Annotated in this window: 114 protein-coding genes, 2 tRNA genes and 2 pseudogenes (1 of these 118 only partly in view); 60 read left to right on the forward strand and 58 right to left on the reverse strand. The window is 65.4% G+C overall.

Annotated features, from left to right (window positions below; all coding sequences use genetic code 11):
• Positions 1–37: 37 nt before the first annotated feature.
• The 5 genes from ACM6UT_RS18780 to ACM6UT_RS18800 form a co-directional block, all read right to left on the reverse strand.
• Positions 38–1,177: a hypothetical protein gene (locus ACM6UT_RS18780; protein ID WP_416798876.1), complete on the reverse strand. Its 1,140-nt coding sequence runs from the start codon at positions 1,175–1,177 to the stop codon at positions 38–40.
• Between the two features lie 378 nt (positions 1,178–1,555).
• Positions 1,556–2,656, reverse strand: a complete 1,101-nt coding sequence (gene ribB, locus ACM6UT_RS18785; RefSeq protein WP_416798877.1) for a 3,4-dihydroxy-2-butanone-4-phosphate synthase — start codon at positions 2,654–2,656, stop codon at positions 1,556–1,558.
• A 9-nt stretch (positions 2,657–2,665) separates the two neighbouring features.
• On the reverse strand, positions 2,666–3,760 hold the full coding sequence (aroC, locus tag ACM6UT_RS18790; RefSeq protein ID WP_416798878.1) for a chorismate synthase: 1,095 nt from the start codon (positions 3,758–3,760) through the stop codon (positions 2,666–2,668).
• A gap of 124 nt (positions 3,761–3,884) precedes the next feature.
• Complete coding sequence (locus tag ACM6UT_RS18795; RefSeq protein ID WP_416798989.1) at positions 3,885–7,010, reverse strand: sensor domain-containing protein; 3,126 nt, start codon at positions 7,008–7,010, stop codon at positions 3,885–3,887.
• Positions 7,011–7,136: 126 nt separating this feature from the next.
• On the reverse strand, positions 7,137–7,391 hold the full coding sequence (locus ACM6UT_RS18800; RefSeq protein WP_416798879.1) for a hypothetical protein: 255 nt from the start codon (positions 7,389–7,391) through the stop codon (positions 7,137–7,139).
• Here ACM6UT_RS18800 and ACM6UT_RS18805 point away from each other — a divergent pair.
• On the forward strand, positions 7,378–7,641 hold the full coding sequence (locus ACM6UT_RS18805; RefSeq protein WP_416798880.1) for a DUF1344 domain-containing protein: 264 nt from the start codon (positions 7,378–7,380) through the stop codon (positions 7,639–7,641). The genes ACM6UT_RS18800 and ACM6UT_RS18805 overlap by 14 nt on opposite strands.
• A gap of 16 nt (positions 7,642–7,657) precedes the next feature.
• Here the strand turns inward: ACM6UT_RS18805 and ACM6UT_RS18810 are convergent, their stop codons facing one another.
• From ACM6UT_RS18810 to ACM6UT_RS18825, 4 genes are all read right to left on the reverse strand, one after another.
• Positions 7,658–8,248: a histidine phosphatase family protein gene (locus tag ACM6UT_RS18810; protein WP_416798881.1), complete on the reverse strand. Its 591-nt coding sequence runs from the start codon at positions 8,246–8,248 to the stop codon at positions 7,658–7,660.
• 25 nt (positions 8,249–8,273) lie between these two features.
• The gene (gene fabI, locus ACM6UT_RS18815; RefSeq protein ID WP_416798882.1) at positions 8,274–9,092 is read right to left on the reverse strand and encodes an enoyl-ACP reductase FabI; all 819 of its coding nucleotides are present in this window, start codon (positions 9,090–9,092) and stop codon (positions 8,274–8,276) included.
• 123 nt (positions 9,093–9,215) lie between these two features.
• Positions 9,216–10,376, reverse strand: a complete 1,161-nt coding sequence (locus tag ACM6UT_RS18820; protein WP_416798884.1) for a DnaJ C-terminal domain-containing protein — start codon at positions 10,374–10,376, stop codon at positions 9,216–9,218.
• A gap of 211 nt (positions 10,377–10,587) precedes the next feature.
• Positions 10,588–10,995 carry an RT0821/Lpp0805 family surface protein gene (locus ACM6UT_RS18825; RefSeq protein ID WP_416798885.1) on the reverse strand — a complete coding sequence of 136 codons (408 nt, stop codon included), beginning with the start codon at positions 10,993–10,995 and terminating at the stop codon, positions 10,588–10,590.
• 81 nt (positions 10,996–11,076) lie between these two features.
• Between ACM6UT_RS18825 and pdxH the strand changes: the two genes are divergently transcribed.
• Entirely contained in the window at positions 11,077–11,724 is a 648-nt protein-coding gene (gene pdxH, locus ACM6UT_RS18830; RefSeq protein WP_416798886.1) for a pyridoxamine 5'-phosphate oxidase, read from the forward strand.
• A gap of 11 nt (positions 11,725–11,735) precedes the next feature.
• Here pdxH and ACM6UT_RS18835 read toward each other — a convergent pair whose 3' ends face one another.
• The 3 genes from ACM6UT_RS18835 to ACM6UT_RS18845 form a co-directional block, all read right to left on the reverse strand.
• Positions 11,736–12,770, reverse strand: coding sequence for a polysaccharide deacetylase family protein (locus ACM6UT_RS18835; protein WP_416798887.1), 1,035 nt, complete (start codon positions 12,768–12,770; stop codon positions 11,736–11,738).
• A 134-nt stretch (positions 12,771–12,904) separates the two neighbouring features.
• Positions 12,905–13,696, reverse strand: a complete 792-nt coding sequence (locus ACM6UT_RS18840; protein ID WP_416798888.1) for a sulfite exporter TauE/SafE family protein — start codon at positions 13,694–13,696, stop codon at positions 12,905–12,907.
• A 67-nt stretch (positions 13,697–13,763) separates the two neighbouring features.
• Positions 13,764–15,221, reverse strand: a complete 1,458-nt coding sequence (locus tag ACM6UT_RS18845) for an MFS transporter (protein WP_416798889.1) — start codon at positions 15,219–15,221, stop codon at positions 13,764–13,766.
• A gap of 322 nt (positions 15,222–15,543) precedes the next feature.
• Here ACM6UT_RS18845 and ACM6UT_RS18850 point away from each other — a divergent pair, with 322 nt between their 5' ends.
• Positions 15,544–16,830 carry a serine hydrolase gene (locus tag ACM6UT_RS18850; RefSeq protein WP_416798890.1) on the forward strand — a complete coding sequence of 429 codons (1,287 nt, stop codon included), beginning with the start codon at positions 15,544–15,546 and terminating at the stop codon, positions 16,828–16,830.
• Positions 16,831–16,881: 51 nt separating this feature from the next.
• On the opposite strand, the gene ACM6UT_RS18855 is transcribed toward ACM6UT_RS18850, so the two are convergent.
• From ACM6UT_RS18855 to ACM6UT_RS18870, 4 genes are all read right to left on the reverse strand, one after another.
• Positions 16,882–17,559, reverse strand: coding sequence for an HAD family hydrolase (locus ACM6UT_RS18855; protein ID WP_416798891.1), 678 nt, complete (start codon positions 17,557–17,559; stop codon positions 16,882–16,884).
• Positions 17,560–17,592: 33 nt separating this feature from the next.
• Positions 17,593–18,018, reverse strand: a complete 426-nt coding sequence (locus tag ACM6UT_RS18860; RefSeq protein ID WP_416798892.1) for a bleomycin resistance protein — start codon at positions 18,016–18,018, stop codon at positions 17,593–17,595.
• Complete coding sequence (gene tldD / locus ACM6UT_RS18865; protein WP_416798893.1) at positions 18,015–19,430, reverse strand: metalloprotease TldD; 1,416 nt, start codon at positions 19,428–19,430, stop codon at positions 18,015–18,017. The genes ACM6UT_RS18860 and tldD overlap by 4 nt, the downstream gene beginning before the upstream one ends.
• A gap of 142 nt (positions 19,431–19,572) precedes the next feature.
• Positions 19,573–20,094 carry an invasion associated locus B family protein gene (locus ACM6UT_RS18870; RefSeq protein ID WP_148155072.1) on the reverse strand — a complete coding sequence of 174 codons (522 nt, stop codon included), beginning with the start codon at positions 20,092–20,094 and terminating at the stop codon, positions 19,573–19,575.
• A 321-nt stretch (positions 20,095–20,415) separates the two neighbouring features.
• Here ACM6UT_RS18870 and coxB point away from each other — a divergent pair, with 321 nt between their 5' ends.
• The 10 genes from coxB to ispH all read left to right on the forward strand — a co-directional run bounded on the left by coxB (position 20,416) and on the right by ispH (position 28,472).
• The gene (coxB, locus tag ACM6UT_RS18875; RefSeq protein WP_416798894.1) at positions 20,416–21,306 is read left to right on the forward strand and encodes a cytochrome c oxidase subunit II; all 891 of its coding nucleotides are present in this window, start codon (positions 20,416–20,418) and stop codon (positions 21,304–21,306) included.
• A gap of 18 nt (positions 21,307–21,324) precedes the next feature.
• Positions 21,325–23,007 carry a cytochrome c oxidase subunit I gene (gene ctaD, locus ACM6UT_RS18880; RefSeq protein WP_416798895.1) on the forward strand — a complete coding sequence of 561 codons (1,683 nt, stop codon included), beginning with the start codon at positions 21,325–21,327 and terminating at the stop codon, positions 23,005–23,007.
• Positions 23,008–23,089: 82 nt separating this feature from the next.
• Positions 23,090–24,046 (forward strand): heme o synthase, encoded by a 957-nt coding sequence (locus ACM6UT_RS18885; RefSeq protein ID WP_416798896.1) that lies wholly within the window; start codon positions 23,090–23,092, stop codon positions 24,044–24,046.
• Entirely contained in the window at positions 24,046–24,183 is a 138-nt protein-coding gene (locus tag ACM6UT_RS18890) for a hypothetical protein (RefSeq protein ID WP_416798897.1), read from the forward strand. Before ACM6UT_RS18885 ends, ACM6UT_RS18890 begins: the two co-directional genes overlap by 1 nt.
• Before the next feature lie 35 nt (positions 24,184–24,218).
• On the forward strand, positions 24,219–24,809 hold the full coding sequence (locus tag ACM6UT_RS18895; RefSeq protein ID WP_416798990.1) for a cytochrome c oxidase assembly protein: 591 nt from the start codon (positions 24,219–24,221) through the stop codon (positions 24,807–24,809).
• A 57-nt stretch (positions 24,810–24,866) separates the two neighbouring features.
• Positions 24,867–25,745 carry a cytochrome c oxidase subunit 3 gene (locus ACM6UT_RS18900; RefSeq protein ID WP_416798898.1) on the forward strand — a complete coding sequence of 293 codons (879 nt, stop codon included), beginning with the start codon at positions 24,867–24,869 and terminating at the stop codon, positions 25,743–25,745.
• Positions 25,746–25,904: 159 nt separating this feature from the next.
• Complete coding sequence (locus ACM6UT_RS18905; protein ID WP_129331894.1) at positions 25,905–26,288, forward strand: DUF983 domain-containing protein; 384 nt, start codon at positions 25,905–25,907, stop codon at positions 26,286–26,288.
• Entirely contained in the window at positions 26,281–27,021 is a 741-nt protein-coding gene (locus tag ACM6UT_RS18910) for an SURF1 family protein (protein WP_416798899.1), read from the forward strand. Before ACM6UT_RS18905 ends, ACM6UT_RS18910 begins: the two co-directional genes overlap by 8 nt.
• 78 nt (positions 27,022–27,099) lie before the next feature.
• Positions 27,100–27,465: a DUF1304 domain-containing protein gene (locus ACM6UT_RS18915; protein WP_416798900.1), complete on the forward strand. Its 366-nt coding sequence runs from the start codon at positions 27,100–27,102 to the stop codon at positions 27,463–27,465.
• A complete protein-coding gene (ispH, locus tag ACM6UT_RS18920; protein WP_416798901.1) occupies positions 27,465–28,472 on the forward strand; it encodes a 4-hydroxy-3-methylbut-2-enyl diphosphate reductase in 1,008 nt (335 codons plus the stop codon). The genes ACM6UT_RS18915 and ispH overlap by 1 nt, the downstream gene beginning before the upstream one ends.
• 91 nt (positions 28,473–28,563) lie before the next feature.
• Here ispH and ACM6UT_RS18925 read toward each other — a convergent pair whose 3' ends face one another.
• The 4 genes from ACM6UT_RS18925 to ACM6UT_RS18940 all read right to left on the reverse strand — a co-directional run bounded on the left by ACM6UT_RS18925 (position 28,564) and on the right by ACM6UT_RS18940 (position 29,723).
• The gene (locus ACM6UT_RS18925; protein WP_416798903.1) at positions 28,564–28,788 is read right to left on the reverse strand and encodes a hypothetical protein; all 225 of its coding nucleotides are present in this window, start codon (positions 28,786–28,788) and stop codon (positions 28,564–28,566) included.
• 62 nt (positions 28,789–28,850) lie between these two features.
• On the reverse strand, positions 28,851–29,090 hold the full coding sequence (gene rpsU, locus ACM6UT_RS18930) for a 30S ribosomal protein S21 (protein WP_416798991.1): 240 nt from the start codon (positions 29,088–29,090) through the stop codon (positions 28,851–28,853).
• Positions 29,091–29,119: 29 nt separating this feature from the next.
• Entirely contained in the window at positions 29,120–29,404 is a 285-nt protein-coding gene (locus ACM6UT_RS18935; RefSeq protein WP_416798904.1) for a cold-shock protein, read from the reverse strand.
• 109 nt (positions 29,405–29,513) lie between these two features.
• Entirely contained in the window at positions 29,514–29,723 is a 210-nt protein-coding gene (locus ACM6UT_RS18940) for a cold-shock protein (protein ID WP_112687373.1), read from the reverse strand.
• Between the two features lie 405 nt (positions 29,724–30,128).
• Here ACM6UT_RS18940 and ACM6UT_RS18945 point away from each other — a divergent pair, with 405 nt between their 5' ends.
• The 3 genes from ACM6UT_RS18945 (at position 30,129) to ACM6UT_RS18955 (ending at position 31,961) form a co-directional block, all read left to right on the forward strand.
• Entirely contained in the window at positions 30,129–31,097 is a 969-nt protein-coding gene (locus ACM6UT_RS18945; RefSeq protein ID WP_416798905.1) for a homoserine kinase, read from the forward strand.
• The gene (gene rnhA, locus ACM6UT_RS18950) at positions 31,094–31,537 is read left to right on the forward strand and encodes a ribonuclease HI (RefSeq protein ID WP_416798906.1); all 444 of its coding nucleotides are present in this window, start codon (positions 31,094–31,096) and stop codon (positions 31,535–31,537) included. The genes ACM6UT_RS18945 and rnhA overlap by 4 nt, the downstream gene beginning before the upstream one ends.
• A 115-nt stretch (positions 31,538–31,652) precedes the next feature.
• Positions 31,653–31,961 carry a Dabb family protein gene (locus ACM6UT_RS18955; RefSeq protein WP_416798907.1) on the forward strand — a complete coding sequence of 103 codons (309 nt, stop codon included), beginning with the start codon at positions 31,653–31,655 and terminating at the stop codon, positions 31,959–31,961.
• A gap of 46 nt (positions 31,962–32,007) precedes the next feature.
• Here the strand turns inward: ACM6UT_RS18955 and ACM6UT_RS18960 are convergent, their stop codons facing one another.
• Both ACM6UT_RS18960 and ACM6UT_RS18965 read right to left on the reverse strand, forming a co-directional pair.
• Positions 32,008–32,493 (reverse strand): peroxiredoxin, encoded by a 486-nt coding sequence (locus tag ACM6UT_RS18960; protein ID WP_416798908.1) that lies wholly within the window; start codon positions 32,491–32,493, stop codon positions 32,008–32,010.
• Between the two features lie 60 nt (positions 32,494–32,553).
• Complete coding sequence (locus ACM6UT_RS18965) at positions 32,554–33,393, reverse strand: protein-disulfide reductase DsbD domain-containing protein (RefSeq protein ID WP_416798909.1); 840 nt, start codon at positions 33,391–33,393, stop codon at positions 32,554–32,556.
• Positions 33,394–33,557: 164 nt separating this feature from the next.
• On the opposite strand from ACM6UT_RS18965, the gene ACM6UT_RS18970 reads away from it, so the two are divergent.
• Positions 33,558–34,163, forward strand: coding sequence for a YqgE/AlgH family protein (locus ACM6UT_RS18970; protein WP_416798910.1), 606 nt, complete (start codon positions 33,558–33,560; stop codon positions 34,161–34,163).
• 40 nt (positions 34,164–34,203) lie between these two features.
• Here ACM6UT_RS18970 and ACM6UT_RS18975 read toward each other — a convergent pair.
• The 4 genes and pseudogenes from ACM6UT_RS18975 to thrC all read right to left on the reverse strand — a co-directional run.
• A pseudogene (locus tag ACM6UT_RS18975) lies at positions 34,204–37,026 on the reverse strand (EAL domain-containing protein); the annotation flags it as partial.
• 89 nt (positions 37,027–37,115) lie between these two features.
• Positions 37,116–37,727 carry a GNAT family N-acetyltransferase gene (locus ACM6UT_RS18980; protein WP_416798911.1) on the reverse strand — a complete coding sequence of 204 codons (612 nt, stop codon included), beginning with the start codon at positions 37,725–37,727 and terminating at the stop codon, positions 37,116–37,118.
• A 66-nt stretch (positions 37,728–37,793) separates the two neighbouring features.
• On the reverse strand, positions 37,794–39,092 hold the full coding sequence (locus ACM6UT_RS18985) for a M16 family metallopeptidase (RefSeq protein ID WP_416798912.1): 1,299 nt from the start codon (positions 39,090–39,092) through the stop codon (positions 37,794–37,796).
• Positions 39,093–39,119: 27 nt separating this feature from the next.
• Positions 39,120–40,520: a threonine synthase gene (gene thrC / locus ACM6UT_RS18990; protein WP_416798913.1), complete on the reverse strand. Its 1,401-nt coding sequence runs from the start codon at positions 40,518–40,520 to the stop codon at positions 39,120–39,122.
• Positions 40,521–40,708: 188 nt separating this feature from the next.
• On the opposite strand from thrC, the gene ACM6UT_RS18995 reads away from it, so the two are divergent.
• Together ACM6UT_RS18995 and ACM6UT_RS19000 are read left to right on the forward strand one after the other, a co-directional pair.
• On the forward strand, positions 40,709–41,260 hold the full coding sequence (locus ACM6UT_RS18995; RefSeq protein WP_416798914.1) for a hypothetical protein: 552 nt from the start codon (positions 40,709–40,711) through the stop codon (positions 41,258–41,260).
• A gap of 103 nt (positions 41,261–41,363) precedes the next feature.
• Positions 41,364–42,281: a diacylglycerol/lipid kinase family protein gene (locus ACM6UT_RS19000; protein WP_416798915.1), complete on the forward strand. Its 918-nt coding sequence runs from the start codon at positions 41,364–41,366 to the stop codon at positions 42,279–42,281.
• 1 nt (position 42,282) lies between these two features.
• Here ACM6UT_RS19000 and ACM6UT_RS19005 read toward each other — a convergent pair whose 3' ends face one another.
• The 4 genes from ACM6UT_RS19005 to ACM6UT_RS19020 form a co-directional block, all read right to left on the reverse strand.
• On the reverse strand, positions 42,283–42,972 hold the full coding sequence (locus ACM6UT_RS19005) for an HAD family hydrolase (RefSeq protein WP_416798916.1): 690 nt from the start codon (positions 42,970–42,972) through the stop codon (positions 42,283–42,285).
• A 108-nt stretch (positions 42,973–43,080) separates the two neighbouring features.
• A complete protein-coding gene (locus tag ACM6UT_RS19010; RefSeq protein ID WP_416798917.1) occupies positions 43,081–43,653 on the reverse strand; it encodes a TetR/AcrR family transcriptional regulator in 573 nt (190 codons plus the stop codon).
• Positions 43,650–43,994 carry a DMT family transporter gene (locus ACM6UT_RS19015; protein ID WP_416798918.1) on the reverse strand — a complete coding sequence of 115 codons (345 nt, stop codon included), beginning with the start codon at positions 43,992–43,994 and terminating at the stop codon, positions 43,650–43,652. The genes ACM6UT_RS19010 and ACM6UT_RS19015 overlap by 4 nt, the downstream gene beginning before the upstream one ends.
• 252 nt (positions 43,995–44,246) lie before the next feature.
• Entirely contained in the window at positions 44,247–45,044 is a 798-nt protein-coding gene (locus tag ACM6UT_RS19020; protein WP_416798919.1) for a metalloregulator ArsR/SmtB family transcription factor, read from the reverse strand.
• Between the two features lie 192 nt (positions 45,045–45,236).
• On the opposite strand from ACM6UT_RS19020, the gene ACM6UT_RS19025 reads away from it, so the two are divergent.
• From ACM6UT_RS19025 to ACM6UT_RS19035, 3 genes are all read left to right on the forward strand, one after another.
• A complete protein-coding gene (locus ACM6UT_RS19025) occupies positions 45,237–45,566 on the forward strand; it encodes an NIPSNAP family protein (RefSeq protein ID WP_416798920.1) in 330 nt (109 codons plus the stop codon).
• Entirely contained in the window at positions 45,563–45,907 is a 345-nt protein-coding gene (locus ACM6UT_RS19030) for an antibiotic biosynthesis monooxygenase family protein (protein WP_416798921.1), read from the forward strand. Before ACM6UT_RS19025 ends, ACM6UT_RS19030 begins: the two co-directional genes overlap by 4 nt.
• 194 nt (positions 45,908–46,101) lie before the next feature.
• Positions 46,102–47,232, forward strand: a complete 1,131-nt coding sequence (locus ACM6UT_RS19035; RefSeq protein WP_416798922.1) for a site-specific DNA-methyltransferase — start codon at positions 46,102–46,104, stop codon at positions 47,230–47,232.
• Positions 47,233–47,369: 137 nt separating this feature from the next.
• On the opposite strand, the gene ACM6UT_RS19040 is transcribed toward ACM6UT_RS19035, so the two are convergent.
• The gene (locus ACM6UT_RS19040) at positions 47,370–47,984 is read right to left on the reverse strand and encodes an HAD family hydrolase (protein ID WP_416798923.1); all 615 of its coding nucleotides are present in this window, start codon (positions 47,982–47,984) and stop codon (positions 47,370–47,372) included.
• Between the two features lie 3 nt (positions 47,985–47,987).
• Positions 47,988–49,082, reverse strand: a complete 1,095-nt coding sequence (gene mutY, locus ACM6UT_RS19045; protein ID WP_416798924.1) for an A/G-specific adenine glycosylase — start codon at positions 49,080–49,082, stop codon at positions 47,988–47,990.
• Positions 49,083–49,178: 96 nt separating this feature from the next.
• Here mutY and ACM6UT_RS19050 point away from each other — a divergent pair, with 96 nt between their 5' ends.
• The 7 genes from ACM6UT_RS19050 (at position 49,179) to ACM6UT_RS19080 (ending at position 59,774) form a co-directional block, all read left to right on the forward strand.
• Positions 49,179–49,700: a DUF721 domain-containing protein gene (locus ACM6UT_RS19050; protein WP_416798925.1), complete on the forward strand. Its 522-nt coding sequence runs from the start codon at positions 49,179–49,181 to the stop codon at positions 49,698–49,700.
• Between the two features lie 142 nt (positions 49,701–49,842).
• Positions 49,843–50,631, forward strand: a complete 789-nt coding sequence (locus tag ACM6UT_RS19055) for a DsbA family protein (RefSeq protein ID WP_416798926.1) — start codon at positions 49,843–49,845, stop codon at positions 50,629–50,631.
• Positions 50,632–50,985: 354 nt separating this feature from the next.
• On the forward strand, positions 50,986–54,453 hold the full coding sequence (locus tag ACM6UT_RS19060; RefSeq protein ID WP_416798927.1) for a chromosome segregation SMC family protein: 3,468 nt from the start codon (positions 50,986–50,988) through the stop codon (positions 54,451–54,453).
• Positions 54,454–54,497: 44 nt separating this feature from the next.
• Positions 54,498–54,899, forward strand: coding sequence for an Ivy family c-type lysozyme inhibitor (locus ACM6UT_RS19065; RefSeq protein WP_416798928.1), 402 nt, complete (start codon positions 54,498–54,500; stop codon positions 54,897–54,899).
• A 151-nt stretch (positions 54,900–55,050) separates the two neighbouring features.
• Entirely contained in the window at positions 55,051–57,735 is a 2,685-nt protein-coding gene (gene ppdK, locus ACM6UT_RS19070) for a pyruvate, phosphate dikinase (protein WP_416798929.1), read from the forward strand.
• A gap of 90 nt (positions 57,736–57,825) precedes the next feature.
• Positions 57,826–58,782: a hypothetical protein gene (locus ACM6UT_RS19075; RefSeq protein ID WP_416798930.1), complete on the forward strand. Its 957-nt coding sequence runs from the start codon at positions 57,826–57,828 to the stop codon at positions 58,780–58,782.
• 77 nt (positions 58,783–58,859) lie between these two features.
• Complete coding sequence (locus tag ACM6UT_RS19080; protein ID WP_416798931.1) at positions 58,860–59,774, forward strand: DUF1499 domain-containing protein; 915 nt, start codon at positions 58,860–58,862, stop codon at positions 59,772–59,774.
• A gap of 18 nt (positions 59,775–59,792) precedes the next feature.
• Here ACM6UT_RS19080 and ACM6UT_RS19085 read toward each other — a convergent pair whose 3' ends face one another.
• Positions 59,793–60,722: an MBL fold metallo-hydrolase gene (locus ACM6UT_RS19085; RefSeq protein WP_416798932.1), complete on the reverse strand. Its 930-nt coding sequence runs from the start codon at positions 60,720–60,722 to the stop codon at positions 59,793–59,795.
• Positions 60,719–61,015, reverse strand: coding sequence for a cupin domain-containing protein (locus tag ACM6UT_RS19090; RefSeq protein ID WP_416798933.1), 297 nt, complete (start codon positions 61,013–61,015; stop codon positions 60,719–60,721). Before ACM6UT_RS19090 ends, ACM6UT_RS19085 begins: the two co-directional genes overlap by 4 nt.
• Positions 61,016–61,245: 230 nt before the next feature.
• Here ACM6UT_RS19090 and ACM6UT_RS19095 point away from each other — a divergent pair.
• A tRNA-Gln gene (locus tag ACM6UT_RS19095) sits at positions 61,246–61,320 on the forward strand.
• Positions 61,321–61,437: 117 nt separating this feature from the next.
• Here the strand turns inward: ACM6UT_RS19095 and vapB are convergent.
• The 3 genes from vapB to ACM6UT_RS19110 form a co-directional block, all read right to left on the reverse strand.
• Complete coding sequence (vapB, locus tag ACM6UT_RS19100) at positions 61,438–61,674, reverse strand: type II toxin-antitoxin system VapB family antitoxin (RefSeq protein WP_416798934.1); 237 nt, start codon at positions 61,672–61,674, stop codon at positions 61,438–61,440.
• Between the two features lie 79 nt (positions 61,675–61,753).
• Entirely contained in the window at positions 61,754–62,008 is a 255-nt protein-coding gene (locus ACM6UT_RS19105) for a hypothetical protein (protein ID WP_129331854.1), read from the reverse strand.
• Positions 62,009–62,369: 361 nt separating this feature from the next.
• Positions 62,370–62,768: a hypothetical protein gene (locus ACM6UT_RS19110; protein ID WP_416798935.1), complete on the reverse strand. Its 399-nt coding sequence runs from the start codon at positions 62,766–62,768 to the stop codon at positions 62,370–62,372.
• Between the two features lie 321 nt (positions 62,769–63,089).
• Here ACM6UT_RS19110 and ACM6UT_RS19115 point away from each other — a divergent pair.
• A tRNA-Pro gene (locus ACM6UT_RS19115) sits at positions 63,090–63,166 on the forward strand.
• Positions 63,167–63,314: 148 nt separating this feature from the next.
• Complete coding sequence (locus ACM6UT_RS19120; protein ID WP_416798936.1) at positions 63,315–63,743, forward strand: acyl-CoA thioesterase; 429 nt, start codon at positions 63,315–63,317, stop codon at positions 63,741–63,743.
• 21 nt (positions 63,744–63,764) lie between these two features.
• On the opposite strand, the gene ACM6UT_RS19125 is transcribed toward ACM6UT_RS19120, so the two are convergent.
• Positions 63,765–64,721: a LysR family transcriptional regulator gene (locus ACM6UT_RS19125; RefSeq protein ID WP_416798937.1), complete on the reverse strand. Its 957-nt coding sequence runs from the start codon at positions 64,719–64,721 to the stop codon at positions 63,765–63,767.
• A 133-nt stretch (positions 64,722–64,854) separates the two neighbouring features.
• Between ACM6UT_RS19125 and ACM6UT_RS19130 the strand changes: the two genes are divergently transcribed.
• The 7 genes from ACM6UT_RS19130 (at position 64,855) to ACM6UT_RS19160 (ending at position 71,225) form a co-directional block, all read left to right on the forward strand.
• Positions 64,855–66,483: a N,N-dimethylformamidase beta subunit family domain-containing protein gene (locus tag ACM6UT_RS19130; protein WP_416798938.1), complete on the forward strand. Its 1,629-nt coding sequence runs from the start codon at positions 64,855–64,857 to the stop codon at positions 66,481–66,483.
• Positions 66,484–66,495: 12 nt separating this feature from the next.
• Entirely contained in the window at positions 66,496–67,863 is a 1,368-nt protein-coding gene (locus ACM6UT_RS19135; RefSeq protein WP_416798939.1) for an aminotransferase family protein, read from the forward strand.
• Positions 67,864–67,874: 11 nt separating this feature from the next.
• Entirely contained in the window at positions 67,875–68,825 is a 951-nt protein-coding gene (gene kce / locus ACM6UT_RS19140; RefSeq protein ID WP_416798940.1) for a 3,5-dioxohexanoate:acetyl-CoA acetone transferase, read from the forward strand.
• 56 nt (positions 68,826–68,881) lie between these two features.
• A complete protein-coding gene (locus ACM6UT_RS19145) occupies positions 68,882–69,412 on the forward strand; it encodes a GNAT family N-acetyltransferase (RefSeq protein ID WP_416798941.1) in 531 nt (176 codons plus the stop codon).
• Positions 69,409–70,452, forward strand: coding sequence for a histone deacetylase family protein (locus ACM6UT_RS19150; protein WP_416798942.1), 1,044 nt, complete (start codon positions 69,409–69,411; stop codon positions 70,450–70,452). The genes ACM6UT_RS19145 and ACM6UT_RS19150 overlap by 4 nt, the downstream gene beginning before the upstream one ends.
• Positions 70,453–70,700: 248 nt before the next feature.
• Complete coding sequence (locus ACM6UT_RS19155; RefSeq protein WP_416798943.1) at positions 70,701–70,877, forward strand: hypothetical protein; 177 nt, start codon at positions 70,701–70,703, stop codon at positions 70,875–70,877.
• A gap of 81 nt (positions 70,878–70,958) precedes the next feature.
• Positions 70,959–71,225 (forward strand): DUF4167 domain-containing protein, encoded by a 267-nt coding sequence (locus tag ACM6UT_RS19160; RefSeq protein ID WP_416798944.1) that lies wholly within the window; start codon positions 70,959–70,961, stop codon positions 71,223–71,225.
• 12 nt (positions 71,226–71,237) lie between these two features.
• On the opposite strand, the gene ACM6UT_RS19165 is transcribed toward ACM6UT_RS19160, so the two are convergent.
• A complete protein-coding gene (locus tag ACM6UT_RS19165) occupies positions 71,238–71,909 on the reverse strand; it encodes a 5-formyltetrahydrofolate cyclo-ligase (RefSeq protein ID WP_416798945.1) in 672 nt (223 codons plus the stop codon).
• A gap of 158 nt (positions 71,910–72,067) precedes the next feature.
• Here ACM6UT_RS19165 and ACM6UT_RS19170 point away from each other — a divergent pair, with 158 nt between their 5' ends.
• On the forward strand, positions 72,068–73,225 hold the full coding sequence (locus ACM6UT_RS19170; RefSeq protein ID WP_416798946.1) for an HPP family protein: 1,158 nt from the start codon (positions 72,068–72,070) through the stop codon (positions 73,223–73,225).
• A gap of 15 nt (positions 73,226–73,240) precedes the next feature.
• On the forward strand, positions 73,241–73,531 hold the full coding sequence (locus ACM6UT_RS19175) for a DUF6522 family protein (RefSeq protein ID WP_416798947.1): 291 nt from the start codon (positions 73,241–73,243) through the stop codon (positions 73,529–73,531).
• A 16-nt stretch (positions 73,532–73,547) separates the two neighbouring features.
• On the opposite strand, the gene ACM6UT_RS19180 is transcribed toward ACM6UT_RS19175, so the two are convergent.
• The 7 genes from ACM6UT_RS19180 to ACM6UT_RS19210 are packed head-to-tail and all read right to left on the reverse strand — an operon-like array spanning position 73,548 to position 82,420.
• Positions 73,548–74,552, reverse strand: a complete 1,005-nt coding sequence (locus ACM6UT_RS19180; RefSeq protein ID WP_416798948.1) for an FAD:protein FMN transferase — start codon at positions 74,550–74,552, stop codon at positions 73,548–73,550.
• Positions 74,545–75,072, reverse strand: coding sequence for a nitrous oxide reductase accessory protein NosL (locus ACM6UT_RS19185; RefSeq protein WP_416798949.1), 528 nt, complete (start codon positions 75,070–75,072; stop codon positions 74,545–74,547). Before ACM6UT_RS19185 ends, ACM6UT_RS19180 begins: the two co-directional genes overlap by 8 nt.
• Entirely contained in the window at positions 75,069–75,896 is an 828-nt protein-coding gene (locus tag ACM6UT_RS19190) for an ABC transporter permease subunit (RefSeq protein WP_416798950.1), read from the reverse strand. Before ACM6UT_RS19190 ends, ACM6UT_RS19185 begins: the two co-directional genes overlap by 4 nt.
• Positions 75,893–76,807, reverse strand: coding sequence for an ABC transporter ATP-binding protein (locus ACM6UT_RS19195; RefSeq protein ID WP_416798951.1), 915 nt, complete (start codon positions 76,805–76,807; stop codon positions 75,893–75,895). The genes ACM6UT_RS19190 and ACM6UT_RS19195 overlap by 4 nt, the downstream gene beginning before the upstream one ends.
• Positions 76,804–78,195: a nitrous oxide reductase family maturation protein NosD gene (locus ACM6UT_RS19200; RefSeq protein WP_416798952.1), complete on the reverse strand. Its 1,392-nt coding sequence runs from the start codon at positions 78,193–78,195 to the stop codon at positions 76,804–76,806. The genes ACM6UT_RS19195 and ACM6UT_RS19200 overlap by 4 nt, the downstream gene beginning before the upstream one ends.
• Positions 78,192–80,111, reverse strand: coding sequence for a TAT-dependent nitrous-oxide reductase (nosZ, locus tag ACM6UT_RS19205; RefSeq protein WP_416798953.1), 1,920 nt, complete (start codon positions 80,109–80,111; stop codon positions 78,192–78,194). The genes ACM6UT_RS19200 and nosZ overlap by 4 nt, the downstream gene beginning before the upstream one ends.
• A gap of 23 nt (positions 80,112–80,134) precedes the next feature.
• Complete coding sequence (locus tag ACM6UT_RS19210; protein WP_416798954.1) at positions 80,135–82,420, reverse strand: 4Fe-4S binding protein; 2,286 nt, start codon at positions 82,418–82,420, stop codon at positions 80,135–80,137.
• 168 nt (positions 82,421–82,588) lie between these two features.
• Between ACM6UT_RS19210 and ACM6UT_RS19215 the strand changes: the two genes are divergently transcribed.
• From ACM6UT_RS19215 to ACM6UT_RS19235, 5 genes are all read left to right on the forward strand, one after another.
• A complete protein-coding gene (locus tag ACM6UT_RS19215; protein WP_416798955.1) occupies positions 82,589–83,443 on the forward strand; it encodes a ferritin-like domain-containing protein in 855 nt (284 codons plus the stop codon).
• Between the two features lie 159 nt (positions 83,444–83,602).
• Entirely contained in the window at positions 83,603–83,884 is a 282-nt protein-coding gene (locus ACM6UT_RS19220) for a DUF2249 domain-containing protein (RefSeq protein ID WP_416798956.1), read from the forward strand.
• 38 nt (positions 83,885–83,922) lie between these two features.
• Positions 83,923–85,302: a hypothetical protein gene (locus ACM6UT_RS19225; protein ID WP_416798957.1), complete on the forward strand. Its 1,380-nt coding sequence runs from the start codon at positions 83,923–83,925 to the stop codon at positions 85,300–85,302.
• Entirely contained in the window at positions 85,283–85,801 is a 519-nt protein-coding gene (locus ACM6UT_RS19230; protein ID WP_416798958.1) for a DUF2249 domain-containing protein, read from the forward strand. The genes ACM6UT_RS19225 and ACM6UT_RS19230 overlap by 20 nt, the downstream gene beginning before the upstream one ends.
• Before the next feature lie 5 nt (positions 85,802–85,806).
• Complete coding sequence (locus ACM6UT_RS19235; RefSeq protein ID WP_416798959.1) at positions 85,807–86,124, forward strand: metal-sulfur cluster assembly factor; 318 nt, start codon at positions 85,807–85,809, stop codon at positions 86,122–86,124.
• Between the two features lie 13 nt (positions 86,125–86,137).
• On the opposite strand, the gene ACM6UT_RS19240 is transcribed toward ACM6UT_RS19235, so the two are convergent.
• On the reverse strand, positions 86,138–86,566 hold the full coding sequence (locus ACM6UT_RS19240; RefSeq protein WP_416798960.1) for an RrF2 family transcriptional regulator: 429 nt from the start codon (positions 86,564–86,566) through the stop codon (positions 86,138–86,140).
• Between the two features lie 273 nt (positions 86,567–86,839).
• A complete protein-coding gene (locus ACM6UT_RS19245) occupies positions 86,840–88,063 on the reverse strand; it encodes an NnrS family protein (protein WP_416798961.1) in 1,224 nt (407 codons plus the stop codon).
• Between the two features lie 316 nt (positions 88,064–88,379).
• On the opposite strand from ACM6UT_RS19245, the gene nirK reads away from it, so the two are divergent.
• The 4 genes from nirK to ACM6UT_RS19265 all read left to right on the forward strand — a co-directional run bounded on the left by nirK (position 88,380) and on the right by ACM6UT_RS19265 (position 91,961).
• Entirely contained in the window at positions 88,380–89,513 is a 1,134-nt protein-coding gene (gene nirK / locus ACM6UT_RS19250) for a copper-containing nitrite reductase (protein ID WP_416798962.1), read from the forward strand.
• 79 nt (positions 89,514–89,592) lie between these two features.
• Complete coding sequence (locus ACM6UT_RS19255; RefSeq protein ID WP_416798963.1) at positions 89,593–90,510, forward strand: SUMF1/EgtB/PvdO family nonheme iron enzyme; 918 nt, start codon at positions 89,593–89,595, stop codon at positions 90,508–90,510.
• A gap of 170 nt (positions 90,511–90,680) precedes the next feature.
• Positions 90,681–91,379: a Crp/Fnr family transcriptional regulator gene (locus tag ACM6UT_RS19260; protein ID WP_416798964.1), complete on the forward strand. Its 699-nt coding sequence runs from the start codon at positions 90,681–90,683 to the stop codon at positions 91,377–91,379.
• Between the two features lie 144 nt (positions 91,380–91,523).
• A complete protein-coding gene (locus ACM6UT_RS19265) occupies positions 91,524–91,961 on the forward strand; it encodes a pseudoazurin (protein ID WP_416798965.1) in 438 nt (145 codons plus the stop codon).
• A 136-nt stretch (positions 91,962–92,097) separates the two neighbouring features.
• On the opposite strand, the gene ACM6UT_RS19270 is transcribed toward ACM6UT_RS19265, so the two are convergent.
• Entirely contained in the window at positions 92,098–92,595 is a 498-nt protein-coding gene (locus ACM6UT_RS19270; protein WP_416798966.1) for a DUF2165 family protein, read from the reverse strand.
• Between the two features lie 133 nt (positions 92,596–92,728).
• A complete protein-coding gene (locus tag ACM6UT_RS19275) occupies positions 92,729–93,283 on the reverse strand; it encodes a TetR family transcriptional regulator (protein ID WP_416798967.1) in 555 nt (184 codons plus the stop codon).
• Between the two features lie 45 nt (positions 93,284–93,328).
• Between ACM6UT_RS19275 and ACM6UT_RS19280 the strand changes: the two genes are divergently transcribed.
• Positions 93,329–93,865: a dihydrofolate reductase family protein gene (locus tag ACM6UT_RS19280; RefSeq protein ID WP_416798968.1), complete on the forward strand. Its 537-nt coding sequence runs from the start codon at positions 93,329–93,331 to the stop codon at positions 93,863–93,865.
• 78 nt (positions 93,866–93,943) lie between these two features.
• Here ACM6UT_RS19280 and cysN read toward each other — a convergent pair whose 3' ends face one another.
• From cysN to ACM6UT_RS19295, 3 genes are all read right to left on the reverse strand, one after another.
• Positions 93,944–95,425: a sulfate adenylyltransferase subunit CysN gene (gene cysN, locus ACM6UT_RS19285; RefSeq protein ID WP_416798969.1), complete on the reverse strand. Its 1,482-nt coding sequence runs from the start codon at positions 95,423–95,425 to the stop codon at positions 93,944–93,946.
• Between the two features lies 1 nt (position 95,426).
• Complete coding sequence (cysD, locus tag ACM6UT_RS19290) at positions 95,427–96,383, reverse strand: sulfate adenylyltransferase subunit CysD (protein WP_416798970.1); 957 nt, start codon at positions 96,381–96,383, stop codon at positions 95,427–95,429.
• 209 nt (positions 96,384–96,592) lie between these two features.
• The gene (locus tag ACM6UT_RS19295) at positions 96,593–97,333 is read right to left on the reverse strand and encodes a phosphoadenylyl-sulfate reductase (protein ID WP_416798971.1); all 741 of its coding nucleotides are present in this window, start codon (positions 97,331–97,333) and stop codon (positions 96,593–96,595) included.
• Between the two features lie 289 nt (positions 97,334–97,622).
• On the opposite strand from ACM6UT_RS19295, the gene ACM6UT_RS19300 reads away from it, so the two are divergent.
• The 5 genes from ACM6UT_RS19300 to ACM6UT_RS19320 all read left to right on the forward strand — a co-directional run bounded on the left by ACM6UT_RS19300 (position 97,623) and on the right by ACM6UT_RS19320 (position 102,207).
• Positions 97,623–98,057 carry an RrF2 family transcriptional regulator gene (locus tag ACM6UT_RS19300; RefSeq protein ID WP_416798992.1) on the forward strand — a complete coding sequence of 145 codons (435 nt, stop codon included), beginning with the start codon at positions 97,623–97,625 and terminating at the stop codon, positions 98,055–98,057.
• A gap of 270 nt (positions 98,058–98,327) precedes the next feature.
• The gene (locus tag ACM6UT_RS19305) at positions 98,328–99,350 is read left to right on the forward strand and encodes a sulfate ABC transporter substrate-binding protein (RefSeq protein ID WP_416798972.1); all 1,023 of its coding nucleotides are present in this window, start codon (positions 98,328–98,330) and stop codon (positions 99,348–99,350) included.
• A gap of 110 nt (positions 99,351–99,460) precedes the next feature.
• Positions 99,461–100,297 carry a sulfate ABC transporter permease subunit CysT gene (gene cysT / locus ACM6UT_RS19310; protein WP_416798973.1) on the forward strand — a complete coding sequence of 279 codons (837 nt, stop codon included), beginning with the start codon at positions 99,461–99,463 and terminating at the stop codon, positions 100,295–100,297.
• Positions 100,287–101,159 (forward strand): sulfate ABC transporter permease subunit CysW, encoded by an 873-nt coding sequence (cysW, locus tag ACM6UT_RS19315; RefSeq protein ID WP_416798974.1) that lies wholly within the window; start codon positions 100,287–100,289, stop codon positions 101,157–101,159. Before cysT ends, cysW begins: the two co-directional genes overlap by 11 nt.
• 13 nt (positions 101,160–101,172) lie before the next feature.
• A complete protein-coding gene (locus ACM6UT_RS19320) occupies positions 101,173–102,207 on the forward strand; it encodes a sulfate/molybdate ABC transporter ATP-binding protein (RefSeq protein ID WP_416798975.1) in 1,035 nt (344 codons plus the stop codon).
• An 18-nt stretch (positions 102,208–102,225) separates the two neighbouring features.
• Here ACM6UT_RS19320 and ACM6UT_RS19325 read toward each other — a convergent pair whose 3' ends face one another.
• A complete protein-coding gene (locus tag ACM6UT_RS19325) occupies positions 102,226–102,459 on the reverse strand; it encodes a hypothetical protein (RefSeq protein ID WP_416798976.1) in 234 nt (77 codons plus the stop codon).
• A 146-nt stretch (positions 102,460–102,605) separates the two neighbouring features.
• Here ACM6UT_RS19325 and ACM6UT_RS19330 point away from each other — a divergent pair, with 146 nt between their 5' ends.
• Positions 102,606–103,685, forward strand: a complete 1,080-nt coding sequence (locus tag ACM6UT_RS19330; protein WP_416798977.1) for an endonuclease/exonuclease/phosphatase family protein — start codon at positions 102,606–102,608, stop codon at positions 103,683–103,685.
• Between the two features lie 34 nt (positions 103,686–103,719).
• Here the strand turns inward: ACM6UT_RS19330 and betA are convergent, their stop codons facing one another.
• Positions 103,720–105,372 carry a choline dehydrogenase gene (gene betA, locus ACM6UT_RS19335; protein ID WP_416798978.1) on the reverse strand — a complete coding sequence of 551 codons (1,653 nt, stop codon included), beginning with the start codon at positions 105,370–105,372 and terminating at the stop codon, positions 103,720–103,722.
• A gap of 130 nt (positions 105,373–105,502) precedes the next feature.
• Between betA and ACM6UT_RS19340 the strand changes: the two genes are divergently transcribed.
• The 3 genes from ACM6UT_RS19340 (at position 105,503) to ACM6UT_RS19350 (ending at position 106,757) form a co-directional block, all read left to right on the forward strand.
• Positions 105,503–105,871, forward strand: a complete 369-nt coding sequence (locus ACM6UT_RS19340) for a hypothetical protein (protein ID WP_416798979.1) — start codon at positions 105,503–105,505, stop codon at positions 105,869–105,871.
• 110 nt (positions 105,872–105,981) lie between these two features.
• On the forward strand, positions 105,982–106,311 hold the full coding sequence (locus tag ACM6UT_RS19345) for a hypothetical protein (RefSeq protein ID WP_416798980.1): 330 nt from the start codon (positions 105,982–105,984) through the stop codon (positions 106,309–106,311).
• A gap of 134 nt (positions 106,312–106,445) precedes the next feature.
• Positions 106,446–106,757, forward strand: coding sequence for a hypothetical protein (locus ACM6UT_RS19350; protein ID WP_416798981.1), 312 nt, complete (start codon positions 106,446–106,448; stop codon positions 106,755–106,757).
• 24 nt (positions 106,758–106,781) lie between these two features.
• Here the strand turns inward: ACM6UT_RS19350 and betB are convergent, their stop codons facing one another.
• The 3 genes and pseudogenes from betB to betI form a co-directional block, all read right to left on the reverse strand.
• Positions 106,782–108,245: a betaine-aldehyde dehydrogenase gene (betB, locus tag ACM6UT_RS19355; RefSeq protein WP_416798982.1), complete on the reverse strand. Its 1,464-nt coding sequence runs from the start codon at positions 108,243–108,245 to the stop codon at positions 106,782–106,784.
• A gap of 103 nt (positions 108,246–108,348) precedes the next feature.
• Positions 108,349–108,501: pseudogene (locus ACM6UT_RS19360) on the reverse strand (transcriptional regulator BetI); the annotation flags it as partial.
• A 28-nt stretch (positions 108,502–108,529) separates the two neighbouring features.
• Positions 108,530–109,050: the 3' portion of a transcriptional regulator BetI gene (gene betI / locus ACM6UT_RS19365; RefSeq protein ID WP_416798983.1), read on the reverse strand. Its footprint extends 112 nt past the window's final position; the window shows 521 of its 633 coding nt (coding positions 113–633); the start codon falls outside the window, past its right edge — the gene reads right to left on this strand; the stop codon is at positions 108,530–108,532.

Here is a 109,050-nt window from a genome sequence, read left to right on the forward strand (position 1 = left end):
ACAAGTGGGAGATCGTGTCCGGGGATTTAGGGGGCCACTACACAAGGCTAGGTGCTATGCCTTTTGCAATCTCAATAATCAGTTTGTCGTCTGACTTCTCAACACGGATAGAAAGTGTGTTATTTGCCTGAAGAACCTTAGTTTCGATGTCGAGCGTCACGAGACGTAGCCGCGAACTGTTTCTAGCTGCAATGCTCGCCAGTTTATTGTGCAGATCATCTGTACACTCATCGACTACTAGAATTGCTGGAAATCCAGTAGTGGCAAGTTCCAATGCGAGCTTTACGCTTTCCTCACCGGAAATTGAGCCTTCAGTGTATATGACCGAGCTTCGATCGATTTCGTCAGCGAGGCTGCTCGTGCGCCCAAGCACTTCATAGACAAAACGCGACTTTCCATATCCAGATGGCCCAAACATCCGAACAATTGCTTTCTCAGAAGAGATAAATTGCAGGATCTCATCAGCAGCTTGCTCGTAGGTCCACGCGCTACGTTTTGGATCTGCCCGCACCTCTACTGGTACAACGCGGTTTGCGGGCGCAAATCTTGGCTCATCATTGGATTTCCAGGGTGATTGAAAATCGGGTACCTGTCCCCACGTCTCGTGGGTTTGAAATCCAGCAAGGTTGCGCCCCATGCGTTGTGAGGCCAGCCACAGGGCAACAGCAGGATGGGTGTTGACCCAATCAGCTATGAGGTTGGCGTCATAAACGTCGATTGCGGCAGCTTCGTCTGGGTCACCGCCGCCTGCGGTAATTGCAGAGCCAATAGCTTTTACAAGTTTTTTCCGTTTCGCTGTGACCATTCGTTCGCGGCAAAATATGACATAGGCCGCTTTGCTTGAAAGAACCTCACGGATGACCGGGCTTAGCTCTGGTGGCTTCCCCTTTGCCACCTTCAGAACCTCATCACGTACACGGCTCTCTGTCAGATTTTGAGCCTTCGACTGAAACGCAGTAAAGCGACTTGGCAGATACGCAGTAGATGATTGTCCACCGCTCCACTCAACACGACCATCTTCCCCGCCGTCAGCTATGGTGATTTGCAAGGGCACAGCCGCTCCGCGTAGTGGTACCCCAGCAAGGCGGCTCTCAGACAATACGAGGCGTTTCAGGAGCTTTACCAATGTCTTGTCGTCGAGAACCGCGATGAAATCAGGATCAGCTTCAAACAACATAAATGCTCCTCTTGCCACACACTTGTCTGCTTAACGTGCCGCTATAGAAAAACACGCGGAAGTAGCGCGCCTCATCTCTAACATGAGTGCTACCTCTTGTGCCTCTTCGTCAAACGAATGAATACCGCTATTCACAACTGGATCGACGTAAGCCTGTCACAAGAGAATGAGCAATACACGCCATGGGCAACATGGATCGTGACATGAAGCGATTGCAAGTTATCTCATTCTGTGAGACGCAAGGGCGCGAAAGGGAGACATCGTGTCCCCCTAACCATCCCTGAAAACCCGGCTTCTAAGGGGTTTGAGCGATGGTGGGCGCTCCCTCCGGCGCCACCAGTGCAAGTCAGCTGCGATTCCGCGAGCGCCCCGTCCCCCTCACACAATCTCCGTGCCGCTGATCCGGATGCCGAACCCTTCGAGCCCGACATAGTGCCGTTCGCGTGAGGCAAAGAGGCGGATCGAGGTGACGCCGAGGTCTTTGAGGATTTGCGCGCCGAGGCCGATTTCCAGCCATTCGCTTTCGCGGGCCTGCGCCTGTTCGTGTGCTTCGCGCTCGTGGTGGCCGGCGCGTGCGGTGGTCGAGACGCCGACGCCGACGGAGCCTTCGCGCAGGTAGACGATGACGCCGCGGCCCTTCTCGGCGATCTTCTTCATGATCTCGTCGATCTGGCGCTCCTTGCCGAAGACGTCCTTGCCGACATGTTCGAGATGCAGGCGCACCGGAATGTCGACGCCGTCGCGGATGTCGCCGAAGACGACGGCGAGATGCTGCATCGGGTCCCAGGGCAGCGAATAGGCGTACGCCTTTGCCGGGCCGTAGGGCGTCTCGATGCTGAAGCTCGAGGCGAGCTCGATCAGCGTCTCCTTGCGCTGGCGATAGGCGATGAGGTCGGCGACCGAGACGCGCTTCAGCCCGTGCTCCTCGGCAAAGGCGAAGACCTCCGGCCCGTGCTTGACGGTGCCGTTGTCGTTGACCAGTTCGCCGATCACGCCGACCGGCGGCAGCCCTGCGAGCTTGCAGAGGTCGACGGCGGCCTCCGTATGGCCCGAGCGCATCAGCACGCCGCCCTCGCGGGCAACCAGCGGGAAGATGTGGCCGGGGCGGACGAAATCGGCCGGGCCGACATTCGGGTTGGCGAGGTTGCGCACCGTCAGCGTGCGGTCGTCGGCGGAAATCCCCGTGGTCGTGCCGTGCTTGAAGTCGACGGTCACGGTGAATGCCGTGGTGTGGGCACTGTCGTTTTCCGCGACCATGGCGTTGAGGTTGAGGCGTTTGGCCTCCTCCTTCGGCATGGGCGCGCATACGATCCCCGAGGTGTGGCGGACGATGAAGGCCATCTTCTCGGCGGTGCAGTGGACGGCCGCGACGATCAGGTCGCCTTCGTTCTCGCGGTCGTCGTCATCGGTGACCACGACGATTTCACCGGCCTCGAAGGCGCGGATGGCGTCGACGACGCGGCTCTGGTCATAGCTCATGGGAAATCCTCACTTCAGCCGGCCGGTCTGGCCGCGATCTCTTAGATAATGATCGGCGATGATGCATGCCAGCATCGCCTCGCCGACGGGAACCGCCCGGATGCCGACGCAGGGGTCGTGGCGGCCCTTGGTGCGCACGTCGACATTGTTGCCGTCGGCGTCGATGGACTTGCGCTCGGTCAGGATCGAGGAGGTCGGTTTGATGGCGAAGCGCGCGACCACCGGCTCGCCGGTCGAAATGCCGCCGAGAATGCCGCCTGCGTGGTTCGACAGGAAGAGTGGCTTGCCGTCATTGCCCATGCGCATCTCGTCGGCGTTTTCCTCGCCGGTGATCTCGGCGGCACCGAAGCCGTTGCCGATCTCCACACCCTTGACCGCGTTGATCGACATCAGTCCGCTCGCGATGTCCTGGTCGAGCTTGCCGTAGATCGGCGCGCCGAGTCCGGCCGGAACACCCTCGGCGACGATCTCGATCACCGCGCCGACCGAGGAGCCGGCCTTGCGGATGCCGTCGAGATACTCTTCCCAGACCGGCACGATCTCGGGATCGGGCGCGAAGAACGGGTTTTCGCCGACCTGCGCCCAGTCCCAGTTGGCCCGGTTGATCCTGTGTTTGCCGATCTGCACCAGCGCGCCGCGGATGGTGACGCCGGGGATGACGAGGCGGGCGATGCCGCCGGCGGCGACCCGGGCGGCCGTCTCGCGGGCGGAGGAGCGTCCGCCGCCGCGATAGTCGCGGATGCCGTATTTGACGTCATAGGTGTAGTCGGCGTGCCCCGGACGATATTGCCGGGCGATCTCGCCGTAGTCCTTCGAACGCTGGTCGGTGTTCTCGATCAGAAGCGAGATCGGCGTGCCGGTGGTGACGAAGGAGCCGTCCTCCTGCGGCATGACGCCGGAGAGCACCTTGACGAGATCGTCCTCCCGTCGCTGGGTGACGAAGCGCGACTGGCCGGGCTTGCGCTTGTCGAGCCATGTCTGCAGATCCTCCTGGCGGAAGCGCAGGCCGGGCGGGCAGCCGTCGACGACGGCGCCGAGTGCCGGCCCGTGGCTTTCGCCCCAGGTGGTGACGCGGAACAGGTGACCGAAGGTGTTGTGCGACATGTCTCAAAGGTCCGGAACTTGGGCGGCCGGGCCGCCTTCTCGTATCGGGCACACACATAGTGGAAAACCACCCTCGGGGGAAAGGCTTTTTCCTGTCGCCGGAGCCGGCGGACGGCAGTCGGCGTCACGCCTGCCGCGCGACCGCCGCGCCTGCGCGGCGGGCGGCGAAGCGGGCAAACTCCGCGAAGGGAAGGGGCTTTGCGAAGGCATATCCCTGCAATTCGTCGCATCCGAGTGTTCGGAGGAGTTCGGCATGCGCCGGCGTTTCCACCCCTTCGGCGATCGTCTCGATGCCGAGCGAGCGGGCGATTTCGACGATCGAGCGCACCAGTGCGCGCTCCTGCGGCGAATTGAGGATCGGCATGACCAGCTGGCGGTCGATCTTCAGCCGCTTGGGCTTGAGACGCAACAGGCTGACGATCGAGGTGTGGCCGGTGCCGAAGTCGTCGATCTCGATGTCGATGCCGAGCGCCTTGATGTCGGCGAGGTTGGCGCTCGCCGGATCGTCGCTGTCGTCGAGGAAGATCGATTCCACGAGCTCGAAGGCCACCTCGCCCGGGCGGATGCTGAGGCCGCGAAGCTGGTCCACCAGTGCCGGGTCGTGCAGCCGCCGAGAGGAGACGTTGACCGACATCCGCGGCAGGTCGATACCCTCGGCCATCCAGCGCATCTTGTCGCGCAGCGCCGTCTCCAGCACCAGCTGGTCGATGCGCGCCATGACGTTGAGCTCCTCGGCGAGCCGCAGGAAGCGCCCCGAGGCGAGGATGCCCTGGTCGGGATGGTTCCAGCGCACCAGCGCTTCCGCCCCGGTGAGCCGCATCGTCGTCGCGTCGAATTGTGGCTGGTACCAGACGGTGAACTCGTCGCGTTCCAGCCCTGCAAGGATGTCGTCGGCGAGCCTCTTGCGGGTGACGATGTTGGCCTGCAGCGCCTGAGAGAAGAATTCGTAGCCGTTCCGCCCCTTCTCCTTCGCCTGGTAGAGGGCGATGTCGGCGTTGATCAGCACCTTGCGCGGATCGGAGCCGGCCCCTTGCGACTGGGCGATGCCGATCGACACGCCGCAGCGGCAGGAGAATCCGTCGAAATCGACGGGCCGGCGCATCTCCCTGATGATCCGCTCGCTGAGCATCGAAAGCTCCTCCGTCGTCACCGGACGGGTAATCAGGATCACGAATTCGTCGCCGCCGATGCGCGCCACCAGGTCGCCGGCCCCGACGGTCCGCGACAGGATGTCGGCGGCATGGGTCAGAACCGCATCGCCCGCGGCGTGGCCGAGCGTGTCGTTGATCTCCTTGAAGCGGTCGAGGTCGAGATGCAGGATCGCAAACCGCGTGCCCGGCCCGGAGCCGCTGCGGACGAGCTCGTCGAGTTCGTCGTCGAGCTTGCGGCGGTTGGCGAGCGCCGTCAGCGGATCGTGCAGGGCGTTGAACTCGATCCGGTTCTTGGCCAGTTCGAGTTCGATGTTGCGCGCGTCGGCCTCGGCCTTCGCCGCCCGCAGCTCCTCGGCGAGAAGAGCATCCGCGGTGACGTCGAAGGCGATGCCGATGATCTTTTCCTTGCCGTCCCTGCCGACATGCACCTGGCCGACCGAGCGGACGTAGCGCGGCTCGCCGTCCGGTAGCACGATCTGCTGCTGCGTGTTGATCGTCGTTCCGGTTTCGAGCGCGCTGTTCGTGGCTTTGAGCACTCGCTCGCGGCAGTCGGGGTGTAGGCAGGAGAGCCAGTCCTGCTGGTCAAACCGACGCGGGCTGTAGGGAAGGCCGTAGAGCTGGTGCATCCGCTCGTCCCACTGTGCCGTCCCGGATACGGGATCGGCTTCCCAGATGCCGCAATTGTAGGAGGCGAGCGCAAGGTCGAACCGGTGCGAGAGCTCGGCGAGTTCCTGCTCGCGGCTCGACAGTTCATCGAGCGCCAGCTCGAGTTCGGCATTCTTGATGTCGCTCGTCTGCTTGGCATCGCGCAGCGTCTGCGTCATCGCTGCGTCCGCGGTGACGTCGAGAACGACGCCCGTCAGCCGGCTCTCGCCTTCCTCTCCGACGGAATGGGCGCCGACCGACCGAAGGTGGCGCACGGTGCCGTCAGGCAGCACGACCCGATAGTGGAGGTCCGTGGTGTCCGTGGCGGCAATGCAGCTGTAGGCGAAGGCTTCCGCCTCGACCCTTTCGCGGTCGTCGGGGTGGATTGATGCCGTCCAGTCGGAACTCCGGTCCTCGTCGTCGGCGAAACTGGGCGCGCGTCCGTGGAGGGCCGCGCTCCGGTCGTCCCAAAGAAGCACATGACCGTCCAGCCTCACCTCCCAGATGCCGATGTCGGCCGAGTCCATCGCCAGATTCAGGCGTTGGGACAGCTCGCGCAGCTTCTTCTCGCGCTGCTTGAGCTCGGCGATATAGCGGTTGCGGTCGCGGAACAGGACGCCAGTGACGGCGGCCGGAATCATGATCGCCGCGCCGGCGAGGAAGATCGCCAGGCGGATTGCGATGCGGTTCTCCGGAGGCGTATCCCAGCCGCCCTGTGGCGCTGCCAGGATTTCGAAAGCGCCGCCGGGCACGTCCAGCCGCAGGGTCGCCGGCGCCGCGCCGGTCGCGAAGCGTGGCCCGATGTCGAGGGGTGCCGCGTCCGGTGCGATATGCCTGATCGACCATTGCAGGTCTGAAAGCGGGAGAGGTCCCGCCGCCGGCATTCCGTCGTCCGGCCGCAGCAGACCGCTCGCCTGCAGGAGTCCGCGGGCATTGATGGTCATGGAAACGAAGCCCTCGCCATCCGCGCCCGCCACATCGAGGGGGACGGAGAACCGGAAGGCATCGTCTCCGAGCCGGAGCATCTGTCCTCCTTGCGGGACCGCCGACGGGGAGACCGCCGTGCTCGCCGGCGCATTCGCGAGGGAATAGAGTGTCTCGGCAGCGGCGGCCGGGCCGGCCTTGTATTCAAACGAGCGGATATGGTCCTTGCCGTAGCCGAGGATCGCAGCGGCGCGACGCAACTGGGCGCGATCGGAATTGATGTCGGCTTCCGCGGCGAGGTGACGGACGGTGGCGAAATCGGCGGCGATTCCGGTCTCGAGCGCGAAGCGGACGACCTGCATTCCGTCGCGCACGCGTTGCACGAGCGCCGTCCTGTGCGTCTCGGTGTAGCGGTGGTCGGCGAGAACGCCTGCTGCGACGACGACGCCGGCCAGCATGCTGGAGCCGAGCAGCAATCCGCCGTTGTTCCGCGCCCGACCCCTGCGCCATCTGGATGTACGGCTCGGCATGTCCAAGTGTAGAGGTTCCTTTCGCCCGAACGCGGGCCACAATGATCTTCCCGATGTGTTCGGTTGTGACCCGTATGTTCCGGAATGGCGGGCAGCGGCGGAAATACTACGCGTGCGCGGGTTAATTTAGGATTTCATGCCCAGAAATGGTCGATCGGAAATGGTCGGAAGGGGAGCGTTTCCGACGATGCGACGGGCGAAAACTGTTGCCCTTTCACCCGCCGTCTTCACGGGTGCTTGATCGCAGCCCGGTTCCCGTGCCAACAATCGCACGGAAATGTCATTTTTGCGGGCAACTTCTGCCACATTCGGGAGGCTTACTTTGTTCAATGTTTTTAATGCACTAGTAGTGGCAAAGGTTTTCCGGATGCGTTTCGTCATGGCAGTTCTGCTCGGCACCGCGAGCTTCTTGTCCCCGCTGAGCGCGTTCGCGGGCAGCAATGACGTCGAGGCGACGATCCGTTCTCTCAACGCCGATCAGCTCACGATGACGCTGGACGACGGGAAGACTTATCTCCTGCCGCAGGAATTCAATTTCGAAGGCCTGGAAAGCGGCGTCAAGGTGATCGTGTTCTTCACCGAGGTCGACGGCAAGCGCATCGTCGACGATCTCCAGGTGGTCGGCGAATAACTCTCTTCGACCGGATCTACAGCCAGGCGACGGTCCCGCCGTCGCGGTCGATCTTCAGGATACGGTCCTGGGGAACGTTCATGTTGCAGGCGGCATCCCGCGACCATTTGCCGACGAGCCGGAAGACGCTGCGCACAACGCCGCCGTGGCTGACGCAGACCGTCGGGCGGTCGACGGAGGTGAGCCATGCGCCGACGCGCCAGGAGAGGATTTCATAGCTTTCGGCGGCCTCGCCGGGCGGGATGAAGTCCCATTTCTCCCGCCTGCGCGCTTCGACGCGTTCGGGAGCCTGCCGGCGCAGTTCGGCGAGCGTGAAGCCCTGCCAGTCTCCGAAGGAGAGTTCCATCAGCCGCGTTTCCGTCCGGTAGGCCGTGGGATCGAGACCCATGGCCGCGCGCACCCGCTCCATTGTCTCGCGGGTACGGCCGAGCGGGGAGGCGACGTAGTCATAGTTCCCGGCCTCGTCGCCGAGTTCGGCAGCAAGCCGCTCGCCGTTGCGGCTCGCCTGGCTGCGACCGAGGGCGTTGAGGGGCACGTCCTGCTGCCCCTGCAGCCTTCCTTCCGCGTTCCAGTCGGTCTGACCGTGGCGGATCATGTAGATGAGCACGGCAGACCACTCCAGAAGCGGAAGATTATTCCTTGGATACGGAGATGTCCGGGGCGTCGACCGCCTTCATTCCGACCGTGTGATACCCGCAGTCGACGTGGTGGACTTCGCCGCTGACGCCGGTCGAGAGATCGGAAAGCAGGTACATGCCCGACCTGCCGACTTCGTCGGTCGAGACGTTGCGCTTCAGCGGCGAATTGTACTCGTTCCACTTGAGGATATAGCGGAAGTCGCCAATGCCCGAAGCGGCAAGCGTCTTGATCGGACCGGCAGAGATCGCGTTGACGCGGATGCCGCGGCCGCCCATGTCGACGGCGAGGTAACGCACGCTCGCCTCGAGCGCGGCCTTGGCGACGCCCATGACGTTGTAGTGCGGCATGACCTTCTCGGCGCCGTAATAGGTGAGCGTCAGCAGCGAGCCGCCGTCGTTCATGATCCGCTCGGCACGTGCCGCGACCGCCGTGAACGAATAGACGGAGATATCCATCGTGCGGGTGAAGTTGTCGCGCGTCGTCTCGATGTAACGGCCCGTCAGTTCATCCTTGTCGGAAAAGGCGATCGCATGAACGACGAAGTCGATCTTGCCCCACTTTTCTTCGAGATTGTTGAAGACGGCATCGATGCTTTCGAGATCGGTGACGTCGCAGTCGCCGGCCATGAAGGCATCCAGTTCCTGGGCGAGGGGTTCGACGCGCTTGCGCAGGGCATCGCCCTGCCACGTCAATGCGATGTCCGCGCCCGCGTCACGGCAGGCCTTGGCGATACCCCATGCGATGGAACGGTTGTTTGCGACGCCCATGATTACGCCGCGCTTGCCTGCCATGAGGCCGGAACCTTGAACCATGTTTTGTTTCCCTGAGACTTTCGGTTGAAACTGCCTATGGCATAGCCCGCATCCCGGTTCAAGATTGACCGGGATCATCTACTGTTAGGCTGCGTAACAAAGGGTGTGAATGTCACAAATACTTCACAAGACGAGCCCGTGGCGCATCAGCCGCATGAGGTCGGTCACCTTGTCGTCCGGCTTCTCCCAGAGCAGCACGCGAAGCTCTACGGCGAGCACCCCGCGTTTTCCCTCGGTATCGACCAGGCCGAGTTCGTCGATGCGGATGACCTGATCGGAACCGGACCACGGCGGGATGGTGACCTGGACGGATCCGGTCGGCGTTTCGACGCTGGTCTCGCAACCGAGAACGGCATCCTCCAGCGTGATTGGCAACACCGTGTGGATGTCATAACCTTCGGTGCGGAATTTCTCTGTCTTCTGCACCCGGATCGTCACGGCGACATCGCCGCGCTGCATACCCTGGATCTTGAGGCCCTGACCTTTCAGGCGAATGATGTCTCCGTCCTTCAATCCGTCATCGAGGTTGACGCGAACGTCGCGTCCGTCGGGAAGCGTGACCGTCACCGGGGAACGGTTGAAGAGGTCCACGATCGAGACCTGCGCGTCGGCCAGCATGTCGGGCGCCGTTTCGGGCGCCGGCTGCCCGCCGCGAAGGCGTCGCACCAGCGCCGTGATGAGTTCGATCGGCCGGAGCGATGCGGGGCCGAAGGTGCCGCCGTTCTCTTCCTCGGGCTTGGTTGTCTGGTCTTCCCGCCGCAGGCTCTCGGCGGCGGCTGTCGCCTCCGGGCTGTCGCCGAAGATGCGGGCGACGACGTCTTCCGGGCTTTCCGAACCGGTCTTGCCGGCAGGCTTTGCCTTTGCCTGCGGTTGTGGCTGGGCTTGCGGTTGGGGCTGGGCCTGTCCCTGTGCCGCCTGCGACTGTCTCTCGGCCTTCGCCCTCTCGGCTTCGGCGCGCTGGAGTTCGGCGAGAATGCGCTCGGCATTCTCCTTCGCTTCCTTCGCGCGTTCCGCCGCCTCGCGAGCGGCCTGGCGCTGCTGCAGGATCGTTTGTTCGCGCATGCGGTTCTCCGCCCTCTCGCGTTGCCGGTCGTATCGATTGCGCTTTTCGGGATCCTTGAGGATCTCGTAGGCCCGGCCGATCTCGGCGAAGCGATGGCTCGCCTCGGGATCGTCCTGGTTATGGTCGGGATGGACGGATTTCGCCTTGTTGCGCCAGGCTGACTTTATCTCATCGGCTCCTGCATTCCGCCGCACGCCCAGCACTGAATAGAAGTCGCGCATCCAGGTCCCCGATGAATGGTCGTGGCACCCTCCGCAGGAGGAGGGCCGGCCGTTGAACGTTCGGTGCGGACGACCTCCGTCGCGCGCACAGACGGCCTGATCATCGCAAAAAGTTGCTAATCAGAAGTTACGGGGGAAGAACGAGGGCGCCGCGGTGATTCGGGCGCGGGCAGGCGATCGCGAGTTCGGTCTGGCGAAAGGTGTGGCCGCCTCAGGACTGCCTGTCGAAACTCATGAGCCGCCAGCCGGGGCCGACCGCACAGGTCTTGCCGCTGAAATAGGCGATGCCCTCGTAGGAGTGGCGGGTGGTCGAGAAGTCACGGCAGACGAAGCCGCCCTGCTTCTGTTCGCGAATCGTGGTGACGACGCCCGCACTGCCGGTCGAGGCGTTCGCCCATGGCAGCGGATCGGAGCCGAGCTTGGAGAGGTCCGCCGAGGAGACGGCGTTCTGCACCGTCATTTCATCCGAGCCGCCGTTCGCCTGGTTGCCGGCGACCGTGCCGGTGGCGATCGAGCGATCGACCTTGTCATCCCCGAACAGGTCGAGTCCGCCGGCCAAGCAGCCGGTCAGCGGAAGTACGAGAAGGGCGACGGCGATAATCCTGCCGAAGCCGGGCATCCTGCCCTTTGTGCCTGTCTCTGACTTTGCTATGTCTCTCAATGGGCGTCCTGTCCAGCGCTGGAAACCTGGGCATTGGTGATGAACTTCAGGAGCATTCGACTTAATATGTCTGAATCGAAGTTAACAAGCGGTGACTTTACCGAAGAGAACGAACCTTTCACCCTTTTCGGGGCATGGCTGAAGGACGCGGAGGCCTCGGAGGTCAATGATCCCAACGCTGTAGCGGTCGCGACCGTCGACGAGAACGGCCTTCCGAACGTCCGCATGGTTCTGTTGAAAGAGTTCGATACCCGCGGTTTCGTCTTCTACACCAACTTCGAGAGCCAGAAGGGACGCGAGATCCTCGGCCAGAAAAAAGCGGCCATGTGCTTCCACTGGAAGTCCTTGCGCCGGCAGGTGCGCCTGCGCGGCGAAGTCGAGGTCGTCTCCGACGAGGAGGCGGACACCTATTACCGTTCCCGTCCGCTCGGCAGCCGCATCGGCGCTTGGGCGTCGAAGCAGTCCCGTCCGCTGGAAAGCCGGTTCGCACTCGAAAAGGCGGTCGCCGAATACACCGCCCGCTACGCCTTCGGCGACGTGCCGCGGCCGACCTACTGGTCCGGCTTCCGTATTCGTCCCACCTCGATCGAGTTCTGGCACGACCGCAAGTTCCGCCTGCACGACCGGATCGAGTTCCGTCGCGAGACGGTCGATTCGCCGTGGACCAAAGTCAGGATGTATCCCTGAGGGTCGGGTCCCTAGCCCTTGAGGCGGAAGGGAATGCCGGAGGCGAGCGCGGAAACGTAGCGCCTCTTCTGGTAGAAGCCGTTCAGCGAAATCCGCGGTAACCGGAAGAAGTGCCCGGAAGACTGGCGGTCCAGCGTGCCGGGGGATGTCGTCACCGCAAGGCGGCATCCGGCATCCTCGACGGCCCGGATGCTTTCCTTCGTGACGCTGCGACCGTCGCCGTAGGGATAGGCGAAGGCCTGCGGCCGCCTGCCGGTAAGCTCCTCCACATAGTCGGCGGACCGGCGCACTTCATCGGCGACGGTGACCGCATCGAGAAAGCCGAGCGACCGGTGGCTCACCGTATGGGCTCCAAGCGTGATGAGTGGATGCCGCGCGAAGGCCGCGAGCTCTTCCCCCGACATCACGAGATCCTCGACGATCGCCCCGGGTTCGATGCCGATTGCGGCAGCCGTGCGGTCGAGCCTCGCGATCATCGCATTCTCGCCCTCGGCACAGATAGCCTCCGCGATACGCCGGAAAGCCGCGCGCATGTCCGCGCCTGTGCGGAGGTCACGGATGATCGGCTCGCTGCCGCCGAGGTCCACCGCCTGCTCTCGACAGAGGATTGCCGCGGCCGTCTCCCACCAGATGGTGTGGCTGCGTTCGGAAAATCCGCGACAGATGAAGACGGTGAAGGGAACGCCATGCCGTTCGAAGACCGGTAGCGCATGGTCGCGATTGTTGCGGTAGCCGTCGTCGAGCGTAAAGGCGGCGAAGGGCGGGCGTTCCGGTTCCGGCGAACGCAGAAGGGCAGGGATCTCTTCGAGGGAGACGAACCGGTAGCCCTCGGCCTTCAACTGCCGGATCGCCGCGTCGAGGAATTCCGGCGTGATTTCGAGATGTTCGTTGACGTCGGTCGGGGCCGGAACGAAGGGCCGGACATGGTGCAGCGTGAAGATCGCGCCGAGTCCGCGCGCCGACGCCATCGCGCCCGCGCGTCGCAGCAGGTGCGATGCTTCGAGCCCGGCGGTGATGACACCGCGTCTCGCAAGCTCCTTCAGCATTGTTTTCCGTCCTTCACTCCTGCCGGTGAGGCATCCGCGGTGCCGTCTCGCGCAGCGTGAGGCGACCGTAGCCGACCGACGTTAAGCGAGAGTTGCCGGGATACCCGAAATCTACGGGGAATTGCATCCTCTTCTCATCGCAGCAGGTCGTCGAGCAGCGGCAGACCGACGATCGCGGCGGCAGCGATGAGTCCATAACAGATGCGCCGGAACACCAGGTCGTCGGCCTTGCCGAAAAGCCGCGATCCGGCAAGTACACCGAGGCCGAAGACGGGGCCGGCGACCAGCGATAACGCAAATGCCGGCAGGTCGAAGAAGCCGGCGAACACGTAGTTGACGCCGGTAATCAGCGAACTCATCGCGAAATAGAAGACGAGATTGGCGCGCACCGTCGCGGCCGGCAGCGCTCCGCCGAGCCAGTAGGCGACGACCGGCGGTCCGCTCACCTGCGCCGCGCCGCCGAACACGCCCGCAACAGCGCCGACGCCAATGGTGAGCGGCGCAGTCGGCTTGCCGTGATAGCGCCAGCCGGATACCAGCAGGGCAAGCAGCGAAATGACGACGATGATGATCGCCCAGCGGACGGCGAGCGGGTCTGCACGCGCGAGGATCATCGTGCCGAGCGGCACGCCGGCGAGCGCCCCGACGAGCATGGTGCCGGCCTCCCGTTTATCGGCCTGCCGCACGGCGCCGGGAAGCATCGGCAGGGCCATTACCAGGTCGATCAGGAAGAGGACGGCCACGGCGAGCCGCGGCTCGACGACAGAGCTCGCCAGCGGAATGAAGATGAGGGCGCCGCCGAAGCCGGAGAAGCCGCGCGCCAGCCCTGCGACCAGCGCCGAGGCGAGAAGGAAGGAGAGCGTGCCGGTGCTCTGGCCGGCGACATAGGCAGGGATGGCGGCGAGCGTGATCTGCGTGGGCTCCATGCCTGTCGTCCTCCCTTCGTTCGGAGACCCTGTCTAGCAGAGTCGCACAGCAGGAAGACAGCCGGCATCAGCGCGTGCTTGCCCTCGGGTCGCGGAGCAACCGGACGGCACGCCAGGAGACGAGGGCGGCCGGCAGCGACCAGAAGAAGGCGAGGACGAAGGCGGTGATGAGCGGCCCCCGCATGCCCTCGGCGCCTTCTGCCGCCGCAAGCCCGGCGGCATTCGCCGCGAGCCCGGCAAGCGCACCGCCGAGCGCATAGCCGGCCGATTGCAGCGTCGGCAGCAGCGTCGAGGTCTTGTCGCGCTCGTGCGCGGGGGCAGTGTCCATCAGCATCTGGCTCAAATAGCCCCAGCTCACGCCGAAGCCGGTGCCGATCGCCACCTGCGCGACGACGAGCAGCGCGATTGCGCCCGAAAGCAGCGACGCGACCAGCAGGCCGAGCCCGCCGACGAGGAGCAGCGGGCCGATCCAGATCATGCTGCGCTTGCTGCCCTCCGTCCGGAGGTTGGCGACGCCGATCGCCGTCAGGCTCCAGCAGATTGCCATCAGCGCGCTCAGGCCGCCGGCGGCCGTCGGCGGAAAGTGCCAGAGGTTCTGCAGGCTGAAGACGAGATAGACGCTGCTCGTCGCCTGGGCGAGCGACATCAGGAGGACGGCCCAGAGCCCGAGCCCCAGCGTCGAGCCGAGCGCGAAGGCGCCTGCCGGCAGGATCGCGTCCTTTGCCCGGCGGTCGAGCCGCAACGAGCCGGCGAGTGCGATCGCCGCGATGAGGAGGGCGATTGCCGCCTGCGACGAGGCGTCGGAAAGTCCGGCCAGCAGCACCGTCACCAGCGCTGCGGCGAGAAGGGCGAGCCGCAGTCCGGGGAACCTCGTGCTCTGCACCTTTCCGCTCCGACGCTTCGGCACGATCGTGACTGCCATCAGCACGAAGATCGCGATGATCGGCACGTTGACGAAGAAGGCGGCGCGCCAGGAGATCGTCTCCGTGAGATAGCCGGCGAGCACCGGACCGCCGAAGGCGGCGAGCGCCCAGATGAGAGCCTCCGCACCGAAGACCTTCGGCACCAGCCGTGGCGGGAAGATTTCCGGGATCAGCGCATAGCAGATTGCCGCGACCACGCCTTCGCCGAGCCCCTGTCCGATGCGCCCGAGAAGGACGGTGCCCATCGTGGTGGCAGTCGCCGCAAGCAGCGTCCCGGCGAGGAAGACGAGGGCGGCGGCGGTGAGGACGAGACGGGCGCCGAATCGCTCCTTCAGCATCGCGGCGCTCGCGCCGGCGATGATCGAGGCGGTGAGAAAGAGCGTCAGCGACCAGGAGATGACCGCCTCGCCGCCGAGTTCGGCGACGGTGGTCGGCATCACCGTGCTGACGAGGAAGCCGTTGAATGCGTAGAGCGCCACGCCGAGGCAGAGCATCGCGGTGGCGACGAGATAGTGGGGCGCAAGCAGTTCCAGCCAGCGGCCGTCGCCCTCTTCGGGTGCGGCGGGCGACATCTCGGTGATCTCTCTTTCGTGGACGGTCATCGGTCGTTGCTTTCCTTTGCGGGTCCTTGACGGTGATTTGCGGACGCTACGACCTCAATCGCGGTTGAGGTAAAGGGGGATTTTTCCGTCGCCGTCACGCCGGCGTGAAAGGTTGCGTTAACCACGGTCGGCAATTTCTGTGCGCCATTCCACCCACCCGACCGGCACCAGCGTCGGACCAGCTTCACCGATCAGATTATGGCTGTATTGCTCGATTGTCGCCGCATTCTTTGTCTAGGCATCCCCCCGGTCTTCGAATCGGCCCGCCGATTCCCGTCACCCGGACATTCTCGCGTTTCTGATCCGCTCCCGTGGAGGAATGATGAATAAGCTATTGGTCGCGCTCTCGTTTTTCGTAGTGATCGGCTGTTTCACCAGTTCCGCCAATGCCGGCAGCGCCCAGTTCCTTCTCGACGCGCGGACCGGAAAAGTCCTCGCCTCGGAAAATGGCGACGCGTTCAATCATCCGGCCTCGCTGACCAAGATGATGACGATCTACATGACCTTCGAGGCAGTCCGCCGGGGCAAGCTTTCCTGGGACAGTCCGGTGCCGTTCTCGAAATACGCCGCCTCGCGCCCGCCGACCAAGCTGCGCGTCAAGGCGGGTGATTCGATCACCGTCCGGGAAGCCGTGCTCGGCATGATCGTCCAGTCGGCGAACGACGCCGCCGCCGCCATGGCCGAGAAGCTCGGCGGTTCCGAGCCCGCCTTCGCCGAGATGATGACGCGCAAGGCCCGTTCGCTCGGGATGGCGAACACGGTCTTCGTCAACGCATCCGGCCTTCCCGACGACCGCCAGATCACCACGGCGCGCGACATGTCCACGCTCGGGCTGGCGCTGATGCGCGACTTCCCGCGGGAATATAAGCTCTTCTCCACCCGTTCCTTCGCCTTCCGCGGCCGCACGATCAACGGCCACAACAACCTCATGTACCGTTACAAGGGCATGGACGGCATCAAGACCGGCTACACCAACGCCTCCGGCTACAATCTCGTCAGCGCCGTCGCCGATGGCGACCGCCGCGTGATCGGTGTCGTGATGGGCGGGCGCAGCGCCGGCGGCCGTGACAAGCTGATGGCGAGCCTCATCGACGGTAACATCCGCAAGGCTTCGGGCGGTTCCTCGCTTGTCGCCAGCAACGGTCCCGGTGCGGTGCTCGCTCGTCTCGGCGACGAAGTCCCTCTTCCTGTCGTCGCACCGGATCGTGATGCCGTGGCAGAACTCATCAGCGATGCGGCGCCGGCCCCGGCCAGTGATTACGGCACCGCTTTCGCGGATACGGACAACGCCTCGGATGCGGTCGCGGCCGTCGAGAGCGTCGCCATGCCGAAGCCCGCAATGCCGGTGCGTGGCGGCGGACAGTGGCAGATCCAGATCGCCGCTGCAGCCAGCGCCGAGGCGGCGATGGGGCTGCTCTCCGATGCCAAGGCGAAGATCGGCGAACCGCTCGCCAACCGCAACGCCTATACCGAGCGCGTCTCGCGCAACGGCAACACCTTCTACCGCGCCCGCTTCGGCGGCTTCGACAGCAAGGTCGACGCCCGCCGCGCCTGCGAGAAGCTCGTCGAAAACCGCTACGACTGCGTGCTGATGCCCGTGAACGGCTGACCGCCGCGGCTCTTTTGTTCTACGGGAAAGGACGTTTCGCGTCCGCCGGGTTTACGCCCGCTCTGCCGTCAGCGGCTCGCTGAAGAAGGCGCAACACTCCTCGAGGCTCCCGGCGACACGCGCACAGAGCGCGACGATCTCGTCCGTCGGCGCAAGCAGGTCCGGTACCATTACGGCCATCATGCCGGCCGCCGCCGCCGAGCGGATGCCGTTGTGGGAATCCTCGAGCGCAAGACAGTCCTCCGGCGCGACGCCGAGCCGCTCCGCCGCGGCGAGATACGGATCGGGCGCCGGCTTGCCACGGGCGTAGTCGCCCTGGGCGATGACATGGTCGAAGCGCGGCAGCAGGCCGAAGCCTTCGAGATGGTGGCGCACCTGCTGATGGGCCGAGGAGGTGCAGATCGCCCGCGGAATGCCGTGCCGGTCGAGCGTGTCGAGAAGTGCGGTGACACCGGCCTTCAGCTTGAGTTCGGTCGCGATCAGCCGGTCGAAATGGTCGATCCAGACGGTGCGGAAGGCATCCGGGTCGAAGTCCTTGCCATAATGATCGGTCATCAGCTGCGCGATGCCCGGCCACGGTTGCCCCATCATCGCCTCGTAGATCGACGGGCCGATCGGCAGGCCCTTTTCCGTTGCCGCCGAGATCACCGACTTGCGGTAGAGAATTTCGCTGTCGAGGATCAGGCCGTCCATGTCGAAGACGACGGCGCGGGGCAGGCGGGGTAGCATCTTCTCTCGGTTTCCTTCGGTCTCTTTATTTTGTCACGTCGCAGGTCGGCTGCCGAGCTCCTCGTAGAGCCGAAGCAGGTAGCCGTCCGGGTCCGCGACCATGAACTGGCGATTGCCAACTTCCAGGTCGTTGCGGCGATACCACTTTTCCTCGAGGGAAAGATAGGGATTGATCCCGGCTTTCTCCAGGCGCTGCAGTATCGGCTCGACGGCCGGCACCCGGATCTGCAGATTGAGCCCACGGCCGAAGGGCCGTTCGAACGGAGCTCCGCCGAGCTCGAATGTACGACCGACCCCTATCTCGTCGATCATCAGTTGCGCCTCGCCGAGATGCAGGAAGCTGAAGCCCTCGTCGGGTCGCTCATAGGCGACCTCGAAGCCGATCAGTTCGGTATAGAAGGCGCGGCTGGAGCGCCAGTCGCTGACTGCCAGTTCCGGGACGAGGGCGTTCCCGCTCACGTCCTCGTGCCACCGACGGTCACCTGGTCCATCCTCAGATGCGGCTGGCCGACGCCGACCGGCACCCACTGGCCGCCCTTGCCGCAATTGCCGATGCCGGTGTCGAGCTTCATGTCGTTGCCGACCATGGAGATGCGCTTCATCGCCTCCGGGCCGTTGCCGATCAGCATCGCGCCCTTGACCGGCGCGCCGATCTTGCCGTCCTCGATCATATAGGCCTCGGTGCAGCCGAAGACGAACTTGCCGGAGGTGATATCCACCTGGCCGCCGCCGAAGGAGACGGCATAGATGCCGCGCTTCACCGAAGCGATGATTTCTTCCGGCGTCTTGTCGCCGCCGAGCATGTAGGTATTGGTCATGCGCGGCATCGGCTGGTAGGCATAGCCCTGCCGGCGGCCATTGCCGGTCGCCTTCATGCCCATCAGCCGGGCGTTCTGCCGGTCCTGCATGTAGCCGACGAGCCGGCCGTTCTCGATCAGCACATTGTATCCGGACGGCGTGCCCTCGTCGTCGACCGTGATCGAGCCGCGGCGAAGGTCGATCGTGCCGTCGTCGACGATGGTGACGCCGGGCGCGGCGACCATCTCGCCCATCAGTCCAGCGAAGGCGGAGGTCTTTTTGCGGTTGAAGTCGCCTTCGAGCCCGTGACCCACCGCCTCGTGCAGCATCACGCCCGGCCAGCCGTTGCCGAGCACGACGTCCATGGTGCCGGCCGGCGCATCGATCGCCTCGAGATTGACGAGCGCCTGGCGCAGTGCCTCGTCTGCTCCGTTCTTCCAGCTCTCCTCGGTCAGGAAGTCGCCAAAGCCGACGCGTCCGCCGATGCCGAAGGAACCGGTTTCCTGGCGGTCGCCCTCGCCGGCGACGACGGAGATGTTGAGCCGCGTCATCGGGCGGATGTCGCGCACCCGGTGACCGTCGGCGCGCAGGATCTCGACGACCTGCCAGCTGGCGGCGATCGATGCCGTGACCTGGCGGACCTTCTCGGTCTTGCCGCGCAGATAGGCGTCGACCTCGGAAAGCAGCTTCACCTTCTCCTCGAAGCTCGGCGAGCCGATCGGGTTTTCCTCGCCGTAGAGCTTGCGGTTGGTGCGCTGGGGTGCGGCGGCATAGCTGCCGCCATGGCCGCGGGTGACGGCGGAGACCGCCTCGGCCGCACGCGACAGCGCCGAAAGCGAAAGCTCCCCGGCATGCGCGTAGCCGACGGCCTCGCCGGCGACCGCGCGAAGCCCGAAGCCCTGATCGGTGTTGAAGCTGCCGCCCTTCAGGCGACCGTTGTCGAAGGTCAGTGATTCGGCCTGCGCATGCTCGACGAAAAGTTCGCCGTCGTCGGCGCCCGAGAGGGTCTCGGCGAGCACCGAGCGCAGCTTCGTCTCGTCGCAGTCGAAAAGGTTGAGAAGATCGGTATCCATCAAAGCTCCTTGGGCGCGGGCGGCAGACGCGCTCCTTCGAACCCGATGTAGGTCCGGCTGGGGGTGGAGGCAAGCCCGTCCGCCCGAAGGGCCGTGCGGGAAGGGCAGTGCGGCCGTCAGATCATTCGCGCCGGCTGGCCGTTCAGGGCAGGGCGTCGTAGCCTTCGGCAAAGCCGGTGAGCTCGATCGGAATGCCCACACGGTCCTGGTCTGCCGATTCCCGCAGCGCGAAGACGGCGCTCTTGCCGGCCCGCAGGATCTTCATGAGCTCGTCGTCGATCTCGACCTCGACATAGCAACCCTCGGCGAAGCAGCGGGTGAAATAGGCGCGGCCGATATTGTTGCCGTCGATGAAGAGTTCCATGCCGTCCTTCAGCAACACGCCGAGCGGCGCGAGGATGCGCAGCACCTTCGCCTTGCGGTCGGCGGTCTTCAGGATCACCACCGAGAGGCCGACCTCCGGCCGGTCGTCGGCGATGACATTCTGCATGAGCGCGCATTGCTCGACGGAGGCGCCGGCCGGCGTATCGCAGATGATCGACCAGGCGCCGTGGTTGGAGCGCACGGTGCCGGGCTGTTGCGGCGTCTGCGCAAAGCCCGTTCCGGCTGCTGCGGCAACGGCCAGCGCAAGCACGCCCGACCTGAGAAGTGCTGGAACACCCATGGATACCTCTGGAATTCGAATCATCGCCGCCATTCTTGTCGTCGGGCGCGGTATTGAAAAGCCCCGGAACGTCTTTTCTCCCGAGTGCGGCATATTTGGGACCGACAAGACGTCCATGCGGTCGAAAAGCGGGTTTTGAAGGCGCCGTCAAGCCTCTCCGGCGGATGGGTCTGCGACAAATTGACGTAGCGCAAAAATGCCGCAGTGCCATTTGGTTAGGCGTATTGCGGTCAGGGACAAACTGTGATTTTAAACAGAAACCCATAGCATGGATTTTGCGTTTCCATTTGATGTGGATCAAACGCTCGAGGGAGAGACACCGTGATTAAGAGAGCTTGTGCAGCACTGGTCGCCGCGACCTGTCTGCTTTTTGCTTCCGCCGGCTTTGCCGATCAGCCCGCACCCTGGCAAATCGATCTCCAGCCGGCCGCGACGCCGATCATGGAGCAGATCCGCTGGTTCGAGCACTATACGCTCTGGTTCATCGTTCCGATCACGCTTCTCGTGCTCTTCCTTCTGATCGCGGTGGTTCTGCGTTTCCGCTCCGGCGCAAATCCGGTGCCGTCGAAGACCAGCCACAACACGATGATCGAGATCATCTGGACCTTGGGACCGGTCCTCGTTCTTCTCTTCTTCGCGATTCCCTCGTTCAACCTGCTTTCCGCGCAGCTCGTGCAGCCGGAAAACCCGGACGTCACGATCAAGGCGACCGCGACCCAGTGGCAGTGGAACTACGAATATCAGGGCGAAAAGCAGGTTGCTTTCGATTCCTACCTGCTGAAGACCGATGAAGAGCGCGCCACGGCAGGCAAGGACGACAAGGCTCTCTATCCGCGCCTTCTCGCCGTCGACAACGAAATGGTCGTTCCGGTCGGCAAGACGGTCCGCCTTCTGGTGACCGCGGCTCCGAGCGACGTGATCCACGCTTTCGCCATGCCGTCCTTCGGCCTCAAGATCGACGCCGTTCCCGGCCGTCTCAACGAGACCTGGTTCAAGGCCGACCGCGAAGGCCTGTTCTACGGCCAGTGTTCGGAGCTCTGCGGCAAGGACCACGCCTTCATGCCGATCGCCATCCGCGTGGTCGCCGAAGATAAGTATGCCGCCTGGCTCGACGCCGCGACCACCAGCGTGGAGGACGCCAACAAGGCGCTGATGGCTGCGGTCGACGGTGCGGACAAGTCCGTGCAGCTTGCCGATAACGTTTCGAAATAAGGAAGGGGAGTGCGGACAATGGCTGGACCTGTTGCCCACGAAGAGCACGCTCACGGTCAGGGCGCGCATCATGACCATCACGACCACAAGCCGGGCTTTGCCGCCCGCTGGCTGTTCTCGACGAACCACAAGGACATCGGTACTCTCTACCTGATCTTCGCGATCATCGCCGGCATCATCGGTGCGGCGCTTTCGGTCGCCATGCGCGCCGAGCTGCAGGAGCCCGGTATCCAGATCTTCCACGGCCTGGCATCGATCGTCTACGGCTTCGAAGGTGACGCCGCGATCGACGGTGGCAAGCACATGTTCAACGTGTTCACCACCGCGCACGCCCTGGTCATGATCTTCTTCATGGTCATGCCGGCACTGATCGGCGGTTTCGCCAACTGGATGATCCCGATCATGATCGGCGCTCCGGACATGGCGTTCCCGCGTCTCAACAACATCTCCTTCTGGCTGCTCGTCCCGGCCTTCCTCCTGCTGATCCTGTCGATGTTCGTCGAAGGTCCGGCCGGCGGCTTCGGCGTCGGCGGCGGCTGGACGATGTATCCGCCGCTGGCGACCTCCGGTCAGCCGGGTCCGGCGGTCGACCTCGCGATCTTCGCGCTGCACGTTTCCGGTGCGTCGTCGATCCTCGGTGCGATCAACTTCATCACCACCATCCTCAACATGCGCGCTCCGGGCATGACGCTGCACAAGATGCCGCTCTTCGCCTGGTCGGTGCTCGTGACCGCCTTCCTGCTCTTGCTGTCGCTCCCGGTTCTCGCCGGCGGCATCACCATGCTGCTGACGGACCGCAACTTCGGCACGACTTTCTTCGCGCCTGAAGGCGGCGGTGACCCGATCCTCTACCAGCACCTGTTCTGGTTCTTCGGTCACCCGGAAGTGTACATCCTGATCCTGCCCGGTTTCGGCATCATCAGCCACATCATCTCGACCTTCTCGAAGAAGCCGGTCTTCGGCTATCTCGGCATGGCCTATGCCATGGTCGCCATCGGCGCCGTCGGCTTCGTCGTGTGGGCGCACCACATGTACACGGTCGGCCTGTCGCTCGGCGCCCAGCGCTACTTCGTCTTCGCTACCATGGTGATCGCGGTGCCGACCGGCATCAAGATCTTCTCCTGGATCGCGACCATGTGGGGCGGCTCGCTGTCGTTCCGCACGCCGATGATCTGGGCGATCGGCTTCATCTTCCTGTTCACCGTCGGCGGTGTAACCGGGGTGCAGCTGGCCAACGCCGGTCTCGACCGTTCGCTGCACGACACCTACTACGTGGTGGCCCACTTCCACTACGTTCTGTCGCTCGGCGCCGTATTCGCCATCTTCGCCGCCTGGTACTACTGGTTCCCGAAGATGACCGGCTACATGTACAACGAGTTCCTCGGCAAGCTGCACTTCTGGGTCATGTTCATCGGTGTGAACATGGTGTTCTTCCCGCAGCACTTCCTCGGCCTCGCCGGGATGCCGCGCCGCTACATCGACTATCCGGATGCTTTCGCCGGCTGGAACTACGTCTCGTCGATCGGGTCCTATATCTCGGCCTTCGGCGTGGTGATCTTCCTCTTCGGCGTCTTCGAGGCCTTTGCCAAGAAGCGCGTTGCCGGCGACAACCCGTGGGGCGTCGGCGCGACCACGCTGGAATGGCAGCTGAGCTCTCCGCCGCCGTACCACCAGTGGGAGCAGCTGCCGCGCATCAAGTAAGCGGCGCCGCTGAAACGAAATCGGTCGCCGCGCTCCTCAGGGGCGCGGCTGCCGGAAAAACAAGAATATCGGGACGGAAACAATGACGGTTGTCGATAACTGCGAAGCGCTGGGCATGGAGGGCGAACTGCGCCTGTCCGAAGCCGGTGCACGCGACTACTTCGCGCTCTTGAAGCCGCGGGTCATGTCGCTCGTCGTCTTCACCGCCTTTGCCGGTCTCGTGCTCGCACCGGGGCAGATCCATCCCGTGCTCGGCGCCATCGCCATTCTCTGCATCGCCGTCGGGGCAGGGGCCTCGGGCGCGCTCAACATGTGGTACGACGCCGATATCGACGCCGTCATGAGCCGCACCGCCCGTCGTCCGATCCCGGCCGGCCGCATCCTGCCGACCGAGGCGCTCGCCTTCGGCCTCACGCTGTCGGTCTTTTCGGTCGCGATCCTCGGGCTTGCGGTCAACTGGTTCGCCGCCGGCCTGCTCGCCTTCACCATTTTCTTCTACGCCGTCGTCTACACGATGTGGCTGAAGCGCTCGACCCCGCAGAACATCGTCATCGGCGGTGCGGCCGGCGCCTTCCCGCCCATGGTCGGCTGGGCCTGCGTGACGGGCGGCGTCTCGCTCGACAGCATCCTGCTCTTCCTGGTGATCTTCCTCTGGACGCCGGCCCACTTCTGGGCGCTGGCGCTTTTCAAGATGCGCGATTACGGCGCCGTCGGCGTGCCGATGCTGCCGAATGTCGCCGGCATTTCCGCGACCAAGCGGCAGATTGCCCTTTACGCGGTGCTGACCGCGGCAGCGGGCGTCGCGCCTGCTTTCACCGGACTGTGCTCGTCCTATTACGGCGCCTTCGCGGCCGTTCTCGGCGCGGGCTTCGTCTACTACTCGATCGGCGTCTGGCGCATGCCGGAAGGCGACGAGAAGATGGTTCCTGCGAAGAAGCTCTTCGGCTTCTCGCTCGTCTATCTCTTCGCGGTCTTCCTGGCGCTTCTCGTCGACCATTACGTCGTGACATTCGCGACCCTTCTCGGAGGGGCAAACTGATGGAAACCGTCAAGCTCAACGATAGCCAGAAGAAATCCCGCCGCGGGCGCAATATCGCGCTCGGCATAGTTCTCGCGGCGCTGGTGGTGCTGTTCTACATCGTGACGCTGGTGAAGATCAGCGGCATGGCGCAGTGAAGGACGGAGGACGGACCTTGGCAGAGCACGCGAACATCCCGGCCGGAAAGGCACGCAGCAACGCAGCGATCCTCGTCGCCTGCGTCGCCTTCGTCGCCGGCATGGTCGGCATGAGCTTCGCCGCCGTCCCGCTCTACCGCATGTTCTGCCAGGTGACCGGCTACAACGGCACGACCCAGCGCGTGGAACAGGTTTCGAGCGTCATTCTCGACCGGAAGATGCGGGTCACCTTCGACGCCAACGTCGCGCCGGGACTGATGTGGAATTTCAAGCCGGTCGAACGCGAGGTCATGCCGAAGATCGGCGAGACGGTGAAGGTGCACTTCACCGCGACCAACCATTCGTCCGAGCCGAAGAAGGGGCAGGCCGTCTTCAACGTGACGCCGATGGAGGCCGCCGCCTACTTCAACAAGATCGAATGCTTCTGCTTCACCGACATCGAACTGAAGCCCGGCGAAACGCTCGACATGCCGGTCGTCTTCTTCATCGATCCGGAGATCGTGAACACGGTGGAGACGAAGGATATCGGTACGATCACCCTGTCCTACACCTTCTATCCGCAGGAGGAGACGAAGCCGGTGGCGGTTCTGCCTGCCGGAAAGGCGGACGGGAACCAGAAATTGTGAGAGGAGGGGTCCGGCCCGCCGGACCTCAGCAAAGTTTGACATTCGGGGATTGCTGACATGGCCCAAGCGCATCAGAAGAATCACGACTACCACATCATCGATCCGAGCCCGTGGCCGCTTCTGGCGGCGATCGGGGCGTTCCTGCTGACCTTCGGTGGCGTCGGCTACATGCGCTATCTCTCGGGCGGCTCGTTCGAGCTCTTCGGCCTTGAGCTTGCTCATCCGTGGCTGTTCTATATCGGCCTGGCGATCATCCTCTACACCATGGTCGGCTGGTGGTCGGACACCATCAAGGAAGCCCATGAGGGCCATCATACCCGTGTCGTGTCGCTGCACCTGCGCTACGGCATGATCATGTTCATCGCTTCCGAAGTGATGTTCTTCGTCGCCTGGTTCTGGGCCTTCTTCGACGCGAGCCTGTTCCCGCACGAAGCCATCCAGGCCTCGCGCGTCGAGTTCACCGGGGGCCAGTGGCCGCCGAAGGGCATCGAGGTTCTCGATCCCTGGCACCTGCCGCTCTACAACACGATCATCCTGCTGCTCTCCGGCACCACCGTCACGTGGGCCCACCATGCGCTCCTGCACGGCGATCGCCGCGGCCTGATTTCCGGCCTGACGCTGACCGTGCTGCTCGGTATGCTCTTCTCCTTCGTGCAGGGCTACGAATATGTCCACGCGCCGTTCACCTTCAAGGACTCGATCTACGGCTCGACCTTCTTCATGGCGACCGGTTTCCACGGCTTCCACGTGCTCGTCGGCACGATCTTCCTGATCGTCTGCCTGCTGCGCGCGCTGAAGGGCGATTTCACCCCGAAGCAGCACTTCGGCTTCGAAGCGGCCGCCTGGTACTGGCACTTCGTCGACGTGGTCTGGCTCTTCCTGTTCTTCTCGATCTACATCTGGGGCGGCTGGGGCGCACCGCTCGCCCACGGCTGATCGGCGGACGATCCTTCGACTATCGGAAAAGGCGGCGGCGAGACTGCCGCCTTTTTCGTTCCGGGCCCATTCGCCCGGAGCCGAAACGCCGGCCGGGGATTTGCCCGGACGGCACGCATCCTCTATGGAATGCTGATAATCAGAAGCAAAGGGATCGCCATGAGCGAGGACAATGCGAAGTATCCGCCGGTCGATCCGGTGAAGGCGGCGCTCGGCGCCTGCTGCCCCCGCTGCGGGCAGGGCAAGCTCTTCGACGGGCTGACCAAGATCAAGCCGCGCTGTACGAATTGCGGCCTCGACTACACCTTCATCGACGCGGGCGACGGTCCGGCCGTCTTCGTCATCCTGATCGCCGATTTCATCGTCGTCGGGCTCGCCGTCTGGACGGAGATCAACTACCAGCCGCCGGCCTGGCTGCACGCGCTGCTCTGGGGACCGCTTGCGATCGGGCTTTCGCTCTGGCTCCTGCGCACCATCAAGGCGCTGCTCGTCGCACTCCAGTACAAGAACAACGCCTCGCAGGGAACGATCGACCGTGGCTGAAGGCGCTTCGGCAGGCCGCACCAAACTCGTCGTCAGCCTCGTCCTCCTGGTCGTCGCGCTCTCCGTTCTCGTGTCCCTCGGCACCTGGCAGGTCCGTCGCTTGCACTGGAAGGAAGCGTTGATCGCCGACATCGAGGCGCGGCGTGCAATGCCGCCGGCGCCGCGCTCCGAAGTCGAGGCGACCGCGGCCCGTGGCGAGGATTTCGAATACCGCCCGGTGCGTGTCGAAGGCCGGTTCCTGAACGACAGGGAGCGCCACTTCTTCGCGACGTTCGACGGGCGCACTGGCTACTACGTCTACACGCCTTTCGAACTCGACGACGGCCGCTTCCTCTTCGTCAATCGCGGCTTCGTGCCCTACGAGATGAAGGACCCGGAAAGCCGCCGCGAAGGCCTGCTGGAGGGGCGCCAGACGGTGACCGGGCTCGCCCGCGCGCGCCTTGCCGGCAAGCCGTCCTGGGTGGTGCCCGAGAACGACGTCGCCGGCGATATCTTCTACTGGAAAGACCTGTCGGCCATGGCCGCCAGCGTCGGACTTGCCGAAGAGAATGTCGTCCAGTTCTTCGTCGATGCGGACGCGACGCCGGTCCCCGGCGGCTGGCCGAAGGGCGGGGTGACGCAGATCGACCTTCCGAACGACCACCTGCAATACGCGATCACTTGGTACGGCCTCGCCGTCGTGCTGCTGGTGATCTCGATCACCGCGTTCCTGCGCGGCAGGAAGCCGGAATAGCCGCAGTGCGGGCGGGCGTTTTCCTCCCGCCGACATCGCGTGATAGAAGACCAAGCCATATGGGCTGGAGGGGAACCGATGAAACTGCTCGCTGATCTGCTCACCGCGCTCGTCGCGCTCGAACATCTCTGGATTTTGGTGCTGGAGATGTTTCTCTGGACGAAGCCGACGGGCCTGAAGGCCTTCGGCATGAAGCCGCAGCAGGCGGCGGCGACGAAGGTGCTCGCCGCCAATCAGGGGCTCTACAATGGCTTCCTCGCACTCGGCCTTGGCTGGGCGCTCGTGCAGCCGGTTCCGGAATTCGCTTTTCAGCTCAAGCTCTTTTTTCTTGGCTGCGTCTTCGTCGCCGGCCTATATGGAAGCGTGACGGCCTCGCGGCGCATTCTCTACATCCAGGCGCTGCCTGCCGTCCTCGCCCTGATCCTGGTTCTCTTGGCTGGCTGATGACGAACACCACTCCGACCCGACCGAAACTGACGATAAGGCTCTGCGGGCCGCGCGGCTTCTGCGCCGGCGTCGACCGTGCCATCCAGATCGTCGTGCTGGCGCTCAAAGGCTATGGCGCTCCCGTCTATGTGCGTCACGAGATCGTCCATAACCGCTACGTGGTCGAAGGGCTGGAGGCCAAGGGTGCGATCTTTGTCGAGGAGCTCGACGAGATCCCCGAGGAGCACCGCGCCCAGCCGGTCGTCTTTTCCGCCCACGGCGTGCCGAAATCGGTGCCGGCGGATGCCAAGGCGCGAAACCTCTTCTATCTCGACGCCACCTGTCCGCTTGTCTCCAAGGTCCACAAGCAGGCGATGCGCCACCAGCGGCTCGGCCGTCACGTCGTGCTGATCGGCCACGCAGGCCATCCGGAGGTGATCGGCACCATGGGCCAGTTGCCCGAAGGCAGCGTCTCGCTGATCGAGACGGTGGAGGATGCCGCCGCATACGTGCCCGCCGATCCGGACAACCTCGGCTACGTGACCCAGACGACGCTCTCGGTCGACGATACCGAAGGTGTGATCGCCAAGCTCAAGGAGCGTTTCCCGCGCCTTGCCGATCCGGCCGCGGATTCGATCTGCTACGCGACGACCAACCGCCAGGAGGCGGTGAAGCAGGCGGCGCCCGGCTGCGACCTCTTCCTGATTGTCGGCGCGCCGAATTCGTCCAATTCGAAGCGCCTCGTCGAGGTGGCGCTGAAGGCGGGGGCGAGGCAGTCGCTGCTCGTGCAGCGCGCCTCGGAGATCGACTGGGATGCGATCGGCACGATCGGTACGCTCGGGCTCTCGGCCGGCGCCTCGGCGCCGGAAGTGATCGTCAACGAGATCATCGAGGCCTTCAGGGAACGCTACGACACGACGGTGGAGCTTGCGGAGTTCTCGGTCGAGAACGAGCACTTCCTCGTCAACCGCGAACTGCGGTCAATCGAACTCACCCACGACGACATGGCCTGGGTGAACGGCTGAAATGCGGCACGGCGTATAGCACCGCCGGCTGCAATACTTTCGCCTGCCGCCGTGAAGCGGAGCGATTTGCCACGCCGATGCTCGGCTATCTTCACGAATGGTGAGGGGCGGCCTTGCGCGTTTTGCTCGTCTGAGCCTTTGCCGGCTGGCTCTCGACAGGCTGCGCCATCCGCAGAGCCCGCAGTCTTTCCGTCTTCTTCTCCCGCGCTTGGACTTCGGCGGCGAGAATGTCGCGCGCCGTGGCGTCGGTCTGTGCCGCCTTCTCCTGTGCCGACATCTTGGCGGGCTTGAAGAACGCTTCCTTGGTTGCTGTCATGTCATTCTCCCTGTCTGGAGGGGATAGGCAGCCGGTGCGGCTGCCTTGCGACGTCCGGGCGCTCAGCGTGCCCGCACGACTTTCTTCTTCGGAGCAGGCAGCAGGCCCTCGCGCTGCGCCTTCTTGCGCGCGAGCTTGCGGACGCGACGGACCGCCTCGGCCTTTTCTCTCGCCCGCTTCTCCGAAGGCTTCTCGTAGGCGCGCCGATCGCGCATTTCCCGGAAAAGGCCTTCCTTTTGCATCTTTCTCTTGAGCACACGCAGTGCCTGCTCGACGTTATTTTCTCTGACGAGTACCTGCAAAAACATCTCCTTGTGTGTTGTGGCGGATTCTATTTCCTGATCCTGATCGAATTCGGATTGATCCATCTGGCCTCGCCGGCGGTGGAAGCCGAACGCGTGGCGCCCGGCGAAGCCGGTGTTTCCGTCCTGTCGACGTCGGCTTCCGTGATATGGCGGGCGAAGCACTCGTCGCTGAACTGGACGCGGTATTGGGCAAGCCCCTGCGCTTCCGGCAGGACCGCGCTGATGCTGCAGCGGCGCTGGCCTTCATCCTTGCGGAAGATGCCCCGTTTTAGGACGACGGTGTCGCCGGTCCGATAAGCAGGCTTGCTCATCAAGCTCCCCTCGTCGATCGAAAAACAAAAGGCCGGGTTTGATCCCGACCTTCCACTTCACTGTCCCTGCGTGCCAGTACATCCGTGGTCACGCGGACAATGATAATCCTCAGGCAGCCTGCAGGTTGTCTGCAGAGCTCTTGCCGGACCGCTTGTCCTGCACGATGTCGTAGCTGATCTTCTGGCCTTCGGTGAGGCCGCGCAGACCAGCGCGTTCGACAGCGGAAACATGGACGAAAACGTCCTGCGAGCCGTTGTCCGGCTGAATGAATCCAAAGCCCTTAGTGCTGTTGAACCACTTTACTGTACCTGTATTCATGACAATTCCTTTCAATCGCATGTGGGCCCGGCCGGAAAGGCCGATCTGATAAATCGACGATGAAGGGAAATCTGAAAGGGCGCAAAAGGCCCTGTACAAAAGTCGCTAGCAAGGTGCGATGAGGCTAAGATATGGCTTTCCTGAAAAAATACAAGGGCTTTTCCGAATTTCTATGATCCTTCTTCTTTCTCATGCCCCTGAGAAATGCTGGATTTTCGTGTGAACGACGGAAATTGTATCAACGTTTTCAATGGAAATTCCTGAAGACATTTTTGCCGTGACCGTGCGTTTTCTATCGACGGCACGAAGGCATCCGATTCCTGTGCCCCGGCTTTCCGCGGGGCTGGTGCTTGCCATCCGCCCGCTGTATGCCTTCACGAAGCACCGACAAACCGACGACGGATCATGGCAGTCTATACCGATATCAACGAGGTCGACCTCAAGACCTTCCTGAGGCAGTACGACGCCGGCGAACTCATGTCCTACAAGGGCATCGCCGAGGGCGTGGAAAATTCGAACTTCCTGCTGCACACGACCGCCGGCTCGCTGATCCTGACGCTCTACGAGAAGCGGGTGGAGAAGGCCGACCTGCCGTTCTTCCTGGGGCTCATGCACCATCTCTCGTCGCGCGGTGTCAACTGCCCGCTGCCGCTGCCGCGCCATGACGGCGCGCTGCTCGGAGAGCTCTCCGGCCGTCCTGCCGCCCTCATCACCTTCCTCGAAGGCATGTGGCTGAGAAAGCCGGAACCCGCCCATTGCCGCGAAGTCGGCAAGGCGCTCGCCGAAATGCACCTCGCGTGCGACGGCTTCGCGCTCCGCCGGCCGAACGCGCTCTCGCTCGACGGCTGGCAGGCGCTCTGGGCCAAATCCGCCGGCCGCGCCGACGAGGTGCTGAGTGGCCTCAGGGAGGAGATCGGCGGCGAGCTCGCCTTCCTCGAAGGGGCCTGGCCGAAGGATCTGCCGGAGGGCGTCATCCATGCCGACCTCTTCCCCGACAACGTCTTCTTCCTCGGCGACCAGCTCTCCGGCCTCATCGACTTCTACTTCGCCTGCAATGACATGCTCGCCTACGACGTGTCGATCTGCCTGAACGCCTGGTGCTTCGAGAAGGACGGTTCCTACAACATCACCAAGGGCATGGCGCTGCTCGACGGCTATAACGCCGTGCGTCCGCTGAGTGCGGCGGAGATCGCCGCCCTGCCGGTTCTGGCGCGCGGCTCGGCACTGCGCTTCTTCCTGACGCGGCTCTACGACTGGCTGACGACGCCCGAGGGCGCGCTCGTCGTCAAGAAGGACCCGATCGAATATCTGCGGAAGCTCCGCTTCCACCGCCAGGTGGCCTCCGCCGCCGAATACGGGCTCGCAAGCGCATGAAGCATGTCGAGATTTTCACCGACGGCGCCTGCTCCGGCAATCCCGGCCCCGGCGGCTGGGGCGCGGTGTTGCGCTACAACGGCGTCGAAAAGGAACTGAATGGCGGCGAGGCGGAGACGACCAACAACCGCATGGAGCTGATGGCGGCGATCAGCGCGCTGAACGCGCTCAAGTCGCCCTGCGAGGTCGACCTCCACACCGACAGCAAATACGTGATGGACGGCATCTCCAAGTGGATTTTCGGCTGGCGCAAGAACGGCTGGAAGACGGCCGACAAGAAGCCGGTGAAGAATGCCGAGCTCTGGCAGGCGCTTGAGGAGGCGCGAAGCCGCCACAAGGTGACCTGGCACTGGGTCAAGGGCCATGCCGGCCATCCCGAGAACGAGCGCGCCGACGAACTCGCCCGCCTCGGCATGGAGCCGTTCAAGAGAGGGCGCTGAACCTGCGGGTGCGCCGCCGCCATCCACGGCTTTCTCCGGTCGCGATGATTTGGCGGCTTGTCAAAGCCCGAGCCGTCCCTATTGTTTGCCCTGACATGACGGAGGGGAGGTCCACATGATCCGGCACTGCGTATTCCTGCGCTTCAAGGCGGCCACGCAAGCCGCCGAAAAACAGGCGATCTATGCGGGCATCGCCGCGCTGAAGGACGTCATTCCCGGCATGTTGGAAGTGGCCTGCGGGCCGAATGTCTCGACGGAAGGGCTCGACGGCGGCTTCGTCGACGGCTTCATCGTCACCTTCGAGGATGCTGAGGTGCGGGACTATTACCTGCGGCACCCGGCCCATATGGAAGTCGCGGAGCGGATCGTGCGGGCGACCGACGGCGGACTGTCGGGCGTCCTCGTCTTCGACATGGAGGCCTGACGACGCGGCGAGCAGGGCCCGCCGTGGTCCCTGTCGTGGCGATCCGTCAGAGCTGTTCGAGCATGGTCGCGGCGGAGGATACCGTCGCCTGGCTCGGCACGTCCTCGACGTTTAGCGTCTTCACCCTGCCGTCCTCGACCAGCATCGAATAACGCTTCGAGCGGACCCCCAGCCCACCGGCGGAGAGATCGGCCTGGAGCCCGAGCGCCGTCGTGAAGGAGGCATCCCAGTCGGCGAGGAAGTGGATCTTGCCCATGCCGCCGGAAGACTGCGCCCAGGCGCCCATCACATGCCAATCGTTGACCGAGACCACGGCGATGTCGTCGACCCCGCGGGCGAGGATCGCGTCGCGGTTTTCCAGATAGCCGGGCAGGTGGTTCAGCGAGCAGGTCGGCGTGAACGCGCCGGGAACGCCGAAGACGACGACCCGCTTGCCCTTGAAGAGCTCGTCGGTGGTGATCTCGACGGGGCCGTCCGGTGTCTTCTCCTTGAAGGTGGCCGGGGGCAGTTTGTCTCCGATCGTGATCGTCATCTGGCTTCTCCTCTGCGGGGATCGATTTGGCGGGTGTTTCGCCCGGAATATAGATTGACGTCAGTCAAAGGCAAGGACGGTCTCGATCGCCCGTCCGCCGGCGATCACCAGCGCGTCCCAGCGCTTGCCGGCGATCGCGTAATTCTTCGGCAGGTGCCCGACGGGCACTTCGATTGTCGTCTTGCCGCCGGCCCCGGATGCGCTCGCGGAGGCGAAGAAGACGTAGCCGGACGGGCCGGTGACGATCGCCTGCGCATCCTGTGCACCCTCGGGAAGCGCGACCTCGAGCGTCAGGCGCTTGAGATCGGCGCTGATCGCATGGCGCTCGACGGCGAAATCGGGTGCGGCCTTCGCGGGCAGGCTCCCAAGCGCATCCGTGACGATGCGGGCTTCGTCCGCATCGGCGGCCTCGTTTGCGGGCAACGCCACCGTCAGCGCGGCCTGGAAGGGAATGCAGATGTTCTTGCAGAGGCCGATGAAGGCGGTCGCCTCCAGTGTCGCCTCTTGTCCTGCCGGCGGTCCGGAAAGCGAAAGCGGCAGGGCCACGGCATGGTCGTAGCCTATGTCTGTGACGTCGCCGGCGTCGATCCGCTTCGGCACCGGAAAGTCGATCCGCTCGAGCGCAAAGCCGCCCGAAGGCGCCATCGTCACGGCGGGCGGAACGCCGCTGTCGCCGGGTTCACGCCAGTAGGTGATCCAGCCCGGTTCCGGCTCGATCTGCAGCACGGCCTGGCGGCGGCCCTCGGGATCGGCCGGGAGGACGACGAGCCGCATCCGGCCGCCCTCGTTGAGTGCCCAGTCGCTCGATGCGGCATGCGCGGAGAATGCCGGCGCCAGCGATGCGGCAAGCATGACCGTGAGGACGGACGGGACAAGACGGGTGAGAAAGGACGCGCACATGTCACATGGACTTAGCGTCCATTTTGGGTCAATTCTAGTCACGCTCGATACCCTGCGATCATTTTTGGTTGATAGATCGCGGTCGATGCCCCATCTTCTCAAGAGCGCATGTCGAAGAGCGAGCGCGTGGCGCCGAAAGCCTCGTAGAGGCAGTTGGAGGTAGGATGCCCTTCTCGTCTTTAGAAAATAACCGCGAGCGCAGCTATCTCGACGGGCAGTTGCTCATTGCCATGCCCGGCATGGCGGACGGCAATTTCTCCCGTTCGGTGGTCTATGTCTGTGCCCATTCGCAGGCCGGCGCCATGGGCTTCATCATCAATCGCCCGCAATCGCTGACCTTCGCCGACGTGCTGCTGCACCTCGACATGATCGACCGGGCCGATGCCATCATGCTGCCGGAGCACGCCCGTGACTTTCCGATCCAGAGCGGCGGTCCCGTCGAGGTCGGCCGCGGCTTCGTGCTCCACACCGACGATTACCTGAGCGACTCCAGCATTCCGGTCAGCGACGACATTTCGCTGACGGCGACGCTCGACATCGTGCGCGCCATTTCCGACGGCCGCGGGCCGCGCCGGGCGACCATGCTGCTCGGCTATGCCGGCTGGGGACCGGGCCAGCTCGAACACGAGATCGCCAACAACGGCTGGCTGAACTGCCCGGCGACCGAGGACATCATCTTCGACCGCGCGCTCGAAGGAAAATACGAGCGTGCACTCGCCCTGATGGGCGTCACCCCCGCCATGCTGTCCGCCGACGCCGGCCACGCCTGACGGGCGAGAGGCGGGGCGGTTCATCTCGCCCGCATCGCCCTTACGCCCGCTTGGTCAGCGGAAAGCGCTCCCGCAGCAGTTTCTGCACGGACTCGGCGCCGATCGGCGGGCCGAGGAGATAGCTCTGGCCGTACTGGCAGCCGAGGTCGGCGAGCGCCTTGGCGGCCTCGTCGGTCTCCACGCCTTCTGCGACCAGCGTCATATCCATCTCGCGTGCCATGCTGACGACCGAGCGCAGCATCACCTCCCGCTTGTCGCCTTCGGCGCAGACGAGCGCCCGGTCGAGCTTGATCGTGTCGAAGGGGAAGCGCGTCAGATAGACGAGCGAGGAATAACCGGTGCCGAAATCGTCGAGCGCCAGGCTGATGCCGAGCTCCTTGAGCTTGCCGAGCACGAGGCGCGCCTGCTCCGGGTTCGCCATCATCACCGTTTCGGTGAGTTCGAGCTTGATGCGGTTCGGCTCGCACTGGGTCTTCGCGAGCATCGAGCGGATGTCGTTGTAGAGCTCGCTGCTGAGAAGCTGTGCGCTGGACAGGTTCACCGAGACGAAGATCGGCACATGGCCGGTCTGCCGTTCCCAGTCGACGAGATCGGAGGTCGCGCGTTCCAGCGCGAACATGCCGAGCGGCTCGATGAGATCGGAGCCTTCGGCGATCGGGATGAACTCGGACGGCGGGATGTTGCCGCGCTTCGGGTGGTCCCAGCGCATCAGCGCCTCGAAGCCGGCGATCTCGCCGTTGGCAAGCGTCACGATCGGCTGGTAGACGATCGAAAGTTCCTTGCGCTCGATCGCACGGCGAAGGTCGGTTTCGAGCTGCAGCCGGTCGGTGCCCGAGGTGCGGAAGGCCGGGCGGAAGGGCTCGACGCGGTTGCCGCCGGCGCGCTTGGCGCGGTACATCGCAAGCTCCGCGTCGGAGAGAAGGCCGGCAGCATTCTCCTGCTGGTCCACCCAGGACACGAGGCCGACCGAGGCGGTCAGGATTACCTCGCGGTTGGCGAAGCTGATCGGCACCATGATCGCCTTGCTGACCGCATCGGCGAAATCGGCGACCTTTGCCGGATCGCGTTCGGAGACGAGGATGAGGCCGAACTCGTCGCCGGAAATGCGGGCGAGCGTGTCCTGCGGCTTCAGAAGCCGCCGCAGCCGCCGCGTGAGCGCAATCAGGATGTTGTCGCCGGCGGCAATCCCGAGCGAGTCGTTGACCTGCTTGTAGCGGTCGATGTCGATCGCCATGACTGTCGGGCGAATATTGTCGCCGTCGTTGGTGAGCGCCAGCACCGACTGCAGCCGGTCGAGGAAGACCTCGCGGTTTGGCAGGCCGGTCAGGTTGTCGTGCATCGCGTCCTGCATCAGCCGGTCGATCGAGTTCTTCTGCTCGGTGACGTCGACGATCGTGCCGACGCAGCGGATGACCTCGCCGTTGGAGCCGAGCACCGGGCGGGCACGGATCTGCAGCCAGTGGAAATGGCCGTCCTCGGCGCGCAGGCGGAATTCGTGGCTCAATCGGCCCTTGCGGTGTTCCAGCAGTACGTCGAGCGTAGCGCGGAACCGGTCGCGGTCGTCCGGGTGGAGACGCGGCAGCCAGTTGCGGGCCGGGCCGTGCATCGTCCCCGGCGAGAGGCCGAGCCGCACCGAGATGTCGGGGCTGGTGACGACGCGGTCGCGGGCGACATCCCAGTCCCAGACGGTGTCGCCGGAGCCGCTGAGCGCCAGCGCCTGCCGTTCGAGGTCGGAGAACAGGCCCTGCTGGTAGGCGCCGCCGGCAAAGGCGTGCTGCATGACGGTGAAGCCGATCAGCAGAACGATCAGCACGAGGCCGCCGCCGAGTGCCGGCTGGATGATGTCGTTGTCGAGCTGGCCGGTGACGGTGAGCCAGCCACCGAACAGCCAGACAAGGATCAGCGCCCAGGAGGGGACCAGCAGGATCGCACGGTCGTAACGGTTGAAGCCGAGATAGACGATGAGGGCGATGCCGGCCGTCGCCGCCAGCGCGAAGGAAAGGCGGGCGATGCCGGCGGCGATGGACGGATCGTAGATCGCCACGCCGAAGACGAGGCCGAGGCCGAGCACCCAGGCGAAGGTCGCGTAGCCGAGATGCACGTGCCAGCGGTTGAGGTTGAGGTAGGTGAAGAGGAAGATCACCAGGCTGGAGGCGAGCGCCACCTCCGCGCCGGCGCGCCATATTCGCTGGTCCACGGTGGTGACGCCGATCAGCTTGTCGATGAAGCCGAAGTCGACGCAGATATAGGCGAGCACCGCCCAGGCCAGCGCTGCCGCCGCCGGCAGCATCGAGGTGCCCTTGACGACGAAGAGGATCGTCAGGAACACCGCGAGAAGGCCGGCAATGCCGAGGACGATGCCGCGATAGAGCGTGAAGGCGTTGATCGTGTCCTTGTAGGCGTTCGGTTCCCAGAGATAGATCTGCGGCAGGTTGGGGGTCGCCAGCTCCGCGACGAAGGTGATGACCGCGCCGGGGTTCAGCGTGATGCGGAAGACGTCGGCCTCGTCGCTCGGCTGCCGGTCGAGGGCGAACCCTTCCGAGGGCGTGATGGCGATGATGCGCTGCGAGCCGAGATCGGGCCAGAAAAGCTTGGAATTGGCGAGCCGGAAATGCGGCGCGACGATCACGCGTTCGAGCTGCTCTTCCGAGACGTTCGCGAGCGCGAACACCGCCCAGTCGCCCTGGTGGTTCTCCGAGCTGGCGCGGACCTCGATGCGGCGGCGGATGCCGTCGGCGCCGGCGGCCGTCGAGACCTGGAAGGCCTCGCCCTGGCTCGTATAGATTTCCGTGGTCGGGGTGAGGTCGAGCGCGGTATCGTCGCGCGAGATCTTCACCGGCTCGGCGGCGCGCGAGGGGCCGGCCGCGAGGCTCATCAGGCCGCACATCAGCGCAGCGACAAGCATTACCATCCGGCGCCCGCAGGACGCATGGTCGTTCCGGAGCCAGGCCATCAACGCTCTTTGTCCCTGTTCCCGCCGGTCGTTTCGGCCAGTCTGGAATACAGGGCGTGGTCGCGCCACTGCCCGTTTATTTTCAGATACTCGCGCAAAAGGCCTTCCCGCTGAAATCCGGTCCGTTCGAGCAGCCGGATGCTTTTTTGATTGTCTGGAATACAGGCTGCTTCAATCCGGTGCAACTCGAGGACCCTGAATATGTATGGAATAGCCAGTTGAAGTGCGGCAAACATATGACCGCGCCCCGCATGTCTTTCGCCCATCCAGTATCCGATCATGCAGCTTTGCGAGGCGCCGCGGCGGATGAGGCCGATCGTCAGGCCGCCGAGAAGCGTGTCGTCGGGACGTGAAAAAAGGAAGAGCGGCACGGCGAGCCCGGCATAGTATTCCTGCTCGTTGCGCAGCACGCGGGCGCGGAAGGCCCTCTCCGTGAGATCGTCCGGGCGCCAGCTCGGTTCCCACGGCTGCAGGAAGCTGCGGCTTTCCGACCGCAGGGCGTGCCATTGCTCGAAATCGTTGTAGCGGGCCAGACGCAGGCGATGGAACTCGCTTGCAAGATCAGGCTTGTCCGGCTGCCGTGACAGAAACCGAAACACCGATCGTCCCATCGATCACCCCCGGATCGGCGGCAGGTCACGCCGCCGCATGTGTCGTCGTCGGCGGTTGTTCCCGCCTTATATGGCGGCCTTGCGGGCCGATCGATCGCCGAGCGACAGGGCGCCGGCGATCTCGTCCATCGGCGCGAGCTGTTCCAGCGGACCGATCGCCGAAAGCGTCGGCACCGTGTCGAAGAACAGCCGTCCGGCGAGGTCGGTGAGGCGCTCGGTGGTGATGCCCTCGAGGCGCTCCATCATCTCCTGGTTGGAGATCGGGCGGCCGTAGAGCATCATCTGGCGGGCGATCTGGCCGGCGCGCGCTGCCGGGCTTTCCTGCCCCATCAGCAGCTGTGCGCGGATCTGGGCGCGCGAACGGTCGATCTCCTGCTGGTCGATCGACTGCGAGGCCTTGCGCAGTTCCTCGATGATGACGGGCACGAGCTCCGGCAGGTTCTCGCCGCCGGTCGCGGCATGGATGCCGAAGATGCCGGTATCGGAAAAGCCCCAGTGGAAGGCGTAGACCGAGTAGCAGAGGCCGCGGAATTCGCGCACTTCCTGGAAGAGCCGCGAGGACATGCCACCGCCGAGAATGTTGGCGAGCACCTGCGAACAGTAGAAGTCGCGCACATGGTAGGCGCGGCCCTCGAAGCCGATCAGCACCTGCGCGTCCATGAGGTCGCGGGTCTCGCGCGCCTCGCCGCCGGTGTAGCGGGCCGGCTCCATGACCGGGGCCGCGGAAGCCTTGGTCGGCAGGGAGGCATAGCGTTCCTCGACCTGGCGGACGAAGGCGTCGTGGTCGACGGCGCCCGCCGCGACCACGAACATGCGGTCGGTGGTGTAGTTGCGCGAGAGATAGCCGCGGATCTCGTCGCTGGTGAAGGCCTTGACCGTGTCCGGGGTGCCGAGGATCGGCCGCCCGAGCGTCTGGTCGCGGAAGGCGATCTCGGAGAAGCGGTCGAAGACGACGTCGTCCGGGGTGTCGTTCGCCGCACCGATCTCCTGCAGGATCACCTGCTTTTCGCGGGTGAGCTCGTCCTCGTCGAAGACGGAATCCGTCAGGATGTCGGAGAGGATGTCGACCGCGAGTGGAACGTGGTCCTTGAGAACGCGGGCATAGTAGGCGGTGGTTTCGGTCGAGGTCGCGGCATTGAGTTCGCCGCCGACATTCTCGATCTGCTCAGCGATGTCGCGGGCGCTGCGGCTCCTCGTGCCCTTGAAGGCCATATGTTCGAGGAGATGGGCGATGCCGTGCTCGTCCGGTGTTTCGTTGCGGGCGCCGGATTTGATCCAGGTGCCGAGCGCCACACTTTCAAGGTGCGGCATCCTCTCCGTCACGACGGTCAGCCCGGAGGGCAACCGGGTACTCTCAACCTTCATATCCGTCTTTCTACGCCTGGTTTACGTTTACGCGCGGGCATGCTGGCCGATGAAAGTTTCAACGGCTTTAAGCTCTGCATCGAGAATGTCGAAACGTTCCTCCCGGTCCATCAGGTCAGCAAGCCACGTCGGAAGCGCCGGGTCAATACCGCTTGCGGATTTTACCGCGGCGGGGAATTTCGCCGGGTGCGCGGTCGCAAGCGTCACCATCGGGCTTGCCGAACGCTCGAACTTCGCGGCGGCGAAGACGCCGACGGCGGTGTGCGGATCGAGCAGGTAGCCGGTCTCGGCGAGCGTCGTGCGGATCGTTTTCGCCACCTGCTTTTCGCTGGCGCGGGCAGCGCGAAAATCCTTGCGGATCGCCTTCAGCGCCCGATCCTTGATCTCGAAGGCGCCCGATTGCCGCAGGCTCTCCATCGCGGCGCGGACGGCCGCATCGTCGCGATCATAGGCTTCGAAAAGCAGCCGCTCGAAGTTCGAGGAAATCTGGATGTCCATCGACGGCGACGTGGTCGCCGAAACACCGCGCATCTCGTAGCGGCCGGTCTTCAGCGTGCGGGCGAGAATGTCGTTCTCGTTGGTGGCGATCACCAGCCGGTCGATCGGCAGGCCCATCTTCTTGGCGACATAGCCGGCGAAGACATCGCCGAAATTGCCGGTCGGCACGGTGAAGGAGATCTTGCGGTCCGGGCCGCCGAGGGTGAGCGCGGCGGTGAAGTAATAGACCACCTGCGCCATGATCCGCGCCCAGTTGATCGAATTGACGCCGGAGATGCGCAGCCGGTCGCGGAAGGCCGCATCGTTGAACATCGCCTTCACGAGGTTCTGGCAGTCGTCGAAGTTGCCGCGGATGGCGAGCGCATGGACATTGTCGGCCTTGCAGGTGGTCATCTGCCGCTGCTGCACGGGCGAGACCTTCTCATGCGGGAAGAGGATGAAGACGTCGGTGCGGGAACGCCCGGCGAACGCATCGATCGCCGCGCCGCCGGTGTCGCCGGAAGTGGCGCCGACGATGGTCGCCCGCTCGCCGCGCTCGGCCAGCACCTGGTCCATCAGCCGCGCCAGAAGCTGCATCGCGACGTCCTTGAAGGCGAGCGTCGAGCCGTGGAAGAGTTCGAGCACGAAGGCGTTCGGGCCGGTCTGTACGAGCGGGGTGACCGCCGGATGCCGGAAGGTCGCATAGGCCTCGTCGATCATCGCCCGGAAAACGTCGGCCTTGATCTCGTCGCCGACGAAGGGCCGCAGGACCGCGAAGGCGACCTCCTGGTAGCTCTTGCCCCGAAGCGCGCGGATCTCCTTCTTGGAGAGCTTCGGCCACTCGCGCGGCACGTAGAGACCGCCGTCGCGGGCAAGCCCCGCAAGGAGCGCATCGCAGAAGCCGAGGCTGGGGGCCTGGCCCCGGGTAGAGATGTATTCCAAGAGTGTCATCCTTGCTGTCGGGAATGAAGGCTTGCCTTCGAAGGCCCGCACGAGGCCGAAAATTGAAGCGAAACACCGGCGACCGGATCGATTTTTCGCTGCGCCGCTGATATAGACCATCCGCAAGGGTCGTGAAAAGGCCTCAATTGGAATGGTTTTTGGCTGCGCGCAGCCTGAAATGGGGAAGGTTCGGAATCGTGTCTTTGAAAGTCTCGCGCGGGATTTTGGCCGCATCCTTGTTGATTGCCCTGGCGGGCTGCAATGCCGGCAATCCCGGCTCCGCTCTCAATGGCGGCGCCGACAAGCCGGCCGCAACGCCGGCGGTCGCTCCCGTGGTGCAGGGCTTCTGCCCGACGATCGCGCTGCGTGACGGTACGGCCTACTACCGCACCTATGCGAAGGGCGGCAAGGACGACCCGGCGAAGGTCGTCTATCAGGCCTCGCTTGCCGACACGACCCGCTCCTGTAGCCGCGACGAGACGCAGCTGACGATCAACGTCATGGTCCAGGGCCGTCTGGTCGCAGGACCGATGGGCAAGGCAGGCACGCTGAAGATGCCGATCCGCGTGGCCGTCACCGACGGCGAGAAGGTCGTCTATACCGAGCTCACCCAGTTCGAGGCGAGCCTTGCCGATGCGGCACAGGCGAGCCAGTTCATCTTCACCAAGCAGGTCACGGTGCCCGGCGACGTTTCCGGCCTCACCAAGGTGCAGGTCGGGTTCGACGAAGGTCCTTACAAGACCAAGTAATCACAAGGAATTTCGCGGGGCGGCCGGTGTCCACCGGCCGTTTACCGCACGGATCGTCCGCCTTTGAGGGGAGGCGGTGGTCCTTGCAGGTCGGGGGCAGGGGTTGAAGGTCGCCATCATCAGAAATCCCGTCTCGGGTGGGCGCTCGGGGCAGGCCGGCTGGCTGCGCGTCAGGCGTGAGCTCGACCGGCATTTTTCGCTGATCGACGAGCACGAGACCGTCGCCGGGGGCACACCACTCCTCGCGCGCCGTGTCGTCGAGGCGGACGTCGACCTCGTGATCGCCGTCGGTGGCGACGGGACGATCAGCGAGGTGGCCGACGGCATCCTTTCCTCCTCGCGCCCCGAAACGCCGCTTGCCTTCGTTCCGGCCGGAACCGGCGGCGACTACGCCCGCAATTTCGACCTGCCGCGCCAGCCGGCCGCAATCGCCGAAGCGATCGCCCGCGCGCCCCTGCGGAAGGTCGATGCCGGCTTCCTGCGTTGCCGCGCGGAGGATGGTGCGATTGCCGGGCGCCACTTCATCAATATCGCGAGCTTCGGCGTCTCGGGCGAGGTCGTGCGCACGGTCAATGGAGCCGGGCGCGGCGGCTGGCTGCCCGGATCGCTGCGCTTCTTCGTCCATTCGCTGCGGTCGATCCTGCGCTACCGGCCTCGCGGCGTGCGGCTCGTGCTCGACGACCGCGAGGTGCATGCCGGACCGGTGACCACGGTGGCGATCGCCAATGGCGGCTGGTTCGGCGGCGGCATGCATGTCGCGCCGGCCGCGGACCTTTCCGACGGGCTCTTCGAGGTTGCGGTGCTCGGCGGCGCCCCGACGCTCGAGACCCTGATGCTATTGCAGAAGATCTATTCGGGCGCCCATGTCGGCGATCCGAGGGTCCGTTTTTACCGGGCGCGTTCTGTCGAGGCGGAGCCGCTCGACGATCGGCCGGCGCTGCTGGAGGCGGACGGCGAGATGCCGGGAAGCATTGCCGCCTCCTTCGAGATGAAGCCGGCGGCGCTGACGCTGAAGATCTAGTTCAGACGAGGCCCGACCAGCTCGCCATCGCGGCAATGACGGCCGGCAGGTCGACCATGCGAGAGATCACCGTCTCGGCGCCGGCATCGGTCAGCCGGTCGGCATGGGAGGGATAAGTGTGCGAGGCGCCGGTGAAGCCGATGACGCGGATGCCGGCGTCGCGTGCGGCGTGCACGCCGTGGACCGAATCCTCGACGACGACCGCCTTCTTCGCCGCGACGCCCATCTGCGAGAGCGCGTGCAGATAGATGTCCGGCTTCGGCTTGACGCGGTCGGCGCCGAGGTCCTTGGCCGAGAAGATGTTCGGTGCGAAGTGCTCCTTGAGGCCGACCTTCGTCAGCATACTGTCGAGGCGGTGGACGGAAGAGTTGGAGCAGATGCAGCGCGGGCCTTCGATGCGCGAGAGCGCGAAGCTGACGCCCTCGATGATCTTGACCTCGCGGGCGAGGCGCTGGTCGAGAAGCGTTTCGGACTTGTCGAGCAGGCTCGCAGAGAGCGGGATATCGATTTCCTTTTCGACCGAGAGCAGGATGTTCTTCCAGGTCATGCCGGCGAAGCGCTCGCCCATCTCTTCCACGGAGATCGGGTAGCCCGCTTCGTTGAGAAGCTTTGATTCCACCCTCGCGGCGATGATCTCGGAATCGACGAGTACGCCGTCGCAATCGAAAATGGTCAGCTCAAAACCGCTCATGGAAGATCCGTCCTATGCCTCGGGAAGGTCGCCTGACTACACGATCGGGCGAGGAAGGACAATCATTCCGGATGCATGGCTGCCTCCCGCCGTCATCCGCCGGGGGCCTCACCCGCCGGCGAGTGCCAGAAGCTCCGCCTCGAAGCTTTGCGGATAGCGCCGGAGCCCGCCCTCCTTCTCCAGCATGTCTGCGAGCCAGATGCCGTCGGCGGCGAGCCGGACGACGGCGAGCGCCGGCGTGCCGTCCGTCGCGCGGTGCCGGGAAAGCCGTTGGTCGAGCCAGGCGGTCCACAGCGCCCGCAGCGCAGGTTCGGAAACGATCGCGACCGAGAGCGCCGCCCAGAGGCTTCTCGCACCGAGCAGCCGGTCGGAAAAGCAGGCGCGGACATAGGCGCGGGTGAAGCGGCCCGCGGGCTTCGGGTCCTTCTCCATCGTGCGGTCGATCTCGCGGTCGAGTTGGTCGAGCAGATCGGCGAAGACGGCGGCGAGCAGCGCCTGTTTGCTCTCGAAATGGTGGAGTAAGCCGCCCTTGGTGACGCCGGCGCGCTCCGCCACCGCCTGGATGGTGATCGCGGCCGCCCCGCTTTCGGCGGCGATCTGCGCGGCACAGTCGAGCAGCGCCCGGCGCACCTGTTCCGGCTGTTTCGGGCGGTGATAGGCGGAAATGGCGGGTGCGCTCAATGGCTCACCGACCCGGAGAGCGTGTTCATGACGACGACGCCGGCGACGATCAGCGCGATACCGGAAAGGGCCGCGAGATCGAGCGTCTGCTTGAAGACGAAGACGCTGATCAGCGCCGTCAGCACGATGCCGAGCCCGCCCCACATCGCATAGGCGATCCCGAGCGGCATGCCCTTGAGCGCGTGCGTCAGCAGGTAGAAGGAGGCGGCATAGAACATCACCATGCCCGCGGTCGGCAGCAGGCGGGTGAACTGTTCGGACCGCTGCAGGAGCGTCGTGCCGATTACTTCGAGCACGATGGCGCCACCGAGCGCACCATAGGCGGTAAAGACGGGGTTCATCGCAAAATACTCTCGCACGCGTTCATCATGGCCGTAAAGATACCGGACGGTAGGTTTCTTTGCAAGGCGCGTGATGACGCCGGATGCGGCTTCCTCTTCTCCCCACCGGGGAGAAGGTGGCGCGTAGCGCCGGATGAGGGGGATTCTGCAGGAATAGCGTCGGCTTTGCCCCCTCATCTGCCCTTCGGGCATCTTCTCCCCGGCGGGGAGAAGAGGGAGTGGACGACTTCGTCCGCGCGAAGAGACAGGCGGCTAGAACTCGGCCCGCTTGCGTTTCTTGAACGCTTCGAAGTCAAAGGGCCGCGGCTCGCCCGATTGTTCGCCCTCGATCAGCGCATCCTCCAGGGAGCGGACGGCACGGTGTTGATCGTCCATCGGAAACATCGCCCGGAACCGCCGTTCTCCTTCCGGCGAGAACGTGACGACGCGGCTTCCGTCCACGCGCCGTGCCTCGCCGCGGTCGAGGAAGTGGGAAAGCAGCGCCTTGCCGAGCGAGCCTGCGAGATGGGTGCGGCGTTCGCTCCAGTCGAGGCAGGCGCGGCACAGCGGTCGTCGTTTCGCCTTCAGCGCCGTGAAATCGATGCCGTGGCCGGAAAGCAGGTTCTCGCCCGCCTTCGTCAGCCGCAGGGCCTCGTCGCTCGCCTCTATCGCCCCTTGCGTGATCAGGCTGTCGAGCATCCTGACGCCGTAGTCGCCGGCGAGATGGTCGTAGCAGATGCGCGCCTTGCGCAGGGCCGGTTCCTTCGGTCCGACACGGTGGCGCAGGTGGCCGCGGCTCGCGGCAAAACCCATGAGGCTCTCGATTATCGCGCCGACATGATCGTCTGCGAGCGCGAAATAGCGGTGCCGTCCCTGCTTGCGCTGGCGAAGCAGCCCGCCGTCTTCGAGTTTTCCGAGATGCGAACTCGCTGTCTGCAGCGTGACGCCGGCTGCGCCTGCGAGCTCGGTTGCGGTGAGCGCCCTGCCGCCGATGAGGGCGAGCAGCATGTTCGACCGGGCGGGATCGCCGATCAGGGAGGCAATGCGGGCAATGTCCGGGCCTTCGGCCATGATGCACCTCGCGGGTTTGTGGCGCTCGATGCGCCGAATGTAGCACATGCTTCGACAAACATCGAACCATGTCTGCCGAAGCGATGCCTGCATCATGCCCCGTCGCGGGTCAGCGATGCTTCGATCGCGGTCGAAGCAGTTTCGTTCGGGACCGTGGCACATCGGGGCTCCCGAAACCATGAGGAGCCCACCATGATTACCTGCATCATCCGCTATCGCATCGCGCCGTTTGCCCGCGAGGATTTCGTGACCTATGCCCGCAACTGGGGCGAAGCGATCCCGCGCTGCGGCGCCGATCTCGTCGGCTATTTCGCCCCGCACGAGGGCTCGCTGACGACCGCCTACGGCATCTATCACGTCGAGGATCTCGCGGCCTACGAGGCCTACCGGGCAAGGCTCGCCGCCGATCCGCTCGGCCGGGCGAACTATGAATTTGCCCGCAAGGCCGGATTCATCCTCGAGGAGGATCGACTGTTCCTGAAGGAAGTGAGCCGCGCACCGTCGGCGGGGAGGCAGCCATGATCGCCGTCATCTTCGAGGTCGTTCCCGCGGAGGGGCGGCGCACCGCCTATCTCGCCCGCGCGCAGCTCCTGCGGCCGCTGCTTGAGGAGGTCGACGGCTTCCTCTCGATCGAGCGGTTCGAGAGCCTCTCCGAACCGGGCAAGGTCCTGTCGCTCTCCTTCTGGCGGGACGAGGCGGCTGTGGCCGCCTGGCGCCGGACGGAGGAGCACCGGCAGGCGCAGGAGGCGGGACGCGCCGGCATCTTCGCCGATTACCGGCTGCGGGTCGCCCATGTCGTCCGCGACTATGGCCTCGCCGCCCGCGACGAAGCGCCCGCCGACAGTCGCGTCCTGCACGGCTGAGGGCGACAGTTCATCCTCCCCGCGCCGTCGCCCGCCGGCGCGGAGGGATGCGTAAACCATGTTCGTTAGGGCTTACCGGGCGAAAACGCCGGCAAGCGCGGAAAATCGCCTGAGCCGTTCAATCTTTGGTAACCAAGTTCGGTAACCATGAGCCTCGTCATCCCGTGCTGCGTCCGCGTAACAGAGAGTAGAACATGGCTTCTGTATTTCCGCTCGCCGAACTTCGTCGTTCTTCGGACCCGTTCTCCTGGGTCGACAGCATCATCAAGGGCGATTGCGTCGCCGCGCTCGAAGCACTTCCCGACAAATCCGTCGATGCGATCTTCGCCGATCCGCCCTACAACCTGCAGCTCGGCGGCATGCTGACCCGTCCGGACCAGTCGGTGGTCGATGCGGTCGACGACGAATGGGACCAGTTTGCCTCCTTCGAGGCCTATGACGCCTTCACCCGCGCCTGGCTGCTCGCCTGCCGCCGCGTGCTGAAGCCGACCGGCACGATCTGGGTGATCGGCTCCTACCACAACATCTTCCGCGTCGGCGCGACGCTGCAGGATCTGAATTTCTGGATCCTCAACGACATCGTCTGGCGCAAGACCAACCCGATGCCGAACTTCAAGGGCCGCCGCTTCCAGAACGCCCACGAGACGATGATCTGGGCCTCGCCCGATCCGAAGGCCAAGGGCTACACCTTCAACTACGACGCCATGAAGGCCGCCAACGACGACGTGCAGATGCGCTCGGACTGGCTGTTCCCGATCTGCGGCGGCTCCGAGCGGCTGAAGGGCGAGGACGGCAAGAAGGTCCATCCGACGCAGAAGCCGGAAGCGCTGCTCGCCCGCGTCATCATGGCCTCCACCAGGCCCGGCGACGTCGTGCTCGATCCCTTCTTCGGCTCCGGCACCACCGGCGCGGTCGCAAAGCGCCTCGGCCGCCATTTCGTCGGCATCGAGCGCGAACAGGATTACATCGATGCCGCTGCTGCGCGCATCGCCGCCGTCGAGCCGCTCGGCAAGACGGAACTGACCGTGATGACCGGCAAGAAGGCCGAGCCGCGCGTCGCCTTCAACACGCTGGTCGAGAGCGGCATGATCCGCCCCGGCCAGGTGCTCACCTGTGCACGCCGTCGCCATTCGGCGATCGTCCGGGCGGACGGTACACTGGTTTCCGGCGGCGAGGCGGGCTCGATCCACCGCGTCGGGGCAAGGGTGCAGGGGCTCGACGCCTGCAACGGCTGGACCTTCTGGCACTTCGAGGAAGGTAAGGCGCTGCGCCCGATCGACGAATTGCGGGCGGTCGTCCGCAGCGGAATGGCGAAGCTCGATTGACGATCCGGCGTGCTTCGCCTGCATGCGAGAATCCTTCTTCCGGTTCCAGTACCTTCAGTCCCGGAAGGAGTGCTTGACGCCCGGTTCCGACAAGGAACCGGGCGTCATCTTTTTCCGATCAGTTCCCGCCGTCGTCCTCAGACGCTGACGCCGTAAGTCGCGAGATCGCGGCGGAGCTTGTCGACGTCGGTGAACTGCACCGCCTGCCAGCCTGCCGATTTCGCGCCTTCGACGTTGGCGAGCGAATCGTCGATGAACAGCGTCTTCTCCGGCTCCAGCCCGTGTGTCGCGACATGGCTTTCGTAGATCTTCCGATCGGGCTTGATGAACCCGACTTCGCCGGAGACTGTAACCCCGCGCGAGGTGGTGAGGAACGGATACATCTCCTGCGCCTCGCGGAAGGTGTCGGCGGCGAAATTGGTGAGCATGGTCACGTCCCGGCCGCTGTCGATCAGTTCGCGCAGCAGCGTCACGGTGTCCTCGTAGGCGTAGGGCACCATCTCGCGCCAGTTGATCCGGAAGGCGCGAATGTGGTCCTCGCGCTCGGGGAAGCTGGCGATCAGGAGCTCTTCTGCTTCCTTCCAGCCGCGTCCGCGGTCCTGCTCGAGATTCCAGTCATGCGTGCAGACATTGTCGAAGAACCAGCGGCGTTCTTCGGGATCGGGAATGATGCGGGAAAAGGGCCGGTCGGGATCGTAGTGGATGAGCACCTTGCCGATGTCGAAGACGATGTGGCGGATATCTGCAGGCATTGGTTATCCCTTGTTGGTCGGAAAGGCGTTCGGAATAGCCTGAACGATTGCCTTTTTCATGACAGTCGGCAGCGCGAGGCCATCAAGTTTGGTCACGGGCTCCCAGAATCCGTGAACGCCGGAGGGGCGGCTGAGCGGGCCGGCACGGTAGACCGAAAGCCGGAGCTCGAAATGGGTGAAGACGTGGGTGACGGTGCCGGCCGGTTGCCACTCGGCGGGGAAGGGGGCGGCGCTCACGCCGGTCTCGCCGTCCATACGCGCGGTCCAGCCGGTGGTCGGCACCTCTGTCATGCCGCCGAGCAGGCCCTGTTCGGGTCGCCGCCGAAGGAGGATCAGCCCGTCGCCCGAGACGGCGACGAAGGCCGCGCCCTGCCGCACCGGCTTTTCCTTTTTCGCCGCCTTCACCGGAAAGCGTTCGGGATCGGCGCCGTCGAGCGCAAGGCATTCCCCGCGGAAGGGACAGAGCGCGCAGGCCGGACGCTTCGGCATGCAGATCGTCGCGCCGAGGTCCATCATCGCCTGGGCGAAATCGCCCGGCCGTTCGGCAGGCGTCATCGCCGCCACGTGCCGCTTCATCTCCGGTTTCGAGCCGGGCAGCGGCGCATCGATCGCGTGGAGCCGCGAAATCACCCGCTCGACATTGCCGTCCATCACCGCTGCCTGGCGGTCGAAGGCGATCGCCGCGATTGCTGCGGCTGTATAGTCGCCGATGCCGGGCAGGGTTCTCAGCCCTTCCTCGGTGTCGGGGAAGACGCCGCCATGGATACTGGAAACGACTTCCGCGCATTTCTTGAGGTTACGGGCGCGGGCGTAGTAGCCGAGGCCTGCCCAGGCGGCCATCACATCCTCGTTCGGCGCGGCGGCGAGATCGTCGACGGTCGGCCAGCGGCGCACGAATTTCTCGAAATAGGTCTTCACCGCCTGAACGGTGGTCTGCTGCAGCATGACTTCGGAAAGCCAGACATGGTAGGGGTCCGGCCGCACGCCTTTGGACGCCATGGCAGGCGTCGTGCGCCACGGCAGCTCGCGGTGGTGGCGGTCGTACCAGGCAAGCAGCGCCCGGGCGGTCGGATTTGCGGAGGATTTCAAGGTCGCCATTTGCCGATGTGGGGTAAACTCGCCTATATCTGGCCAAATCGGCATTTGGTTCAAGGCCGGATCGGCCGGCAGAGGTAAAAGGTTTAAGGCGCCGCGATGAATACCCAGAAGAAAAGCGCCGCGCCGAGAAAGGGTGTCTTCCAGATATCCGAGGTGGCGAACGGCATCATCGATCCGGTTCTCGCGCGCCGCGCCGGCATCAACACCGCGCTCCTCGGCTCCTGGGACGAGATCGTCGGCGACGGTTTCGCCGACTGCTCGCGGCCGGAAAAGATCGCCTGGCCGCGGCGTGGCGAACCGGGCGAGGAGGGCGGCCACCGTCCGGGCGTGCTCACGATCGCCTGTGACGGCGCGCGTGCGCTCTTCCTCTCCCATGCCCAGGGCGAACTGATCGCCCGCATCAACGGCTTCTTCGGCTATCCGGCGATCGGCCAGATCCGCATCGTGCAGAAACCGGTCTCGCAGACGGCGCTTCGCCGGCCGAAACCGCGCAAGCTCGAAGGCGAGCGGGCGCGACGCCTCGCCGACATGATGGAAGGCATCACCGACGAGAAGCTGCGGGCGGCGATCGAGCGGCTCGGCACCGCGGTCCTCTCGCCGAACCGCCGTTCCAGGTAGCGCAGCCCCGTCTCTTCGTCGTTTCGGGCCTCAGGATGTCACAATTCTTTGATGAAACAGCAGCTTCCCCGCCTTGTTTGCCGCCGGCCGGCAATATAACGGTTGTGGCAAAGTCGAAACTCCGAACGAGACAGGTGCCTCGATGCTAATTTCCGAACTGAACCTCACCAAGCGGCGGCTGCTCGGCGGGATCGCCGTCACGGCGCTCGGCGCGCTTCTCGCCTCCTGCTCGGACAGCTCGGAGGAAAAGCCGGCCGAGAGCAAGACCGCTCCCGCCGCCGAAGAGCCGAAGCCCGCCGCAGAGCAGCCGGCCGCCGAAACGACGCCGGCTCCGGCCGAGGCACCCGCCGCCAAGGTCGAGGTGCCGCAGCCCGACGGCACCGTCGACATGGCCGAGGTACTGAAGCCCGGAACGCTGCCGGAAATGGCAATGGGCGACGCCAACGCTCCCGTGAAGATCGTCGAATACATGTCGATGACCTGCCCGCACTGCGCCAATTTCCACGAGAAGACCTTCGACGCGATCAAGACGAAATATATCGACACCGGCAAGGTCTATTTCGTCCTGCGCGAGTTCCCCTTCGATCCGGCCGCCACCGCCGCCTTCATGCTGGCGCGTTGCGCCCCGCAGGATCGCTACTTCCCGTTCGTCTCCACCTTCCTCAAGCAGCAGCGGGCCTGGGCGGCTCCCACCGACGGCGATGTCCGCGGCGCGATGCTGCAAATGTCGAAACTTGCCGGTTTTACACAGGAGAGCTTCGAGGCGTGCTTGACGAACGCGAAACTTGCCGCTGATGTGACCGCTGTGAGAGACCGTGCGGCCAAGGATTACAACGTCAAGTCGACGCCGACCTTCCTCATCAATGGAAAGAGCTATTCCGGAGACATGTCGGTTGAAACCATGTCGGCACTCATCGACAGCTTCCTCTGACCGGCGCGCATTCGAAACAACGGCCGGCGGGAGCCCCCGTGCGGCCGTTCTTTACCTCCCCCTTGATGGGGGAGGTCGCGCGAATGCGCGGGCGGGGGTGACTTTGCGTCAGGACCGGCCTTCACCCCCCTCTGCCCTGCCGGGCATCTCCCCCTCAAGGGGGGAGATCCGACAGACGCCTGTCGCCCGATCCCGTCATCTGTCCTTGAACTTGCGTCCGGGGTCGGCTTCCATCGTCGCAACGGTGGAGAGACCTGAGCCGTCGGCCCCGCGCCGATCTCCCCCCTTGAGGGGGAGATGTCACGAAGTGACAGAGGGGGGTATCTCTGCACGGCGTCTCCGCGGAGTCGCTCCATGAAATTCAACCGTCTCCGCCTCGTCGGCTTCAAGTCCTTCGTCGAACCGACGGAGTTCGTGATCGAGCGCGGACTGACGGGCGTCGTCGGCCCGAACGGTTGCGGCAAGTCCAATCTCGTCGAGGCGCTGCGATGGGTGATGGGCGAGAACTCCTACAAGAACATGCGCGCGTCCGGCATGGACGACGTGATCTTCTCCGGCTCGGGAAACCGCCCGGCGCGCAATTCGGCCGAGGTCGGCCTCTATCTCGACAATTCCGACCGCACCGCGCCCGCCGCCTTCAACGACGCCGACGAGATCCAGGTGACGCGCCGCATCGAGCGCGAACAGGGCTCGGTCTACAGGATCAACGGCAAGGAGGCGCGCGCAAAGGACGTGCAGCTGCTCTTCGCCGATGCCTCGACCGGGGCGCGTTCGCCCTCCATGGTCGGGCAGGGACGGATCGGCGAACTCATCCAGGCGAAGCCGCAGGCGCGGCGCCAGCTTCTCGAAGAGGCGGCCGGCATTTCCGGTCTGCATTCGCGCCGGCACGAGGCGGAGCTCAGGTTGCGGGCGGCCGAAGGCAATCTCGAACGCCTCGAAGACATCACCTCCCAGCTCGAAAGCCAGATCGAGAGCCTGAAGCGGCAGGCCCGCCAGGCGAACCGCTTCAAGATGCTCTCCGCCGACATCCGCGCCAACGAGGCGATGCTGCTCCACGTGCAGTGGGTGCAGGCCAAGGAGGCGGAAGGCGAGGCGGACAGTGCGCTCAACCAGGCGACCTCGATCGTCGCTGAAAAGGCGCAGGTCCAGATGGAGGCCGCGAAGGCGCAGGCGATCGCCAGCCTGAAGATGCCGGAACTGCGCGAGGACGAGGCGAAGGCCGCCGCCGCGCTGCAGCGCCTGCAGATCGCCCGTTCGCAGCTCGAGGAGGATGCCGGCCGGCTCCTGAAGCGCCGCGACGAACTTGCCCGCCGCCTGGCCCAGCTCGACGAGGACATCCGCCGCGAGGAGCGGCTCGTCGCCGACAATGCGACGATTCTCGAACGGCTCGACGCCGAGGAGGCCGAGCTCGAAGAGGTGCTTGCCGATTCCGGCCGCCATGCCGAGGAGACGCGCGAGTCCTTCGAGGCCGCCGCCGCGACGCTTGCCGAAAGCGAGAAGCAGTTTTCAGCGCTCACCGCCGAACGCGCCGAGGCCGCCGCCGGACGCACCCAGCTCGAACGCTCGATCCGCGAGCTCGCCGATCGCCGCCAGCGCCTGCAGCGGCAGGCGGAGGATGCCACCCGCGAAATCGCCGATATCGCCGCCCGCGTCGCCGGCCTGCCCGATCCGGACGAGAAGCGGGAGATGGTCGAAGCGGCCGAACAGGCGTCCGCCGATTGCGAGGCCGCGGTCGTCGAGGCGGAGGCGGCCCTTGACGAGGCACGCCGCGACGAGAGCCTCGCCCGCACCCCGCTTGAAGCGGCGCGCGCGAGGCTGAACGGGCTTGAGACCGAGTCCCGCACGATTTCCAAGATGCTCGCCTCTGCGGCCGCTTCCGGCGAATTCTCGCCGGTCGCCGAGGAGCTGCGCGTCGATCGCGGCTTCGAGACGGCGCTCGGCGCGGTGCTCGGCGACGACCTCGATTCGCCCACCGATCCGCGTGCGCCCGCCCACTGGAGCGAGAACGGAGCCGGCACCGACGACCCGGCGCTGCCCGTGGGTGCGGTTCCGCTGATCGGCCATGTCGCCGCCCCGCCGGCGCTGACGCGGCGCCTGCGCCAGATCGGCGTCGTCGCGGCAGATCAGGCGCACCACCTGATGGGGCTCCTGCAGCCCGGCCAGCGGCTCGTCACCCGCGAGGGTGCCGTCTACCGCTGGGACGGCCATGTCCGCGGCTCCGAGGCGCCGAGTGCGGCCGCGCTTCGCCTTGCCCAGAAGAACCGTCTCGCCGAAATCGAGGCCGAGATCGGGGAAGCCCGCGACCAGCTGGCCGAGGCAGAAGACAGGCTTGCCGAGTCGGTCGAGGCGATCCGCATGGCGGACGCTAATCTCGCCGCCGCACGCGAGACCCAGCGTCTCTCGCTCCGCCGCCTTTCCGAGGCCCGCGATGCGCTCGCCCAGGCGGAACGCGCCTCCGGAGACCTGCTGCGCCGCCGCGACGTGGTGGAGGAGGCGCTGAGCGGCCTGAAGGCGCAGGTCGAGGAAATCCTCGCGCAGGAAGAGAATGCCCGTATCGAGCTCGAGGATGCGCCGGACCTTTCCGATCTCGACGAGCGGCTGCGGATCAGCCAGCTCGAGGTGGCGACCGGCCGCGGCCTGCTTGCCGAGGCGCGCGCCCGTCACGAAGGTCTCGACCGCGAAAACGAGCAGCGCCGGCGCCGCATTGCCGCGATCGGCCAGGAACGGGCGACCTGGATCGCCCGTGCGCGGAGCGCCGAAGAGCATATCGCCACCCTGCGCGACCGTGAGCTCGACGCGCGCGAAGAGGTCATGTCGCTCGAAATGGCGCCCGACGAATTCGACGAGAAGCGCCGCGCGCTGATCGCCGAACTCGACAAGGCGGAAGCCTCCCGCCGGGCCGCGGCCGACAGGCTCGCCGAAGCCGAGACCCGCCAGCGCGAGGCCGACGCGAAGGCGGTGTCCGCCCTTGCCGAGCTTGCCGAGAGCCGCGAGAAGCGCGGCCGCGCCGAGGAACGTCTGATGTCGGCGCGCGAGCGCCGCAAGGAGACCGAGGGGCGCATCCATCAGGCGCTCAACGTCGAGCCGCACGAGGCCTTCCGGCTGACCGGGCGCAATGCCGGCGACGGCTTGCCGGACTTGCGCGCGATCGAGCGCGATCTCGACCGGCTGCGCATCGAGCGCGAACGCCTCGGCGCCGTCAACCTGCGCGCCGACGAGGAACAGAAGGAGCTTTCGGAGAAGCTTGCGGCGCTCATCAAGGAACGCGACGACGTGATCGACGCCATCCGCAAGCTGCGCGGGGCGATCCAGAGCCTGAACCGCGAGGGGCGCGAACGGCTGATCGCCGCCTTCGACGTGGTCAACGCCCAGTTCCAGCGCCTCTTCACGCATCTCTTCAACGGCGGGACCGCGGAGCTGCAGCTGATCGAGAGCGAGGACCCGCTGGAGGCCGGGCTCGAAATCCTCGCCCGCCCGCCGGGCAAGAAGCCGCAGACGATGACGCTGCTTTCCGGCGGTGAACAGGCGCTGACGGCGATGGCGCTGATCTTCGCCGTCTTCCTCACCAATCCGGCGCCGATCTGCGTGCTCGACGAGGTGGACGCGCCGCTCGACGACCACAATGTCGAGCGCTACTGCAACCTGATGGACGAGATGGCGGCCTCCACCGAGACCCGCTTCGTCGTCATCACCCACAACCCGATCACCATGGCGCGCATGAACCGGCTCTTCGGCGTAACCATGGCCGAGCAGGGCGTTTCCCAGCTCGTCTCCGTCGACCTGCAGACGGCGGAGGCCCTGCGCGAGCGCGAGGCGGTGTGACCGGCCGGCACCGGCAATACCGGGGCGCTCTCCGGCCCGTCGCCATGGCCGCGGCCCTCACGGTCGCTCTCTCCCTTCCGCTCCACGCGGAGGAATCGGCGCCGAGCCTTGCCGGCAATTTTTTGCCAGAGGTGATCGCATCGTCCGCGCCCCACCGCGAGGCGCTCGAAACGCTGCTGCGAGGGCGCCGCGGGCTTCCGTCGTGGATACGCGCCATGGTCGCCCGCCCCAAATACATCGCGCTCGCCTCGAAGAGCGTCCCGGTCGAGGGCAAGGAAATGCAGCTCTTTTCCGCCTGCGAGGCCGGGCGCTGCGCCGAAAGCCGCCTGCGGGCGCTCTTTTCCGCCGACGGCAAGCGGGTGACGGTCTATATCCGCGACTCCCGGCAGGGGCATGTGATTCTCGGCGATCCGACGCCGGCGGAACGGCTCGCCGGCGATTTCTGACAATCGGACGAGTGGTTTCAGCCTTTCCCCGAAAATCTCCACGAGGGTGCCGCAATTATGATGCAATGCAACATAAGTTGCAGGCGGCGGCGTTTCCAATCCGGCTAGATTGCTGTAAATGATGGAAAAAGCCTATGGGTGGAGAGCGGGCATGAGGAAGTGGGTCTATACCTTCGGTGACGGAAAGGCCGAAGGTCGCGCAGGCGATCGCGAGCATCTCGGCGGCAAGGGCGCAAACCTTGCGGAGATGGCGAGCCTCGGCCTGCCGGTGCCGCCCGGCCTCACCATCATCACCGACGTCTGCACCTATTATTACGAGAACGGCCGCACGCTGCCGGAGGGCATGAAGAAAGAGGTGCTCGCCGGCCTGAAAGGCATGGAGGAGATCACCGGCCGCGGCTTCGGCGATACCACAAATCCGCTGCTGCTCTCCGTCCGCTCCGGCGCCCGCACCTCGATGCCGGGCATGATGGACACGGTGCTCAACCTCGGCCTCAACGACGAGACCGTCGAGGCGCTCGGCCACAATGCCGGCGATGCGCGCTTTGCCTGGGACAGCTACCGCCGCTTCATCCAGATGTATGGCGACGTCGTCATGGGTCTCGGCCATGAAGCCTTCGAGGAAATCCTCGAAGACGAGAAGGCCCGCCTCGGCCACGATCTCGACACCGACCTCTCCGCCGTCGAATGGCAGCATGTCGTCGGCCTCTACAAGGCGCTGATCGAGGAGGAGCTCGGCGAGCCCTTCCCGCAGGACCCGCTTGTCCAGCTCTGGGGCGCGATCGGCGCGGTCTTTGCAAGCTGGATGAACCCGCGGGCGATCACCTATCGCCACCTGCACGCCATCCCCGCAGAATGGGGCACTGCCGTTACCGTGCAGGCCATGGTCTTCGGCAATCTCGGCTCGACCTCTGCGACCGGCGTCGCCTTCACCCGCAATCCCTCGACCGGCGAGAAGGCGCTCTACGGCGAGTTCCTCGTCAACGCCCAGGGCGAGGACGTCGTCGCCGGCATTCGCACGCCGCAATCGATCACCGAGGCGGCGCGGATCGAATCCGGCTCCGACAAGCCCTCGCTCGAAAAGGTGATGCCCGAGGCTTTCGCCGAGTTCCGCTCGATCTGCGACAAGCTCGAAGCGCACTACCGCGACATGCAGGATCTCGAATTCACCATCGAGCGCGGCAAGCTCTGGATGCTGCAGGCCCGCTCCGGCAAGCGCACCACCAAGGCCGCGATGAAGATCGCCGTCGACATGGCGGGAGAAGGACTGATCAGCGAGGAAGAGGCGGTGATGCGCATCGAGCCGTCCTCGCTCGACCAGCTCCTGCACCCGACGATCGATCCGCGCGTCGAGCGCGACGTCATCGGCGCCGGCCTTCCGGCGTCGCCGGGGGCGGCGACCGGCGAGATCGTCTTCACGGCGGAAGAGGCCGTCATCGCCGAGGAGGAGGGCCGCAAGGTGATCCTCGTCCGCGTCGAGACGAGCCCGGAAGACATTCACGGCATGCACGCGGCCGAAGGCATCCTGACCACCCGCGGCGGCATGACCTCCCATGCGGCAGTAGTCGCCCGCGGCATGGGCATCCCGTGCGTCGCGGGCGCCGGAAACCTGCGCGTCGACCTGCGCAACGAGGTGCTGATCGGCGCCGGCGTGACGCTCGGCAAGGGCGACGTCATCACCATCGACGGTTCCACCGGCCAGGTGCTGAAGGGCAGGGTGGCGATGCTGCAGCCGGAGCTTTCCGGCGATTTCGCCCAGCTGATGGACTGGGCCGACCGCACCCGGCGCATGACGGTGCGCACCAATGCCGATACGCCGACCGATGCGCGCGCGGCGCGCTCCTTCGGCGCCGAAGGCATCGGGCTCTGCCGCACCGAGCACATGTTCTTCGAGGGCATGCGCATCCAGGTGATGCGCGAGATGATCCTCGCCGCCGACGAGGAGGGCCGTCGCCGTGCGCTCGCCAAGCTCCTGCCGATGCAGCGCTCCGATTTCACCGAGCTCTTCGAGATCATGCACGGCCTGCCGGTGACGATCCGTCTCCTCGATCCGCCGCTGCACGAATTCCTGCCGAAGACCGACGAGGAGATCGCCGAGGTGGCAGACGCCATGGGGCTCGAGCCGCAGCTCCTGCGCCAGCGGGTCGATGCGCTGCACGAGTTCAACCCCATGCTCGGCCATCGCGGCTGCCGGCTCGCGATCTCCTATCCCGAGATCGCCGAAATGCAGGCCCGCGCGATCTTCGAGGCCGCGATCGAGGCCGCCCGCGAGACGGGTGCCGCGGTCGTGCCGGAAATCATGGTGCCGCTCGTCGGCCTGAAATCCGAGCTCGACTACGTGAAGGCCGCCATCGACCGCGTCGCCCAGGAGGTGATGACCGAGGCCGGCCTGCAGATCAGCTATCTCGTCGGCACGATGATCGAACTGCCGCGCGCCGCCTTGCGCGCCCATGTGATCGCCGAGGTGGCGGAATTCTTCTCCTTCGGCACCAACGACCTGACGCAGACGACCTTCGGGATCTCGCGCGACGACGCCTCGTCCTTCATCACCACCTACCAGCGCAAGGGCATCATCGAGCACGACCCCTTCATCTCGCTGGATTTCGACGGTGTCGGCGAACTGATCCGGATTGCTGCCGAGCGCGGCCGCCAGACCCGGCCCGACATGAAGCTCGGCATCTGCGGCGAGCATGGCGGCGACCCGGCCTCGATCCACTTCTGCGAAGGCGCCGGCCTCGACTACGTCTCCTGCTCGCCCTTCCGCGTGCCGATCGCAAGGCTCTCCGCCGCGCAGGCGGCGATCAAGGCGAACCGCAGCGGGCGCAGCGCGGGTTAGGTCCCGCGCACTCCCGGTGGATGACAAATCGCCCGCGGTGTGGAATAGCCGTCGCAGGATCTTTCACCCGGACGGCATGAGACGGCCTTCATGAGCAAGCGACGGCAACAGCAAAGGGCCCGGCAGCGGGCGAGGACGGCAGGCGCCGTCCAGTCGACACCCGCTGCGAAGCCGCAGTCTATGAAGACCCAGCTCGCGAAGGCCGGTCCCGCGAAGCCGCCGGCCGAGGCGCTGCCGCCGGTGCCGGCCGGTACGCGGCCGGACTTCCGCCGGATCAGCCGCACCGCAGGTTTCCGCTGGTCGCTCGACCTCGTCCTCCTCGGCTTCCTGGGGCTCGGCCTCTCGCAGGCGATCACCCACGACTACGGCTTCCTGGAGCTCGGCTTCCTCTTCACGCTCTCGGTTTACGATCTCGTGCTCGCGATGCTCGGCCTTGCGGTCGCCGCCGCCGTCGCGCCGGGCGTGCGCGAGATGCGCATCATCTTCGCGACGTTCCTCGTCGTGCTGGTGGTGATGCTGTCCTTCTTCGATACGATCTTCCGGGGGATACTCGCCTCGCCGCTCGGCGAGGTGCTCTATCTCATCGCACCCGCCGCGGTGATCGTGACCGGGGCGGCACTCTGGGTGCCGGGACGCTGGGCCGGCCCTGCGGCGGCCGTCGCCGCGGCGATCGTCGCCTTCTCCTTCTCGCTCTTCGTCGGCCTCGACGATCTTGGCATCGGCATCCTCGATTTCACGACAGGCACGGTGCTCTGCGCCCTCTGGCTCGTGGTGGCACCGGCGCTGCTGCTGCGGCAGTTCCGCGGCCCCTGGCTCGTGATCCCCTCGCGCATCGTCGGAAGCTGGCTCGTGGTCATCGGTTTCATCGTCCTCGGCTCGCTCTACATGCCGCAGCCGGAGAATGCCGCTCCTCCGCCGGCGCCGGGCGACCTGCAGCTGATCATCCCCGACGACGGCTCGGCACCGACGCTGAACGGCGAGGAACTGCCGCTCGACGACGGCAGTCAGACCGACGGCAGTCAGGCGGGCGACGGTTCGCAGCCGTGAGCGCGCTTGTCGCCTGCCGGGCGAGACGATAAACAGGAAGCACCTGATCCGAACTCGCGAGCGCCGGTGACGCATCGATGACCATTCGTTATGACCGGCCCGTCTCCCGCTCGGCCTTCCTGGCGCGGCGGCTCGGGCGTGCGGCCGCCGTCTTCCTCGTCCTCGTCGTGCTTCTCCACCGCTTCGGGCCCCTCACCACGCCGGATTTCGTGGCGCTCGTGCTCGCTTCGGCGGTCCCGGCGGCACTTGCCGTGCCGCTCGCGCTCTTCGGCCTCTGGCGGCTCTGGAAGGTCGGAGCGCTCGGCGGCGTCGCGGCGGCGAAGGCGCTTCTCTATGCCGCGCTGCCGCTCGGCCTCGTCGGCTTTGCCGCCTTCCAGTACGTGACCCGACCCATGCTCTACGACGTCTCGACCGACCCCGTCGATCCGCCCGCCTGGATCACGGTGCCGGAGGCGAGGCAGCAATGGCTCGATCGGCCGCCGGTCACGCCGGCGATGCGGCAGATGCAGGCAGGCGCCTATCCGGGCCTCACCGGCCGACGCTACGAAGGCGCGCTCGACCGCGTGCACGAGGCGGTGCTGAAGGTCGCCGACCTCACCGGCCTCACCGTGACGGCCTCGCGCGGCCACGAACTTCTCCAGCCCGAGCTCGTGCCGCTGCCGCAGGGAAGGGATGCGCAGGCCACGGCGCCGGCCGAAACGACCCCGGACGTCGGCCCGGTGCCGCTGCCGCGGCCCGCGCCGCAGGAGCTCGCCGTCGCCGAGCCGCCGGAACCTGCCGGCACGGCCCGCATCCAGGCGGAGATGCGCACGCTGGTGCTCGGCCTTTCCTTCGACGTGATGGTGAGGCTGCGCGAGGAGGCCGAGACGACGCTGGTCGACGTTCGCGTCGCCAGCCGCTACGGCCCGCACGATCTCGGCATCGGCGACCTGATCGCCGAGCATTACCTTCACGAACTCGATGCCGAGCTTCTGGGGGTCGCCGGCGACTGACGGCGCAAGGCCGGCTCGTCAGGCGATCGTGTAGACGCCAGTGAGCCGCGGCGGACCTTCGGTCGCGACGATCCCCTTCTCGACGAGATCCTCGATATGGGCGAGCACGGAGAGCGCGGCCGCACCGTGAAGGCGCGGATCGGTGTCGCGGTAGATTGCCTTCACCATGTCCGGGATCAACCGGTCGCCCGCCCGGATACGTTCGAGCACGGCGCGCTCGCGCATCCGCCGGTGGGTCCTGAGCCCCCGCAGGAAGGCCGGCGGGTCCTTCACCGGCCCGCCATGGCCGGGAAAATAGATGCGGTCGTCGCGCGAAAGCAGCCTTTCGAGCGAAGCCATGTAGTCGCCCATGGCGCCGTCGGGCGGCGCGACGATGCTCGTCGCCCAGGCCATCACATGGTCGGCGGAAAAGACGATGCCGCTCTCCTCGAGCGCGAAGGCGAGGTGGTTGGCGGTGTGGCCGGGAGTGGCGATTGCCGAAAGCGTCCAGCCGTCGCCCTCGACCCTGTCGCCGTCGGCAAGTGCGATGTCCGGGGAAAATTCCATGTCGGAACTCTCCGCGAACGGGTTGGTTTCGCCGGTGTGGAGGGGGCGGGCCGCGCGGTGCGGCCCTTCGGCGACGATCACCGCCCCGGTCGCGGCCTTCAGCCGCCTTGCGAGCGGCGAATGGTCCTTGTGGGTGTGGCTGACGGCGATATGGGTGACCTCGCGGCCCTCGAGCGCCTGCATCAGCGCCGAAAAATGCGCCTCGTCCTCCGGCCCCGGATCGATGACGACGACGGAGCCACGGCCGACGATATAGGTATTCGTGCCATGGAAGGTAAAAGGGCCGGGATTGTTGACGGTGATCCGCTCCACGCCGTCGGCGACCGGCACCGCCCGGCCGTGGGCCGGTTCGAAGGTGAGGTCGAATTCCGGGCTTTTCGGCGTGTTGCGCGGGGCGCTCATTTATACTCGATCTCGATGAAGGACATCGGCGCATCGCCGCCGTTGACGACATTATGCTCGATGCCCGCCTCACGGCGATAGGCCGCGCCGGCCCGGTTCGTCACCCGCCGTTCGCCGTCGGCGTCCTCGATGAGAAGGTGGCAATCGGTCATCGGCACCACCACGTAGCCGAGGCCGTGCACGTGATGGCCGGTCGCAGCCCCGGGCTCGAAATCCCAGCGTGTGATGCGCACCACGGCATCGTCGAGAAGGATCGTCGGCAGGGCAGGCGGGCGGGCGGAAAAGCCGGGCATGGGTGTTCCTCGTTTAGGGCATCATGAGTCTCGAGCGGACCCTAAGGCGCCCACGCGTCGCGTCCAATGAAAAAATCGGATGCGGCCGATGAAAACCGTTGATCGGCGAAGGCGGCCGGAAGGGGAGCCCGATTTTTTGTCACGAAACCGTTGCCCCGCCATGCCGCTTTTGCTAAGGGGCAACGGCCGGCGACGGAGCCCTGCTCCCAGCCGCGACGATCCGCACGTGTTGGGGCGTAGCCAAGCGGTAAGGCAGCGGTTTTTGGTACCGCCATCCCCTGGTTCGAATCCAGGCGCCCCAGCCAGTTCTCTAGTTTCCCTTTGTGCGCCGGTATCTCGCGAAACGGTCTCAGACGGCCCAGTCTTCGAGGGGCAGACCCATGACGCGCGAAAACTCCCGCATGTTGTTCGTCACCAACGCCTTAGTTCTCGCCCAGAGAGAAGCGTCCCTCCTCAATCAGGTCGGAGCGATCGCGCAGGAAGTCCACATCCGCCGGCGGCTCGTCGCGGAACGAGGCCCAACTCGGACGGACGGGACGCAAGATGATAGCGTCGCCCTGTCTTTCGATGGTCAATTCGCTCACCCCCGGAAACTCGAAATCCTTCGGCAGGCGGATTGCCTGATTCCGGTTGCTGCGAAAGACGGAAACGGTACGCATGGAGGATCTCCTGGCAACTACCCACATCGTGCCGTCTGCCAGCCATACGTCAAGAGTGCAGTACGTCCCCTCAACTTCCCTACCTCCGACCCTTCGTCGGCCGCCAGATGATGGTGTCCGGCTTTCTGTCGAAGGGCAGGCCCATCAGCCGGACTTCGCAGTCCTTCGCGTCGCAGGTCGTGCATTTGAAGGGCAGGGTATGCGGGTTGCGGCTGCTGCCGTAGACGCGGGCGAGGTCTTCGGCGACAAATTTCGCCTGGCGACCGCAGCGCCGGCAGGTGGCGGTGAGAAGCATCTGGTGGAGGGCGGCCTTGCCGAGGGTGTCGAACGTCATGGTCATTGCACGGGGAAGCATGGAACATAACGGGAACATAGTCAAGAAAATCCCCGGCTTTTGGGGGTGAGAGCCAGCAAATTTCCGGCAGTAGCGACCTTTGCCGCTATGCCCGTCGTTCCCGCGACCGTCGAATTTTTGACGATAAGCATTTGCCGGATAAGGTAAAAATTAACCTTGGCGCGGCTATAAGGACCTTGCCTCGCGATTGGTAGTGCGTAGCGAGGTTCTTCGATCCTTCCGATCGCCCGTCCGGCCCCCATTCCTCCCGCCCGGCCGACGTCCCTCGCAAACATGCGTCTGAAAACGAAAACGGGCCCACCAAGGAGCCCGTTCCGGATTTGGTCCTGCGACACCATCTTCATTCGGCGGTCAGGAATTCCTCGCAATAGCTCTTGCCGTCGGTGCGCTTGTCGACCACCGTGCGCACGCCGCGGATGACGTAATCGGGGGAGACCGTGAGCTGCACTTCGCAGCGCAGGTATTCGGTGCGGGCGCTCTGCAGGAGCTTGCCCTTCTTGCCGTCGAGGTCCTCATAGACCGCCGGCACCACGCGGGTCTTGTAGCCGCCGCGCCAGCTATAGAGCGTGTTGCCGCCGGCGGCCGTATCGCTGATCGGCGGGCCGAACTTGGCGAAGAAGGCGCCGGCCTGCTTGCCGTTCCAGCGCGCCTCGACGCCGTTCCTGGCGCCGCCCCCTGTTGTCGTACATGCGGCAAGGGCCAGCGCGAGGCCAGCCATTGTAATCACGCGGAAATTCATCTGTCCCGTCCTTCGCTTCGAGCGGTGGGGCCGGCGGCCGCGCCTCTGCGCAGCCCCCGCACCGGCGACCTCACCTCTGGCGGCTTTATCCCCAATTGCCTTTGGAGAAAATCGGTTCCACGCGCCCGCCCGTTTATTTTCGCGCCTGTATCCGTCCTGCCACGCTTCCCCTGTGAAACAAGGGCTCCGCGCGCCTGCCGCCGTCCGCGGTTCCGGAGGGGGGTGGCGGCCCGTCACAAATTTTTCGCATTGCCCCGGCGCTTTTTTCAAAACACCGCTTGTGCAACAAAAACGGCTGGTCTATAGAGGCGCCGCTGGTCACGGAGTGTAGCGCAGTCTGGTAGCGCACCACGTTCGGGACGTGGGGGTCGCGTGTTCGAATCACGCCACTCCGACCAGCCGAAAAGCCCGCGGAAGCGGGCTTTTTTCATTTCCGGGGCCTGTTTCTCCCTTTCCTTCCCGCCGCTCCTCGCACCTTCCCGCTTTACACCCGCACCCGCCCTCCGCTAAGCGCGAGGAGGGCCGAGCACCGGGGAGAGGAAAATCATGACCGAGCGTTCCATCGTCACTTTCGTTGGCGTTGCGCATCCGTGGATGTGCGACACCATGGGTCATATGAACGTTCGCCACTATGCGGCGATGTTCGACGACGCGAGCTTCCAGCTTCTCGGCCATATCGCCGGGGCGGAAGCGGCCGACGATACGGGCAAGGGCTGGGCGGATGTCCGCACCGAGATCGAGTACAAGCACGAGACGAAGCCCGGCGCGCTTTTGACCATCCGCTCGCACGTGGTGAAGGTCGGCCGTTCCTCGATCACCTTCGAGCAGGAGATGCGCGGCAGCCTCGACGGCGTGCTTCATGCCCGTGCCCGCACGGTGAGCGCCCGCTTCGACCTCGTCGCCCGCGCGGCGATCGCGCTCGATCCGGCCGCCCGCGCCCGTGCCGAGGCGCTGCTGGTGGAGAATGCCGGCTGATCTCCTGCAGGGTTGCGTCGTTCACGGCCCGTAGATGCGTTCCTCGACCGGCGTTGCGGCGATCTCGGCCTCGAGCGCCTCGACGAGCGCCTTTTCCGCCCGGTTCATCCGCTTTTCCGGATTGGTGACGAGATAGATGTCGACCGCCGGCGGGTTGTCGTAGGGCGGCAGCCGCCACAGCAGGCCGTCGTCCACATCGCGGCGCGCGACATGCAGCGGCAGCGGCCCGATGCCGAGCCCCGCGACGATCATCCGCCGCACCTCCTCGAGGCTCGAGGAGACTCCGACGACATTGCCGCGCAGCTTCGCCTCGCTGCGCAGCAGCGCCACGGGCCGCAGCGCATCGGAGATGTTGTCGGTCTGGAAGGAGACTGAGGATTCCTCGCGCAGGTCGGCGAGCGTCAGGTCGTTGCGCCCGTAGAGCCGGTGGCCGGGGCCGCAGAAGAAGCCGAAATGCTCGCGATAGACCATGGTGTAGGAAAGCGCCGGATCGCGTTCGCGCATCAGGCAGATACCGAAGGAGGCGCGCCGCTCGCGCACCCGCTGCACCACCTCCAGGCTCTCGGCGACGGAGATGGTGAGGTTCGCCCGCGGATGCGCCGTGTGGAAGGCGGAAAGCGCCCGGTCGAAGAGCGGCGAGACGACATGGCTTGCGAGTGCGATCGACACGTGCCCGGTCACCGCACCGGCCATGCCCTGCATCAGGTCGGGCAGCTGCGAGATCGTGCCGAATACCTCGACCGCCTGCTCGTAGAGCATCAGGCCGGCTTCGGTCAGCGCGAAGCGGGTGGCATCGCGGTCGACGAGCCGCGTCCCGATCCGGTCTTCCAGCCGCTTCAATGCATTGCTGACGCTCGGCTGCTTGAGGTTGAGCCGCTCGGCCGCACGGGTGATGCTCTTGCCTTCGGCGATCACGACGAAAGTGCGCAGCAGGTTCCAGTCGAGGTCGAAGACAAGCTTGTCGGCGCGCGGCGGCATACATTCCCCAAAGCTATGATGTCTATTTTCATTATCTATTTGCAGAATGCTTCGGCAAGCGCAATCATGCCGGCCATTCACCGGTACCGGCGCGAGTAGGCCGGTTCTTCCGGCGGCAGAGGGGCGAGACGACATGACGACAGCCTTTCCGGATTTCGGCCTGACGCCGGAGCAGCGCCGCTTTGCGGTGCGCGGCCATTACTACGAATATCCCGGCATGGACGGCGGGCGCGGCGAGATCTGGTGCTATTCCGACCGCTTCTCCTACGGGCCGGGTGAAAAGGTGACCCTGTTCGTCAGCTCCACGGCGTCGCGTTTCGATCTCGAGATCCTGCGTGACGGTGCCGGCGAAACGCCCGTACTGACGGAACGCAACATCGCGGCCCGCTGGCAGGATACGCCCGACCAATGCTCGGTTCTCGGATGCGGCTGGCAGGATAGCTTCGAATTCCGCATTCCCGAGGAATGGCCGTCCGGGGCCTATCGCCTGACGCTGCGGGCCGAAGGCCGGGACGGTGCACCGATCCACTGCTACCATCTTTTCATCCTTCATCCGGCTCCGGCGAGGAAGACCGGTCGTATCCTGCAGGTCGCCGCGACCGGAACCTGGACGGCCTACAACACCTGGGGTGGCTCCAACCACTACCAGGGCATCACCGGTCAGAACCGCGACCAGTACGCCACGAGCGTGAGCACCCAGCGGCCATGGTGCCGCGGCTTCGTGGTCCTGCCGAAAGAGGCGCCGCGTGTGCCGCTGGAAGTCTCGCTGCAGGTGGGCACCACGCCGCGCTATCCGCACATGGAATGGGCCTATGCGACCGGCTATTCCAAGAAATACGCCTCCGCCGGCTGGGCGAGTTACGACGGCCACTTCTTCCGCTGGGCCGAGCGCGCCGGTTACGAGGTCGATCTCGCCAGTCAGCACGAACTGCATTTCAAGCCGGAGATCCTCGACGGTTACGATTGCGCCGTCTTCGTCGGCCATGACGAATACTGGACCTGGGAGATGCGTGATGCCGTCGACGCCTTCGTCGGGCGCGGCGGCCGGGCGGCGCGTTTCGCCGGTAACTTCATGTGGCAGACGCGGCTGGAAGACGATGGCCGCACCCAGGTCTGCTACAAATACCGTGCGCGCGCCGAAGACCCAGCCTACAAGAGCGGCGACGTCACCCGCGCCACCAACAGCTGGGAAGCGCCGGAAATTGGGCGTCCGGGCTCGGCGACCTTCGGCCTCAATTCCACCAACGGCGTCTATGCCGGCTGGGGCGGGTGCGCCCCGCGCGGTGTGCGCGGCTTTCCGGTCTGCCGGCCGGGCCACTGGGCGTTTGCCGGCACCGGTCTCTTCTATGGCGATCTTCTCGGCGCCGACAGCCACATCTATGGCTATGAGGTCGACGGCCTGGAATACGAGATCCGCCACGGCCTGCCCTATCCGACGAAGACGAGCGGCGCGCCCGAGGGCCTTGAAATCCTCGCGCTCGGCATGGCGAGCCAGGTCGAGGAAAGCGACGTGCTCGCCCCCGAGGACATGTTCTTCGGCGACGAGGATGGCCGCTTCATCGCCGAGACGCTCTATGGCGAGGCGAGCGACGAGAACCTCGAAAAGGTGCGCTATTCCAACGGCATGATCGTCAATTTCCCGAAGGGCAGGGGCGAGGTGTTCCATGCCGGCACCTGCGAATGGGTGGCCGGATTGCTGCGCAACGACGCCATGGTCGAGCGCGTCACGAAGAACGTGCTCGACCGCTACCTCAAACGCTGACAGAGACCCGAGATGAACAAGCCACTGAACGCCGACGAACGTCCTGCCTCCCACCTCTTCTACCAGAGCCGCCTGCGCCGGCCGCTCGCGAGCCACGCCGAGGGCATCTACATCTGGGATGAGACGGGCCGGAAGGTGATCGACGGGTCGAGCGGCGCAATGGTCGTCAACATCGGCCACGGCAATTCTCGCGTCCTCGAGGCGATGAAGCGGCAGATGGACAAGGTGACCTTCGCCTACCGCCTGCATTTCGAGAACGAGCCGGCCGAGGAACTGGCCCGCCGCCTCGCCCGCCATATGCCGCAGGGCATGGACAAGGTCTTCTTCGTCTCCGGCGGATCGGAAGCGGTGGAATCCTGCCTGAAGCTCGCGCGCCAGTGGGCCGTGGCGGTGGGGCAGGCGAGCCGCTACAAGGTGATCTCGCGCTTCCCCTCCTATCACGGCTCGACGCTCGGGGCGCTCGCCGTCACCGGTTACGATGCGCTGACCGCCCCCTTCCTGCCGATGATGCAGGCGATGCCGAAGATCAAGGCGCCGACCGCCTATCTCGACCGCGACAACCTCTCGATGGAGGAGCGCGGACTGAAATATGCCGACATGCTGGAGGAGAAGATCCTCGCCGAAGGCCCGGAAAGCGTGCTCGCCTTCATCATGGAGCCGATCGGCGGCGCCTCGACCGGCGCGCTCGTCGCGCCCGATAGCTACTATCCGCGCATCCGCGAGATCTGCGACCGCTACGGCATCCTGCTGATCCATGACGAGGTGATGAGCGGGGCGGGCCGCACGGGCAAGTATCTCGGCGGCGACCACTGGAACTGCAAGCCGGACCTGATCGCGCTCTCCAAGGGGCTCGGCGCCGGCTATTGCCCGCTCGGCGCGATGATCGCCCCCTCGCGTCTCGTCCGCCCGGTGCTCGATGCCGGCGGCTTCGCTCACGGCTACACCTATGCCGGCAATCCGCTCGCCTGTGCGGCAGGGCTCGCCGTCCTCGACGAGATCGAGAACCACGACCTGCTCGGCAATGCGACACGCGCCGGCAATCTCCTGCGCCGCGAGCTCGAAGGGCTTGCCGAACGCTTCCCCTTCATCGGCGACGTGCGCGGCAAGGGCCTGCTGCTCGCCGCCGAATTCATCGCCGACCGCGAGACGATGGCGCCGCTGCCGAAGGAGATGAACGCCTACCAGCGGGTGGTCGACATCGCCTATGAGCGTGGCCTCATCATCTATTCGCGGCGCACCCGAGGCGGCACCGAGGGCGACCATTTCCTCGTCTGTCCGCCGATGATCATCACGCCGGAAGAGATCGCCGAAACGATCGGCATCCTCGAAAGCACGCTCGCCGAGCTCGCCGCCGAGCTTGGCCTGCCCGTGAACCGCTGAAGGAGACGCCGATGACCACGAAGACCGACACCATGCGCAACAAGGTGATCATCACCTGCGCCGTCACCGGCTCGGTGCACACGCCGACCATGTCGCCCTACCTGCCGGTGACGCCGGACGAGATCGCCGCCGAGGCGATCGCCGCCGCCGAGGCCGGTGCGGCGATCCTTCACCTGCACGCCCGCGATCCGAAGGACGGCCGCCCGAGCGCCGATCCGGCGGTCTTCCGGCAATTCCTGCCGCGCATCAGGCAGGCGACCGACGCGGTGGTCAACATCTCGACCGGCGGCTCGTCGCTGATGGCGCTCGAAGCGCGTCTTGCCCCGGCGCTCGACGGGAAGCCTGAAATGGCGTCCTTCAACATGGGCTCGATGAACTTCGCGCTCTTTCCGGCGCTCGAAAAACCGCTGGAATGGAAGCACGCCTGGGAGCCGCAGCTTCTGGAGGCGACCCGCGGCACGATCTTCAAGAACACCTTCGAGGACATGGAATTCATCCTCGATCGCCTCGGCCGCGGTTGCGGCACACGCTTCGAATTCGAATGCTACGATGTCGGGCATCTCTATTCGCTCGCATACCTGCGCGACCGTGGCCTCGTCTCGGGCCGGCTCTTCATCCAGTTCGTCTTCGGCGTGCTCGGCGGCATCGGCGCCGATCCGGAAAACCTCACCCACATGAAGCGCATCGCCGACAAGCTCTTCGGCGCCGACTACAGCTTCTCGGTGCTGGGGGCCGGCCGCCACCAGATGCCGATGGTCTCCATGGCTGCAGCCATGGGCGGCCATGTCCGCGTCGGGCTGGAAGACAGCCTCTACAGCGGCCGCGGCCGTCTTGCCCGCAGCAATGCCGAGCAGGTCGAGCGCATCCGCACCGTCCTCGAAGCCCTGTCGCTCGAGGTCGCCACCCCCGCCGAGGCGCGCGCCCATCTCGGCCTGAAGGGTGCCGATGCGGTGGCCTTTTGACGGATCGCGGCTATCATCGCGCCGGCGAAGGTGACCATGAAGAGGACGGGCAGGTCATGAGCGACGAGGGAAACGAGGCGGCGGCGCTACGCATCCGGCCGGCGGAGCCGCAGGATGCCGAGGCGATGCACGCGGCGATCCTCGCGCTTGCCGGCCATCTCGGCCAGCAGGCGAAGATCCGGAGCACGGCCGAGGATTTCCGCCGCTACGGCTTCGGACCGGAGGCGGCGTTTTCCGGCTTCATTGCCGAAGTGGACGGCGAGTTCGCCGGGCTCTGCCTGTTCTTCCCGATCTTTTCCACCTGGCTTGGCCGGCCGGGCGTCTATGTGCAGGACCTTTTCGTCGACGGGCGCTTCCGCGGCCGGAAGATCGGCGAGAGCCTGCTGCGCGCGGTCGCCTCGTGGTCGCGAAAACGCGGCGGCGTCTACCTGCGCCTTGCCGTCGACACCAAAAACCTCTCCGCCCACGGCTTCTACGAGCGCGTGGGCCTCGCCTGGCTCGACACAGACCGCGAGCACGGCGCCTATGGCGAGGCCTTCCTGGCGCTCGCCGGCCCCGACGATCCCCGAAACGAGGACATGCGATGAAAGCCTTCTACGCCGACGAGCAGAAGCGGCACGACCCGAAGATGTTCCTGTCGAGCGGCGCGCCGCTTCCCAACCCGGAACAGCCCGAACGCGTCGAGCGCCTGCTCCTCGGCGCGAAGGCCGCGGGCTGCGAGATCGTGCGGCCGCAGGCCCACGGGCTCGCCCCGATTTCCGCCGTCCACACGCCGGAATATCTGGAATTCCTCGAGCATATCTTCGAGCGCTGGCAGCGCATCGCCGGCGCCTCGGAGGAGGTGATCCCGAACATCCATCCGCTTGCCCGCACCGGGCGCTATCCCGCATCCGCCGTCGGTCAGGCCGGCTACCACATGGCTGACACCGCGTGCCCGATCTCGGCGGAAACCTGGCAGAGCGTGTGCTGGAGCGCCTGGAGCGCGGTGGAGGCGGCAGAGACGGTGCTCGGAGGCGCGCCGGCCGCTTACGCGCTCTGCCGGCCGCCGGGTCATCATGCCTTCGCCGATGTCGCCGGCGGCTTCTGCTTCGTCAACAATTCCGCGGTCGCCGCGCAGCATCTGCGCCGGTCGGCGGCGCGGGTGGCGATCCTCGATGTCGACCTCCATCACGGCAACGGCACGCAGGGCATCTTCTATGCCCGCTCCGACGTGCTGACGATCTCGCTGCATGCCGATCCGGTGCGCTTCTATCCCTTCTTCTGGGGCCACGCCGACGAGCGCGGGGAGGGCCCCGGTCTCGGCTACAACCTGAACCTGCCGCTGCCGCGTCAGTCGGGCGACGAGGAGTTCCTGCTCGCCCTCGGCGCCGCCTTCCGCCGCATCCGCGCCTTCTCTCCCGATGCCCTCGTCGTGGCGCTCGGGCTCGATGCCTTCGAGGGCGATCCCTTCGGCGGGCTGTCGGTGACGACGCCCGGGTTTTCGCGGATCGGCGAGGCGATCGCCGGCCTTAACCTGCCGACCGTCATCGTCCAGGAGGGCGGCTATCTCTGTGATGCGCTTTCCGACAACCTCACCGCCTTCCTCACCGCCTTCCTCACCGCCTTCGGGGCAGGCACCGGCGGCTGATCGTCGTGCGGCCGGACGCCTCGTTACGTCATCGCGTCCGGCAGCATCTTGAAACGGACACAATGCATAGTCATCTATAGCTTCGATATCGGGCTTGATGCGGCTGGCGCTCCAGGGAGAGCGCCTCTTGAATGTACGCATCGGACATCGGCTCTCACGACGAGCCTTGAGCTTTCCCCTGCAGCCTGAATTCTTCCCAAGACATGATTGCGGCTGGTCGCATCCAAAGACCGCCGCCTAGGAAACCTATGCAAAAGACACAAATACTGACAACCAGCAAACCGAAAACCATTTCGTTGCCCCGGCGCCTGCCGGTCGCGGCCCATGCCGCCAAGCGCATCGCCGGACCCGCAGTCTGGCGTCCGGCCGTCGTGCGCTTCAGCCGCGAGGAAATGCGCGCGATCGTCGCCGAACAGATCGACTGACGCCGCGGCGCTTCCCACCCACCCCCAGATAACCAATCATCCACCAAGGAGAGGCCGGGAAGACCGGCCTGAACACGAAGAATGAGCAAAAGACCAACCCGCGGCCCTGGCCAGAAGAGCCCGTCAAACAACCGCGCCCGCAACGGCGCACGCGGCGGCTCGCACGGCCCGGCGACCTCGCCCAAGGCCGCAATGGACCGCTACAAGCACTATCTTGCGCTGGCGCAGGAGACGGCCCGCTCTGGCGACCGCATCGAAGCGGAAAACTACTACCAGCACGCCGAACACTACTTCCGCAGCGCCGCGGCGATTGCCGCCGCAGCCGCCGAGAAAATCCCTCACGCCTGAGGCCTGCTTCCCCTACGACCGGCGGCGAACGCACCGCTCCGTGACGATCGCCTGCATGGGCACGTCATGCCGCTGCGGATGGATGGTCGGGATTTCCTGTAATCCATAACCGACGCCGATCGCCATCGGCCGGCCGGCAAGCCCCACCAGCGTGCGGTCGTAATAGCCGCCGCCGTAGCCGAGGCGATAGAAGTCCCGGTCGAAACCGACCAGCGGCGCGATCACCACATCCGGCGTGACCTCCGGCCCCTCGGCGGGGTAGGGGATGTTCCACACTCCGCGTTCGAGTTTCTCGCCCTCCGCCCAGGCGCGGAAGGTGAGCGGCTGTCTCTTTTCAACGACGATCGGGAGCAGGGCCTTGCCGCCCCTTGCCGTCACCGACGCCATCCACGGCCGGAGATCGGGTTCTCCGCGAAACGGCCAGTAGAGGCTGATCGCCTTGCCGGCGACCTCGGGAACGAGCGCGTCGAGCCGCTCGGCGATCAGTCTTGAATAGCTCGCCCGCGCGTCCGGCGAGAGTGCCATGCGCGCGGCGATCAGCCGTTCCCGCTCCGCCGAGCGCCATCGACCTATGTCGTGCGGTTCCGCCGGCGCGAGCCCCATATAGGCCGGGTCGATCTCATGCATGAAACAGGCCGGCGAAGCATATTCGCGGCTTTCCTCGTCATCGTCGCGACCGGACATAAAATCCTCTCTCTGCCGGCGTGGAACGAACTTTCCCCGCAAGCCGGCGAAGCGGCAATAATCTTCCTTGAGTAGCATTCCGGCATCGCCAATAAAACGGGCAACCTGCTCTTTTCGCAAGCAGGGCCTTTCCAAAGAGCGAGCAAATAGCCGAAAAAATGACCGACGGACCCGTTCGACGCCGACGCTTCCCGCCTGAAAACCGCTTTCCCTTCTTTCATCCCATCCTTGCCGGCGCGACGCTTCACGAGCGCCTGCTCGCCTGCCTCGGCGCGCTGATTGCGACCACGCTCACCGGCTTCATCTGCGGGGCGCTGCTCGGACCCGATCCGCACCTGCCGCTGATCGTCGCGCCGATCGGTGCCTCTGCGGTCATCCTCTTCGTCGTTCCGTCGAGCCCGCTCGGCCAGCCCTGGCCGGTGATCGGCGGCAATGTCATTTCGGCCATGGTCGGGCTCACCGTCGCGCAAATGGTGACGGAGCCGGTTCTCGCGACCGGGATCGCCGCGGCGCTGGCAATCGCCGCCATGTCGCTCACCCGTTCGCTCCATCCGCCCGGCGGCGCCGTCGCCATGACGGCGGTGCTCGGCAATGCCGCGCTCGCAAAATGGGGCTATCTCTATCCCTTCATCCCGGTCGGGCTGAATTCCTGCCTGCTGGTCGGTCTCGCTTTCGCCTTCCATCGGGCGACCGGCCGGGCCTATCCGCACATCGCGGCACCCCGCCCGGTGAACACGCACGAGACCCGCGACCTGCCGTCGCCCGTTCGCGTCGGCTTCCGCGAGGAGGACATCGATGCGGCGCTTGCCGCGCTCGACGAAACCTTCGACATCGACCGCAGCGATCTCGAGCGGCTGCTGAAACAGGTCGAGGTCGAGGCGACGATCCGGGCACACGGCCCGCTTTCGTGCGGCGACATCATGTCCCGCGATGTCGTCACAGTCGGCGTCAAGGCCTCGCCCGGTGAAGCCCGTCAGCTGCTCCTGCACCACAATATCCGCACCCTGCCGGTGACCGGGGAGGACGACCGTCTGCTCGGCACGGTCGGCCTCAGGGAACTCGCCCATGCCGGCGAGGAGATCGCCGGCGTCATCTCCGCCGCGGCGACCGCCGCCGTCGATGATCCGGCGCTCGGCCTGCTGCCACTCCTGACCGACGGCCGTGCCCACGCCGTCGTTATCGTCGACGGAGACCGGCACATCGTGGGGCTGATTTCGCAGACCGATCTGCTTGCCGCTATCGCCCGGACCTTGCCCGGCACGCGCGAGCATGCGAGCCTCGTCGGTGCGCCGCCGGTGCTGGTCGCGGCGCAGTAGAACGGGAGCCTGGCCATGAAGATCGAACGCGACGCCAAAGGAGACTTTCTCGTCGATTCCGCCGAGATCGCCGGCCGTTTCGGGCTGTCGGAAGAGGATTTCCGGAAGCGCATGCACCACGGGTTCATCAAGAGCACGGTCGAGATCGGCGAAGGTGAGGATGCCGGCACCTGCCGGCTGAGCCTCCGGCTCGGAAACCGCGTCTGGCGGGCGATCCTCGACGGCGAGGATCGCGTGATCCGGGAGGGCGTTTCCTTCGTCCGTGGTGAACTCCTGCGCCGTCCGGAGGCCGGCGAAGAGGCGTGACACCCCGGCCGCCGCGTCAGAGTGTGCGGCCGAAACGGACGTGCTGTCCGTCCGCCGTCGAAAGGTCGACGGTCATCTCGGGCGTCGCCGTCGCCACCGCCCGGATATCCTCCTCCTTCATCAGGCTGAAAGCCGTCGAAAAGGCGTCGGCCACCGTCGCCGACGGCGCCACCACGCTCATGCGGCGGTAGAGCGGCGGCACCGCGCCCTGCCGCGGATCGAGGATGTGGCCGAAGTGACCGGACGGATCGAAGTGGAAGCCGGAGGCGCTGGAGGTCGCGACCGCCTTGTCGACGACCGGCAGGACGGTGTCCACCCGCTCCCCCGTTTCGCTTTCCGCAAGCCCGATCCGCCACGGGGTGCCGTGGGCCTTGGCGCCGATCGCCCGGCTCTCGCCCATCTCGACGAGGCTGCTGGTCACGCCCGCATCGCGCAGCAGCGCCACCACCTTGTCGGTGATATAGCCCTGGGCAATGCCGTTCAGGGTGAGCGCCATGCCGGCCTTTGCGAAGGCGATGCGGTCGCGATTGGCGCGCACGCCGTCGAAGCCGACCATCGAAAGCGCCTGCGTCAGCGCCCTGCCGTCCGGCCCGGCCGGATCGGCCCCGAGGGCCTGGAAGTGGCGGGCATAGAGCATCCAGAGCGGCTGCACGGTCGGATCGAAGACGCCGCGGGTCGTCTCCCAGGCGGTCCGGCAATGGTCGAGCAGGTCCACGAGGTCGGCGGGCGGCGCGGCGAGCGCACCCGTGCGGTTGAGCTCGGAAAGGACGGAATCCGGCCGATAGAGGCTGAAGATATCTTCCAGCCGACGGACCTCGGCGACGACGCGGGCGACGAGTGCCTCGGCCTCCGCCCTGTCGGGGTGGTTGAGGATCAGCGTCGCGGGAGCGCCGAGCGCCTGCCCCTGCCAGGTCACGGGCGCGATTGCCGCATGTGCGCGACCGGCGAAGGGAATGAGGGGAAGGCCGGCGACGGCGGCCATGATGGTCAGCGCCCGGCGGCGGTTGAAAGCCTCAGCCATTGTTCTGTCCTTTCTCGTCCGTGCCGTTGCCGAGCACGTAATCCTGCGGCACCTCGTCGAAGCGGACCACGCGGCCGCCGTTTTTCGCCGCAAAGTCTTTAGCCGCCGCCTCGGTCGAGAACGGCACGGTTTCCTCGCTGCCCATGCCGCCGCGTACCGAACTGCCGATGACGAAGAAGGCCTTGCGCGCGTCGATCCAGTTCTCCGCCCCCGGTTCCTCCCAGCTCGGCGCCTTCGCCATGTCGGAAACATAGATCGCCGCGATGTCCTTCGGCTCCTCCGGCAGCATGGTGAAGGCGAGTGCGTCACGTGCCGACGAGAACCAGATCGGTTCCGGGATCTTTTCGAGGATGATCTGTCCCTTCGGACCGGCATGCTCCAGCACGTTCATGCCGCAGTAACGGCCCATCGCCTCTTCGGTCAGCGCGTAAGGGGCCGGTGCCTCCACCTTCTTCTCCTCGCTGCATCCGGTAAGCAGCAGGAAGGCGAGGAGGCTCGATGCGAGAACAAACGGTCTCATAGTTCTCTCCTCGAGAAAAGCAGTGTCGCGGCGGCAAGCGGCGCGAGCGTCCAGACCGCAAGCGCGGCGAGAAGCAGCGCCGGCGAAAGCCCGGTATGGGCGGCGACCCCGCCGAGGCCGGAAAGTGCGCCCGCTTCGCCCGAACCGAGATTGAGGAGCCGGTAGGCGTCGGTCGGGTTTGCGAGCAGCAGAAGATCGAGAAGCCAGGACGGCACCGTCTTTCCCTGTGCGGCGACGAGTGCGCCGAGCAACGCCATGTCGTAGATCAGGACGAAGAACAGCCAGATGCCGACGGCAATCCCGCCCGCCGTGCTGCGCTCGCCGGAAAGCGCGCTCGCCACATAGCCGATCGCGGTGAAGACGGCGCCGAGCAGCACCGACGAGGCGATCATCGCGAGGAAGGCACGGAGGCTTTCGGCATCGATCGCCGTGCCGGTGGCGGCGAGCGCGGCCGCGGCGGCGCCGTAGCCGAAAACGGTCGCGAAGGCGAGGATCGCCAGATGCCCGAGGAACTTGCCGAAAATCACCTCGCGCCGCCCGATCGGGTAGCTCAGGAGCAAGAGCATCGTGCCGCGCTCCATCTCGCCGACGATCGCATCGTGGGAGAGCAGCAGCGCGATCAGCGGCACGAGAAAGATCGTCAGGCTCGCAAGCGAGACGATGACGACGTCGAGCCGCCCGGCGCCGACATTGCCGGTCGGGGCGCTGCCGAGGAAGGTGAGCGTCAGGGCAAGCGCGGCAAGCAGCAGCGTGGTGGCGAGCACCCAGCGGTTCCTGAGCCCCTCCTGGATTTCCTTGCGGGCGATGATCAATAGGTTGGTCATGGTCTCTGCTGCCCTCTCAGGAAATGCGCATAGAGATCGTCGAGCGTCGGCTCGGCGATGCTGAGGGCGCTCAGCGCCGTTGGTGTCGCGGTCACCTTTCTGAGCAGCGCGATCTTCTCCTCCGGCGCCACGTCCGTTTCGAAAGCGCCGTCTCCGAGGTTCCTCCACGGCGTGGTGCCGTTGATCCCCTGCGGCTTCTCGGTGCCCTCGGCGACCTTGAGGCTGATCCGGGTCGGCAGGCGTGCGATGCGGCGCAGGTCGTCGAGCGTGCCGTCGGCGATCTTCACACCGTCGTTGACGATGACGACGCGGTCGGCGCGGCCCTCGAGTTCGGTGAGAGCATGCGAGGAGAGGAGCACCGTCGTGCCCTTGTCCCGCAGCTCGGCGATGAGATCGTAGAAGCTGCGGCGGAGCGCCGGATCAAGGCCGCTCGTCGGCTCGTCGAGGAGCAGGATGCGCGGTTCGCCGAGCAGCGCCTGCGCGAGCCCGAGGCGCTGCCGCATGCCCTTCGAATAGGTCCGGACAGGCCGGTCGGCGGCAAGCGGCGCGAGCCCCACCCGCTCGAAGAGATCGGGGATTTCCGCCTCGTCGACGCGCTTCAGCCGCGCATAGAAGGAAAGCGTTTCCCGGCCGGTGAGCGCCATGTGGAAGGAGACGCTCTCGGGGAGATAGCCGAGCCGTCGGCGCACCGCGAAATCGCCGCTCGACGGGTCCTCGCCGAGGACCTTCACCGTGCCGGTCGTCGGCCGGATGAGGCCGAGCATCATCTTGATGAGCGTGGTCTTGCCGGCGCCGTTGTGGCCGACGAGCGCGATCGTCTCGCCGGCGCCGAGGGTGAAGGAAACGTCGCGCACGGCGTCGACCTTGCCGTAGCGCTTGCCGACGGCGGAGAGGGTGACGGTTTCGATCATCGGACGATCCCCTTGTCGGCTGGCCGCATGCCGGCAGGCGGCGTCATCAGCGGCCGGCTGTCGACCACGCCGCCCGGCAGCAGGGCGGGAAACTGCGCCTGCGCCCAGCGGATCACCTGCACCGCCGGGCTGCTGGTCAGCAGCTTCGCCTGCGGTGCGGTCCAGAGCACGCGGTCGATGAGATCGTTCGGCCGGTACGGCGTATCGCCTATGCCGTCGCCGTCGAGGTCGAAGGCGGGATTGTCGCTCCAGTAGTTGCCGCGCCCGCCCTCCGACCAGTCGAGGTAGCGGGTGCCGACATATTTGACCTGGTTGCGGTTGTCGATGAATGCATTGCCGCTCATGCGGTTGCCCTCCGAGCCGGCGGTAAAGTGGATGCCGATCGCGCAGCCTTCGAACAGGTTGTCGGCGAAACGGTTCCGGTTGGCGTTGTAGATGAAGACGCATTTCTCCGGCCCGAGCCGGGCATCGCCCAGGCTGACGGCGTCGTCGTCGCCGGATTGCGGCACGCCGTGCTCGGAGCGCGTGCCGGCGCTGAGCCAGCGGTCGATTGGCTGCATGCGGCCGATCACCGTGTTGCCGGTGATGACGGAGCCGTTGGCCGAGTTGAGCAGCAGGCCGTGGTCGCGGTCGCCATCAGAGACGTTGCCGGTAACCTTCAGCCGTTGCGAGAACATGATGGCGTAGCCGACCGAATTGCCGATCGAGACGTTGTCGCTCACTTCGCTGTCGTTGGTGTACATGTAGTGCACGGCAAAGCGCAGGTCGCGGAAGCGGTTGCCGCGGAAGACGTTGTTCTTGCTGGCATTGGTGGCGATGCCGTCGCGGCCGAAGCGGATGTCGTTGTCGATCACCTTGGCGCCGGGCGCGTTCCAGACGGTGACGCCGTTGCCGGCCTCGCTCACCCGCCCTTCCTCGATCCCGACGATATGATTGCCGCGCGCGACCGAATCGCGGGCGCCGTGCAGGTAGATGCCGAAGAGGTTGCCGGTGAGCTCGTTGTCCTCGACGACTGCGCCCGTCGCCGTCTGCGCGACGAAGACGCCGGAATCGAGTGCCGCGATGTTCCGGCCCGATCCGTTGATCGAAAGGTTGCGGACAATGACGTTCTCGGCGGTGACGGAGATGACGCTGCCGCTGCCGGAGCCGGCGATCACCGCACCTTCTTCACCAGCGAGCGTCAGCGGTTTGCCGATGGTGACCGGACCGCGATAGGTGCCGGCTTGCAGGGTAATGGTGTCGCCGGGCGCAGCCCGGTCGATCACCGCCTGCAGGGTGGCATCCTCCGCCGGCGAAACCTTGAGTTCCGCCGCGAAGGCAAAGGGTGGGATGGCGGCCGTAAAGGCCGCCATCCCGATCAGTGTTGCCGCAGAAAGGCGGATCATCATGCCGCCTTCGGCTCGACGAACATGCGGCCCTTCATCTCCATGTGCATCGCATGGCAGAACCACGAGCAGTAGTACCAGTAGACGCCGGCCTTGGAGGCCTTGAACGTCACCGATGCCGTCGCCTGCGGAGCCACTTCCATGTTGATGCCGTAGTTGACGATGGCGAAGCCGTGCGTCAGGTCCTCGACCTCGTCGATATTGGTGACGTAGACGGTTACTTCGTCGCCCTGCTTGACCGTGAAGTCCTCGAGCCCGAAGGCCGGTGCCGAAGACGTCATGTAGACGCGGACCTTGTCGCCGTCACGGATGACCGTGCTGTCGGCCAAGAGGTCGACGCCGTCGGCCTTCGCCTGGGCCACCGCATCGGCGAAGAACGGGTCGTCGCGCTTCCAGATGCTGATCGGGTTGATCTTCGAGGCGTGGACGAGCGTCGCGTCATGCGGCTCGGCGAAGGTCGGGTTGTCGTGGACGATCACCATCTCGTCGCCGGAAATGTCGATCAGCTGGTCGTTCTCCGGCTTCAGCGGGCCGACGTTCAGGTAGCGGTCCTTGGAGAACTTGTTGAGCGACACCAGCCACTTGCCGTCGGCTTCCTTGGTCTGGCCCATGGAGCTGTGGTTGTGGCCCGGCTGGTAATGGACGTCGAGCTTCTGGCGGATCGGATCGACCTTCTCGCCGGCATAGGCCTTCTTGGCGTCCTCGATGTTCCACTTGCAGACCTGGCTGTCGATGAACAGTGTCGTATAGGCGTTGCCGCGGCCGTCATAGGCGGTGTGCAGCGGCCCGAGACCGAGTTCCGGCTCGGCGACGACCGTGTCGCGCGGCTGGATCTTGTCGTCGAACAGGTCGTCGAACTTGCGAACGTCGAAGACCGTGACGGTCGGCGAAAGCTTGCCGTTCGCCACGACGTGGATGCCGTCCGGCGCGGTGTTGATGCCGTGCGGGCTGTTGGAGACCGGGATGTAGCGGGTGTACGGCGAGCCGTGACGGCCGTCGAGAACGGGCACGCCGCCCATTTCCTTGAAGTCGCCCTTGGCCACGCCTTCCTCGATGCGCTTCAGGTTGAAGACGACGACCCAGTCCTGCTCGCTCGCCATCATTTCCGCGAGGTTTACGCCCTCTTCGGAATTGTAGCAGGTCGCGAAGGCATACTTGCCCTGGTAGTCGGCGTCGACGTTGTCGAGGTTGCCGTCGACCATGATCTGCCAGGCGACCTTCATCGTGTCGCCGTCGATCGCCGAGAAGATCGCGTGATACTGCTTGTGGTCGCTGAGGATCTTGCCGTCGTTCGGGATCGGCACGCGGTCTTCACCGTTCGCGAAGACGTAGCCGGTGCGGGGATACTTCTGGACGCGCAGGCCATGCACGGTGTGCTGGTTCGGCAGCTGGATGATCTTGTCGCACTTCATCACGTCGAGACGAATGCGGCAGACGCGGGTGTTCGCCTTGTCGTTGGCGAAGAGATAGCGGCCGTCATAAGTCCCGTCCGTCTGCGACGGATGCGGATGGTGCAGGTCGCCGTTCATGTAGATGCCGCCCTTGTCCGCCAGGAATTCCTTCGATTCCGGCAGCAGTCCCTCGGTCAGCACCTTGCGGCTCTCGTTGGTGAGGCCCCAGCCCGTCGCGCTGCAGCGGTTGAAGACCGGAATGCGCATCATCTCGCGCATGGACGGCACGCCGACGACGCGGACTTCGCCCGTCTGGCCGCTCGAGAAGAAGGCGTAGTATTCGTCCAGCTCGCCGGGCTTCACCTCGTAGGTGTTGCCGCCGGCCGCTTCCTGGGCCTTGGCGGGTGTCGCCGTGCCGCCGGTCAGCGTCAGTGCGCCGCTGACGCTTGCCGCTCCCGCCGCCGCGGCGATCGCCGTGGTCCCGAGCATTTGACGTCTGTTCAGGCGCATTTTCTCTTCGTTTGACATACTACCTCTCCTTGGGTGGTTGGTCAGTTCGGATTTGCACCGGCGCCGCTCGCGGGAGCGATCGGTTCGCCGTTGTGGGTCACGCGCGTCTTTCCCGGTGCCTCGCCACGCGAGGAAGGGGTGGAGAGCGCCATGAACTTCTCCCGCTTCAGCCGCACCTGGATCATGTGCGGGCAGCGGTGGTCGTCGTGGTAGAGTTCCTGGCAGTGCATGCAGTAGATGCACTCGTTGACGTTGATCTGCCCCTCCGGATGGATCGACTGCACCGGACATTCCTTGGCGCAGCGCTGGCAGGGCGAGCCGCATTCCGGCCACCGCTTCAGCCATTCGAACATGCGGATGCGGCCGGGTATCGCCAGTGCCGCGCCGAGCGGGCAGAGATAGCGGCAGTAGAAGCGCTCGATGAAGAGACCGGCGATCAGCAGTGCCACCGCGAAGACGACGAAGGGCCAGTCGCGGACGAATTTCAGGATGATCGCGGTCTTGAACGGCTCGACTTCCGCATAGACCTCGGCAAGCGCCACCGAATAGAGCGACAGGCCGAAGAGACCGAGGAAGATCATGTACTTGATCGGCCAGAGCCGCTCATGCAGGCCCCAGGGCAGGGTGATCTGCGGCACCTTCAGCCACTTGGCGACCGTGTTCGTCAGCTCCTGCAGCGCGCCGAAGGGGCAGAGCCAGCCGCAGAACGGCCCGCGGCCCCAGAAGAGCAGCGAAGCAGCGACCGCCCCCCACAGGATGAAGATCAGCGGCGCGGAGAGGAAGAACTCCCAGCTGAAGCCGGAGATCAGCGCGTTGAAGAAGGTGAAGACGTTGACGACCGAGAGCTGGGCGTTGGCGTACCAGCCGAGCCAGACGAGCGTGAACAACAGGTAGCCGCGCCGCACCCAGGCGAACAGGACCGGACGTTTGACCAGCCAGTCCTGGAAGAAGAAGATCGCGGTCAGCACGAGCAGCGCGACAGCCGTTATCGTGATCGACACCGCATTCATCTGCCACATCTTCACCCAGAGGGGCTGCTCGCTGGCAATCGGGCTCAACGGGGCTGCTTCGCCCGCGGGCGCGGCTTGTGGCGTCGGGGCAGGGGGGGCGACCTGCGCCGGCGGCGCTTTCTCGATGGTGACGTAGGAATCTGGCAGCGTGTAGCCGAGATTGTAGGGCATGACCGCCTTGTCGCGGCCGCCGGCGTTGCGCTGCACCAGAAGCTGCAGTTCGAAGGGCGATGTGACGTCGAAGGCGAACTGTTCGGGGATCACGAAGAGCGCAATCTCGCGCAGCCGCGGAGCACCGGCGGCGGCAAGCACCGGCAGGCGCACGTGATCGCGGTCGCGGAAGCGCAGGCCCTGGCCGTTCTGGAGAAGTTCGATGCGGTCGAAGATGCCGCCGCGAACATAGCCGGAGCCCTTGAAGGAATAGGTTCCGTCGCCGGCAACGACGATCGCCGACTGGCCGGGTTTCAGCCGTGAGGCCAGGCGCTCGTATCCGCTGTCGCCGAGAATCGAGCGGCCGATGAACGGCACGCTGACGGGGGCGACGTAGAGGTCGATGAAACGGTCCTCGGGCTTGCGCGTCTCCGGATGGTCGGCGGCGGCCGGTTGTCCCGCCTGGCGGAATGCGTCGCTCACCTCGCCGACCGTCAGCCGCAGGCTGCGCACGGAGCCGTCGCCCACGAGCGTCTGCCAGTCGGCGGTGCCGGTCTTGGATGTGTCGAGCTTGCGGATTTCGGCGGTTGCGGCCGCTGCGGCGGTTCCGTCACCGGCGAGCCGGCCGCTGCGGATCAGCTGCACGGCGGAGCGCACGACGCTGTCGCCCATGACGAGCACCGTCACCGTCGCGCCGCTGACGATGTCGGCCTGGGGCGGGCGTTCCGCACCGGCGGCAACCTTGCCCATGTCGCGGCCGATGAAGGCGTTGAGCGAGGCGACGACCTTGGCTTCGGGAATGCCGATCAGCACGATCGGCTCCTTGTGCGCGACGAGTTTCAGCCCGCGCAGGACGCCCTGCCGGTCGATGCCGACGACGATCTGGATCGGTTTGCCGGAATAGCCGACGGAACTGGTGACGTCGGAATTGAGGTAGGCGTAGCCGAGCACCTCTTCGCCGCGCATGACCGGGGCGATCGGCGGCTCTCCGACCGGTGCGCCGAATCGGTCTGCACCTTCGAAGAGTTCGGACGGCTGCACCTTTTCGAGGAAAGTGGCGAGTTGTCCCGCTTGCGGGGAGAAGGCCGGCGCCAGGAAGGCCGACATGAGAATGAACCAGAAAACGGCGAAACGGGGAAATAGGGGGAGTCTTGAATGCGAGAGCATGCTTTTCGGCCTCTTTCTTTCTCTGCCGCCGTCAAGCGACGGTTTATAAACGCCGATCGTGAAACTCTTTGATTCAAATCAACTATAACAGATGTATCTTTTAATCATAGTTCGAAAGCCGACCCGAGGGGCACGTCCGTCCCTGTCGCGATGAGGAGAACCGTTGAAATGAACAGCTGGAGCAATACCGAGGAGCCGTGGGCCGTATCCTCCATGGGCGAACTGCTGGCGCTTGCCCGCGCCATGGAAAAAGAGGCGATCGACGGCTATCTGGCTCTTGCCGAGCGCATGCGCGCCGAGGGGCGGCCGGATCTCGCCGAGGTCTTCGACCGGCTGACCGCCGAGGAACGCGGCCATCTCGGCAATGTCGACCGCTGGGTCGAGGCGAGGCACGAAACGGTGCCGCCGGTCACTCCGCTGCCGGAGCCGATGTTCGATGACGAGGGGGCGGCGCTCGTCGCGCCGGAACTCCTCAATTCCTACCGCGCCTTCTCGATGGCGGTGCGCAACGAGGAGCGCGCCTTCGTCTTCTGGACCTATGTTGCGGCCAATGCCGCGAGCGACGAGATCCGCGAGGCCGCGGAGCGGATGGCGATGGAGGAACTCGGCCATGTCGCGACGCTCAGGCGCGAGCGGCGGCTGGCCTTCCACCAGCTTCGCCGGATCGAGGCCGATTACGCCCGGGGCGACCTCGCCGCACTCGAAATGCGGCTCGCCGACCATCTGGAGAGCCGGGCCGCGGTTGCCGGCGGCGACCGTGGCGAACGGTTGCGCGCCTTCGCCCACGAGGCACAGGCGCGGGCGGCACACCTGTCGCGCACGCCGATGGCCGAGACCCCGCTTCTCGAACGGGTGCCCGATACGGTCCGCGACCGGCTTGTGCCGCTCTGCGAACTCATTCTGGATGCCTATCTCGACCTTGCCGAACGCAGCAGGCCCGAAGAGGAGCGCATCCGCGCCCAGGCCTTCGCCGGCGCCGTCGTCCAGTGCCTGCAGACGATCCGCGGCCTGCCGTCCCGCTGACGACAAAGGCGCGGCCGGAAGGCGCCATTCGACGAATTATTTGCGTTTCGACAACTTGGAGGCGGCTGCCTTGGCCTAGGGTCGGACATTCCCGGATGCGCGTCGGCCGCCGCCTGCCGGGAACGGGTTCCCGGCGGTCGAAGCACACAAGGAATGTCCATGTCAGACGCAATCTCCAAGCCACAAATCGATGTCCGCACCATTCCACCGCATCTGCGCCATCCGGCGATCTTCGAGATGGTCGGTTCGCTGAAGCTCGGCGATTCGTTTATCGTCGTCGCCGACCACGCACCGCGGCCGCTGCACTACCACCTCGAAACCCGCTATCCGGGGCAGTTCTCCTGGGACTACGTCGAGGAAGGTCCGGATGTCTGGCGCGTCGAGATCGGTCGCGTCGCGCCTGAGGTGGAAGACCACGTCTGCACCTGCGGCGGCCACTAAAGGAGCTTCCGCATTGCCGTTTTCGGGGTGAGGTCGAAATGCCCGGTACAACACTGTCCCGCTGGACCATGTCCTTCTTCGCCACGGCGCTCTCCTTCCTCATCGGCGGGGAGGTCATGATGGTGCTCGGCTACGGTTTTCCGTCCGCCGAGATCGCCGCCCCGGAAACGCTGCTCCTCGTGCACGTCGTCGCCATCGGCTGGCTATCGCTGCTGATGGCCGGCGCCCTCCTGCAATTTGTCCCCGTTCTCGTCGCCCGCCCGCTCTGCGGCGAGCGCTTCGCCCTGCCGGCGCTCCTGCTGATCGTCGCGGGCCTTCTCGCACTTCTCTTCGGCTTTGCCGATCTTTCCGGCGGCGGGCGTTTCGTGGGCCTCGCACTCCCGTCTGGCGCCGTCTTGCTCGCCGCCGGCTTTTCCACTCTCGTCGGCATCCTCGCCGTCACCCTCTGGCGGGCACGGCCGCTGCCGCTTCCCGCCCGCTTCGTCGCCGGCGGGCTTGCCGCGCTCGCCGCGACGACGCTGCTCGGCGGCTGTTTCGCCCTGACGCTCGCCGGTATCACGGCCGACGGCGCCATGGCCGGACTGGTGGTGAGCGGCGTTCCGCTTCACGCGATCCTCGGACTTGCCGGCTGGCTGAGCTTCACCGCCATCGGCGTCAGCTACCGGCTGCTGCCGATGTTCATGCTGTCGCCGGAAACGGAAAAGGGCACGAATCGCTTCGTGCTCGGCGCCGGCGGCATGGCGCTGTTTCTGGTCGCAATCGCGGCCCCGGTCGCAATCGCCTGGGAGGAGGGTGTAGCCGGCCTCCTGATCGCGGCCCTGCTTCTTGGCCTCGCCGCGATTGCGGTCTACGGTGCCGATGCCGTCGAAATCTACCGCAGGCGCAAGCGCAGGACCATGGAACTCAACAGCCGCATGACGATCGTCGCGCTGGCCGGGCTTCTCGCCGCCGTCCCGCTTTCGGCGGGGGCGTTCCTCTTCGGCCTTTCGGATGCGCTGATCGGCGCGGTGGTCTTCCTTGCAGCCTTCGGCTGGCTGACCTTTCTCGGGCTTGCCCAGCTCTACAAGATCATTCCCTTCATGACCTGGCTCGAATGCTACGGTCCGGTGCTCGGCCGGGCGCCCACCCCGCGGGTGCAGGATCTCGTCGACGAGCGCAACGCCGTCGCCTGGTTCGCGCTCTTCGGCGGCAGCGTGGCGGTCGCGACGCTTGCGATCCTCTTCTCTCATGCCGGTCTCTTCCGGATCGCGGCCGTCGGCCTGCTCTTTGCGACGATCGGGCTCGTCGGGGAGTTCGCCTTCGCCCGCCGGCTTGCCAATGTTTCGGATGCCCTGCGCCACCCGCAGGGCGCCGTCCGCCCCAATCTCTTCCTTCCCCACATGCCCCGAGGAGGTCACCATGGCTCTACCGCCCTATGAACTCGATGTCCGCCCGATCCTGAAGAACGGCGGCGAACCCTTCCAGGCCATCATGCACGCCGTCCAGTCGCTCGGGAACGGGCAGTCGCTGCGGCTTCTCGCGACCTTCCGGCCGGTGCCGCTGTTCCAGGTCATGGCCGGCCGCGGCTACAATCACATCGATCGCGAAATCGACGATGGCGACTGGGAGGTGCTCTTCACGCCCAAGGTCGGCGCATCCGAGGCCGACGTTTCCGAGGACGCCGAAGAGCCGGCCGCCTGGCCGGAGCCCGAACGCTATCTCGATCTCGTCGAACTCGATCCGCCGGAGCCGATGGTGCGCGTGCTCGCGGCGACGGAGAAGATGGAGCCGGGCGAGGTGCTCTTCGCACTGCTCTCGCGTGAGCCGGTCTTCCTGTTTCCGGAACTGAAGAAGCGCGGGCACCAGTGGGCCGGCAATCTGAGCGAGGACGGCGGCGCCTACCGCCTGCTCGTGCGCATCGGACCGCGTCTGGGGTAACGGTCATGAACAGTGCCTTGATAGACAGCGATCGTCTTGCCTTCGTCATCGACGAGCGCCTGCGCACGGTGATCGATCCGGAACTCGGCGAGAACATCGTCGACCTCGGCCTGATCTACGGCATTGTCGTTTCGCCCGCGGGCGATGTGCGCGTGACGATGACGACGACGATGAAGGGATGCCCCGCGACCAGCTTCCTCAAGGAGGCGGTCGAGGCCTGCGTGCGCGGCGTCGAGGGCGTCTCCGGTGTCGAGGTCGACCTCACCTACGAGCCGCCGTGGTCGCCGGACCTGATGGCGAGTGCCGCGGCGATGCGGTTCTGAGAGATGATCTGATTCAGGCGGCCCGGACGACGCCGAAGTCTTCCGGCCGCAGCGCGAGGTCGGCGAGCGTGTAGCGGTCGAGTACGGCGAGGAAGGCCTCGAGCGCCTCGCCGAGCACGCCCTTCAGCCGGCAGCGTCCGGTGATCCTGCACTTGTTGCCGCTGGCGAAGCATTCGACGATCGCGAAATCGCTTTCCGTCGCCCGTACCAGTGCGCCGAGGCGGATCTCCTCCGGCGGTCGGGCGAGCCGCAACCCGCCGGTCCGTCCGCGCACTGCCTCCAGGAACCCCTGCCGCGTCAGAAGGTTCGCGACCTTCATCAGATGGGCGCGGGATATGCCGTAGGCGTTGGCGGTTTCCTCGATGGTCACCAGTCGTTCGGGATGGGCGGCTGCCATCATCATCAGCCGCATCGAGTAGTCGGAAAAGGTCGTCAGTTGCATGGCGTCGGCAGTCTGTTGTGCATCGCGTCATCATATATGGTGATGCGGACGCGCATCTATAAATACCTATGATACTATATGTCGAGGTGCGCAGACGTCAGAAAGAGACGCCCGCCGTGTCGACCTGCCGGAAAAGTCTTTCATGCCAGAGGCGTGGTGTTTGGAGGAAACGCGGCGGCCTCGCCGAGGTTCTTCACAGACGATCATGGAGGCTGCGACCTGGCCCGCTGCCTCCGGCGCAGACCCGGTCGACGCCGGAGGGAAACCGCCGTTCTAGCCGGCACCGAGCGGCTTGCGCCGGACGGTGAGCAGCATCGGGCCGTGCTCGAGAACGAAGAGGCTGAAGGCGATGATCCAGGCGAGGCCTGCCATCGCGAGCATCGGTTCGTAGAAATCCGGCAGCAGGTCGGCGAGCGGCCGCAGGACAGCTGCGGCGATCAGCGAGAGATAGGAGAGCGCCGTCGTCGTCGAGGCGCTGAGCTGGCGGCCGGTATGCCCGCGGGTCACGCGGGTGATCACCGCCAGCATCATCACGCCGATCGCCCCGACGGTCAGGATATGCAGCACCGAGAAATCGTCGAGCAGGCCCGTTGCGCCGAGCGCGATGCCGAGGAAGCCGAGCGGCACGAAGGCATAGCCGACGTGAAGGATGACGAGCAGCTTCTCCGCCCAGGTCTCCCAGCCGCGCCAGCGGGAGAGGCGGGCGACGTGCAGGCCGGCGGCGAGTGCCGCGGCGAGCCCGGTCGCAGGATGTGCCGGCTCGAAGATCCACGCAGCCAGTGCCACGCCGCCGAAGGTGATCGCGACACTGTCGAAGCGGTTGAACGGCACCGGAAAGACGGTCCGTCCCGCCTTGTTCAGCCAGTTGCGGGTAAAGCTCGGCACGATGCGGCCGCCGATGATCATGATCAGCATCACATAGGCCGAGACGGCGAGGCGATCGGCAAAGCCGTCGTGGACGCCGATGATGACCATCCGGTGGAAGAAGATGTTGGCGAGGGCGAGTGCGGCGAGTCCGCCGAGCACCTTGAGGTCGCGCCACTTGCGGCCGGCGATGATCTCGCGGGCGTTGATGAAGAGCAGGGCGGGCAGGAAGAGCGCGTCGATTGCCGCGGCGAGCGGCACGCCGAGGAGGTCGGGCGAGAGCATGGCGAGCCGGCCGGCGACCCAGATCGAGAAGAGGATCATCAGCGGCGGTCCCGAAACCGGCAGGCGTCCGGTCCAGTTCGGCACGGCGGTCATCAGGAAGCCGGCGAGCACGGCGGGCGCAAAGCCGAAGAGCATCTCGTGTGCATGCCAGTGCGGTGCGCCGTAGTCGCCGCCGATGGGCCAGCCGAACACGAGCGCGGCTATCCAGAGCGCCATCGTCGCGACGGCCCACACGCCGGCGCCGAGAAAGAAGGGCCGGAAGCCGTAGGAAAAGAGGACGGGGCCGGTCTGCGCCAGTCCGCGTGGCACGGCGCGGCTGGTGCGGGGCTCGTGGGGGATGTCGTTCATGGATCTAGCTCCGGATTGCGTGAACCCGCTCAGCCCTAGGGCACTTGGTCGCCTGCTTCTTTGCGAAAACGCAATTATGGGGCCGTCATTGATCTGGATCAATCGCCCTTCGGCGATCCGTGGGAAATATTGTCGCACCTGAAATAAAAAACAAGTCGAAATGAGGTCTGGTAAAGTCTTTATTGCCGCAACACCAAGCAATGATTGCGACTATTCAAATATGTTTGCGTTGCAGCAAAGAAGGCGAGGGGGAGGCGTTTTAAGAAAGGTCATGGCCGGGCGGAAAGCGCCACGGCAGTTTTCAAGGAGAACGAAGATGACCGACCAGTTTCAACTTTCGCGCCGCGCCGTTTTGGCCGGTGCGGCTTTGACGGGCGCTGTCGGCACGCTGATCGCCAATGGTACGGCCGCACGCGCCAACCAGCCTGCGGCGAAGCCGGCGGCGGTCGACATCAATGCCCTGCCGCGGGTCAAGGCAGAGCTGGTTGCGCCGCCCTTCGTTCACGCCCACACCCAGAAGGCCGAGGGCGGCCCGAAGATCGTCGAGTTCACGATGACCATTCACGAAAAGAAGCTCGTCATCGACGACCAGGGCACCGAGGTTCAGGCGATGACCTTCAACGGTTCGGTCCCCGGCCCGCTGATGGTCGTCCATGAGGGCGACTATGTCGAGCTCACGCTCATCAACCCGGAAACCAATACCCTGCAGCACAACATCGACTTCCATGCCGCCACCGGCGCGCTGGGCGGCGGTGCGCTGACCGAGATCAACCCGGGCGAAAGCACGATCCTGCGCTTCAAGGCGACCCGCGCCGGCGTCTTCGTCTATCACTGCGCACCTCCCGGGATGGTTCCGTGGCACGTCACCTCGGGCATGAACGGCGCGATCATGGTGCTGCCGCGCGACGGCCTGAAGGACGCCAAGGGCAACGACATCACCTATGACAAGGTCTACTATGTCGGCGAACAGGACTTCTACGTCCCGCGTGACGAGCAGGGCAACTTCAAGACCTATCCGAGCCCCGGCGACGCCTATGTCGACACGCTGGAAGTCATGCGCAAGCTCACCCCGACCCACGTCGTCTTCAACGGCGCCGTCGGTGCGCTGACCGGCGACAACGCGCTCACCGCAGCGGTCGGCGAAAAGGTGCTGATCGTCCATTCGCAGGCGAACCGCGACACCCGGCCGCACCTGATCGGCGGCCATGGCGACTATGTCTGGGCAGGCGGCAAGTTCAACAACCCGCCGGACGTCGACCAGGAAACCTGGTTCATCCCCGGCGGCGCGGCGGCGGCGGCACTCTACACCTTCCTGCAGCCGGGCATCTACGCCTACGTCAACCACAACCTCATCGAGGCCTTCGAACTCGGCGCTGCCGCCCACTTCAAGGTTACCGGCGAGTGGAACGACGACCTGATGACGTCGGTCAAGCCGGGCGCGTCGATCTGACGGACCGGTCCGGGGCCTCGGCCCCGCGACGACAGCCTGCCGCGGGATTTCCTCCGCGGCGGGTGGAAAGGACAGGATCATGGCAACGACACTTCACAAACCCTCCGTCTCCGCCGCCGCTTCCCTCCTTGCCCCTGCGCTCCTCCTCGCCGCGCTCGTCTCGGCCGTCGGCGTGCGCTCCGGCATCATCGGCAACGATCCGGCAGCCGTCGGCATTGCCGCGCCCGAGACGGTGGTCGTCGCGCCGCGAACCTTCAGCTACCGCAGCCCCGTCGATTACCTGCGCAACGGTTTTGCCGTCGACGCACCGATGGTGACCGCAACCGCCGATGCACCGCTGGAAATCATGAAATACCAGGTCACCGCCGCCGATTACGCGCGCTGCGTCATGGACGGCGCCTGCGCGGCGACCGACCCGAAGGCCGAGACGCCGACGGGGGACGTGCCGGCGACGGGTATCAGCTATGACGATGCTGTCGCCTATGCCCGCTGGCTTTCGGAGAGGACCGGCAGCGTCTGGCGCCTGCCGACCGCCGAGCAATGGGCTTTTGCCGCCGGCTCGCGCGGTTCCGACGACGCGCTCGGCGTCGATGCGGACAGCCGCAATCCGGCCCTGCGCTGGATTGCCGACTACGAGCGGGAAGCCGCCCGCAAGGCGGCCCGCAATCCGGTCGCCCAGCCGCTCGGCACTTTCGGCGAGAACGAGTTCGGCGTCGCCGACCTCGCCGGCAATGTCTGGGAATGGACGGCGACCTGCGACACGCGCGTCAATGTTGACGGCGACGGCAAGGTGCTCAGCGAGGTCAGCGCCTGCGGCATCTATCTAACCGAAGGCAAACACCGCGCGCCGATGAGCTCCTTCATCCGCGATCCGAAGAGCGGCGGCTGCTCGGTCGGCACACCGCCCGACAATCTCGGCTTCCGCCTCGTTCGCGACGGCCGCTGGTATGCGCCGCTCCTCAGGGCGCTGACCCGCGGAACGGCTTTCGAAAGCTGATCCGCGCTGTGCGGCCCTCCCGTTCTCGCCCTGCGACAAAGCGCCCACGGCACCGTGTCGCAAAGGCGTTGAAAACCGGAGAAGAAGACTCCGAAAATCGCCGTCTTGGGTTTGCCCCCTTTCTCGATGCGGGTATAACGGTCGAAAGTCGTCCACCGTTCGAGGATACCGTGGCTGCCATAGACCGGACACTCGTCAGGTCGCTTTCGCTCTTCGAGAAGATGGGTGATGGGGACCTGGACAAGCTTCTCGCCTTCGCCAACTCCCGCCGCGTCCCGCAAGGAGAGTCGGTGTTCGAGCAGGGCGATGCTGCGACCCATTTCTATCTGCTGCTGCACGGAAGGCTCAAGGTGATGCAGGTCACCCCGGACGGCCAGCAGATCATCGTCAGGGTGGTCCATCCCGGCGATCTCTTCGGCTTCGCCAAGGCGCTCAGGCGGAGCGACTATCCGGGCACCGCGATCGCCGCCGCGGAATCGATCGTGCTCGCCTGGGCGACCGAACTCTGGCCGGTTTTCGTGGAACAGAATCCCGGGCTGGCGGTCAGTGCCATGCAGACGATCGGCGAAAGGCTCGAGGAAGCGCACACCCGCCTGCGGGAAATGTCGACCGAGGAGGTCGAGCGCCGGGTCGCCCACACGGTGTTGCGGCTCACGAAGCGGGCCGGAAAGCCGGAGGGCGCCGGCATCCGCATCGACTTCCAGATCTCCCGCCAGGACATCGCCGAGATGACGGGAACGACGCTGCACACGGTGTCCCGCATCCTGAGCGGCTGGGAGTCCCGCGGCCTCGTCGAGGGTGGCCGCCAGCGCCTCGTGGTACTCGATCCGCAGAAACTGGCGCAGCTCGCGGAAGGCCGCGACAAATAGCGCAGGCCCCTTTTTCCTTATGCCGTAAAAGATTCATCCCGAATGAATCTAATTTGCGTTATGTCAAAGATGGAGGTGCGCCTCCGGCCTAAGGAGAGGGCAACGGCACCCACCGCCGGATGTCCTGACAACAAGGAGAATGACATGCATTCCGTTACCAAGTATCTCATCGGCGCCGCCCTGCTGACCGCCTTCGGCACCCCCGCTCTCGCCGCCGATTTCGAGGTCCACATGCTCAACAAGGGCAAGGACGGTGTCATGGTGTTCGAACCCGCGCTGACCAAGGTCGCGCCCGGAGACACCGTCACCTTCATCCCCACCGACAAAGGCCACAATGCCGAGACGGTCAAGGACATGATCCCGGCTGGTGCCGAGGCGTTCAAGGGCAAGATCAACGAGACGGTCAAGGCCACCTTCACCGTGCCGGGCGCCTACGTGATCAAGTGCAACCCGCATTTCAGCATGGGCATGGTCGCCGTGGTCGTCGTGGGTGACGCCCCGGCCAATGTCGACCAGATCAAGAGCGTCAAGGCGCCGAAGAAGGCCCAGGAAAAGATCGAGAAGGAACTCGCTCAGCTCTGAGGCGAGCAGCGCGCCCCAACGCCCCCGGGGCTGCGCAGAGGAGGAGAAAGCCCGCGAACCCCGCGGGCTTTTTCCGTTTTGGCAGCGGGCTTTATTCCCGTCCCGCCCGAGCCGGCGCGTTGTCGATCCGGCCCCATCACGGGGTCGGGATGTTGATGACGAGGCCGGCGGCGAGGCCGAGGCCGATCAGCGCGAAATGGGTGATCTGCGCGCCCTCCTGCCGGATGTAATAGGCAAACCACGCGCCGCCGACGAGCATGATGAGGCCCATCGCCACGAAGCCCGCAAGCGCGAGGTTGGCGTATCCGACGGCGGCCGTCGCATCCGCATAGCCGAGGAATGCCGCGAGCGAGGCGAGGGCGGCGTAGACGAGCAAGAGCGCGACGACGAACTCCACGGTGACGACGAAGCCGTAGACCAGCCGGTGCCAGCCTTCGGAGGTGACGCGGCGGGAGAGGAGCGGCGTGCTGATCGCCGGGGCCTGGTCGAAGAGTTGCATCGCCATCATTGAGCCGACGGAAAAGACGCCGCCCCGGAAGGCGGTCAGGTTGTTGACGACGACGACCGAGAGCCAGAGGGCGAGCCCGGAGAGAAGCACAGTCTTGAGGAGAAGGAGTGAGGCGAGCTGGGTCATGAGGGCTTTCCCTATGTTTCAGGAGTTATGCCCCCATGACGAGCGAGCCCTGCCGTTTGTGACCTCGCCGGACAAAAAATCTCTTGAAATCCCGCCGCGATCGATCAGCGCGTGACCGCAGGTCGCCGCGGCGTCAGAGCCGCTCGAGCCACTCGGTCAGCATCCGCCGGATGGCGTGTTCCGCGGGCTCCGTGCGCGTGAAAGCCCACCAGGTATGGGCGCCCTGCCACACGGCGGCCATCTGCCAGCCCAGTCGCCGGCCCTTCTCCCGATCTTCGGAGAGGCGACGGCCGAGCGCTTCGGCAACCGCATGACCCCAGGCAGCGCCGCGGGCGCGGAGTTTGGGATTGCGGATGTCTTCCCTGAGCAGCAGGAGCCCGTCGGTCGCGTCGCGCTCGGCCGATTCTGGAGGCATCAGACGCATGAGGAAATCCACGGCACCCTGCGGTGTCACCGCTTCCTCGGCATCCGCGGCCGCCGTTTCGGCGTCGAGCCTGTCCCAGGCGCGCAGCAGGATCGCTTCGACCAGCCGTTCCCGGTTGCCGTAGCGTTGCACGAGAGAGGCGGGGGAGAGCCCGCATGCCGCTGCACTCTTCGCGAAGGTCAGCCCGTCGGGGCCGGTTTCGGCGATCACCTCGAAGAGACGGTCGAGCACGTGCTCGTCGGGAATGGACTTGTGTCTGGCCATGGTTATTTATAAATGTACGTTCGTTTATAAATCAAGAGGGCAGATATGGCCAGAATCCTCGGATACATCGCGACCAGTCTCGACGGCATGATCGTCTCGGGAGACGACAGCCTCGACTGGCTCTACAAGTATGACGGCATGGACCTCGGGGAACACGATTACACGCTCTTCCTGAAGCGCATCCGCACCGTCGTCATGGGGCGGAAGACCTATGACTTCCTCGCCAGCGAACCTTCGCCCTGGCCCTATTCCGAGCAACGGGTGATCGTCGTCACCTCGCGGCCGATCGACGATCCGAAAGGGCCGCTCACCGTCCGCAGCGACGTCGACGAGCTCATCGCGGAACTCCGTGCACTGGACGACGGCGATGTCTGGATGCTCGGCGGGGGGCAGCTCCAGATGTCGTTCATCGAGCGTGGCGCCCTGGACGAGATCGAGATCTATGTGATGCCGGAACTGATCGGCGGCGGCCAGCCGCTTTTCCCGCTCACCGGTTTTCGCGCGAGCCTGGAGCTTGTCAGTGCGAAGGCGATGGACCGCGGTTGCGTCCGGCTGCATTACCGGATGCCGCGGGCCGCGTAGCCGTCACAACCACTTGCCGAAAAAAAAAGCCCGCCCGGTGAGGGGCGGGTAGGAGGAACGCGCACGTTCGGGGAGAGATCAGCCGTCGATGCCGTCGATCAGATCGCGGGCAGCGGCGGTCGTCAGCCGGCGGCTTTCGACCTCGTCGCGGCGGCTTGCGAGAAGCTCGGTCGCCATCAGCTGGTCGGCGAGATCCGCCGGCAGCGACAGGATCACGCGGGCCTCGCCGGCATTGAGGCCGGAGAGATCGGCACGCTTCGCCGTGATCATGCCGCCGGCCACCGTGTTGTTGGTGTCGGGATCGATCAGGATGAAGGCGCCGGTCGCGCGGTTCTGCTCGTAGGGGTCGAACATCGCCATCTCGTCGAAGGCGAGGTGTACCTTGCCGATGGCGTTCATCGACAGGCTTTCGGCCGGCTTCCACTTGCCGCTGTGGAGGTCGAGCTGGCTCACCGGCTGCACCTGCACGCGCTGGCGGCGCGAACCCGATTTCAGCCAGTAGCGCTTGCCCGGCTGGATGCCTTCCGGCTGCAGCGCAACGAGCTGGGCGTCGAAGGCGAGCCCGGTCTGCGGCTGTGCGTCGACCGAGACGATCAGGTCGCCGCGCGAGACGTCGACCTGGCGGTCGAGCACGAGCGTGATCGCATCGCCCGAGACCGCGGCATTGCGCACGAGGTCGAAGGTGACGATCTGCTTGACATTGGCGACCTGGCCGGACGGCAGGATCGCGACGCTGTCGCCGGGCTTCACCGAACCGCCGGCAACCGTGCCCTGATAGCCGCGGAAGCTTTCGCCGGGACGGCAGACGCGCTGCACCGGAAGGCGAAAGCCGGTCGTCTGGTTGGAGCGCTGCGTTGCCAGCTCGAGCGTCTCGATCAGCGTCGGGCCGTCATACCAGGGCATCACTGCCTGGCCGGAATAGACGACGTTCTCGCCTTTGAGCGCCGACATCGGGATCGCCGTCACCTGACGCACGCCGAGCGAGAGCGCCAGCGCCTTGAAGTCGTGGGCGATCTGCTCGAACCCGGCCTTGTCGTAGTTGGTGAGGTCGATCTTGTTGACCGCCAGGACGAACTGCCTGATGCCCATCAGCGAGGCGATGGTGGCGTGCCGGCGGGTCTGTTCGAGGAGGCCGGCGCGGGCGTCGACCAGCAGGATGGCGAGGTCGGCGGTCGAGGCGCCGGTCGCCATGTTGCGGGTATACTGTTCGTGGCCGGGGGTGTCGGCGACGATGAATGAGCGCTTCTCCGAGGAAAAATAGCGATAGGCGACGTCGATGGTGATCCCCTGTTCGCGCTCGGCCTGCAGGCCGTCGAGAAGCAGCGCGAAGTCGGGCAGGCCGAGGTCGTTCTGCTTGCCGCTGTCGCGGTGGAGTGTCGCCGCCTGGTCTTCCTTGACCGCCTTGGTGTCCCATAGCAGCCGGCCGATCAGCGTCGACTTGCCGTCGTCGACCGAGCCGCAGGTGATGAGGCGCAGCGGACGCGAATCGCGCCGGACGGCCCCTGGATGGATCTCGGGAAGGGCGGAGGCGGTGGCGGTTGCGATGGCGCTTGCGGTCATCTCAGAAATATCCTTCGCGTTTCTTCTTTTCCATCGATCCCGACTGGTCGCGGTCGATGGCCCGGCCCTGGCGCTCGGACACGGTTGCGATTTCAAGCTCGGCGATCACGTCTTCCAGCGTGGTCGCGTGGCTGCGGATGGCGCCCGTCAGCGGGAAGCAGCCGAGCGTGCGGAAACGGATCATGCCCTCCTGGCGGACTTCGCCGGGCAGCAGTTCGAGGCGCGGGTCCTCAGCGAGGATCATCATGCCGTCGCGCTCCACGAAGGGGCGCTTCTTGGCGAAGTAGAGCGGCACGAGCGGGATGTTTTCCGCCTGGATGTAGCGCCAGATGTCGACCTCGGTCCAGTTGGAGAGCGGGAAGGCGCGCACGCTCTCGCCGCGGCGGATCATGCCGTTATAAAGGTTCCAGAGCTCGGGCCGCTGGTTGCGCGGGTCCCAGCGATGATCCGGCGTGCGGAAGGAATAGATGCGCTCCTTGGCGCGGGAGGCTTCCTCATCGCGCCGCGCGCCGCCGAAGGCCGCGTCGAACTTGCCGGCGTCGAGCGCCTGGCGCAGCGCCTCGGTCTTCATGATGTCGGTATAGAGCGCCGAGCCGTGGCTGAAGGGCGTGATGCCTTCGGCCGCACCACGCGGATTGATGTGCTCGATCAGGTCGAGATCGTAGCGCTCCACCATCTCGTCGCGGAAGGCGATCATTTCCGCGAACTTCCAGCCGGTATTGACGTGCAGCAGCGGGAAGGGCACGCGGCCGGGATAGAAGGCCTTGCGGGCAAGATGCAGCAGGACGGAGGAATCCTTGCCGATCGAATAGAGCATGACCGGCTTTTCGAACTCCGCCGCGACCTCGCGGAAGATATGGATCGCCTCGTTCTCCAGCGCCTTCAGGTGCGGATCGAGCGGCGGCTTGGTGACGGGGTCCTTCGAATGCGGATCGAACTCGGATGTGTGTACGTGCATCTCTCTATCTGCCTTTGTCACCATCAGCGATGGCATTTCGTGGCACCCCCTCTGCCTGCCGGCATCTCCCCCACAAGGGGGGAGAGCGCTCACTACGTCCGTCTCGCCCATGCCGGCGGGAGGATGTGGCGGCATCTGGCGCTCTGCTCTCCCCCCTTGTGGGGGAGATGTCGCGAAGCGACAGAGGGGGTAAAGTCTCGGGTCTTGCTTCAGGCCGGCACCGAAGACGAAGCCGCTTCCGGCACATGCAGCCCGCATTCGCGCTTCTCGTCGTTTTCCCACCACCAGCGGCCGGCGCGTTCGCTCTCGCCGGGCTTGATCGCCCGGGTGCAAGGCTCGCAGCCGATCGAGGGATAGCCGCGCGCATGCAGCGGATTGACCGGCACCGCCTCGGCCTCGACGAAGGCGTTGATCTCTTCGATCGACCAGTCGGCGAGGGGGTTGACCTTGATGAGGTTGCGCTCGGCGTCGTATTCAGCAAACGGTGTCGTCGCACGATTGCCGGACTGGCCGCGGCGAAGCCCGGTCACCCAGACGGCGGCCCCTTCGAGCGCACGGGCGAGCGGCTTCAGCTTGCGGACGTGACAGCAGGCGTGGCGTGCCTCGACGCTCTCGTAAAATCCGTTGAGGCCGTATTTCTCCGCATAGGCGTCTACATCGGCCTGTTCGGGATGGAAGCGCCTGATCTCGATGCCGAAGCGCTCTTCCGTCTCGGCGATCAGCGCCACCGTCTCGGGAAAGAGCCGGCCGGTCTCGAGCGTCGAAACCTCGATCGGCAGACGCTCGGTGCCGATCACGGCGGTGATCACCTGGTCCTCGATGCCGAGGCTCGTCGTGAAGACGGCGCGGCTGCCCAGCTGCCCGACGAGCGCAAGCCGCCCGGCGAGGTCGAGGGCGGCGAGTTCCTGGTCGAGGCTGCGGGCTTGGTCTTCCTGATGGCGGGTCGTCATCTCGCAATCCTGCTGTTCTTATTGCCGGCAGTATCTCAGGAAATCACCGGCGCTGACAGAAACACGCGTTTCGAATGACGCGCAGGCGGGAGTAAATATCTCTCTGCACGGCGCGATCCGCAGAAAAGCCGCCGCTCGGCGGCATCATCGCTCCGTTCGCCCGGTCTGACAAATCTTGATGGCGAAATTGTATTTTGCGGCGTTGTGGTTTAGTGACCGCGAGGACCGTGACGCCGGAGATTCCGGAACGACGATGCGGCCGGATGCGGATGACGGGAAGCGGCACGCGATGATCTCGCAAAGGGCGAAATATGCGCTGAGGGCGCTGTCTGTTTTGGCGCGCGCGCCGGCCGGCGAGCCCGTGCAGATCTCCGACATCGCCGAGCAGCAGGCGATCCCGAAAAAGTTTCTCGAACAGATCCTGCTCGAGCTGAAGCGCAGCGGCATCGTCGTCAGCCGTCGCGGCAAACAGGGCGGCTACCTGCTGCTGAAGCCGGCCGCCGAAGTCACCTACGGCGAAGTCCTGCGGCTGATCGACGGACCGATCGCGCCGCTGCCATGCCTGTCGATCACCGCCTACCGCAAATGCGAGGACTGCAACGGCGAGGCCGACTGCGAGATCCGCCGGGTCTTCGCGCATGTGGCGGACGCCACCCGCCGCATCCTGTTCGAGGCCACGCTCGCCGACGGCGTGAGCATCGAGGAGACGGCCGAAGCCGTCTGACGCCGGCGGACGGCACTGCTCCGTCGCCACCCGTGAATTTCCCCTTGATTCCCGTCATTGCGTTCGGCCGAACGCCGGTGGCATTCTTTAACCATTCTGCAGAAAGCGCTTCCGGCGGACGGTTTGTCACCCGCAGGCAGCTTTCGGCAGTGCGGCTTTTGCGTCGGAAATGCCGCGTGGGAAAGACTTTTGCGTCTGTCTGCGGTCATGTTGACTAAGTCGACCGGGTAGGTAGTGTTAACGCACAACGACAAGAAAGGGACGGCTGTAATGACGACATTCCTGAAACATCTGAGCGGTTTTCTGATCGGCCTGTCGCTGACCACGGGCATGATCGGCCCGGCCTTCGCCGACACGAAGCTGCTGAATGTCTCCTATGATCCGACGCGTGAGTTCTACAAGGAGTACAACGCCGCCTTCGCCAAGCACTGGAAGGCAGAGACCGGCGAGGACGTCACCGTCCAGCAGTCGCACGGCGGATCGGGCAAGCAGGCCCGCGCGGTGATCGACGGTCTCGACGCCGATGTCGTGACGCTGGCGCTCGAAAGCGACATCGACGCGATTGCCAAGAACACCGGCAAGATCCCGGCCGACTGGCGCAGCCGCCTGCCGAACAATTCCGCGCCCTATACCTCGACGATCGTCTTCCTCGTCCGCAAGGGCAATCCGAAGGGCATTCACGACTGGGGCGACCTGGTGAAGGGCGACGTCCAGATCGTCACCCCGAACCCGAAGACCTCGGGCGGCGCCCGCTGGAACTATCTCGCCGCCTGGGCCTGGGCCCACAAGGAATTCGGTGGCGACGAGGCGAAGATCAAGGAATATGTCGCCGAGATCTTCCACCGCACGCCCGTCCTCGATACCGGCGCTCGCGGTTCGACCGTCACCTTTGCCCAGCGCGAGATCGGTGACGTGCTGATTGCCTGGGAAAACGAGGCCTATCTCGCCGGCAAGGAATTCGGTGACGACGCCTTCGACATCGTCGTGCCGAAGCTCTCGATCCTCGCCGAGCCCCCGGTCACCGTCATCGACGGCAATGTCGACGCCAAGGGCACCCGCAAGCAGGCCGAGGCCTATCTCGAATACCTCTACTCGCCGGAGGGCCAGACGCTCGCCGCCAAGCACTTCTACCGCCCGTCGAAGCCGGAACTCGTGCCCGCCGACCAGCCGACCTTGCCGAAGCTCGATCTCGTCACGATCGACGACCCGATCTTCGGTGGCTGGGCCAAGGCGCAGCCCGCTCACTTCGGTGACGGCGGTATCTTCGACCAGATCTACAAGCCCGCCAGATAACCGGCGATCCTCCCCCCTCGGCAAGCCCCGGCCTGCAAAAGGCCGGGGCTTGCCGACGGATGATTTGAAGGCATGATAGAAGACGCGACGGGGCGATGGCGGGAACATTCATGAAGAACTGGCGACAGCCGAGCATTCTGCCGGGATTCGGCCTGACGCTCGGCTATACGATCTTTTACCTGACGGCGATCATCCTGATCCCGCTCGCCGCGCTCGTCTGGCGCTCGGCCTCGCTCGGCTGGGACGAATTCGTCGCCATCGCCCTCGACGAGCGCACGCTGCAGGCGCTGAAGGTGAGCTTCGGCTGCTCGCTCATCGCCGCGTCGATCAACGCCGTCTTCGGTGTCGTCACCGCCTGGGTGCTGGTGCGCTACGAATTTCCCGGCCGCCGCCTGCTCGATGCGATCATCGACCTGCCCTTCGCTCTGCCGACGGCGGTCGCCGGCATCTCGCTCGCCGCGCTCTATGCGCCGAAGGGCTGGATCGGTTCGCTGTTTGCGCCGCTCGGCATCAAGATCGCCTTCACGCCGCTCGGCATCGTCGTGGCGCTCGTCTTCGTCGGCCTGCCTTTCGTCGTGCGCACCGTCCAGCCGGTCATGCAGGAGATCGACCGCGAGGTCGAGGAGGTCGCCGCGACCCTCGGTGCGAACCGATTCCAGACGGTCTCACGCGTCATTCTGCCCGGTCTCGTGCCGGCGATCCTCACCGGTTTCGCACTCGCCTTCGCACGCGCTGTCGGCGAATACGGCTCTGTCATTTTCATCGCCGGCAACATCCCCTATGTTTCGGAAATCGCGCCGCTCCTGATCGTCATCCGGCTGGAGGAGTTCAACTATGCCGGCGCCACCTCGATCGCCTGCATCATGCTGATCATCTCCTTCGTCATGCTGCTGCTGATCAATCTTCTGCAGATGTGGAGCCGCCGGAGGTACACCAATGTCCGCTGAAGCCGCAGAAGCCCGCACTTCCTTCCACGAGGCGGCCAGCGAGACCGCCGGCTGGCGCTTCACCCTGACGCTGATCGCCGTCGCCTTCATGGCGCTCGTCGTCCTGCTGCCGCTCGTCCTCGTCTTCGTCGAGGCCTTCCGCAAGGGCACGTCCGAGTTCATCGCAGCGCTTGCCGAGCCCGACGCGCTCTCGGCGATCCAGCTGACGCTCACCGTCGCGGCGATCGCCGTGCCGCTCAACCTCGTCTTCGGCATTGCCGCCGCCTGGGCGATCGCCAAGTTCGAATTCCGCGGCAAGGCCTTCCTGACCACGCTGATCGACCTGCCGTTCTCGATCTCGCCGGTCATCTCCGGCCTCGTCTACGTGCTTCTCTTCGGTTCCCAGAGCCTCATGGGACCCTGGCTCAAAAGCCACGGCGTCGAGATCATCTTCGCCGTACCGGGCATCGTGCTCGCCACCGTCTTCGTCACCTTCCCGTTCATCGCGCGCGAACTGATCCCGCTGATGGAACAGCAGGGCGCCGGCGACGAGGAGGCGGCGATCTCGCTCGGCGCCACCGGCTGGCAGACCTTCCGCTATGTGACGCTCCCGAACATCAAGTGGGGCCTGCTCTACGGCGTGCTCCTCTGCAATGCCCGCGCGATGGGCGAGTTCGGCGCCGTCTCGGTCGTCTCCGGCCACGTCCGCGGACTGACCGAGACCATGCCGCTCCACATCGAGGTCCTCTACAACGAATACAATTTTGTCGCGGCCTTCGCCGTCTCGACGCTTCTCGCCCTGCTCGCCCTCGTCACGCTCGCGCTCAAGACCATTCTGGAGCTGCACTACGGCGAGGAGATCGCAGCCAGCCGCAAACATTGAAAGGCCCCAGTGCATGGAAGTCACCATCACCAATATCCGCAAGGAATTCGGTCAGTTTCCGGCGCTGCACGACGTTTCGCTTTCCGTCGGCGCCGGCGAGCTGATCGCACTCCTCGGCCCCTCCGGCTCCGGCAAGACGACGCTCCTGCGCCTGATCGCCGGGCTCGAACAGCCGACCGCGGGCCGGATCTTCTTCGGCGACGAGGATGCTTCGCTGAAGAGCGTGCAGGAGCGCCATATCGGCTTCGTCTTCCAGCACTACGCGCTTTTCCGCCACATGACGGTCGCCGAAAACGTCGCCTTCGGGCTCAAGGTGCGTCCGGGCGCCACCCGCCCGCCGGCGGCCGAAATCCGCCGTCGCGTCTCCGACCTCCTCGACATGGTGCATCTGAGCGGGCTGGAAAAGCGTTATCCCGCCCAGCTTTCCGGCGGCCAGCGCCAGCGCGTGGCGCTCGCCCGCGCCATGGCGATCGAGCCGACCGTCCTGCTTCTCGACGAGCCCTTTGGCGCGCTCGACGCCAAGGTGCGCAAGGAGCTGCGCCGCTGGCTGAAGGAGTTCCACGACCGCACCGGCCACACCACCTTCTTCGTGACCCACGACCAGGAGGAGGCGCTCGAACTCGCCGACCGCGTGGTGGTGATGAGCCAGGGGACGATCGAGCAGGTCGGCACCGCCGACGACGTCTATGACCGCCCGAACAGCCCCTTCGTCTTCTCCTTCATCGGCGATTCCTCCAGCCTGCCGGTCTCGGTGAGGGATGGCGCCGTGCTCTTCGAGGGCAAGCGGATCGGCATCAGTGACGACGGGCCGGACGGCGACGGCAGCATCTTCTTCCGCCCGCAGGACGTCGAGGTCGCCGAGGACGGCGACGCACTCCGGGGGCGGGTCATCGCCAGCCGGCGTCTCGCCGGCACCCGCATTGCCGAGGTCGATATCTCCACCGACGGCACGGGCCACCACATCGAGATCGAGGTGCCGCTGGAGGCCCAGGTCGTGGTGGGCGGCGAGATCCGCTTCCGCCTGCAGCACTGGAAGCTGTTTCGCTGACGGCCGGCGGGAAGGGCCTCACACCAGCAAGATCATGCCGGACGAAACCGCCGTATCCTTGAAGCAGGCGAGCAGCGACCTGCGGTCGAGGCCGTCCTTCGCCGAGGCCACGAGCGCCGGCACCCGCTCTGCCCAGGCAATGCGCGCGGCATGGCCGGCGCTTTCCGGCTTCACCCGCACCTGGATCGCGATCACCACCAGATAGGAGAAGGCGGCGAGGCCGCGGCGGGCTGCTTCCGTGAAGAGGCACAAGCACGTTCGTCGCGGCGCGGATCTCTGCCTCCGCGACGCTTTGCCGATGCAACAACTACTACCGGAATCTTGGGGTTATATTTCCGCTTTGGTTGTGCTCTGGTAGGCGCGCAGGGGTATTTGTGACAAGGTAGGGGAAGAGCACCATGGTTGTCGTCAGTACGTTCAATGTCGAAAATCTGTTCTCGCGTCCGAAGGTTCTCAATATGGCGGACCACGCCAAGGCGGCGGAGATACTGAGACGCGTCAACCGGTTTTCCGAACTGCTCGACATGCGCAACTATCGTCCGTATGCCGACGAAATCCGAACACTCTACCTCGAACTCAAGGATTACGTGACGATCAACATCCGCTCCTCGCGGGTCGGCAACAACATCCTGACGGCCGACGGCAAGCTGATCGCCAAGGGGCGGGAGGACTGGGACGGCTTCGTCGACCTCGAACGCGAGCGCTTCAGCGAGGAGCAGATCCGGTTCACCGGCAAGGTCATCAAGGAGGTCGAGCCGGACATCCAGTGCTTCGTCGAGGTCGAGAGCGCCGGCACGCTGGCGCGGTTCAACACCGACATCCTGAACTCGTGGTTCAAGGACAAGATCGTCGTCGACGGCAACGATCCGCGCGGCATCGACGTGGCGCTTGCAAGCCGCGCCCTCTATCCGATCAGGACGGCCAAGACCAACGTCTTCGCGCGGGATTCCGAATGGATCATCTTCTCCCGCGACTGCCTCGAAGTGGAGATCGACATCGACGGGCGGTCGCTCTTCGTCCTGGTCAACCATTTCAAGGCCAAGGACGCGACGCCGGCGGTCTCGGACCGCAAGCGCATGCGCCAGGCGAAGGAGGTCGCGCAGATCCTCAAGACCCGCTACGACCTCTCGAAGGACCTCGTGCTGGTCGCCGGCGACTTCAACGACGAGCCCGACAGCGGTCCGCTGGAGCCGCTTCTCGCCGCCCCGGAACTCACCAACGTCCTCGACGTTCTCGACTGGCCTCAGGACGATCGCTGGACCTACTATTACGGCAAGAAGCACGAGCGCAACGCGATCGACTACATCCTCGTCTCCGACGCGCTGAAGCCGCTGGTGAAGCGGGCGGGCCTCGAGCGCCGCGGCATCGCCGGGCTCGATGAGATCACCGGCGGCGCCGAGAGCTCCTTTCCCGGCATCACCAGCTGGAAGCTCGCCGCCTCCGATCATGCCGCACTCTGGGTCGAACTCGACCTTTGAGACCCGGAGCGCCTCGCGGGCGCTCCGCGACCGGTCAGCGGTCGCTCGTTTCCCAGCGCGGATTGATCCACGGCTCTTGGTTCGACCGCGGCAGCGGCTGCTTGCCGAGAATGTGGTCGGACGCCTTCTCGCCGGTCATGATCGAGGGACCGTTGAGGTTGCCGTAGGTAATGTCCGGGAAGATCGAGCTATCGGCGACGCGCAGGCCCTCGACGCCGATCACCCGGCATTCGGAGTCGACGACCGACATCGGATCGTCCTTCGATCCCATCTTGTTCGTGCCGCACGGATGGTAGGCGCTTTCCAGATGCTCGCGCAGGAAGGCGTCGATCTGATCGTCCGTCTGCACGTGCGCACCCGGCTGGATTTCCGGACCGCGATAGTCGTCGAACGCCTTCTGCCCGAAGATTTCGCGGGTCAACCGCACGCAGTGGCGGAACTTCACCCAGTCTTCCTCGGTGCTCATGTAGTTGAAGCGGATCACCGGATCGTCCATCGGATCGGGCGAGCGGAGCGTCACCGCGCCGCGCGACTTCGAGTGGTTGTATCCGACATGCACCTGGAAGCCGTGGCTGTTCGCCGCCGCCTTGCCATCATAGGAAATGGCGACGGGGAGGAAGTGGAACTGGATGTCCGGCTGCTTCACGCCCGGTGCCGAGCGCACGAAGGCGCAGCTCTCGAACTGGTTCGAGGCGCCGAGCCCGGTGCCGGAAAAGAGCCATTGCGCGCCCGCAACCCCCTGCCAGAACCAGGGCAGCCAGGAATAGAGCGTGACCGGCTTCGTCGAGACCTGCTGGAAATAGAACTCCATGTGGTCCATCAGGTTGGCGCCGACGCCGGGACGGTCGGCGACGACCTCGATCCCCATTTCCTTCAGATGCGTCGCCGGGCCGATGCCGGAGAGCATCAGCAGCTTCGGCGAGTTGAAGGCGGAGGCCGAGACGATCACCTCGCGGTTGGCGCGCACCACCTCGATCTTGCCGGCGCGCTCGATCTCGACGCCGACCGCGCGGCCGTTCTCGATGACCACCCTTCGGGCGAAGCAGCGCACCAGCTCGACGTTCGGCCGCTTCAGCGCAGGTTTGAGATAGGCATTGGCGGCGGACCAGCGGCGTGACTTCCAGATGGTCTGCTCCATCAGGCCGAAGCCTTCCTGCTTCTCGCCGTTATAGTCGTCCGTCACCTCGAAGCCCGCCTGCCGGCCCGCCTCGACGAAGGCCTTGAACAGCGGGTTCTTCACCGGTCCGCGCTGCACGTGCAGCGGTCCGTCGGTGCCGCGCCAGCCCTCCTGGCCGCCGTGCGAATGCTCCATGCGCTTGAAGTAGGGCAGGACGTCCGCATAGCCCCAGCCCTTGGCGCCGGACTCTTCCCAGCGGGTGAAGTCTTCCGCCGATCCGCGCACATAGACCATGCCGTTGATCGAGGACGAGCCGCCGATCACCTTGCCGCGCGGCGCGGTGATGCGCCGGTTGTTGAGGTTCGGTTCGGGCTCGGAGAGATAACCCCAGTTGTAGCGCTTCATGCTCATCGGCCAGGCGAGCGCCGCCGGCATCTGGATGAACGGCCCGGCATCCGACCCGCCGTATTCTAGCACCAGCACGGTGTGCTTGCCGTCCTCCGACAGGCGGTAGGCGAGCGCCGAGCCGGCCGAACCGGAGCCGATGATGATGTAATCTGCGTTTTGCATGGTGTTGGCCCGCTCAAGCTCTTTTAAGCATGGTTGAAGTTTGTGTTGTCAATTCGCACGTATCGGTTGATTTCGCTTCCAGCAACGCGTTCTCTCGCCGTGAGACGACAATGACCGATGGGCAAATTGCATGGCCACGAATGGCTTTCACGAGAGGATGGTGCGAAAGTTGAGCGTGGTCGAGCATGCCCGGCTGGCTGGCGAGGAAAAGCGCAGGCGGAATGCTGCGCCGGCCAGAAGCACGTTTGTGCATGACTTCTGGAACGAGTTCTCGCGAGAGATACGCCGGGGATTCGGCAAGAGCCTTCGCGCCGCCGCGGTGATCTGTGCATTCGTTCTGCTTGGTGTGCTGGCTGGCCGCGTGTCCGGCTTGCTTTTCTTCATCTGGCTGGCTGTCGCCTGCCGTCTCTTGGTCTATATGGCCGGCAAAATCCTGCACACCTACTATGTGGTGACCGCTGCCTTGGTGACTTTCGTCACTTGGAAGGGCACACGGTGACGCAACAATCATCAGACTGTCGCTCGATTGTCTGAAGGCGGCGCTGTCTGTCATGAGGTGAGACCGAGAGTTGCTTGGTGAGACTCGAGATGGAGGTTGGAAAGGGACGGATGGCCAAAAAGAGCTTCACCAGCAAGCTCACCAATCGCTTGCTGAGTATCAAGGCCGCCGAGAGCGAGGCGTCGCGACGTCGAGAGCAGGCAGCCGACGGCCTGAGCATCTACCGTGACCGCCGCGATGTGCGCTTGCCATTCTATCGGATGCGCATCAATCAGAAGCGCAAGCTCTATATTGCCTTCGGCTTGCTTTGGGCCATCGTTGTCCATGACGTGTTTGGAATCAATCTGACCTTCTGCGCGATTGCCTTTGGAGCCTGCGGCTTCCTCCTTTTTGAATGGAGGCGTCGGCAGCGAGAAAAATGGGAGCGGCATTTCGACTGAGCCGTAGCCGATGATGAAGTCTGCGTTTTGCATCAGACGCTGACTCCTCGGAAGGGCGTCAGGGCAGAGGCGGACGGAGTTGACCTGGTAGGGTTTGACGATCTACGATTCCAAGATGGGTTGGAGTGCCGACAATGGGTGAACAGAAGTCTCGTGAAGCCAGATCGCCACAGCGCGACAAAACTCTCTCTTTGGAGCGCGATTGCCGGGACGCCTACGGCGAGAACAACAAGTCGCGCCGCAAGAATATTCCACTCTTCAAGGCGCAGTCGAACCGGCGGGCACGTCATGCCGCCAAGGTCGCGATTGAGACGGTGGATGATGACCAGCCGGATGCGCTGGACGCCCGCCTGGCGAACGCAGACAAGAAGGCTTCTCATCCGTTCAAGACAAAGCATCCTGATCGTCCCCTCGGAGAATGTCTCGAACGGCGCAAGCCTCGCTGATCGGTTGGCGCGTCTTCTCGTACCTCAATACGGCGCCTCGCATTTACCCATGCCGACGTAGACGGTCTTGAGCTCGGAATAATGCTCAAGCGCTGCGGCCGAGTTCTCGCGGCCGAAGCCGGATTGCTTGGATCCGCCGAACGGGATCTCGACCGGGCAGAGATTGTAGGTGTTGATCCACAGCGTCCCGGCTTCGAGTTCGTCGACCACCCGGTGGGCACGCGAGATGTCGGCGGTGAAGACGCCGCCGGCGAGGCCGAATTCGCTGGCATTGGCCCGCGCGATCACATCCGCCTCGTCGTCGAAATCGAGCACGCACATGACAGGCCCGAAGATCTCTTCGCGGGCGATCGCCATCTCGTCGGTGACGTCGGCGAACACGGTCGGCTGAACGAAATAACCTTCGCCGGAGACGTTGTTCGGAATGCCGCCGCCGGTGACGAGGGTCGCGCCCTCGGCCTTGCCCTTGGCGATGTAGCCGAGAACCTTCTCGCGCTGCGCCCAGGAAACGAGCGGCCCCATCTGCGTCGCCTCGTCCTGCGGATCGCCGATCGCGATCGCCTCGGTGCGTTCCTTGAGCCGGGCGAGGAACTTGGCCTTGATTGCCCTGTGCACGAAGACGCGGGTGCCGTTCGAGCAGACCTGGCCGGTCGAATAGAAGTTGGCGAGCATGGCGCCGGAGATCGCGCTTTCCACGTCGGCGTCGTCGAAGATGATCAGCGGCGACTTGCCGCCGAGTTCCATGGTGACGTGTTTCAGCTGCGAGGCAGCCGCCCCCGCCACCTTGCGGCCGGTCGGAACCGAGCCGGTCAGCGACACCTTGGCGACGTCCGGATGCGAAACGAGCAGCGGACCGGTGTCGCGGTCACCCTGGATGACGTTGTAGACGCCCTTGGGCAGGCCCGCCTCGATCAGGATTTCGGCGATCTTCAAGGCGCCTAGCGGGGTCACTTCCGACGGCTTGAACACCATGGCATTGCCGGCGGCGAGCGCCGGGGCCCCCTTCCAGCAGGCGATCTGCTGGGGATAGTTCCAGGCGCCGATGCCGACGACCACACCGAGCGGCACCCGCTTGGTATAGGCCCAGTCGGAGCCGAGGGGGATCTGGCTGCCGTTCAGCGCGGTTGCGGCGATGCCGCCGAAGAACTCGAAGCTGTCGGCACCCGAGGTCGGGTCGGCGACGATCGTTTCCTGGATCGGCTTGCCGGTGTCGAGCGTTTCGAGCTCGGAGAGCTCGCGGTTCCGCTCCCGCATGATCTCGGCGGCCTTCTTCAAGACGCGCCCGCGTGCCGTCGGGCTCCACGACGCCCATTCCTTCTGCGCGCGCTTGGCTGAGGCGATTGCCTTTTCGACGATCGCCGGCGTCGCCGCGTGCAGCCTTGCGATCACCTCGCCGGTCGCCGGATAGATGCTCTCGATGACGGTGCCGTCGGTATCCTCGACGTATTCCCCGTCGATGAAGTGGGAGGCTTGCGGTTGGGCTTTCATGTCCTGTCTCCTGACGGGGTGGTGACTTGCACCTCCCCCTTGAGGGGGGAGGTCGCCGCAAAGCGGCGGGTGGGGGTGATCGTCAATCTCGTCGTCGCGGCGCTCATCGCTCACCCCACCCCGGACCTGCGGTCCGACCCTCCTCCTCGAGGGGAGGCCGGGAAGCGAGCTGCCCCGCCACATAGTCCTCGACGAGCGCGACGGACGCTTCGATCGAAAGGGGGGCGGCTTTCAGAGATTGCCGGATGTAGAGCCCNTGATCGTCAATCTCGTCGTCGCGGCGCTCATCGCTCACCCCACCCCGGACCTGCGGTCCGACCCTCCTCCTCGAGGGGAGGCCGGGAAGCGAGCTGCCCCGCCACATAGTCCTCGACGAGCGCGACGGACGCTTCGATCGAAAGGGGGGCGGCTTTCAGAGATTGCCGGATGTAGAGCCCGTCGATCATCGCCGCCGCGCCGTCGGCGATGCGGCTTGCGTCATCGGCAGGGCAGAGCGGCAGAAGGCCCGACATCAGGTTGGAGTGGAGCCGCCGTGCGTAGAGCGCAAGCAGTCGCCGCACCTCTTCCGAACGCTGCGCCTCGGAATAGAAGGCGAGCCAGGCGGCGACCGTCTCGGGGGCGAACTGGTCGGCGTGGAAGCTGACCCGGATCACCGCCGAGACCCGCTCGCGCGGCGTTTGCGCGCGCCGGAGTGCCTCGGCCGCATCGCGATGGAGCGCCTGCAGGAGGTTGCGGATCGTCGCGATCAGCAGCTGGTCCTTGCTGCCGAAATAGTGGTGCGCGAGCGCCGGCGACACGCCGGCCT

The organism is Ciceribacter azotifigens (genome assembly GCF_048159625.1).
In the GTDB taxonomy this organism is placed as follows: domain Bacteria; phylum Pseudomonadota; class Alphaproteobacteria; order Rhizobiales; family Rhizobiaceae; genus Allorhizobium; species Allorhizobium azotifigens.

Excerpts from the sequence above, each read along its gene's own strand:
- ACM6UT_RS18780 (WP_416798876.1), bottom strand. The coding sequence starts at position 1,177 with ATGTTGTTTGAAGCTGATCCTGATTTCATCGCGGTTCTCGACGACAAG.
- ribB (WP_416798877.1), bottom strand. The coding sequence starts at position 2,656 with ATGAGCTATGACCAGAGCCGCGTCGTCGACGCCATCCGCGCCTTCGAG.
- aroC (WP_416798878.1), bottom strand. The coding sequence starts at position 3,760 with ATGTCGCACAACACCTTCGGTCACCTGTTCCGCGTCACCACCTGGGGC.
- ACM6UT_RS18795 (WP_416798989.1), bottom strand. The coding sequence starts at position 7,010 with ATGCCGAGCCGTACATCCAGATGGCGCAGGGGTCGGGCGCGGAACAAC.
- ACM6UT_RS18805 (WP_416798880.1), top strand. The coding sequence starts at position 7,378 with ATGCGTTTCGTCATGGCAGTTCTGCTCGGCACCGCGAGCTTCTTGTCC.
- ACM6UT_RS18800 (WP_416798879.1), bottom strand. The coding sequence starts at position 7,391 with ATGACGAAACGCATCCGGAAAACCTTTGCCACTACTAGTGCATTAAAA.
- fabI (WP_416798882.1), bottom strand. The coding sequence starts at position 9,092 with ATGGTTCAAGGTTCCGGCCTCATGGCAGGCAAGCGCGGCGTAATCATG.
- ACM6UT_RS18820 (WP_416798884.1), bottom strand. The coding sequence starts at position 10,376 with ATGCGCGACTTCTATTCAGTGCTGGGCGTGCGGCGGAATGCAGGAGCC.
- ACM6UT_RS18825 (WP_416798885.1), bottom strand. The coding sequence starts at position 10,995 with ATGCCCGGCTTCGGCAGGATTATCGCCGTCGCCCTTCTCGTACTTCCG.
- pdxH (WP_416798886.1), top strand. The coding sequence starts at position 11,077 with ATGAACTTCAGGAGCATTCGACTTAATATGTCTGAATCGAAGTTAACA.
- ACM6UT_RS18835 (WP_416798887.1), bottom strand. The coding sequence starts at position 12,770 with ATGCTGAAGGAGCTTGCGAGACGCGGTGTCATCACCGCCGGGCTCGAA.
- ACM6UT_RS18840 (WP_416798888.1), bottom strand. The coding sequence starts at position 13,696 with ATGGAGCCCACGCAGATCACGCTCGCCGCCATCCCTGCCTATGTCGCC.
- ACM6UT_RS18845 (WP_416798889.1), bottom strand. The coding sequence starts at position 15,221 with ATGACCGTCCACGAAAGAGAGATCACCGAGATGTCGCCCGCCGCACCC.
- ACM6UT_RS18850 (WP_416798890.1), top strand. The coding sequence starts at position 15,544 with ATGAATAAGCTATTGGTCGCGCTCTCGTTTTTCGTAGTGATCGGCTGT.
- ACM6UT_RS18855 (WP_416798891.1), bottom strand. The coding sequence starts at position 17,559 with ATGCTACCCCGCCTGCCCCGCGCCGTCGTCTTCGACATGGACGGCCTG.
- tldD (WP_416798893.1), bottom strand. The coding sequence starts at position 19,430 with ATGGATACCGATCTTCTCAACCTTTTCGACTGCGACGAGACGAAGCTG.
- ACM6UT_RS18870 (WP_148155072.1), bottom strand. The coding sequence starts at position 20,094 with ATGGGTGTTCCAGCACTTCTCAGGTCGGGCGTGCTTGCGCTGGCCGTT.
- ctaD (WP_416798895.1), top strand. The coding sequence starts at position 21,325 with ATGGCTGGACCTGTTGCCCACGAAGAGCACGCTCACGGTCAGGGCGCG.
- ACM6UT_RS18885 (WP_416798896.1), top strand. The coding sequence starts at position 23,090 with ATGACGGTTGTCGATAACTGCGAAGCGCTGGGCATGGAGGGCGAACTG.
- ACM6UT_RS18890 (WP_416798897.1), top strand. The coding sequence starts at position 24,046 with ATGGAAACCGTCAAGCTCAACGATAGCCAGAAGAAATCCCGCCGCGGG.
- ACM6UT_RS18900 (WP_416798898.1), top strand. The coding sequence starts at position 24,867 with ATGGCCCAAGCGCATCAGAAGAATCACGACTACCACATCATCGATCCG.
- ACM6UT_RS18905 (WP_129331894.1), top strand. The coding sequence starts at position 25,905 with ATGAGCGAGGACAATGCGAAGTATCCGCCGGTCGATCCGGTGAAGGCG.
- ACM6UT_RS18915 (WP_416798900.1), top strand. The coding sequence starts at position 27,100 with ATGAAACTGCTCGCTGATCTGCTCACCGCGCTCGTCGCGCTCGAACAT.
- ispH (WP_416798901.1), top strand. The coding sequence starts at position 27,465 with ATGACGAACACCACTCCGACCCGACCGAAACTGACGATAAGGCTCTGC.
- ACM6UT_RS18925 (WP_416798903.1), bottom strand. The coding sequence starts at position 28,788 with ATGACAGCAACCAAGGAAGCGTTCTTCAAGCCCGCCAAGATGTCGGCA.
- ACM6UT_RS18935 (WP_416798904.1), bottom strand. The coding sequence starts at position 29,404 with ATGAGCAAGCCTGCTTATCGGACCGGCGACACCGTCGTCCTAAAACGG.
- ACM6UT_RS18940 (WP_112687373.1), bottom strand. The coding sequence starts at position 29,723 with ATGAATACAGGTACAGTAAAGTGGTTCAACAGCACTAAGGGCTTTGGA.
- ACM6UT_RS18945 (WP_416798905.1), top strand. The coding sequence starts at position 30,129 with ATGGCAGTCTATACCGATATCAACGAGGTCGACCTCAAGACCTTCCTG.
- rnhA (WP_416798906.1), top strand. The coding sequence starts at position 31,094 with ATGAAGCATGTCGAGATTTTCACCGACGGCGCCTGCTCCGGCAATCCC.
- ACM6UT_RS18955 (WP_416798907.1), top strand. The coding sequence starts at position 31,653 with ATGATCCGGCACTGCGTATTCCTGCGCTTCAAGGCGGCCACGCAAGCC.
- ACM6UT_RS18960 (WP_416798908.1), bottom strand. The coding sequence starts at position 32,493 with ATGACGATCACGATCGGAGACAAACTGCCCCCGGCCACCTTCAAGGAG.
- ACM6UT_RS18965 (WP_416798909.1), bottom strand. The coding sequence starts at position 33,393 with ATGTGCGCGTCCTTTCTCACCCGTCTTGTCCCGTCCGTCCTCACGGTC.
- ACM6UT_RS18970 (WP_416798910.1), top strand. The coding sequence starts at position 33,558 with ATGCCCTTCTCGTCTTTAGAAAATAACCGCGAGCGCAGCTATCTCGAC.
- ACM6UT_RS18980 (WP_416798911.1), bottom strand. The coding sequence starts at position 37,727 with ATGGGACGATCGGTGTTTCGGTTTCTGTCACGGCAGCCGGACAAGCCT.
- ACM6UT_RS18985 (WP_416798912.1), bottom strand. The coding sequence starts at position 39,092 with ATGAAGGTTGAGAGTACCCGGTTGCCCTCCGGGCTGACCGTCGTGACG.
- thrC (WP_416798913.1), bottom strand. The coding sequence starts at position 40,520 with ATGACACTCTTGGAATACATCTCTACCCGGGGCCAGGCCCCCAGCCTC.
- ACM6UT_RS19005 (WP_416798916.1), bottom strand. The coding sequence starts at position 42,972 with ATGAGCGGTTTTGAGCTGACCATTTTCGATTGCGACGGCGTACTCGTC.
- ACM6UT_RS19015 (WP_416798918.1), bottom strand. The coding sequence starts at position 43,994 with ATGAACCCCGTCTTTACCGCCTATGGTGCGCTCGGTGGCGCCATCGTG.
- ACM6UT_RS19020 (WP_416798919.1), bottom strand. The coding sequence starts at position 45,044 with ATGGCCGAAGGCCCGGACATTGCCCGCATTGCCTCCCTGATCGGCGAT.
- ACM6UT_RS19025 (WP_416798920.1), top strand. The coding sequence starts at position 45,237 with ATGATTACCTGCATCATCCGCTATCGCATCGCGCCGTTTGCCCGCGAG.
- ACM6UT_RS19030 (WP_416798921.1), top strand. The coding sequence starts at position 45,563 with ATGATCGCCGTCATCTTCGAGGTCGTTCCCGCGGAGGGGCGGCGCACC.
- ACM6UT_RS19035 (WP_416798922.1), top strand. The coding sequence starts at position 46,102 with ATGGCTTCTGTATTTCCGCTCGCCGAACTTCGTCGTTCTTCGGACCCG.
- ACM6UT_RS19040 (WP_416798923.1), bottom strand. The coding sequence starts at position 47,984 with ATGCCTGCAGATATCCGCCACATCGTCTTCGACATCGGCAAGGTGCTC.
- mutY (WP_416798924.1), bottom strand. The coding sequence starts at position 49,082 with ATGGCGACCTTGAAATCCTCCGCAAATCCGACCGCCCGGGCGCTGCTT.
- ACM6UT_RS19050 (WP_416798925.1), top strand. The coding sequence starts at position 49,179 with ATGAATACCCAGAAGAAAAGCGCCGCGCCGAGAAAGGGTGTCTTCCAG.
- ACM6UT_RS19055 (WP_416798926.1), top strand. The coding sequence starts at position 49,843 with ATGCTAATTTCCGAACTGAACCTCACCAAGCGGCGGCTGCTCGGCGGG.
- ACM6UT_RS19060 (WP_416798927.1), top strand. The coding sequence starts at position 50,986 with ATGAAATTCAACCGTCTCCGCCTCGTCGGCTTCAAGTCCTTCGTCGAA.
- ACM6UT_RS19065 (WP_416798928.1), top strand. The coding sequence starts at position 54,498 with ATGGCCGCGGCCCTCACGGTCGCTCTCTCCCTTCCGCTCCACGCGGAG.
- ppdK (WP_416798929.1), top strand. The coding sequence starts at position 55,051 with ATGAGGAAGTGGGTCTATACCTTCGGTGACGGAAAGGCCGAAGGTCGC.
- ACM6UT_RS19075 (WP_416798930.1), top strand. The coding sequence starts at position 57,826 with ATGAGCAAGCGACGGCAACAGCAAAGGGCCCGGCAGCGGGCGAGGACG.
- ACM6UT_RS19080 (WP_416798931.1), top strand. The coding sequence starts at position 58,860 with ATGACCATTCGTTATGACCGGCCCGTCTCCCGCTCGGCCTTCCTGGCG.
- ACM6UT_RS19085 (WP_416798932.1), bottom strand. The coding sequence starts at position 60,722 with ATGAGCGCCCCGCGCAACACGCCGAAAAGCCCGGAATTCGACCTCACC.
- ACM6UT_RS19090 (WP_416798933.1), bottom strand. The coding sequence starts at position 61,015 with ATGCCCGGCTTTTCCGCCCGCCCGCCTGCCCTGCCGACGATCCTTCTC.
- vapB (WP_416798934.1), bottom strand. The coding sequence starts at position 61,674 with ATGCGTACCGTTTCCGTCTTTCGCAGCAACCGGAATCAGGCAATCCGC.
- ACM6UT_RS19105 (WP_129331854.1), bottom strand. The coding sequence starts at position 62,008 with ATGACGTTCGACACCCTCGGCAAGGCCGCCCTCCACCAGATGCTTCTC.
- ACM6UT_RS19110 (WP_416798935.1), bottom strand. The coding sequence starts at position 62,768 with ATGAATTTCCGCGTGATTACAATGGCTGGCCTCGCGCTGGCCCTTGCC.
- ACM6UT_RS19120 (WP_416798936.1), top strand. The coding sequence starts at position 63,315 with ATGACCGAGCGTTCCATCGTCACTTTCGTTGGCGTTGCGCATCCGTGG.
- ACM6UT_RS19125 (WP_416798937.1), bottom strand. The coding sequence starts at position 64,721 with ATGCCGCCGCGCGCCGACAAGCTTGTCTTCGACCTCGACTGGAACCTG.
- ACM6UT_RS19130 (WP_416798938.1), top strand. The coding sequence starts at position 64,855 with ATGACGACAGCCTTTCCGGATTTCGGCCTGACGCCGGAGCAGCGCCGC.
- ACM6UT_RS19135 (WP_416798939.1), top strand. The coding sequence starts at position 66,496 with ATGAACAAGCCACTGAACGCCGACGAACGTCCTGCCTCCCACCTCTTC.
- kce (WP_416798940.1), top strand. The coding sequence starts at position 67,875 with ATGACCACGAAGACCGACACCATGCGCAACAAGGTGATCATCACCTGC.
- ACM6UT_RS19145 (WP_416798941.1), top strand. The coding sequence starts at position 68,882 with ATGAGCGACGAGGGAAACGAGGCGGCGGCGCTACGCATCCGGCCGGCG.
- ACM6UT_RS19150 (WP_416798942.1), top strand. The coding sequence starts at position 69,409 with ATGAAAGCCTTCTACGCCGACGAGCAGAAGCGGCACGACCCGAAGATG.
- ACM6UT_RS19155 (WP_416798943.1), top strand. The coding sequence starts at position 70,701 with ATGCAAAAGACACAAATACTGACAACCAGCAAACCGAAAACCATTTCG.
- ACM6UT_RS19160 (WP_416798944.1), top strand. The coding sequence starts at position 70,959 with ATGAGCAAAAGACCAACCCGCGGCCCTGGCCAGAAGAGCCCGTCAAAC.
- ACM6UT_RS19165 (WP_416798945.1), bottom strand. The coding sequence starts at position 71,909 with ATGTCCGGTCGCGACGATGACGAGGAAAGCCGCGAATATGCTTCGCCG.
- ACM6UT_RS19170 (WP_416798946.1), top strand. The coding sequence starts at position 72,068 with ATGACCGACGGACCCGTTCGACGCCGACGCTTCCCGCCTGAAAACCGC.
- ACM6UT_RS19175 (WP_416798947.1), top strand. The coding sequence starts at position 73,241 with ATGAAGATCGAACGCGACGCCAAAGGAGACTTTCTCGTCGATTCCGCC.
- ACM6UT_RS19180 (WP_416798948.1), bottom strand. The coding sequence starts at position 74,552 with ATGGCTGAGGCTTTCAACCGCCGCCGGGCGCTGACCATCATGGCCGCC.
- ACM6UT_RS19185 (WP_416798949.1), bottom strand. The coding sequence starts at position 75,072 with ATGAGACCGTTTGTTCTCGCATCGAGCCTCCTCGCCTTCCTGCTGCTT.
- ACM6UT_RS19190 (WP_416798950.1), bottom strand. The coding sequence starts at position 75,896 with ATGACCAACCTATTGATCATCGCCCGCAAGGAAATCCAGGAGGGGCTC.
- ACM6UT_RS19195 (WP_416798951.1), bottom strand. The coding sequence starts at position 76,807 with ATGATCGAAACCGTCACCCTCTCCGCCGTCGGCAAGCGCTACGGCAAG.
- ACM6UT_RS19200 (WP_416798952.1), bottom strand. The coding sequence starts at position 78,195 with ATGATGATCCGCCTTTCTGCGGCAACACTGATCGGGATGGCGGCCTTT.
- nosZ (WP_416798953.1), bottom strand. The coding sequence starts at position 80,111 with ATGTCAAACGAAGAGAAAATGCGCCTGAACAGACGTCAAATGCTCGGG.
- ACM6UT_RS19210 (WP_416798954.1), bottom strand. The coding sequence starts at position 82,420 with ATGCTCTCGCATTCAAGACTCCCCCTATTTCCCCGTTTCGCCGTTTTC.
- ACM6UT_RS19215 (WP_416798955.1), top strand. The coding sequence starts at position 82,589 with ATGAACAGCTGGAGCAATACCGAGGAGCCGTGGGCCGTATCCTCCATG.
- ACM6UT_RS19220 (WP_416798956.1), top strand. The coding sequence starts at position 83,603 with ATGTCAGACGCAATCTCCAAGCCACAAATCGATGTCCGCACCATTCCA.
- ACM6UT_RS19225 (WP_416798957.1), top strand. The coding sequence starts at position 83,923 with ATGCCCGGTACAACACTGTCCCGCTGGACCATGTCCTTCTTCGCCACG.
- ACM6UT_RS19230 (WP_416798958.1), top strand. The coding sequence starts at position 85,283 with ATGGCTCTACCGCCCTATGAACTCGATGTCCGCCCGATCCTGAAGAAC.
- ACM6UT_RS19235 (WP_416798959.1), top strand. The coding sequence starts at position 85,807 with ATGAACAGTGCCTTGATAGACAGCGATCGTCTTGCCTTCGTCATCGAC.
- ACM6UT_RS19240 (WP_416798960.1), bottom strand. The coding sequence starts at position 86,566 with ATGCAACTGACGACCTTTTCCGACTACTCGATGCGGCTGATGATGATG.
- ACM6UT_RS19245 (WP_416798961.1), bottom strand. The coding sequence starts at position 88,063 with ATGAACGACATCCCCCACGAGCCCCGCACCAGCCGCGCCGTGCCACGC.
- nirK (WP_416798962.1), top strand. The coding sequence starts at position 88,380 with ATGACCGACCAGTTTCAACTTTCGCGCCGCGCCGTTTTGGCCGGTGCG.
- ACM6UT_RS19255 (WP_416798963.1), top strand. The coding sequence starts at position 89,593 with ATGGCAACGACACTTCACAAACCCTCCGTCTCCGCCGCCGCTTCCCTC.
- ACM6UT_RS19265 (WP_416798965.1), top strand. The coding sequence starts at position 91,524 with ATGCATTCCGTTACCAAGTATCTCATCGGCGCCGCCCTGCTGACCGCC.
- ACM6UT_RS19270 (WP_416798966.1), bottom strand. The coding sequence starts at position 92,595 with ATGACCCAGCTCGCCTCACTCCTTCTCCTCAAGACTGTGCTTCTCTCC.
- ACM6UT_RS19275 (WP_416798967.1), bottom strand. The coding sequence starts at position 93,283 with ATGGCCAGACACAAGTCCATTCCCGACGAGCACGTGCTCGACCGTCTC.
- ACM6UT_RS19280 (WP_416798968.1), top strand. The coding sequence starts at position 93,329 with ATGGCCAGAATCCTCGGATACATCGCGACCAGTCTCGACGGCATGATC.
- cysN (WP_416798969.1), bottom strand. The coding sequence starts at position 95,425 with ATGACCGCAAGCGCCATCGCAACCGCCACCGCCTCCGCCCTTCCCGAG.
- cysD (WP_416798970.1), bottom strand. The coding sequence starts at position 96,383 with ATGCACGTACACACATCCGAGTTCGATCCGCATTCGAAGGACCCCGTC.
- ACM6UT_RS19295 (WP_416798971.1), bottom strand. The coding sequence starts at position 97,333 with ATGACGACCCGCCATCAGGAAGACCAAGCCCGCAGCCTCGACCAGGAA.
- ACM6UT_RS19300 (WP_416798992.1), top strand. The coding sequence starts at position 97,623 with ATGATCTCGCAAAGGGCGAAATATGCGCTGAGGGCGCTGTCTGTTTTG.
- ACM6UT_RS19305 (WP_416798972.1), top strand. The coding sequence starts at position 98,328 with ATGACGACATTCCTGAAACATCTGAGCGGTTTTCTGATCGGCCTGTCG.
- cysT (WP_416798973.1), top strand. The coding sequence starts at position 99,461 with ATGAAGAACTGGCGACAGCCGAGCATTCTGCCGGGATTCGGCCTGACG.
- cysW (WP_416798974.1), top strand. The coding sequence starts at position 100,287 with ATGTCCGCTGAAGCCGCAGAAGCCCGCACTTCCTTCCACGAGGCGGCC.
- ACM6UT_RS19320 (WP_416798975.1), top strand. The coding sequence starts at position 101,173 with ATGGAAGTCACCATCACCAATATCCGCAAGGAATTCGGTCAGTTTCCG.
- ACM6UT_RS19330 (WP_416798977.1), top strand. The coding sequence starts at position 102,606 with ATGGTTGTCGTCAGTACGTTCAATGTCGAAAATCTGTTCTCGCGTCCG.
- betA (WP_416798978.1), bottom strand. The coding sequence starts at position 105,372 with ATGCAAAACGCAGATTACATCATCATCGGCTCCGGTTCGGCCGGCTCG.
- ACM6UT_RS19340 (WP_416798979.1), top strand. The coding sequence starts at position 105,503 with ATGGCCACGAATGGCTTTCACGAGAGGATGGTGCGAAAGTTGAGCGTG.
- ACM6UT_RS19345 (WP_416798980.1), top strand. The coding sequence starts at position 105,982 with ATGGCCAAAAAGAGCTTCACCAGCAAGCTCACCAATCGCTTGCTGAGT.
- ACM6UT_RS19350 (WP_416798981.1), top strand. The coding sequence starts at position 106,446 with ATGGGTGAACAGAAGTCTCGTGAAGCCAGATCGCCACAGCGCGACAAA.
- betB (WP_416798982.1), bottom strand. The coding sequence starts at position 108,245 with ATGAAAGCCCAACCGCAAGCCTCCCACTTCATCGACGGGGAATACGTC.